At 72.3% G+C, this 101408-nt stretch carries 86 protein-coding genes; 46 read left to right on the top strand and 40 right to left on the bottom strand.

The annotated features are described in order from the left end of the window. The coding region (locus ABFX54_RS21815) for a hypothetical protein (protein ID WP_346107470.1) at positions 1–499 on the top strand (499 nt) is incomplete at its 5' end. Positions 500–785: 286 nt separating this feature from the next. Here ABFX54_RS21815 and ABFX54_RS21810 read toward each other — a convergent pair. After that, positions 786–1889 carry a phosphoglycerate dehydrogenase gene (locus tag ABFX54_RS21810; RefSeq protein ID WP_346107468.1) on the bottom strand — a complete coding sequence of 368 codons (1104 nt, stop codon included), beginning with the start codon at positions 1887–1889 and terminating at the stop codon, positions 786–788. Between the two features lie 37 nt (positions 1890–1926). Then, positions 1927–2832, bottom strand: coding sequence for a LysR family transcriptional regulator (locus tag ABFX54_RS21805; RefSeq protein ID WP_346107467.1), 906 nt, complete (start codon positions 2830–2832; stop codon positions 1927–1929). A gap of 226 nt (positions 2833–3058) precedes the next feature. On the opposite strand from ABFX54_RS21805, the gene ABFX54_RS21800 reads away from it, so the two are divergent. Both ABFX54_RS21800 and ABFX54_RS21795 read left to right on the top strand, forming a co-directional pair. Further along, positions 3059–3379 carry a hypothetical protein gene (locus tag ABFX54_RS21800; protein ID WP_346107465.1) on the top strand — a complete coding sequence of 107 codons (321 nt, stop codon included), beginning with the start codon at positions 3059–3061 and terminating at the stop codon, positions 3377–3379. A 13-nt stretch (positions 3380–3392) separates the two neighbouring features. Continuing rightward, entirely contained in the window at positions 3393–4058 is a 666-nt protein-coding gene (locus ABFX54_RS21795; RefSeq protein ID WP_346107482.1) for a fumarylacetoacetate hydrolase family protein, read from the top strand. A 95-nt stretch (positions 4059–4153) separates the two neighbouring features. On the opposite strand, the gene ABFX54_RS21790 is transcribed toward ABFX54_RS21795, so the two are convergent. Further along, positions 4154–6037 (bottom strand): S8 family serine peptidase, encoded by a 1884-nt coding sequence (locus tag ABFX54_RS21790; protein ID WP_346107464.1) that lies wholly within the window; start codon positions 6035–6037, stop codon positions 4154–4156. A gap of 1 nt (position 6038) precedes the next feature. On the opposite strand from ABFX54_RS21790, the gene ABFX54_RS21785 reads away from it, so the two are divergent. Then, positions 6039–6215 (top strand): hypothetical protein, encoded by a 177-nt coding sequence (locus tag ABFX54_RS21785; RefSeq protein WP_346107462.1) that lies wholly within the window; start codon positions 6039–6041, stop codon positions 6213–6215. Positions 6216–6449: 234 nt separating this feature from the next. Here the strand turns inward: ABFX54_RS21785 and ABFX54_RS21780 are convergent, their stop codons facing one another. Beyond that, positions 6450–8060 (bottom strand): phospholipase A2, encoded by a 1611-nt coding sequence (locus tag ABFX54_RS21780; protein WP_346107460.1) that lies wholly within the window; start codon positions 8058–8060, stop codon positions 6450–6452. A 378-nt stretch (positions 8061–8438) separates the two neighbouring features. Here ABFX54_RS21780 and ABFX54_RS21775 point away from each other — a divergent pair, with 378 nt between their 5' ends. Beyond that, positions 8439–11537: an AfsR/SARP family transcriptional regulator gene (locus ABFX54_RS21775; protein WP_346107458.1), complete on the top strand. Its 3099-nt coding sequence runs from the start codon at positions 8439–8441 to the stop codon at positions 11535–11537. Here the strand turns inward: ABFX54_RS21775 and ABFX54_RS21770 are convergent. The 4 genes from ABFX54_RS21770 to ABFX54_RS21755 all read right to left on the bottom strand — a co-directional run bounded on the left by ABFX54_RS21770 (position 11497) and on the right by ABFX54_RS21755 (position 17916). Continuing rightward, positions 11497–15273, bottom strand: a complete 3777-nt coding sequence (locus ABFX54_RS21770; protein ID WP_346107456.1) for an nSTAND1 domain-containing NTPase — start codon at positions 15271–15273, stop codon at positions 11497–11499. The genes ABFX54_RS21775 and ABFX54_RS21770 overlap by 41 nt on opposite strands. 43 nt (positions 15274–15316) lie before the next feature. After that, positions 15317–16564 (bottom strand): PqqD family protein, encoded by a 1248-nt coding sequence (locus tag ABFX54_RS21765; RefSeq protein ID WP_346107454.1) that lies wholly within the window; start codon positions 16562–16564, stop codon positions 15317–15319. Then, positions 16561–17655, bottom strand: a complete 1095-nt coding sequence (locus ABFX54_RS21760) for a TOMM precursor leader peptide-binding protein (RefSeq protein ID WP_346107452.1) — start codon at positions 17653–17655, stop codon at positions 16561–16563. The genes ABFX54_RS21765 and ABFX54_RS21760 overlap by 4 nt, the downstream gene beginning before the upstream one ends. Before the next feature lie 72 nt (positions 17656–17727). Further along, positions 17728–17916 carry a hypothetical protein gene (locus ABFX54_RS21755; protein ID WP_346107450.1) on the bottom strand — a complete coding sequence of 63 codons (189 nt, stop codon included), beginning with the start codon at positions 17914–17916 and terminating at the stop codon, positions 17728–17730. Between the two features lie 101 nt (positions 17917–18017). Here ABFX54_RS21755 and ABFX54_RS21750 point away from each other — a divergent pair, with 101 nt between their 5' ends. After that, complete coding sequence (locus ABFX54_RS21750; protein ID WP_346107448.1) at positions 18018–18449, top strand: HIT family protein; 432 nt, start codon at positions 18018–18020, stop codon at positions 18447–18449. A gap of 181 nt (positions 18450–18630) precedes the next feature. Here the strand turns inward: ABFX54_RS21750 and ABFX54_RS21745 are convergent, their stop codons facing one another. Both ABFX54_RS21745 and ABFX54_RS21740 read right to left on the bottom strand, forming a co-directional pair. Then, positions 18631–19095, bottom strand: a complete 465-nt coding sequence (locus ABFX54_RS21745; RefSeq protein WP_346107446.1) for a hypothetical protein — start codon at positions 19093–19095, stop codon at positions 18631–18633. Between the two features lie 247 nt (positions 19096–19342). Continuing rightward, positions 19343–20359 carry an alcohol dehydrogenase gene (locus ABFX54_RS21740; protein ID WP_346107444.1) on the bottom strand — a complete coding sequence of 339 codons (1017 nt, stop codon included), beginning with the start codon at positions 20357–20359 and terminating at the stop codon, positions 19343–19345. Between the two features lie 140 nt (positions 20360–20499). On the opposite strand from ABFX54_RS21740, the gene ABFX54_RS21735 reads away from it, so the two are divergent. Then, positions 20500–21384: a helix-turn-helix domain-containing protein gene (locus tag ABFX54_RS21735; RefSeq protein WP_346107443.1), complete on the top strand. Its 885-nt coding sequence runs from the start codon at positions 20500–20502 to the stop codon at positions 21382–21384. Between the two features lie 164 nt (positions 21385–21548). Here the strand turns inward: ABFX54_RS21735 and ABFX54_RS21730 are convergent, their stop codons facing one another. Together ABFX54_RS21730 and ABFX54_RS21725 are read right to left on the bottom strand one after the other, a co-directional pair. Further along, positions 21549–23135, bottom strand: a complete 1587-nt coding sequence (locus ABFX54_RS21730) for a DUF7824 domain-containing protein (RefSeq protein WP_346107441.1) — start codon at positions 23133–23135, stop codon at positions 21549–21551. A 430-nt stretch (positions 23136–23565) separates the two neighbouring features. After that, positions 23566–24894 carry an SWIM zinc finger family protein gene (locus tag ABFX54_RS21725; protein ID WP_346107439.1) on the bottom strand — a complete coding sequence of 443 codons (1329 nt, stop codon included), beginning with the start codon at positions 24892–24894 and terminating at the stop codon, positions 23566–23568. Between the two features lie 197 nt (positions 24895–25091). Here ABFX54_RS21725 and ABFX54_RS21720 point away from each other — a divergent pair, with 197 nt between their 5' ends. From ABFX54_RS21720 to ABFX54_RS56975, 3 genes are all read left to right on the top strand, one after another. Next, positions 25092–28115 carry an AfsR/SARP family transcriptional regulator gene (locus ABFX54_RS21720; protein ID WP_346107437.1) on the top strand — a complete coding sequence of 1008 codons (3024 nt, stop codon included), beginning with the start codon at positions 25092–25094 and terminating at the stop codon, positions 28113–28115. A 146-nt stretch (positions 28116–28261) separates the two neighbouring features. After that, the gene (locus tag ABFX54_RS56980; RefSeq protein WP_428834547.1) at positions 28262–28693 is read left to right on the top strand and encodes an FAD-dependent oxidoreductase; all 432 of its coding nucleotides are present in this window, start codon (positions 28262–28264) and stop codon (positions 28691–28693) included. After that, the gene (locus tag ABFX54_RS56975; RefSeq protein ID WP_428834546.1) at positions 28666–29070 is read left to right on the top strand and encodes a Rossmann-fold NAD(P)-binding domain-containing protein; all 405 of its coding nucleotides are present in this window, start codon (positions 28666–28668) and stop codon (positions 29068–29070) included. The genes ABFX54_RS56980 and ABFX54_RS56975 overlap by 28 nt, the downstream gene beginning before the upstream one ends. A 16-nt stretch (positions 29071–29086) precedes the next feature. Here the strand turns inward: ABFX54_RS56975 and ABFX54_RS21705 are convergent, their stop codons facing one another. After that, positions 29087–30097, bottom strand: coding sequence for a LacI family DNA-binding transcriptional regulator (locus tag ABFX54_RS21705; protein WP_346107435.1), 1011 nt, complete (start codon positions 30095–30097; stop codon positions 29087–29089). A gap of 268 nt (positions 30098–30365) precedes the next feature. Between ABFX54_RS21705 and ABFX54_RS21700 the strand changes: the two genes are divergently transcribed. The 4 genes from ABFX54_RS21700 to ABFX54_RS21685 all read left to right on the top strand — a co-directional run bounded on the left by ABFX54_RS21700 (position 30366) and on the right by ABFX54_RS21685 (position 35153). Next, positions 30366–31850, top strand: a complete 1485-nt coding sequence (locus tag ABFX54_RS21700; RefSeq protein WP_346107433.1) for an ABC transporter substrate-binding protein — start codon at positions 30366–30368, stop codon at positions 31848–31850. 20 nt (positions 31851–31870) lie between these two features. Then, positions 31871–32806 (top strand): carbohydrate ABC transporter permease, encoded by a 936-nt coding sequence (locus tag ABFX54_RS21695; RefSeq protein WP_346107431.1) that lies wholly within the window; start codon positions 31871–31873, stop codon positions 32804–32806. Next, entirely contained in the window at positions 32803–33645 is an 843-nt protein-coding gene (locus ABFX54_RS21690; RefSeq protein WP_346107430.1) for a carbohydrate ABC transporter permease, read from the top strand. Before ABFX54_RS21695 ends, ABFX54_RS21690 begins: the two co-directional genes overlap by 4 nt. 65 nt (positions 33646–33710) lie before the next feature. Then, entirely contained in the window at positions 33711–35153 is a 1443-nt protein-coding gene (locus tag ABFX54_RS21685; RefSeq protein ID WP_346107428.1) for a sulfatase family protein, read from the top strand. Between the two features lie 22 nt (positions 35154–35175). Here ABFX54_RS21685 and ABFX54_RS21680 read toward each other — a convergent pair whose 3' ends face one another. The 3 genes from ABFX54_RS21680 to ABFX54_RS21670 form a co-directional block, all read right to left on the bottom strand. After that, positions 35176–37374: a glycosyl hydrolase family 28-related protein gene (locus ABFX54_RS21680; protein ID WP_346107427.1), complete on the bottom strand. Its 2199-nt coding sequence runs from the start codon at positions 37372–37374 to the stop codon at positions 35176–35178. 67 nt (positions 37375–37441) lie between these two features. After that, on the bottom strand, positions 37442–38542 hold the full coding sequence (locus ABFX54_RS21675; RefSeq protein WP_346107425.1) for a LacI family DNA-binding transcriptional regulator: 1101 nt from the start codon (positions 38540–38542) through the stop codon (positions 37442–37444). Between the two features lie 119 nt (positions 38543–38661). After that, a complete protein-coding gene (locus ABFX54_RS21670) occupies positions 38662–39555 on the bottom strand; it encodes an AraC family transcriptional regulator (protein ID WP_346107423.1) in 894 nt (297 codons plus the stop codon). Positions 39556–39715: 160 nt separating this feature from the next. On the opposite strand from ABFX54_RS21670, the gene ABFX54_RS21665 reads away from it, so the two are divergent. Both ABFX54_RS21665 and ABFX54_RS21660 read left to right on the top strand, forming a co-directional pair. Beyond that, entirely contained in the window at positions 39716–40033 is a 318-nt protein-coding gene (locus ABFX54_RS21665; protein WP_346107421.1) for a putative quinol monooxygenase, read from the top strand. An 87-nt stretch (positions 40034–40120) separates the two neighbouring features. Next, on the top strand, positions 40121–41119 hold the full coding sequence (locus tag ABFX54_RS21660) for an alpha/beta hydrolase (RefSeq protein ID WP_346107419.1): 999 nt from the start codon (positions 40121–40123) through the stop codon (positions 41117–41119). A gap of 66 nt (positions 41120–41185) precedes the next feature. Here ABFX54_RS21660 and ABFX54_RS21655 read toward each other — a convergent pair whose 3' ends face one another. Beyond that, positions 41186–41590 carry a substrate-binding domain-containing protein gene (locus ABFX54_RS21655; RefSeq protein ID WP_346107418.1) on the bottom strand — a complete coding sequence of 135 codons (405 nt, stop codon included), beginning with the start codon at positions 41588–41590 and terminating at the stop codon, positions 41186–41188. 182 nt (positions 41591–41772) lie between these two features. Here ABFX54_RS21655 and ABFX54_RS21650 point away from each other — a divergent pair, with 182 nt between their 5' ends. Further along, entirely contained in the window at positions 41773–42147 is a 375-nt protein-coding gene (locus tag ABFX54_RS21650) for a hypothetical protein (RefSeq protein ID WP_346107416.1), read from the top strand. Here the strand turns inward: ABFX54_RS21650 and ABFX54_RS21645 are convergent. After that, positions 42128–42997 carry a helix-turn-helix domain-containing protein gene (locus ABFX54_RS21645; RefSeq protein WP_346107414.1) on the bottom strand — a complete coding sequence of 290 codons (870 nt, stop codon included), beginning with the start codon at positions 42995–42997 and terminating at the stop codon, positions 42128–42130. The genes ABFX54_RS21650 and ABFX54_RS21645 overlap by 20 nt on opposite strands. Positions 42998–43132: 135 nt before the next feature. Here ABFX54_RS21645 and ABFX54_RS21640 point away from each other — a divergent pair, with 135 nt between their 5' ends. From ABFX54_RS21640 to ABFX54_RS21625, 4 genes are all read left to right on the top strand, one after another. Further along, a complete protein-coding gene (locus ABFX54_RS21640; protein ID WP_346107412.1) occupies positions 43133–43858 on the top strand; it encodes an alpha/beta hydrolase in 726 nt (241 codons plus the stop codon). A gap of 142 nt (positions 43859–44000) precedes the next feature. Beyond that, entirely contained in the window at positions 44001–45431 is a 1431-nt protein-coding gene (locus ABFX54_RS21635; protein ID WP_346107410.1) for an MFS transporter, read from the top strand. A 238-nt stretch (positions 45432–45669) separates the two neighbouring features. Further along, the gene (locus ABFX54_RS21630; RefSeq protein ID WP_346107479.1) at positions 45670–46824 is read left to right on the top strand and encodes an FxsB family cyclophane-forming radical SAM/SPASM peptide maturase; all 1155 of its coding nucleotides are present in this window, start codon (positions 45670–45672) and stop codon (positions 46822–46824) included. A gap of 10 nt (positions 46825–46834) precedes the next feature. Further along, positions 46835–48163: an HEXXH motif domain-containing protein gene (locus tag ABFX54_RS21625; RefSeq protein ID WP_346107409.1), complete on the top strand. Its 1329-nt coding sequence runs from the start codon at positions 46835–46837 to the stop codon at positions 48161–48163. On the opposite strand, the gene fxsT is transcribed toward ABFX54_RS21625, so the two are convergent. Further along, entirely contained in the window at positions 48151–50655 is a 2505-nt protein-coding gene (fxsT, locus tag ABFX54_RS21620) for an FxSxx-COOH system tetratricopeptide repeat protein (protein WP_346107477.1), read from the bottom strand. The genes ABFX54_RS21625 and fxsT overlap by 13 nt on opposite strands. Positions 50656–50841: 186 nt before the next feature. On the opposite strand from fxsT, the gene ABFX54_RS21615 reads away from it, so the two are divergent. From ABFX54_RS21615 to ABFX54_RS21600, 4 genes are all read left to right on the top strand, one after another. Further along, the gene (locus ABFX54_RS21615; protein WP_346107407.1) at positions 50842–50991 is read left to right on the top strand and encodes a hypothetical protein; all 150 of its coding nucleotides are present in this window, start codon (positions 50842–50844) and stop codon (positions 50989–50991) included. 192 nt (positions 50992–51183) lie between these two features. Beyond that, complete coding sequence (locus tag ABFX54_RS21610) at positions 51184–53085, top strand: nSTAND1 domain-containing NTPase (RefSeq protein WP_346107405.1); 1902 nt, start codon at positions 51184–51186, stop codon at positions 53083–53085. 66 nt (positions 53086–53151) lie between these two features. Next, a complete protein-coding gene (locus ABFX54_RS21605) occupies positions 53152–54816 on the top strand; it encodes an MFS transporter (protein ID WP_346107404.1) in 1665 nt (554 codons plus the stop codon). A gap of 52 nt (positions 54817–54868) precedes the next feature. Further along, the gene (locus tag ABFX54_RS21600) at positions 54869–57865 is read left to right on the top strand and encodes a P-loop NTPase fold protein (protein WP_346107402.1); all 2997 of its coding nucleotides are present in this window, start codon (positions 54869–54871) and stop codon (positions 57863–57865) included. Between the two features lie 75 nt (positions 57866–57940). On the opposite strand, the gene gdhA is transcribed toward ABFX54_RS21600, so the two are convergent. Then, positions 57941–59299, bottom strand: coding sequence for an NADP-specific glutamate dehydrogenase (gene gdhA, locus ABFX54_RS21595; protein ID WP_346107400.1), 1359 nt, complete (start codon positions 59297–59299; stop codon positions 57941–57943). Between the two features lie 251 nt (positions 59300–59550). Between gdhA and ABFX54_RS21590 the strand changes: the two genes are divergently transcribed. Then, positions 59551–59838, top strand: coding sequence for a DUF3040 domain-containing protein (locus ABFX54_RS21590; RefSeq protein WP_346107399.1), 288 nt, complete (start codon positions 59551–59553; stop codon positions 59836–59838). Between the two features lie 15 nt (positions 59839–59853). On the opposite strand, the gene ABFX54_RS21585 is transcribed toward ABFX54_RS21590, so the two are convergent. Next, the gene (locus ABFX54_RS21585) at positions 59854–60285 is read right to left on the bottom strand and encodes a hemerythrin domain-containing protein (protein ID WP_346107397.1); all 432 of its coding nucleotides are present in this window, start codon (positions 60283–60285) and stop codon (positions 59854–59856) included. A gap of 192 nt (positions 60286–60477) precedes the next feature. Here ABFX54_RS21585 and ABFX54_RS21580 point away from each other — a divergent pair, with 192 nt between their 5' ends. Further along, positions 60478–60891: an STAS domain-containing protein gene (locus tag ABFX54_RS21580; protein ID WP_346107395.1), complete on the top strand. Its 414-nt coding sequence runs from the start codon at positions 60478–60480 to the stop codon at positions 60889–60891. Positions 60892–60959: 68 nt separating this feature from the next. Further along, positions 60960–61760: a hypothetical protein gene (locus ABFX54_RS21575; RefSeq protein WP_346107393.1), complete on the top strand. Its 801-nt coding sequence runs from the start codon at positions 60960–60962 to the stop codon at positions 61758–61760. Between the two features lie 46 nt (positions 61761–61806). On the opposite strand, the gene ABFX54_RS21570 is transcribed toward ABFX54_RS21575, so the two are convergent. Next, entirely contained in the window at positions 61807–62466 is a 660-nt protein-coding gene (locus ABFX54_RS21570; RefSeq protein ID WP_346107391.1) for a response regulator, read from the bottom strand. Then, positions 62463–63620 (bottom strand): sensor histidine kinase, encoded by a 1158-nt coding sequence (locus ABFX54_RS21565; protein WP_346107475.1) that lies wholly within the window; start codon positions 63618–63620, stop codon positions 62463–62465. The genes ABFX54_RS21570 and ABFX54_RS21565 overlap by 4 nt, the downstream gene beginning before the upstream one ends. 368 nt (positions 63621–63988) lie before the next feature. On the opposite strand from ABFX54_RS21565, the gene ABFX54_RS21560 reads away from it, so the two are divergent. Beyond that, complete coding sequence (locus ABFX54_RS21560) at positions 63989–64828, top strand: alpha/beta hydrolase (protein WP_346107389.1); 840 nt, start codon at positions 63989–63991, stop codon at positions 64826–64828. A 112-nt stretch (positions 64829–64940) separates the two neighbouring features. Here ABFX54_RS21560 and ABFX54_RS21555 read toward each other — a convergent pair whose 3' ends face one another. Continuing rightward, the gene (locus ABFX54_RS21555; RefSeq protein WP_346107387.1) at positions 64941–65681 is read right to left on the bottom strand and encodes a TetR/AcrR family transcriptional regulator; all 741 of its coding nucleotides are present in this window, start codon (positions 65679–65681) and stop codon (positions 64941–64943) included. Between the two features lie 64 nt (positions 65682–65745). On the opposite strand from ABFX54_RS21555, the gene ABFX54_RS21550 reads away from it, so the two are divergent. Continuing rightward, entirely contained in the window at positions 65746–66588 is an 843-nt protein-coding gene (locus ABFX54_RS21550) for an SDR family NAD(P)-dependent oxidoreductase (RefSeq protein WP_346107385.1), read from the top strand. A gap of 79 nt (positions 66589–66667) precedes the next feature. Here ABFX54_RS21550 and ABFX54_RS21545 read toward each other — a convergent pair whose 3' ends face one another. The 3 genes from ABFX54_RS21545 to ABFX54_RS21535 all read right to left on the bottom strand — a co-directional run bounded on the left by ABFX54_RS21545 (position 66668) and on the right by ABFX54_RS21535 (position 68145). Next, positions 66668–67495 carry a maleylpyruvate isomerase family mycothiol-dependent enzyme gene (locus ABFX54_RS21545; protein WP_346107384.1) on the bottom strand — a complete coding sequence of 276 codons (828 nt, stop codon included), beginning with the start codon at positions 67493–67495 and terminating at the stop codon, positions 66668–66670. Positions 67496–67637: 142 nt separating this feature from the next. Further along, the gene (locus tag ABFX54_RS21540) at positions 67638–67856 is read right to left on the bottom strand and encodes a hypothetical protein (protein ID WP_346107382.1); all 219 of its coding nucleotides are present in this window, start codon (positions 67854–67856) and stop codon (positions 67638–67640) included. Between the two features lie 70 nt (positions 67857–67926). Next, a complete protein-coding gene (locus tag ABFX54_RS21535) occupies positions 67927–68145 on the bottom strand; it encodes a hypothetical protein (RefSeq protein WP_346107380.1) in 219 nt (72 codons plus the stop codon). Between the two features lie 412 nt (positions 68146–68557). Between ABFX54_RS21535 and ABFX54_RS21530 the strand changes: the two genes are divergently transcribed. Further along, on the top strand, positions 68558–68938 hold the full coding sequence (locus ABFX54_RS21530) for a protein kinase domain-containing protein (protein ID WP_346107378.1): 381 nt from the start codon (positions 68558–68560) through the stop codon (positions 68936–68938). Here the strand turns inward: ABFX54_RS21530 and ABFX54_RS21525 are convergent. Then, positions 68910–69323: a hypothetical protein gene (locus tag ABFX54_RS21525; protein WP_346107473.1), complete on the bottom strand. Its 414-nt coding sequence runs from the start codon at positions 69321–69323 to the stop codon at positions 68910–68912. The two genes, ABFX54_RS21530 and ABFX54_RS21525, sit on opposite strands and share 29 nt — an antisense overlap. 115 nt (positions 69324–69438) lie before the next feature. On the opposite strand from ABFX54_RS21525, the gene ABFX54_RS21520 reads away from it, so the two are divergent. After that, on the top strand, positions 69439–70074 hold the full coding sequence (locus tag ABFX54_RS21520) for an Lrp/AsnC family transcriptional regulator (RefSeq protein ID WP_346107376.1): 636 nt from the start codon (positions 69439–69441) through the stop codon (positions 70072–70074). On the opposite strand, the gene ABFX54_RS21515 is transcribed toward ABFX54_RS21520, so the two are convergent. After that, a complete protein-coding gene (locus ABFX54_RS21515) occupies positions 70069–70248 on the bottom strand; it encodes a TetR/AcrR family transcriptional regulator C-terminal domain-containing protein (protein WP_346107374.1) in 180 nt (59 codons plus the stop codon). The genes ABFX54_RS21520 and ABFX54_RS21515 overlap by 6 nt on opposite strands. Here ABFX54_RS21515 and ABFX54_RS21510 point away from each other — a divergent pair. From ABFX54_RS21510 to ABFX54_RS21500, 3 genes are all read left to right on the top strand, one after another. Next, positions 70247–70588: a hypothetical protein gene (locus ABFX54_RS21510; protein ID WP_346107373.1), complete on the top strand. Its 342-nt coding sequence runs from the start codon at positions 70247–70249 to the stop codon at positions 70586–70588. The two genes, ABFX54_RS21515 and ABFX54_RS21510, sit on opposite strands and share 2 nt — an antisense overlap. 208 nt (positions 70589–70796) lie before the next feature. Then, entirely contained in the window at positions 70797–71417 is a 621-nt protein-coding gene (locus tag ABFX54_RS21505) for a helix-turn-helix domain-containing protein (protein ID WP_346107372.1), read from the top strand. Positions 71418–71443: 26 nt separating this feature from the next. Further along, positions 71444–71959: a GNAT family N-acetyltransferase gene (locus tag ABFX54_RS21500; protein ID WP_346107371.1), complete on the top strand. Its 516-nt coding sequence runs from the start codon at positions 71444–71446 to the stop codon at positions 71957–71959. A 13-nt stretch (positions 71960–71972) separates the two neighbouring features. Here the strand turns inward: ABFX54_RS21500 and ABFX54_RS21495 are convergent, their stop codons facing one another. Beyond that, positions 71973–72440, bottom strand: coding sequence for a GNAT family N-acetyltransferase (locus ABFX54_RS21495; protein ID WP_346107369.1), 468 nt, complete (start codon positions 72438–72440; stop codon positions 71973–71975). A gap of 184 nt (positions 72441–72624) precedes the next feature. On the opposite strand from ABFX54_RS21495, the gene ABFX54_RS21490 reads away from it, so the two are divergent. Then, a complete protein-coding gene (locus ABFX54_RS21490; RefSeq protein WP_346107367.1) occupies positions 72625–73182 on the top strand; it encodes a hypothetical protein in 558 nt (185 codons plus the stop codon). A gap of 83 nt (positions 73183–73265) precedes the next feature. On the opposite strand, the gene ABFX54_RS21485 is transcribed toward ABFX54_RS21490, so the two are convergent. Further along, positions 73266–74492, bottom strand: a complete 1227-nt coding sequence (locus ABFX54_RS21485) for a hypothetical protein (protein ID WP_346107365.1) — start codon at positions 74490–74492, stop codon at positions 73266–73268. After that, on the bottom strand, positions 74489–75589 hold the full coding sequence (locus ABFX54_RS21480) for a HesA/MoeB/ThiF family protein (protein WP_346107363.1): 1101 nt from the start codon (positions 75587–75589) through the stop codon (positions 74489–74491). The genes ABFX54_RS21485 and ABFX54_RS21480 overlap by 4 nt, the downstream gene beginning before the upstream one ends. Positions 75590–75945: 356 nt before the next feature. Here ABFX54_RS21480 and ABFX54_RS21475 point away from each other — a divergent pair, with 356 nt between their 5' ends. The 8 genes from ABFX54_RS21475 (at position 75946) to ABFX54_RS21440 (ending at position 86545) form a co-directional block, all read left to right on the top strand. Beyond that, complete coding sequence (locus ABFX54_RS21475) at positions 75946–78801, top strand: AfsR/SARP family transcriptional regulator (RefSeq protein WP_346107362.1); 2856 nt, start codon at positions 75946–75948, stop codon at positions 78799–78801. 35 nt (positions 78802–78836) lie between these two features. Next, the gene (locus ABFX54_RS21470) at positions 78837–79601 is read left to right on the top strand and encodes a MerR family transcriptional regulator (RefSeq protein ID WP_346107360.1); all 765 of its coding nucleotides are present in this window, start codon (positions 78837–78839) and stop codon (positions 79599–79601) included. A 103-nt stretch (positions 79602–79704) separates the two neighbouring features. Next, the gene (locus ABFX54_RS21465) at positions 79705–82008 is read left to right on the top strand and encodes an ATP-binding cassette domain-containing protein (protein ID WP_346107358.1); all 2304 of its coding nucleotides are present in this window, start codon (positions 79705–79707) and stop codon (positions 82006–82008) included. Further along, on the top strand, positions 82005–82397 hold the full coding sequence (locus ABFX54_RS21460) for a hypothetical protein (RefSeq protein WP_346107356.1): 393 nt from the start codon (positions 82005–82007) through the stop codon (positions 82395–82397). The genes ABFX54_RS21465 and ABFX54_RS21460 overlap by 4 nt, the downstream gene beginning before the upstream one ends. Before the next feature lie 94 nt (positions 82398–82491). Further along, entirely contained in the window at positions 82492–83589 is a 1098-nt protein-coding gene (locus tag ABFX54_RS21455; protein WP_346107472.1) for a sensor histidine kinase, read from the top strand. Next, entirely contained in the window at positions 83586–84263 is a 678-nt protein-coding gene (locus ABFX54_RS21450; RefSeq protein WP_346107354.1) for a response regulator transcription factor, read from the top strand. The genes ABFX54_RS21455 and ABFX54_RS21450 overlap by 4 nt, the downstream gene beginning before the upstream one ends. Before the next feature lie 58 nt (positions 84264–84321). Beyond that, positions 84322–85800, top strand: a complete 1479-nt coding sequence (locus ABFX54_RS21445; protein WP_346107352.1) for an ArnT family glycosyltransferase — start codon at positions 84322–84324, stop codon at positions 85798–85800. A gap of 10 nt (positions 85801–85810) precedes the next feature. Further along, positions 85811–86545: a polyprenol monophosphomannose synthase gene (locus ABFX54_RS21440; protein WP_346107351.1), complete on the top strand. Its 735-nt coding sequence runs from the start codon at positions 85811–85813 to the stop codon at positions 86543–86545. A gap of 17 nt (positions 86546–86562) precedes the next feature. Here the strand turns inward: ABFX54_RS21440 and ABFX54_RS21435 are convergent, their stop codons facing one another. Then, complete coding sequence (locus tag ABFX54_RS21435) at positions 86563–87975, bottom strand: glycerophosphodiester phosphodiesterase family protein (protein WP_346107349.1); 1413 nt, start codon at positions 87973–87975, stop codon at positions 86563–86565. 95 nt (positions 87976–88070) lie between these two features. Beyond that, on the bottom strand, positions 88071–89015 hold the full coding sequence (locus ABFX54_RS21430; protein WP_346107347.1) for a helix-turn-helix domain-containing protein: 945 nt from the start codon (positions 89013–89015) through the stop codon (positions 88071–88073). Between the two features lie 98 nt (positions 89016–89113). Between ABFX54_RS21430 and ABFX54_RS21425 the strand changes: the two genes are divergently transcribed. Then, positions 89114–90232 (top strand): saccharopine dehydrogenase NADP-binding domain-containing protein, encoded by a 1119-nt coding sequence (locus ABFX54_RS21425; protein WP_346107345.1) that lies wholly within the window; start codon positions 89114–89116, stop codon positions 90230–90232. 211 nt (positions 90233–90443) lie between these two features. Here the strand turns inward: ABFX54_RS21425 and ABFX54_RS21420 are convergent, their stop codons facing one another. Then, positions 90444–94445 (bottom strand): S8 family serine peptidase, encoded by a 4002-nt coding sequence (locus ABFX54_RS21420; protein WP_346107343.1) that lies wholly within the window; start codon positions 94443–94445, stop codon positions 90444–90446. 205 nt (positions 94446–94650) lie between these two features. On the opposite strand from ABFX54_RS21420, the gene ABFX54_RS21415 reads away from it, so the two are divergent. Next, positions 94651–95985 (top strand): LLM class flavin-dependent oxidoreductase, encoded by a 1335-nt coding sequence (locus ABFX54_RS21415; RefSeq protein ID WP_346107341.1) that lies wholly within the window; start codon positions 94651–94653, stop codon positions 95983–95985. A gap of 328 nt (positions 95986–96313) precedes the next feature. On the opposite strand, the gene ABFX54_RS21410 is transcribed toward ABFX54_RS21415, so the two are convergent. The 5 genes from ABFX54_RS21410 to ABFX54_RS21390 all read right to left on the bottom strand — a co-directional run. After that, on the bottom strand, positions 96314–96559 hold the full coding sequence (locus tag ABFX54_RS21410) for a hypothetical protein (protein ID WP_346107339.1): 246 nt from the start codon (positions 96557–96559) through the stop codon (positions 96314–96316). A gap of 117 nt (positions 96560–96676) precedes the next feature. Next, complete coding sequence (locus ABFX54_RS21405; protein WP_346107338.1) at positions 96677–97423, bottom strand: hypothetical protein; 747 nt, start codon at positions 97421–97423, stop codon at positions 96677–96679. Between the two features lie 64 nt (positions 97424–97487). Next, a complete protein-coding gene (locus ABFX54_RS21400) occupies positions 97488–99161 on the bottom strand; it encodes a serine/threonine-protein kinase (protein ID WP_346107336.1) in 1674 nt (557 codons plus the stop codon). Between the two features lie 3 nt (positions 99162–99164). After that, complete coding sequence (locus tag ABFX54_RS21395; protein WP_346107335.1) at positions 99165–100754, bottom strand: serine/threonine-protein kinase; 1590 nt, start codon at positions 100752–100754, stop codon at positions 99165–99167. A gap of 4 nt (positions 100755–100758) precedes the next feature. Next, positions 100759–101408, bottom strand: a 650-nt coding sequence (locus ABFX54_RS21390) for a DUF3558 family protein (protein ID WP_346107333.1), incomplete at its 5' end; no start/stop codon positions are given.

The following is a 101408-nucleotide window of genomic DNA, read 5'->3' as shown; positions in this document are numbered from 1 at the left end:
CCCGGCCGGGGTGCGGGCGGGGCCGGCGGCCCTCGCCGCCGCGCCGCCGCCGGAGCCGGCCGCGGCACTCCCCTCGGAGGCTCTCGCCGAGCGGGCCACGGCGCGGCTGGCCGCCCACGAGGGGTGGCTGCTGGTCCTGGACAGCGTCACCCACCCCTCCGACGTGACGCCGCTGCCGGCCCGTACGCTGACCGGGCGGGTGCTGATCACCAGCCGGCTCGGCCAGGGCCGGCACCGGCTCGGCGCCTACCTGGACCTGCTCACCGCGTACCCGGCCGAGACGCTGGACCAGCCCGCCGAGAGCGGCGACGCCCGGCGCACCATCGCCCGCGTCTGGCACGTCACCTCGACCGGCTCGCCGGCGTGCCGCTCGCGGTGGACCTGCTGCGCGTCCTGGCCTGGTACGCGCCGGAGCGCATCCCCCGCACCGTGCTCGACGGCCTGGCCGAGCCGCCGCGGCTGCAGCGCGCGCTGGGCGCCCTGGCCGCGTACAACATGATCACCCTGGACGGGCCGGGCATCGTCGTGCACCGCCCGGTCCAGGCCATCGCCCGCACCCCCGGCCCGGCCGACCCGCACCGCCAGGCCGGCGACATCGAAACGGCCCGTGCGTACGCCGTCGCGCCGCTGGACCTGGCCCGCCCCGCCGAGCACGACGTACCCGCCGAGATTGCCCTGCCAGCTCATGGCACCGTTTCCCCGCGTTTGAATACCGGCATGCGGCCGGCCCGCCACCCGCAGTCGATTCCTTCCGTTTTTTGGCCGGGCGAGCGCGCGCGAGGACGTCAGTGCGTACGACCGGCGGAGCCGTCCAGCCGCACGCGGAACCGGTGCACCGAGGGGTCGTTGACGCGGTGCGCGGGCCGGCCGGCGAGGGCGTTGACGAGCTCGATCGCGCCCTCCCGCCCGGCGGCTTCGCGGGCCTCCACCGTCTGGCCGGCCATGTGCGAGTACACCGTGATGCCCTCGACGCCGCGCAGCACGCTGCCGGCCGGCAGCGGCTCGACCTCGCACACGTCGAGGGCGGCCCCGGCGATCACCCCGTCACGGACGGCCGCGGCCAGGGCGTTCTCGTCCACGATCGCGCCGCGCGCGGTGTTGACCAGCAGCGCGGTCGGCTTCATCAGGCTCAGCGCCCTGGCGTCGATCAGGTGGCGGGTGGCGGGGGTCAGGGCGGTGTGGACGGAGACGACGTCCGAGCGGGACAGCAGGGTGTCGAGGTCGACGAACTCCACGTCGGCGGCAGGCGAGCCGGGGCCGGACGCGACGGCGGGCGAGCCGGGGCCGGGCGGGATGGCGGCGGGCGCGATGGCGGTGCGGCAGAGCACGGTCATCCCGAACGCGCGGGCCAGCGGCACCACGGCGCGGGCCGCCGCGCCGAACCCGATCAGGCCGAGGGTCGAGCCCCGCAACTCGTGCCCGTCCGTACGGGGCCAGCCGCCCCCGGCGACACCCGCGGCCAGCTCGACCAGGCGCCGCGACGCCGCCAGGACCGCGCCCATGGTGAACTCGGCGACGGCGTTCGCGTTGATCCCCGGCAGGTTGCTGACCAGGATCCCCAGCTCGGAGGCGGCGGCGACGTCAACGGAGTCGTACCCCACACCTGACCGCACCACGGCCTTCAGGGCCGGCGCCGCGGCGAGGACGTCGGCCGTCATGGGCTCGTTGGCGATGAGCGCGCCCTCGACACCGTCGAGCAGCCGGACCAGCTCGTCGCGGTCGCGGCGCCCCCGCAGCGGCGCGTGCACCGTCTCGTGACCGTGCTCCTTCAGGTACACGTCGACCGGGTCGCCGGGCTGGAGGTAGTCGGTGGTGATGAGGATGAGGGACATCGGCCGAGCGCTCACTTCTCCGTCGGGTGGTACGCGCAGCACCGTAACGGCGCTCACCCCGGCGGGATAACCCCCGCCGGCGAAAGGTGACCTTTCACGCCGAGGCCAGCCGCTCGGGCAGCCGCTCGCCCAGGAAGTCCAGCACCGCCGTCACCCGGGCGGGGACATGGTCGGTGTGGGCGTGCAGCGCGTACACGTCGGCGGGCGGCGTGGGCACGTCCGCCAGCACCTGGACGAGCCGCCCGTCCTTCAGCAAGGGGGCCACCTGCCAGGTGGAACGCATGATGAGCCCGCGGCCCTCCAGCGCCCATCCGGTCACCACGTCGCCGTCGTCGCTGGACAGCGTGCCGGCGACCCGGACCCGGAACTCGTCCGCGCCCGCGCCGAAGCGCCACAGCGCGTAGTCGCCCTGGTTCTCGCGGAGCAGGATGCAGTTGTGGCCGGCCAGCTCGTGCGGCGTTCCCGGCTCGCCGTGCTCACGGACGTAGGCGGGTGACGCGCACACCACGCGCCGGTTCTCCGCGAGCCGCCGCATCCGCAGGGTCGAGTCGTGCAGCGGGCCCACGTGGATCGCCACGTCGAAGTCGCGCCGGTGCGGGCTGACCGGAAGGGGCGTCGTGGTGAGCTGGATGCCGAGCTGCGGATGCCGCGCGCCGAACTCACCGAGCAGCGGGCCGACGTGCGCCCGTCCGATGCCGAGCGACGACTCCACGACGAGCGTCCCGCGCAGGTCGCCCGAGCCGCCGGAGATCTCCTCCTCCAGCCGCTGCACGTCGGTGAGGATCGGGCCGATGCCCTTCGCGAGCGCGGCTCCCTCGGAGGTGAGCACCAGTCTGCGGGTGCCACGCCGGACGAGACGCACGCCGAGGCGCTGCTCCATCGCCGCGAGCCGCTTGCTCACCACGGGAAGGGAGCACCCCAGCCCGCGGGCGGCCGCCGTCAGCGTCTCGCTCGCGGCCACGACCGTGAAGAACCTCAGGTCGTCGACAGACTCCGGCACGGCCCCGACCTCCGCCACGCGTCTTTCCTGGCGCGAAAGCCTACCGTCCCCCTCGGCCCCCTTCGGCTGCCGAAAGGCCCACCTGGCATCGTCGCGTCCGCGCGTGAGTCCCCCGATCAGAGGACGAGGGTCCCCGGCTCGTGTGATGAGCCGCCCATTCGCCCCGACCTAGCCTGTGACCAGGGGAAAGGCCGACGGGGTCCGTCAAGGCTGGAAGGAAGCGGACATGCTGGCTGCGCTGGGCTTCGGGTCCATCTGCCTGTTCACGGTCTTAGTGATGACCAAGAGGATCTCGGCGGTCGCCGGTCTCGTCCTCATCCCCACGGTGTTCGGCCTGCCGGCCCTGGCCGTGATCGCGTTCTCGCTCGCCGTCACGATCAACTGGCCGAGCCTGCGCGTGCAGAACGAGAAGCTGAAGCCGCACGCCGGGACCGTCGTCATGGTGATCTCGCTCATCCTCGCGGCCGGCGCCTTCTCCGGCGTGCTCAACGAGAGCGGGATGGTCAAGGCGATGTCGGACGCCCTCGTCGCCCACCTGCCGCGCTGAGCCCGAGTTCGCGCTGACCGACGTCACCCTGCTGCCGCCGGTCACCCGGCCGGAGAAGATCCTCTGCGTCGGGCTGAACTACCGCTCGCACCCGCAGGAGAGCGGATTCGAGGTGCCGGACTATCCGGCGGTGTTCGCCAGGCTCGCCGACGGCCTCGTCGCGCACGGCGCCCCGCTGGTCCGGCCGAACGCGTCCGCGCTGCTCGACTACGAACGCGAGCTCGCCGTGGTGATCGGCAAGGGCGGCCGCCACATCGCCCGGCACGACGCGCTCGGCCACGTCGCCGGCTACTCCCTCTTCAACGACGGCTCGGTCCGGGATCTCCAGACGAAGTCGCGGCAGCGGACGATGGGCAAGGCGTTCGACGCCACCGGCGCGTTCGGGCCGGAGCTGGTGACGCCCGACGAGCTGCCCGACGGCTGCCGTGGCCTGCGCATCAGGACCATCCTGAACGGCGAGGTCATGCAGGACGCCGGCACCGAGGACATGATCTCCGGGGTGGCCGAGCTGATCGCCGTCCAGTCCGAGGCGATGACCCTGGCGCCGGGCGACGTCATCGTCACCGGCACCCCCGACGGCATCGACGCCTTCCGCGACCCCCAGGTCTGGCTGCGGTCGAAGGAGCGGATGGCCGCGTACAGGTACCCGCGCGTCTTCGAGATCGCCGACGCGCTGTAGCTGACGGCCACCGGCAAGATCCTCAAGCGCGAGCTGACGTAGGCCGGACGCCCCGGTCGCCGGGTCGGCGGCCGGGGCATCGGTGGGTTGGCGGGTCAGAACTTGAGCCACCAGCTCCTGAGGGTTCCGACGTCGCCGGCGGTGACGTCCTTGACGCGTAGCTTCCAGGTGCCGTTGGCCGGGAACTGTCTCGCGTCCACCCAGAAGGTCTTCGAGATCCCGTCCCCGTCGTCGGTGGGATCCGGCAGCAGCAGCTTGGAGACCGAGCCGTTCGGGGCGACCAGGTCGATCTGCAGGTCGCCGCACCAGGTGTGATCGATGTCCACGCCGATCGTCACGTCGTCGTAGGCGTTGCCGGGGAACCACCCGGTGACCGTGATGGGCGCCTCCACGACGCCGCTGTCGGGGATGGCGTACTCGTCGGTGTTCTCGTAGAAGGGGATGTCCATGGACCAGGAGCTGATGGTGCCGGTGTCGCCCTTGTAGGCGTCGGTGGCGCGCAGCTTCCACGTCCCGTTCACCGTCGTCAGCTTGCTGGCGTTCACCCGGTAGACCTCCGACAGCGACGTGGCGTCACTGGGGGAGGGGTTCTGCAGGTTGTAGATCGTGCCGTTCGGGGCGACCAGCTCGATCTTCAGGTCGCCGACCCAGGTGTGCACGACGTAGACCCAGATGTGCAGGTACACGGGTCCTGAGCCCTTGATGCCGGTCACCGGGAGCGGCGAGTCCACCTTGCCCGGATCCGGGATCTTGTACTTGTTGGAGTTGATGAAGAAGCGCGACCACTGGCCCTTGGGGTCCTCCGGGTCGGGCTCCTCCGGGGTGCTGCCGAGGGCGGCGGCGTCCAGTTGCAGCCGGGGGGTGACGGCGGAGCCGTTCGTGATGGGCCGGCCCGTGCTCTTCATCAGCGTGAGGAGCTCGTCGACGCTCTTGGCCGGAAACTTCTGGCGGAGTACGGCGAACGCCCCGGTGACGTGCGGGGCGGCCATCGAGGTGCCGTTCATGCTCGCCCACTTGGCGCCGGGCACTGAGGAGACGATCCCGGTGCCGGGGGCCATCAGGTCGAGCAGCGCGCCACGGTTGCTGAAGGTGGAGACGCCGTCCTCGTCGGTGGTGCTGCCCACGGTGATGGCGGAGGAGACGCAGGCGGGAGCGGCGACGGCGTCGTTGTAGCCGTCGTTCCCCGCGGCGATCACGGTGGCCACGCCCTCGGCCAGCAGGTCCTCGATGACAGGACCGCGCAGGTCGGTCTCCCCGCAGTCCGCGGTGTAGCGGCCGGAGCCGAGGCTCAGGTTGGCGGCCACGAGCGGGACGCCGGACTCCTTGAGCTCCAGGACCTTCTCCAGCCCCGAGAGCTGGGCGCTGGTGAAGCTGAGCACGCACGGAGAGGCGCCCGTGCCGCAGAACTCGTCGGTGCCGAACCTGCTGAACACCTGGATCGCGACCACGTTCGCGCCGGGGGCCACGCCGGCCGGCGGTGCTCCGCTGACGTTCGCGCCGTTCCCGGCGGCGATGCCCGCCACGTGCGTGCCGTGGGCGCAGTTGAGCGGGGCGACCGCGCAGGGGCCCTGGTCGGTGTCGGCCGCTCCGGTGCCCTCCTGCTCGTCCTCGCCGCTCGGGCACAGGCTGGAGGCGCCGTACTCGGCGTCGGACGGCGAGAAACAGGCCTCGGCCACGACCCGGCCGGTCAGGAACGGGTGGGTGCGGGCCACCCCGGTGTCCAGCACCGCGACCGCGGTGCCGGCGCCGGTCAGGCCCTCGGTCCTGGTCTTGTCACCGCCGATCAGGGGAACGCTCTGAGCGAGCACCGGGGGGACGGGGACGTCCTCGGTGACGCTCACCACGCCGGTCTGCAACTGCAGCCGGTTCAGGCCGGCCGCGTCCACCCGCAGGGTGACCACCGGATAGCGGGAGAACGTGCGCAGCGGCGTGCCGGCGGCGGTCGCGGCGGGAAGGTCGCTCCGGGACTTGGTGACCACGTTGACGCGGATCTTGCGGCCGTCGTCCGTCTTCGAGGGCAGGGCGGGATCGATGACCGGACGCTCCGCGTTCGAGGTGACAGTGCGGGCGGGTTTCGGCGGCAGGGTCGCCGGCGCCGGATTCGGGGCCGGGCTGACCGGCGCCGGGCTCGGCGCCGCGGTCGCCGGCGCCACCTGAGCGCCCAGGAGTGTCGTGACAGCTAACGCCAAAACGAGGGGCAGCGATCTTTTCATGGCAGGGAGTCGCCTCTTCCAGCGAGATCTGTGGCGCTGAGTGGTTCGTGGGTCGCGGGCCTGCGGTGGGGCCGCCGGTGCCCTGCTCGCGGTTCGTGGCGCGACCGGATGGCGGCCGATGCCGCCATCCGGTCGGAGGAGGGCCACCGAGCAGGTCAGGGGTGGCGGGTCAGCGGAGTCAGGGGTTGCCGAACTTCTTGACGGCCTTGTGGTAGACGACCGCCCATGCCCGGCAGTCGGGGCGTACCAGGATGAAGTAGCCGCCACACACCTTGTCGCGCAGGGTGATGTAGAAGCGGTTGTCCACGTCGAGCTTCTTCGAGCGCGTGTTGTCGAGGTAGTACTTGTACTTCTTCTTCTTGTTGGCCATCAGGCCGTAGCCGTAGTCGTGGGAGTCACAGGCCGGGCGGAAGTCGAAGTTGTGCGGCTTGTCGGGCGACTTCGTGCAGTGGTCGTAGGTGATGCCCCTGACCTTGAAGCCGTTGGCGGTGCGCTTCCAGGCCGGCTTGCGGAACTTGCCGCCGTGGAAGGCCCAGGCCGAGCAGCCCTTGGTCGTGTACCACATCCATTCCTTGGCCGTGTTGCACTTGCGCGGGTAGGACTGCGGCGGGTCCACGCCGTCCGGCAGGAAGTCGCTGGCCGGCGGCTCGGTCGCGTCGGGGTCGTCGAGCCCGGCCGCGCCCTCGGTCTCCCCGCCGTTCTCCGGCATGTCGGGGTCGGTGGCGGTCACCGCGGGAGCGGCGGCGCCGGCCGGGAAGGTGAGCTGCCAGCCGCCGTTGCTCGAGGACTGGATCGTCGACAGACGGCCCGTCGGGTCGTAGTCGTAGGTCGCCTGGACGGTGCCCTCGCTCGGGTCGGCCATACCGCGCAGCAGGCCGTTCGGGTCGTAGGCGTAGGTGGCCTCGGTCAGCGGCGCCTCGGTCCCGTACGCCACCGAGATCGACTTGAGCCGGCCGGCGAAGTCGCCGAAGGTGTCACCCGCCGCCGTGGTGGCCGCGGCGTAGGTGAACCTGGTGACGGTCTCCGGGGTGCCGGCGCCGGCCGGCTCCCCGACGGTGCTGACGCGGCCCTGGGCGTCGTACGTGATCGTGGACGAGCCGAAGGCGGCGGTGCCCACGCTGGTCACCCGCCAGGGGTCGGCGCTCGGCGCCCCGGCCGGCCGGGCCCAGGTGTACTTGAGCTGGAGAGCTCCCTGGCCGATGGGGGCGCCGTCGGCGTCGGCGAAGGCGTCGTCGTCCGCCTCGACGGGGCCGGGATCCGTCTTCAGCGTCTCGGTCGTCGTGGTGCGCATGACGCCGAGGTTCGCGTCCCACTTGGTGAGCTGCGTGATCGTGGATCCGTTGCCGGCCTCGTAGGTACGGATGCTGCCTCCGTCCGGGCTGGAGACGTCGCTGGCCAGCGGATACTGGGTCTGCGTCCCCTCCTCCAGATCGGTGACGACGATCAGGCCGTTCTGGACCTCCAGCTTGCGGTTGATCGCCCCACCGGCGAACTCGGCCTGCCAGCCCGGACCGAACACGCCCAGCTCGGGCCGGGTGGCCGGGGCCGACTGCGGCCGGGCCAGATCGCCGCCGGTCAGCGCCACGCCGTGCTTGCGGCTGACCGAGCCCGCCGAGACGTCCAGCTCGGTGAGCTTGAAGGTCTTCGTATCGGCGGAGTACAGGCCGGGACCGATCTCCTGGACGTCGGCCAGCGGCGGCTCGTCCAGCGCGGCGGCGGCGACGGACGGTGAGACGGAGAAGGGGACGAGCATCGCCGCGAGGGCGACGGGCAGTGCTAATCGGCGCACGTGGTTCCTCCTGTTTACGGAGAGTGGTTGTCGAACCCGGACCATCCGATTCGGAGGATGGGAGCCCGTCATGACGCCCGGCTGACGGCAGGCTGACGTTCCGGCGTGCCACCTCCAGGGCCGGCCGCCTCCCGCCGCCGTGCACCCGAGCGGGCCGGCCACAGGAAACACCTGGCCGGGGGCCTGATCCGGCCGGCTCGCCGGCGGCGGCCTGCGCCACATTCGCGCCACATCGCCCGGCCCGCGTCACCTCTCCGCCCGCGGGGCGGGACGGCGCGCGGCGAGGGTACGTCAGCGGAGTTCGATCCGCGTCTCTTCTCACGGATCTTGATCGAGCTGATAATGATCGCGACGATTCCCGTGCGAACGGAGAGTGTCGTGGAGTTTCGATTACTCGGCCCCCTCCAGGTCGCCGACGGTGACGGATGGGCCACGATCCGCGCACCTCAGCAGCGTGCCGTGCTGGCCGTGCTGCTGCTCGCGGGCGGCCGGATGGTCTCGATCGACCGGCTCATCGACGAGCTCTGGGGCGAACGCCCGCCCGCCTCCGCGCACAACACGATCCACGCGTACGTGATGCGCCTGCGGCGGGTCCTGGGCGACGGGCTCGGGCGCCGCCTGCTCACCCGGCCACCCGGATACCAGTTGCAGGCCGAGGCGCAGGCGCTGGACAGCGGCGTCTTCGACCGGCTGCTCATGGAAGGACAGCTTGAGGCGGCCGCCGGCCGGTGGCAGTCGGCCTCCGACCGGCTGTCGCAGGGCCTGGCCCTCTGGCACGGCTCGGGCGCGCTGGCCGACGTGGCCTCGACCTCTGTGGTCGAGATGGAGCGGGCCCGGCTGGAACGGGGCCGGCTCACCGCCCTGGAGCTCGGCATCGACGCCGACCTTGAGCTGGGCCGGCCCGCCGACGTGCTGCCGAGGCTGGAACGGCTCACCACCGAGCATCCGCTCAGGGAGAACCTGCGCCGTCAGCAGATGCTGGCGTTGTACCGGTGCGGGCGGCGTACCGAGGCCCTGGAGGTCTACCGCGAGACCCGCCGCCTGTTCGTGGACGAGCTGGGCATCGAGCCGGGGGCGGAGCTCAGGGACCTGGAGCGCGCCATCCTGCGGGACGAGCGGCCCGTGCGCGGCGCCGCTCCCGCCGGCCTGGTGCGCGGCGGAGGCTCAGCCGCTCCGGGCCAGGCCGCCCGCGCCCGCCCGGCCGGGACCAGGCCGCCGTGCATGCTGCCGCCCGACATCGCCGACTTCTCCGGCCGCGAGGAGCAGGTGCGCCTGCTCGTGAAGCAGCTCACCAGCGGCGACGGGGCGACCGCGCCCGCCGCGACGGCGCTGTGCGGCCACGGCGGCGTCGGCAAGACGACGCTCGCCGTGCACGTCGCCCACCAGCTCCGCACCCATTTCCCCGACGGTCAGCTCTACGTCGACCTGCACGGGGCCGAGCAGCATCCGGCCGACCCCGGCGAGGTGCTGGCCCGCTTCCTCACGGCGCTGGGTGACGACGGCAGGGCGCTCCCCACGAGCACGGAGGAGCGCGCGGAACGCTACCGCGGGTTCATGGCCCATTCCCGGCTGCTGGTCGTGCTGGACAACGCGGCGAGCGAACGGCAACTCCGTCCGCTGCTCCCCGGCGGCCCCGGCTGCGCCGTGATCGTCACCTCCAGGAGGCGGCTCGGCTGGCTCGGCACCCAGCCGCTGCACCTGGACGTCCTCGACCCGGAGGCGGCCCGGCACCTGCTGACCAGGATCGTCGGCGAGGAGCGCCCGGCCGGCGCCCCCGAGGTGGCCGAGACGATCGTGCGGCTGTGCGGCTACCTGCCGCTGGCCATCCGGGTGGCGGGCGGACGGCTGGCCGCCCGCCCGCACTGGCCGCTGGAGCGCATGGCCACCCGGCTGATGGACGAACGGCAGCGGCTGGACGAGCTCTCCGAGGGCGACCTGGCGGTCCGGGCCAGCCTGGAGCTCAGCTACGCCGGGCTGGAGCCGGGGAGCCGGCTCTTCTTCCGCTCGCTGGGCCTGCTCGACGTGCCCGACTTCGCCGCCTGGCTGCCCGCCGCGATGCTGGACGTCTCCGTCGAACAGGCGGAAAGCCACCTGGACTCCCTCCTCGACGCCCAGCTGCTCACCTGGTCCGGCACCGACGGGCTGGGCCAGAACCGCTACCGCCTGCACGACCTCGTCCGCCTGTACGCCCGCGAGCGCGCCGAGCACGAGGACCCGCCGGAGACGCACGCCCGGCTGCGCACCCGCGCGCTCGGCGCCTGGCTCTCCCTCGCGGAAAGCGCCGACCGGCTGCTCGCCGAACGCGTCGCCGCCGACATCCGCGGATCCGCCCCCCGGTGGCCGGCCGACCCGGCCATCGTCCGCGCCACCCAGGCGAACCCCACGGCGTGGTTCGACAGCGAGCGCGCCTGCCTGCCCGCGCTCATCGCCCAGGCGGGCGCGGCCGGGCTGGACGACGACACCGCGTGGGAGCTCGCCGCCACCGCGATCAACTACTTCGCCGTACGCGGCTTCTACCACGACTGGCTGCGCACCCACGAGCTGGCCCGCCAGGCGTGCGTGCGGGCGGGCAACCGGCGCGGCGAGGCCGTCATGCTGCGCAACCTGGGCTTCCTGCGGATGATCGGGTTCAGAGCCCCGTCGGGGGTCATCCTGGTCGGGGCGGAGTCCGCGCTGGAGACGTTCCGCCGGACCGGCGACCGGCACGCGAAGATCGACGCCCTGTTCCTGTGCGGGTTCGCGCTGCGCCACAAGGGCAACTTCGACCAGGCGCTCGAACTCGTCACCGAGACCATGATGGAGGCGAGGTCGGCCGGATACGCCCTGGGCCTCGGTCGCCTGTGGTACCTGCGGGCCATCATGGCGCGTGAGCAGGGACACGACGTCAACGCCGCCCGCTACGCCGAGCTCAGCTTCCAGCTCGCCGAGCGCAGCGGCGCCATCCACGACCGGGTGCTCGCCCTGTGGGAGCTGGCCGCCACGCCCGGCAGGGACGGCGCGGCGCGGCAGACGTGGGGCCGGCTCCAGGAGCACATCGATGTGTGCCGTGGCCGGGGTGAGCGGGTGCTGGAGGCGTACCTGCTGCTCGCCGCGGGCGATCTCGGCCGGGTGCTGCGGCAGCCGGACGCGCGCGACCTCGTCGAGCGCGCGCTGAAGGTCTTCGACGAGTACGTCGTCCCGCTCGGCCAGAGCGTCGGCCTGCGGCAGCGCGGCGAGCTCGACCACGCCGCGGGAGAGCACGAGGCCGCCTGCCGCCACCTGCTGGACGCGGTCGGGATCAGCCGCCAGACCGGCAACACGTACGAGCAGGCTCTCGCGCTCAAGGCCCTGGGCGCCGCGCGGCACGCCAAAGAGGACCACGACGCCGCCAGACGGGCCAGGCGGCAGGCGCTGGCGCTGTTCCGGCAGCTCAACAACCTGCGCGAGGCCGACGCGCTCACCGCCCTGGACGCGATGGCCCCCGTACGGAACGGATAGCTCCCGTGCCGCCGGTGTCTCGGCCGCAGGGCGGGGCGTACGGGAGGTCGGCTCCGACGTGCTCGCGCCAGTCCTGCGGGGTGAGCCGGGTGAGGGCGCAGACGCGGCGGGCGGCCCGCTCCTCGTCGAGGTGCCACAGCGACACCACGTAGTGGTTGCCACCACTGGCCAGCCTGGTGCCGTCGGGGCTGAACGCCACCGCCATGACATTGTCGGTGTGCGCAGTGAGCGGGCCGCCGCGCACGGCGGGACGCGCCGGATCGCGTACGTCGTACAGACGGAGCGAGCCGTCGGCGCCCGCGCTGGCCAATGTCCGGCCGTCGGGGCTGAAGGCCACTGAGAAGACCGCGCCGGTGTGCCCGGTGAGGCGGCGGCTCGCCGTGCGGCCGGTGAGGTCCCACAGCCGCACCTGGCGGTCCTCGCCCGCGCTGGCCAGGGTGCGGCCGTCAGGACTGAACGCCACCGCGCGGACGCTCCCGGTGTGGCCGGTCACCAGCCGGTCGCGTTCGGCGGGACGGCCGGGGTCGCGCACGTCCCAAAGCCGTACCGACTTGTCGCGGGTAGCGGCGGCCAGGGTCGTGCCGTCGGGGCTGAACGCCAGCCCGTGGACGAATCCGGAGTATCCCGGCAGCGGACGGCTGGGCAGTGGACGGCCGCGGAGCGTAGGACGGTCCGGATCGGTGACGTCCCACATTCTCACCACACCGGCCGCGTCTCCGCTCGCCAGAGTGCGGCCGTCGGGGCTGAAGGCCACCGCGCGCACGGCGCCGGCGTGGCCGCGCAGTGGCGGGCCGCGGGAGGAGGGGCGGCCGGTCACGTCCCACAGCCTTACGGTACGGTCGGCGCCGCCACTGGCCAGGGTGCGGCCGTCGGGGCTGAACGCGACCGCGTAGACGTAACCGGAGTGACCCGCGCTGCCGCGAGGGCGCGGCCGGTCGGTGACATCCCACAGTCTTACGGTGCGGTCGCCGCCGCCGCTGGCCAGGACGCGCCCGTCCGGGCTGAAGGCCGTCGTGGTGACGCCGCCCGCGTGCGCGGAGCGCTGGCCGGCCGGCAGGTGCCACAGGCGGATGACGTCATCGTCGCCGCCGCTGGCCAGGACGGCGCCGTCGGGGCTGAACGCCAGGCCCCAGACGTTGTCCCGGTGCCCGGTGAGCGGGCGCCCGCGCGGGACGGGCCAGAAGGGTGAGGTCAGGTCCCACATCCGGATCGTCTGGTCGTCGCCGCTGCTGGCGAGGGTGATGCCGTCGGGGCTGAAGGCCAGTGCGCGGACGGTGTTGGTGTGGCCCGGGACGGGGTTGGCGCGCGGTTCGATCCGGCCGGGCACGGTCACGTCCCACACCCTGATCGCACGGTCGGTGCCGCTGCTGACCAGGAGCTTCCCGTCCGGGCTGAACGCCAGTGCGTTGACCGGCACGCCGCCGGAGCCGATCCGCCGGTGGACGCGCGGGGCAGGCCCGCCCTTGGCGGATATGTCCCACAATCTCACCACACCGTCCGCGTCCGAGCTGGCCATGGTGTGACCGTCCGGGCTGAAGACGACCGCGTGGACGGCCGAGTCGTGGTGCTTGAGCCCGCGCCAGGGACGTTCGGGGTGGGTGGTGTCCCACAGCCACATCGTGCCCGCGTTCCCGGCCGCGGCCAGCGTCCTGCCGTCCGGGCTGAACGCCACGTGGTTGACGTCCTCGGCCGAGCCCGTCGCCAGGATGCCCTTCGGGCCCGGCCCGGCGGGGTCGGTCACGTCCCACAGCCGGACCTCGCCCGCGCTGCCCGCGCTCGCCACCGTCGTGCCCGCGCGGTCGATCGCCAGCGCGTAGACGGGCCCCGCGTGCCCGGTGAGGGTCCTGCCCTGGCGCCGGGTCACGTCCCACAGGCGTACCGTGCCGTCGCCGCCGGCGCTGACCAGGGTGCGGCCGTCCGGGGTGAACGCCACCTGGTTGACGTCGCCGCGGTGTCCCGTGAGCTGCGCGGGCAGCGGGACGTGCTGGGTGGTGAGCAGGCGCGTGGAGGTGTCGCCCGGCGGCTGACCGGGCGGGCGCCTGCGGTGGGCGAGCAGCGCCAGTTGCGCCGACAGCGCCACGTCGGTGCCGGCGGTCCGGTCGGACTCGGCCAGGATGCGGTGGTAGAGCGCGGTGTCGCGCTGGCGTACCGCCTCGCTCCGCTGCGCGGAGGCGAACACGGCGGCGGCGCCGGCCACCACGGTCAGCACGGTCAGCACCGCCGTGCCGCCGGTACGCAGCCGCCGCCCCCGCCGCCGCGCCCGCACCGACGCGGCCAGAAACTCCCGCCCGGCCGGACTCAGCCCACCGCCTTCCCGGGTACTCCGCTGGGCGGCTTCCAGGCGGCTGCCTCGGTACAGCAGTGCAGCGTCGTGGCGGGAGCGCGTCCAGGCAGCGGCCGTGTCCTCCAGGTTCTGGCGGAGCAGGCCGCCGGCGCGGTCGGCGTCGAGCCAGCCGCGCAGCCGCGGCCATTCGCGCAGCAGCGCCTCGTGCGTGATGTGGATCGTGCCCGCGTCCTGGGTGATCAGCCGGGCGTCGGTGAAGGCCGTCAGCGCGGCCACGGCCGCTTCGCCCACCACGTCGTGCCTGGACAGCGGGCGGCGGGTGTCCTCGCCGTGGTCGCCGAGCTTGACCAGGCGCAGGAACAGCGGCCGCACCGCCTGCCGGGCGCCGGGGGCCAGCGCCGTGTGCACGAGTTCGGCGGTCTTGGCGATGGCCCGGTGGATGGTGCCGGCGTCGCGGTAACCCTGGACGGTCAGGGACGAGCCGTGCCGCTGCTGCCAGGTGGCCCGCAGCGCGTGCGCGAGCAGCGGCAGCCGTCCGGCCTCGTAACCCTCGCCCGCGCCGCCGTCACGACCGCTGCCGTCACGGACGCCGAGGTCACGTACGCCGTCGTCGCGGACGCCGAGGTCGCGCAGCAGCAGCTCGGTCAGGCCCGGCTCGACCTCCAGCCCGGCATCCTGCGCCGGATAGAGGATCGCCTCGCGTACCTGCTCCAGGCTCATGGCCCCGACCAGGAGCTGCCGATCCTGCAACGCCCGCCGCAACGCCGCGTACCCGGCGCAGGCCGGATAGAAGTCGGCCCGCAGCCCCGCCACCACCAGCGCCTGCCCCGGCCCGGCCAGGCGGTCCAGCGCCTCGATGAAGGCCACCCGCCGCGACTGCGCGCCGCACAGTGTGAAGACCTCCTCGAACTGATCGACGATCAGCACCGTCCGCCCCGGCAGGCCGGCCGCGCGCAACAGGCGCGCGCCGCTGCCCGGATCGGCGGCCAGCGCCTCGGCCACCTCCTCGGCCTGCCCGCCGGTACGCGTGCTGATCGCCGCGGCCAGCGCCCGCAACGGATCGGCCCCTGGCGTCAGGGTCAGCACGGCCCACCCCGCCGACCCGGGCAGCGCCCCCGCGGCCAGCCGGGGCACCAGCCCGGCCCGCAACAACGACGACTTCCCCGCCCCGGACGGAGCCACCACGAGCTGCGGCCCGCCCCGCTCCAGCCGCCCGTCGAGCCGGTCGATCAGCTCCGCGACCACCTCGTCCCGCCCGAAGAACCACCGGGCCTGATCCCGCCCGAACGAAGCCAGCCCCGGGTACGGGCACTCGTCCCCGGTGGTCTCGCCCCGCCGCCGCCCGCGCACCCCGTCGCCGTAGTGAAAATGCTGGTCACGCGCCGCCTGGTGGACGACGGCCTCCCCAGAGGCATGCGCGACGAGATGAACGTCAGGCCCGTCCCGCTCCATGCGGTGACCATACGGCTACCGAAGGCGACCGGACAAGCCCCGGTCACGACCTCGACCGGCGGAGCCACGGGCGGCGCGTCCTGAAGAACGTCACCAGGAACATCACCTGGATGCCGCCCTCGACCAGGATGAGCAGCGCGGCGTCGACCGCGGCGACCACGGACCCGCCGCGCAGACCCTCCCGGACGGCGGCGAACGCGTGGGCCAGCCCGTTGACGATGATCGGGCCGCCGTAGAAGGCGAAGACCGTCAGCGTGACGGAACCGCCCAGGGCGAGAGCGACGGCGTAGATCCGCACGGCACGCCGCTCGTGCGGGGCCAGCTCGCCGGTGGGGTCGGTGGCGGGCGAGGCGGGCTTCTTGACCACGGCGAGCGCCTGGGCGAGCAAATACCGGACGTAACGGAGCCCGTCCCCGAAGAGGTCCTTGCACCGGAGCAGATCGCGCAGCACGAAGTAGAGGTCGGTCCGCATGTAGATCTGGGCCTGGAGGGGCAGGCACAGCAGCGTGGTCAGGATGAAGGCCCGCAGCAGCGCCTCGGCGAAGCCGGACAGCGGCAGGTACGCCACGGCCAGCAGCATCGTGGCGATGAGGAAGAGGTCGGAGGCCATCCCGGCCAGGTACACGCGGTAGCGGCGCCGGCGCGGAACTCCCCAGATGGCGGTGACGTCGGTCTGCACGACGAGGTAGTGCAGCCGGGTGCCGAACGCGATGCGTGCCGGGGCGCCGAGCGAACGCGCCGCCAGCAGGTGCATCATCTCGTGGACGCTCGCGACGACGGAGAAGAAGGCCGTGTTGACCAGCACGGAGAGCCCGGTGTACTCGCTCCAGAAGAAGTCACGGTGATGGGGGAACAGGCCCGGTCGCACGATGACGGTCAGCGCCGCGGCCGCGACGACGGCGAGCCAGACCAGCCTGACGGGCCGGGCGAAGAGCGGGCGTACGTGCCGCTCGGTGATGCCCGCGAAGTGGGCGGCCTTCGGCGCGGTCCCCGGCACCGGCCGCCCGTCGATCTCGGCCACGAACTCGAGGTCGGCGAGCGATTCCACGAAGTCGGCCACGTCCAGCTCGACGTCGTGCTCGTCGGCGACGGCGGCTTCGACGTCCGCGACCGGACGCCCCTCGCCGAGCAGCCGGATCACCTCTGCGCACACCGCGGGCAGCTCGACGAACTCGCCGAGGTCCGGGCGGCCGGCCACGATCGTCTCCGGGTCGTCGTCGCCGGGACGGACGACGAGCGGGTGCAGACGTACGACGCTGCCCGCGCCGACCTCGGCCGCCGGGACGCTCACCCGGCCCCCGGCCCGCACAGCGGGCAGTCGTCGTCACGCGGGACGTCGATGAAGTACTGGTGGTCCCAGACGGCCATGTTCCAGTGGAAGACCCTGCCGCGGGTCTGTGCCGGCAGGCCGCCGAGCTGATACAGCACCTCCAGCGCGCAGAGGTGGCCGCTGATGTTCGCGCTGGCCGCGACCACCGCGTTCGGCCGTGACTCGGGCAGCAGCCGCCCGAGCTCCTTCTCCTTGCGTGCCTCCTCCTGCCGGTCCAGGCAGGCCCAGCAGCCGGTCTCGCCGGGCACGAACGAGCCCACGACGACCATCGGCCCGGTGTAGAGGCTCATGAACCACGGGGTGCCGGTCCGCAGGGCGGCCTCGTTGGTCCACTGGACGATCTCGGGATGGGGCTCGTCGGCGCACAGGACGAACAGGTCGTAGCCGCTCATCAGCTCCACGACGTCGTCGGGGCCGGTCACCCTGGTGTCGCTGCCGGTCACCGCGACCGAGCCGTTCATCGCCCGCAGCCGGGCGACGGCCTGGTCGACCTTGGGCTCGCCCACGTCCGACTCGGCGTACAGGAGCTGGCGGGTCAGGTTCGACTCCTCGACGCGGTCGAAGTCGGCGATCCGCAGCGCTCCGATGCCGCTCGACACCAGCCCCGCCGCCACGGCCGATCCGGTGCCGCCCACGCCGAGCAGGCTCACCCGGGCCGCCTTGATCCTGGACTGGACCTCGTGCGGTGACCTGCGCGGCTCGGTGTCGATCCAGCTGAAGAAGTGGCGCGCCGACTCGTGCCGGGCGAGGTCGCGTTCGGTGAGGTTCGCCGGTACGGGCGCTCCGGCGTCCTCGATGAAGCCGCCCTCGATCAGGCCGGCGACGACGTCGCGCACGCTGTCGTCGTCCACGTCGGGACGGCTCGCGGTGAAGTCGGCGCAGATCTGGTCGACCGTCCTGGTGCCGTCCATGAGGGCCACGATCGCGGCGATGCTGCCCTCGTCGTCGTCGGCGATCTCGGAGGCCACCCCGAACTGGGACAGCCCGATGACGATGCGGTTGCCCGGCAGCAGGAACGGCTGGTGAACGCGTTTGACCCTGGGCAGGCGCACTCGTCACCTTCTCCTTCTCATGAAAAGCGGAACCGGCCGGATCTCCTCCGGCCGGTTCCGTGTGTCAGTAGATCAACCGCTCTGTCCGCCGCGGTTGATGGTGGTCTCGATCTTCTCGAGCTTCCTGATCTTGACTTCGAGCTTCTTCTTCTTCATCGACATCTCCTCGCTCTCGACCTCAAGCCGGGGAGACTCCCCGTACGACGACCGGCGAAGGACCCGAGAATCAACGTGAGTCCCGCTCGCCACTCTTGTGGGCAAGATCCTGACACCTGCGCGATATGGCCGTCAATGCCGTAATTTTTCGGACAACCGCAGCGGAAAGCGGCGGGCGGCGCGACCGAGTGAGAGGAAGGCCCGACATGGCCGGCACGTGTACGTTCTGCGGCATCATCGCCGGCGACATCCCCGCCGCGATCGTCCACTCCGACGAGCACGTGGTCGCCTTCCTCGACATCTCGCAGGCGACCCGCGGCCACACCCTGGTCGTCCCGCGCGAGCACTGCCGCGACCTGACCGACATCGGCCCGGACCGCGCGGGCCTGCTGATGCGCGGCGCCGTGCACACCGCCGACCTGCTGCGCCGCGCGCTGGAACCGGGCGGGATGAACATCTGGCACGCCACCGGCGCCACGGCCTGGCAGAGCGTGTTCCACTTCCACCTGCACCTGCTGCCCCGCTACGCCACCGACGACCTGCGGCAGGCGTGGACGCACCGGGAGCTGCCGCTGTCGTCGCTGACGCCCTTGGCCGCCCGGATCAGGACCGCGGTGGAACGGCCGACTCAGAGCTGAAACGGCGGCCCCCGTCCACGTCGAACGTGGCCCAGAAGCATCCGGACGATCGACGTACGGTTCGAGACGCTGACGCCGCTCCAGGATCCGGACCAGCTCCTGGTGATCTACCGCGCCGCGGACGAAGCAAGCCAGTCGGCCCTGGACCGGCTCCGCACCCTCTGACACCGGACCGTCGCGGTCAGACGGTCTCGTCCAGCCGGGCGGCCAGTTGCTCCAGGCCGCCCTTGATGAGCCGCCCGTAGTCGTCGTCGCCGAGCGCGCCGATCCCGTCCCGTGCCTGCTGGAGGTGCTCACGGGCGTGGTCGAGCTCGCCCAGCTTGCGGTAGCACTCGGTCAGGTTGAGGTGCAACGACGGATACAGGCCGGCCACCGACAGCGGCACCCCGGCCTCGGCCACCCGCTCGTCCGTGATGGCGCCGACGGCGGCGAGCGCCCGCAGATCCCACATCAGCTCCTCGCGCACGTCGTCCTGCACGTCGGCCATCGAGTGGGCGAGGACACAGACGTGCAGCGGATCGCCCTGCTCGCCGCCGATGTCGTCCCAGATGCGCGCGAACAGTTCGCGGGCGTCGTCACGCCGGCCCTGCTGGTGGTTCAGCTCCACACCCTGGGCGATCCGGGCCATCGTCGGGTCGGCGGTCATGCACGGCTCCTTCACGGTCGCGGACGATCGCGGCACAGCCTACTCGCGCCTCATCCGGCACGACGATCTTCCACCGACCGGCGACGGCCCCACCCGCCCGCCGTGCCGGCCCGGCGCCACCGGGCCGCCCGATCCGGTGCGTTCGGGCCGGTCCCCGGCGGTGAGCGCCGAGCGGCAACGGGCTCGGTCGGCTCGGGCCGGTTGCCCGTGGTGAGCACCAGGCGGTAACCGACCCGGTGCTCACGGGTCAGTTTCCCGTGGTGAGCACCACGCGGTAGCGGGCCTGGTTGTCCACGACGCGCTGGTACGCCTCGTTGATCTGCTCCAGCGGACGCTCCTCGGTGATGGGCCGCACGCCGGTCAGCGCGGCGAAGCGCAGGGTGTCCTCCACGTCCTTGGCGGTCCCCGACGGGTGGCCGTGCACCGACTTCGTGCTCGGCAGGATCTGGAACGGGCTGACCTCGATCGGCTCGGGCGTGGCGCCGACCACGAGCAGTTCGCCGTTGTACTTCAGCCCGTCGATCGCCCCGCTCATCGCGGCGGAGCTCATGGCCGTGGCGAGCACGACCTGCGCACCGCCGAGAGCCTGCAGCGCCTGGGCGGGATCGTTCGCCGTGGAGTCGATGTAGTGGTGCGCGCCGAGCCGCTTGGCCAGGTCGGCCTTCTCGGTGCCGCGCGAGATCGCCACCACCTCGAAGCCCATCTTCGCGGCGAACTGGATGCCCAGGTGGCCGAGCCCGCCGATGCCGAGCACCGCGACCAGGTCGCCGGGACGGGCGGAGCTGCGGCGCAGTGAGTTGAAGGTCGCGACGCCCGCGCAGCCCATGGGCGCGGCGTCGACCGCCGAGAACCCTTCGGGGATCCGGGCCAGCGCCGTGGCCGGGACGATGGTGGCGTCGGCGTATCCGCCGGCGTAGTGCCAGCCCGGCACCTTGACCTGGGCGCAGTGGATGAAGTCGCCCGCGCGGCAGGCGTCGCAGGACCCGCAGTTACCGCCGAACCAGCCGACCTCGACGCGGTCGCCGACCCTCCAGCCGGTCACGCCCGCACCGAGGGCGTCGATGCGGCCGGCGATCTCGTGGCCGAACACGGCCGGCCACTCCACGGGGTAGCCGCCGTTGACGAAGTAGTGGTCGGTGTGGCAGACGCCGACGGCTTCGACCTTGACGCGGACCTCGCCGCGCCCCGGCCCGGGCAGGTCCGCCTCGACGAAGGTGAAGCCGCCTCCGACCTCGGTCACCTGGGCGGAACGAATCTTGGTCATGATGTACCTCGCTGCTCTGTCGTGTTGACATTCATCAGTTTTCTCTCGTCAAAGGCCCTCATGAGGGTCACCATCGGCCCTGCGCGACCTAGGACTCCCAGACCCAGGCACGACGGCGGCCCGCTTGGCACCATGGAGGTATGAGCGTCAACCGTGAGCTGGCCGACTTCCTGCGTCGTGCCCGGAGCAAGGTGGATCCGGCGCGGGCCGGGCTGCCGCCCGACGACCGGATCCGGCGCGTCCCAGGACTGCGCCGCGAGGAGGTCGCGCTGCTGGCCGGCGTGTCCACCGACTACTACACGCGGCTGGAGCAGGGGCGCCGCATCACGCCGTCGGACCAGGTGCTCGACGCCGTCGCGAACGCGCTCGACCTCGACGACGCCGGCCGGACGTACCTGCGCGAGCTGGTCGGCGCGACGACGCGCACCACGCGCCGGCGCGCGCCGAGCGTCCAGCGGGTGCGGCCTGGGCTCTACCAGCTGCTCGACAGCCTCGACGGCAACCCGGTGCTCATCCTGGGCAGGCGGACGGACGTGCTCGCCGCCAACCGGCTGGCCCGGGCGCTGTTCACCGACTTCGACGCGATGCCGCCCAGGAAGCGGAACTACTCGCGCTGGATGTTCCTCGACCCGGCCGCGCGAGACCTGTTCGTCGACTGGGCGGAGCACGCCCGCACCTGCGTGGAGAGCCTCCGCCTCGACCTGGCCGCCAACCCCGACGACCCGCTCGCCCGCGACCTGCTGGCGACCCTGTCGGAGCACAGCGGGGAGTTCCGCGCCTGGTGGGACGCGCATGGTGTCTACCAGCGCACGTTCGGCAGCAAGACCCTGCGTCATCCCGTCGTCGGTGAGCTGACCGTGGAGTTCGAGACCTTCACCATGCCGGGCGACAACGACCAGACCATGTTCGTCTACACCACCGAGCCGGGGACGGCGTCCCGCGAGGCCCTCAACCTGCTGGCGAGCTGGACCCTGACCAGACCGGGCACGGACCAGGAAACCGCGACCCCGCCCCCAGGACGCTAGGGGGCGGCGACGGCGGCCCGCTCGGCGTCGGTGAGCCGGGTAATCGCCGGGCCAGCCCCTCGGCGTCGTGGCCGAACACGAGAGCCCTGATCTCTGTACGGATGGCGTCGACGGTCATGATGCGACCTCCGTGAGCCGGGCGTGCATACGAACGCCGTCAACGGTCATGACGCGGCCCCCGTGAGCTGGGCGTGCAGGCGGCGGCACTCGTGGGCGAAGCGGCTCGTGCGACGGCTTCCCGTGAACGCGGCCACGGCCGGGATCTCCCCGCGCGCGCCGGTCCAGCCGGCCACGTCGGCGGCGAAGGCGACGAGTTCGGTGAGGGTCACGCTGGCGCGCTGCTTCTCGCGCGGCAGCAGCTCGGGCAGCAGGACGCGCAGGATGCGCCAGACCTCATGGTGGCCGCCGGCGTCGGCCAGCTCGGTCAGGGCCGCGATGGCGGGACGGGGCTGCAGCCAGGTGCGGCGCAGCACCAGCGCGAGCTGGCGGCCCATCGCCTCGGCGGGCAGCTCGCCCTTGGCGGCCATGCGCAGGATCAGTGGGATCATGTCCGGCACACCGCCGACGAGGAGGAAGGCGAGGATCACCGCGGTGGCCTCGCCGAGCGGGCCCTGGGCGATCTCCAGGTCGGCGATCTCCGCCGGAGCCGCCCACGTGCCCCAGTGGCCGCGCAGCAGATAGGGCAGCAGGTTGACGGCCACGATCTCGCGATGCGAGGGCAGGATGGCGGGCCAGGCCCCGATCGTGCTGGCGCACTGGCCGAACATCCATTCGGACGGCTCGCGCAGCAGCACCTCGTCGATCAGCCGGTGGCCGGTCGGGGCCGTCACCCGCAGCACGGGCTGCAGCCTGACCTCGGTGAAGTGGTCCGGCTCCGCGTCGCCGAGCTCGACCATGGTCGCGCCGACCATGTGACGCCACACCAGGCCGCACTCGGGGTCGGCCAGGCCGTCACCGGCGAGCCAGCGGGCGGCCGAGCGCGCCGCCTCCGAGTCGACCTTGGCCGCCCGGTCGGCCGCGGCCTGGTGGCGGCCCCTGGGCAACCGCAGCAGCGCCTGCGCCAGGTCGGACGGGACCGGCTCGACACCGGCGGCGGCGCAGGTCTCCAGCCGGTCGACCAGCACGTCGGGGTCGATATGGCCGCTCATCCAGGTCGGCGTGGCCAGCAGCACCGGCGGCAGGGCACCGTCGTGGAGGGCCGCGAGGAGCTCGGCGTAGCAGTGGAGCAGGAAGTCGTGCGGCGGGGTGGCGCGGTTGGAAGGGGGCAGATGATGGCGCCGCCGCCACTCCTCGTGCTCTGGCAGCGGCTCGGGCATGAACGAACGCAGCCGGGGCGGGACGAAGACCACGGTCACCTGCACGAGCGGCTCGTCCGCGCCCGGCGGAGGCACCGGGTCGCCGGCCCGCATCGCCCCGATCCTGGCGGGGTCGACGCCGAGCTCGGCCATCCGCGTATAAGCGTTGTCCAGGACGCGGGACGGCATGGCCTTCGCGGAGCCGTCGTAAAGGGCGCGGGGCCCCGCCGGACGATCCGGACGCGGGCCGCCCTGGAGGTCATCGTCGTCCTCCGGCGGCTGCTCGGTGCCGGTGGAGTCGGTATCTCTGAAGTCGGTGTCGGTGTCGGTGTCGGTGTCGGTGTCGGTGTCGGTGTCGGTGTCACTGTCGATGGAGTCGGCGTCGCTGGGGAGGGCCCCAGGTGGATCCGGCCGCCGGAGAAGGGGACTGCCGCCCGCCCTCGCGGGCCACCGCATGACGTGGGCCGTCGTCGCTGGTCCAGGTGATGAAGAAGGCACGCAGTGGGGCGTCGTCGTCGAGGTAGCGGCCAGGCCGGTAGAAGCACCTGGGCGACGTCGATGGCGCCGCCCCAGCGGCGGTTGACGTCGCGGCTGGTCATCCAGGTCACCGCGGCGGCCGGGCCGCCGATGACACCGACACCGGTCAGCAGCAGCGCTTGGGCCGCCGTGTCGAGCGCGTCGCCGATCTCCCAGGAGGACGGCTCGTCGAAGTCGTCGGGGTATTCGGCGCGCAGCCGCTCGGTGTGGGCGCGGCGCAGCTCCTTGACCAGGCCGGGTAAGCGCCCGCCCAGCTCGGCGCGTTCGGCGTCGGTGAGCGTGACCAGCCGGTCGGTCAGGCGGATGACCTGGTTACCGGCGACCAGGTCGCGGATCTCCGTCCAGAGGGTCATCGGGAGACCTCCACGGCGGCGCGGGCGACGATCCGGGCGGCCAGCACGTGCTTGCACGGCCCGCGCGAGCCGCGATGGTCCCACCACCACTCGCAGGTGCAGGAGCCGTCGGCCAGGGAGACCTGGCGGGTGCCGCCCGAGGTCCGGACGGTGGCCGACTCGCCTCTGAGGTGCACCGCGCCCGCCTCGACGAGCTTGCGCGCCTTGGCCAGCCGCGGGTTGAACAGGCTCACATCGTCCTTGTCGTACGGCAGCTCGCGGTGGAAGTGGGCGGCCTCCGACAGGTCGTAGCCGACCCGGCCGGCCACGCCGAGCTGGGTCAGCGCCGCCCGCACCCGGTCGGCGGGCAGGCCAGCGCGGTCGGCCAGCAGCCCGATCTCGACCTCGGGCTCGAAGTTGAGCAGCATGCCCACCACGTCGGCGTCGTTTTCCGCCTCGTCGGTGGCCAGGTCGTCGAGCACCGCGCCCTCGCCGGAGAAGCCGCGCCAGCGCTCGGGCGAGAGGGCCAGCGTGTAACGCATGCCGGGCAGCTCCAGCTCCCAGGCGCTGGAAGCGGCGTCGGCGGGCCCGTACACCCGCAGGGACTTCGCGAAGCGCAACAGCGGCAGCAGCGTGGCCAGCCGGTTGGGACCGGCGAGCTGGACCGAGCCGGGGATCTGCCTGGGCGAGACCTTCAGCTCGCGCCCCGCCTGCGCCACCCACACCGTGCCCTTCCTGGGCAGCCCGCGCAGGAACCGCACCGCCGCCATGCCGGCCAGCTCGCCGCGCTGGTCCATGCCGGAGGCGATGACCTGCACCTCGGCGAAGCCGCGCAGCCAGCGCTCGGGCAGCGGCACCTTCTTCTCCACCACCGCGCCGTCCATCGTGGTCACGACCAGCTCGTCGAGGCCCACCCCCAGGTGCAGCGGGTCACGCGCGCCGATGCGGGCCAGCGCCTCGCGCAGCGGCGCGTTGACGTCGACGTTGGTGGTGCCCCGGTCGAACACCTCGCCGTCGAGCGCGCCGCTCAGCAGGTCGAGCCGGGCGTAGACGCCGCCGCAGGCCGAGAACGACTCGAACCGGAGCCGGTCGCCGTTGCACGTCACCACGGGGTCGCGCACCCAGCCGGGCCGCGACTGCGGCTGGTGGTAGCGCGCCAGCGCCACGTCGGCGACGCCGAGCAGGGCCGCCGCGGCGGGAGCGGCCTGGGTCACCACGCCGCTGAAGAACCGGGGCGCCACGGCAGGGCCGGACAGGGCCCGCCCGCCGGAGGTCGCCAGCCCGAGCCGGCCGTCGACGAGAGAGGAGGGCGCGGCGTACGTGTACGCCTGCGTCGATGAGGTCATGGCCGGGACGGTAGATCAACGCACCGACAAACCGGCTCGCCGCCGTTCAGAGGCACCTTCAGGGCCCTCGGGCAGGACGTTCACGGTGGTGTGCGACGGCACCTGACCCCGGGCCTTGACGGCCGCCATGACCGCGCGCTACTAGTGATCGAACTCTGTTGGGGGAGCCACACATCCACTCAGTGGAGGCACGGGCCATGGCTGGAGCGACGTTCGGCATTCTGGGCCCCGTCCAGGTGCGCGCGGCGGACGGGCGGGAGATCGCGCTCAAGGGCAAGGAGCACGCGCTCCTGACGATGCTTCTCCTCAACGTCAACGCGCCCGTCTCCAGGGACCGGCTGATCGCCGCGCTGTGGGAGACGGCTCCGCCCTCCGCCGTCTCCAACCTGCAGACCCACGTCGCCCGCATCAGGAAGGCGCTCGGGTCCGATGTCCGCCTGTTCACCAGGGGCTCCGGATATCTGCTTGAGGCGGACGAGAACGACGTCGACCTGCTGGTCTTCGACCGGGAGGTGCGCCGGGCGCGGGCCGACGCGCGGCGGGGCGACCTCGTCGCCGCGGCACGAGGGTTCCAGGGGGCGCTGGCGTTGTGGCGGGGGCGTCCGGCTGAGGGCGTCCAGGTGCACGACTGGATGCGCGAACGGGTGGCGGAGCTGGAGGAACGGCTGGCCGAGACGCGCCTGGACGCAGCGGAGGCCAGGCTGGGGGCCGGCTCGCCCGCGGAGGTGATCGGCGACCTGCGGTCGTTCGTCGCCGAGCAGCCCCTGCGCGAGCGGGCCTGGCACCTGCTCATGCTCGCGTACGTACGGGCCGGCCAGCGCCATCGCGCACTGGAGAGCTACGAGCGGGCACGCACGCACCTCGTCGCCGAGCGGGGCGCGGAACCCGGCCTCGACCTGAGGCGCCTGCACGCCGTCACCCTGGCCGACGAGCGGAGCGCGGCCGAGCCGGGACCGCGCACCACGGTCTGCCAGCTCCCGCCCGACCACGCCGACTTCGTGGGCCGGCGCGACGAGGTGGCCGCGGTCACGCGGAACCTGCTCTCGGCGCACGGCACGTCCGCCGGCACGGCCGTGCCCGTCAGCGCCATCTCCGGCCAGGGCGGCGTGGGCAAGACCACGCTGGCCGTGCGCGTCGCGCATCAGCTCAGGCACGAGTTCCCCGACGGCCAGCTCTACATCGACCTGCGCGGGTGCGAGCGGCATCCACTCGACGCGGCCGAGGCGCTGGGCCGGTTCCTGCGCGCCCTGGGCCTGGACAGCTCCCGGCTGCCGGCCGACCTCGACCAGCGCGTCGAGCTCTACCGCGAGAGCCTCGCCGACCGGCGCTACCTCATGGTGCTCGACAACGCGGCGGACGAGGCCCAGGTACGCCCGCTCATCCCGGGCACGCGCGGCTGCGCCGTACTGATCACCAGCAGGCAGCGGCTGGCCATGCTCCCCGCGACCCGGCGCATCGACCTGGACGTCATGCCCGTCGCGGACGCGGTCGAGCTGCTGGGGAACATCATCGGCGCCGAGAAGGTCGTCGACACGCCCTCCGAGGCCCGCACCCTGGTCCGGCTCTGCGGCGAGCTGCCGCTGGCCGTGCGCATCGCCGGCGCCAAGCTCGCCGCGCGCCCCCACTGGGACCTGGGCCACCTGATCACCCGCCTGAGCGACACGCGCGGCCGGCTCGGCCAGCTCTCCCACGGCTCGCGCGAGGTCCGGGCCAGCATCGCCATCGGCTACCAGAGCCTGCCGTCCCAGGCCCAGCGGATGTTCCGCCGGCTGGGCCTGCTGGAGGCGCCCGACTTCGCGATCTGGGCCGGCGCCGCGCTGCTCGACACGTCCGAGCCGGAGGCCGAGCAGCTGATGGAACAGCTCGCCGACGTCCGTCTTCTGGAGGTGGCGGGCCACGGGCCCGGCGGGCAGGTGCGGTTCCGGTTCCACGACCTGATCCGGGCGTACGCGCGGGAGCGGGCCGAGGCCGACGAGACGGACGGCGCACGTTCCGCCGCTCTCGAACGGGCCTTCAGCGGCTGGCTCGACCTGGCCAGGCGAGCACACCGGCGGCTGTGCGGCGGTGACTACCGGATCGTCCACGGCGACGGGATCGTCTGGCGGCTCGACGCGAAGGCCGCAGAGCGCGTGGTGGCCGACCCGCTGGCCTGGATCGAGGCCGAGGCCGCCGGCGTCGTGGAGAGCGTGCGCCAGTGCGCGGCGCTGGGGTTCGACGAGCTCTGCTGGGACCTGGCCACCAGCACGATGGACCTGTTCCAGACCAGAAGCTTCCACAACGAATGGCGCACCACGCATGAGACCGCGCTACGCAGAGCCCGCGTGTCGGGCGACCTGCGCGGGCAGGCGGCCATGCTGCACGGGCTCGCCCGGCTGTGTTTCGCCCTCGACGACCGGACCGGCTGCGGCCCGGCCCTTGAGGAGGCCCTGGAGCTGTTCGACAAGGCCGGCGACCGGCACGGCCACGCCCTGGCCCTGGTCAACCAGGCCGAGCTGCACCGGCTCCAAGGGCGCGACGCCGACGCGCTGGCCTGCTACGAACAGGCCGGCGAGGGCCTGGCGCGGGCCGGCGACCGGAGCATGGAGATCACCGTCATGCGGGGCATCGGCCGGATCCACTTCCGCATGGGCCGGCTGGAGCAGGCCGGCACGTTCGTCCGGCGGGCGGTGCGGATGGCGGACGAGGTCGGCGACGTGCGTTCGCGTGAGTTCACCAGGATCGTACTGGGGGAGATCGTGCTCGCCCAGGGCGACCCCGCCGCTGCGGAAGGCCACTTCAGCCAGGCGCTGGCCGTGCTCGGCGCGCTCGGTTTCCCGAGCGGCGTCGGCTACGCCGCCCTGGGCCTGGCCGAGGTGCGGCTCGCCCGGCAGGATGTCGCCGACGCCGAACGTCTTCTGGAACAGCCTCTGGCCATATATCGCGATATAGGCGACAAGGTGGGGCAGGCCCGCGTGCTGTTCACCCAGGCCGAAGTGTGGCGCCGGCAGCGGCGCCTGGAAGAGGCGGCCGAGCTGCTCGAGGAGGTCGTCGCGCTGTGCGCGGCAATCCAGGCCCCGAGCCGCCAGGGCCTGGCCCTGCGCCTGCTGGGCGACGTGCACCGCGACGCGGGTGACCTGCCCGCCGCCGTGGCCGCCTGGCGCCGCGCCCTGCCCTTCCTGGAGGCCACGTCCGCACCGGAGGCAGGCAAGGTCGCCGCGCTGATCGAGCAGCACACCGCCTGACCGTACGGCGCGCACAAGGCACCGTGACGAACGGGTCAGGGAACATCCGTTCAATCCACCGCCGCGCACCGGCGGCGACACTGGGGGCCACGACCGGCCACGACCGGCCACGCCGCCGGTGGAGCCACAGAGACGAGGGCAGGTTCATGCGGATTCTCATTTCCGGCGCCGGCATCGCCGGCCCCGTGCTGGCGTACTGGCTGACCAGGCACGGCTGCTCCGTCACCGTCGTCGAGCGGGCCCCGGCGCCACGCGCGACGACGTCGAGTACGTCTTCGGCGACTCGATCACCGCGATCTCGCCCGACGGCGAGGTGCGGTTCGAGCAGGCGCCGCCGCGCCGTTTCGACCTCGTCGTCGGCGCGGACGGGCTGCACTCCGACGTGCGCCGCCTCGTCTTCGGCGAGGAGTCCCGCTTCTCCGCCTTCATCGGGGCCTATCTCGGGGTGCTGCCCCTGCCGGAGGCCTTCGGCCGCGACGGCGAGATGCTCATGCACGTCGGCGTCGGCCGCACCCCGGCGTTCTACTTCGGCTCGATCAGCCGGCTCCGCATGGACACCTGGTCGCGGGGGAGGGTGACGCTCGTCGGCGACGCGGGCTACTGCCCAGGACCGGCCGTCGGAGGCAGCACCGGCCTGGCCGTCGTGGGCGCGTACGTGCTGGCGGGGGAGCTGGCGCGGGCGGGCGGCGATCACGAGCGCGCCTTCCCCGCCTACGAGCGCGCGATGGCCGGGCACGTGCGCGGCAGCCGTGCGGCGGCGCTCAGCGCGGCCAAGACCCTGGTCCCCACCTCCCGCCTCGGCGTCTCGGGGCTGGCCCAGGGCATCCGCCTCATCTCCGCCCTGCCCTCGGGCCCCAGGCGCGCCCTGCTCCGCCTCACCGCCAAGAGCGGGCGCGTGTACGAGTCCATGACCCTGGACGACTACCCGTCGTCACTCAAGGCGTCCGGATCCTGACCCCGCCGCGTGATCGTCAACCGGCCGGCGGCGCGGCGGTGGAGGCGCGGTAGACCATGGAGACGGGCAGGACCTCCTGCGCCGACGCGCTCCGCTCCGCGATGCGATCGAGGAGCAGGCGGACGGCGGCCGCCCCGGCCTCGCAGAACGGCATGCGCACGGTCGTCAGCGGCGGGATCGTACGGGCCGCGACCGGATGATCGTCACAACCGACCACCGAGCAGTCGTCAGGCACCCGCCGCCCCCGCTCGTGCAGGGCGTTGAGCACCCCGACCGCCATGAGGTCGTTCTGCACGTAGATCGCGGTGATGTCGGGCGCCCGGTCGAGCAGCCGGTGCGTGGCCGCGTAGCCGCCCTCGACCTCCCACGCGCCGTCCTCGACCAGGAGCGGATCGTGGGCCAGACCGTGTCCGGCCAGCACCTCCCGGTAGACGGCGGTGCGCTGCTGGGCGCTGTGCCGCCGCAGCAGGCCGGTCACCGTGGCGATCCGGCGGTGGCCGAGCGCGAGCAGGTGGCGGACCGGGAGCGCCGCGCTGTTCTCGGCCTCGATGGTGACGGACGGGACCCCGCCGCCGGCGATGTCGTGCAGGCTGACGCAGGGCGGCCCGCCGCGCAGCAGCCGCCCGACCTCCTCGTCCTCCTCGGTCGCGGGGGCGTTCATGATGATGCCGTCGACCCGGCGTTCCATCAGCACGCGCAGGTAACGCACGCAGTCGGAGCCGTCGGGATCCAGGCTGCTGAGGATCACGCTGAGACCGTGCTGCCGTGCCTCGCGCTCGATCCCGACGAGGGACAGCGCCGGCGTCGAGTTGCTGAAGTCGACGGTGATCACCCCGAGCGTCAGCGAGCTGCGTGACTGCAGGCTGCGGGCCAGCGCGTTGGGGATGTAGCCGATCTCCTCGGCCGCCTCGATGATGCGCCGCCGGGTGGCCGGGGTGACGGCGCCCTTGCCGTTGAGCACCTTGCTCACCGTCTGGAAGCTCACGTTGGCGCGCGCGGCGACGTCCCTGAGCGAGACACTGGCCACGGTGTTTACCTCCGAGGGGCGAACGTTCGCATCACCGGCGCGGCACCACTGCCGCGCGGCCATGCTCCCACATCCTGGCTGGGACGAACCGAGGAACACCATAACGCGGAAGGGTTGACGCGGTCACCTGGGCTGGCACACCATAGGCGAACGTTCGCCTTCGGATCTGCCCTGGTCCGGAGCATCCGGCCATGCCCCCATCCCCCTCATCCCGCCCCCTCGTCTCAGTTCCCGCGCCTCGATCCCGGCGGGAAGGAGAGGACCCACCATGACCGATCTCGGCCGCCGGCGATTCCTCGGACTGTCCGGCGCCGCCCTGGCGGGCGTCCTCGGCGTCTCCGGATGCAGCCGCAGCTCGCAGCAGGAGGCCGCCACCACGGCCGGCGCCGACGTGATCCGCTGGTGGGATCACTTCCAGCCGCTCAAGCCGCTGTACGAGCGCATGTTCGCCGAGTACGGCAAGGCTCACCCCGGCACTCGGGTGGAGCACGTGGTCTACAACCCCAGCGAGATGGGCCAGGCGCTGCAACTGGCGTTCAAGAGCAACCAGATCGCCGACGTGCACACGGTCGCGGGCCTCGGATCGTCGGAGGCGGCCCTGGTCGCCGGCGGCTGGTTCTCCCCCCTCGCGAACCCCGACGCGATCCGGGCGAAACTCCCCGCCGACAGCCTGCTCGAAGGATTGCACGTCTTCGACGGCAAGCTCTACACCTTTCCCGTCTTCACCCCCCGCCAGTACGCCACGCTCACCTGGTTCAACCGCGAGCTGGTCGAGAAGGCGGGCGGCGATCCGGACGCGGGCCCGGCGACGTGGGACGAGTTCCGCGCCCTCGCCGCCCGGATCACCAAGGACGGCGGCGGCCGGGCGTACGGCTGGATCCAGGGGCTGCAGTTCCAGGAGCGGATGCAGACCCACGTCACCGAGCTGGCCATGTCGGCCGGAGCCGCGCTCGCCGTGATCCCGGGCGCCGGCGAGATGGGCCTGGTGGACCCGCGCACCGGCGACTACGCCTACGCCAGTGAGCCGTTCGTCCAGGCGCTGGAGTTCCTGCTGTCCCTGGTCCGCGACAAGGTCGTGTTCCCCGCGTCCACGTCGCTGGACGCCAGGACCGCCCGCGCCAGGTGGGCGACCGGGGTGGCGGGCATGTTCTTCGACGGGTCATGGAACATCGGCGTGGTCAACGGGCAGTTCAAGCAGTTCGCCGGGAAGGTCGGGGTCGGTCCCGTGCCCTCGCCCGACGGCAAGCCGGTCCTCTACGGAGCTCCCGCGCAGGGCCAGCTCTTCGTGTCCAGCAAGTCCAGGCACGTCGAAGCGGCCTCCGAGCTGCTGGCCCAGTGCACGGGGCCCGAGTTCAGCCGGGCGCTGGCGAGCTACATGGACCAGGTGCCCCTCGACCTGGAGGCCGTGGCCACGGCGGACGTGCACCCGACGTACAAGCGGGCGGTCGAGCTGTTCGGCCGGAACGTCCGGCTCGCGCCCAGTCCCGTCTCCCGCAACCCCGCCGTCACCCAGGTGATCAGCGAGATGAAGGAGCAGAGACCCACCCTCGGCGAGATCACCCAGGGCATCCTCAGCGGCGAGATCACCGACATCGGCAAGACGCTGCGCGAGCACGACGGCAAGCTCGCCGCCGAGCGGGAGCGCGCCACGCGGGTCGTGTCGGGCAAGGGGGTGCGGGTGAGCCTCGACGACTGGGCGTTCCCGAACTGGAAGCGCGGCGAGGACTACACGGCGGAGATGTACCGGCAGTGACGAGCGCCATGACACGAACCGTGACACGAAAGGCGACGGCCCGCCGCCGGGGGCTCGCCGCCAGACTCTGGTCGGAACGCTGGTCGTACGTCTTCCTGCTGCCCACCGTCGTGCTGTTCGGCATGTACACGGTCTGGCCGATCCTCTCCGGCCTGTACTACTCCCTGCTCGACTGGAACGGGCTCGGCGCCGAGCGGCCCTTCATCGGCCTGGCCAACTACCGTGAGGCGTTCGGCGACCCGCTGTTCTGGAAGTCGCTCGGGGTCACCCTGCTGATCATCGCGGTGACCGTGCCGCTGCGGGTCGGGCTGAGCCTGCTGGTCGCGCTCGTCCTGAACAACCCGCGGCTGCCCCTGGCCAAGCTGTTCAGGACCGCTTTGTTCGTGCCCGTGGTGACGACGACGGCGATCATCGGCGTGGTCATGGGGTTCATCTTCGACCCCGCCGGCGGCCCGGTGAACCAGGTGCTGCTCGACCTCGGGATCGTCGGCCAGCCCGTCGACTTCCTGGGAGACCCCGCCACCTCCCTGTGGACGGTGATGGGCGTGCACATGTGGAAGTGGTTCGGGATCACCCTCGTCTACTGGCTGGCCGCGCTCCAGACCATCCCCGTCACGGTCTACGAGGCCGCGCGGACGGACGGCGCGGGCGGCTGGGCGGCCCTGCGCCATGTGACGCTGCCGCTGCTCAAGCCGTTCCTGATCATCATCGCCCTGCTCACGGCCATCGAGACCATGCAGATCTTCGACCTGGTCCTGACCATGACGAACGGCGGGCCGTTCTTCTCCACCCTGACCACCGAGGTCTACATCTACCAGCAGGCCTTCGCCGGCACCACGCCCAGGCTCGGTTACGGCGCGGCGCTCGGCGTGCTGTTCGGGGTCTTCACGCTCGTCTTCGCCGCGATCCAGGCCGCCGGCCTCCGCTACGCGAACCGCGTCAGGAGCAGCTCATGAACGTCTCCGCCCTCCGCCGCCGGCTGGGGATCTGGGCCCAGGTGGCCGTGCTCGCCGTCGTCTGCGTGGTGTGGATCTATCCGCTGCTCTGGATCGTCTCCGCCTCGCTGAAGGACTCGCTGGGGGTCTTCTCCGGCGGGCTCGGCCTGATCCCCGGCTCGCCGCACTTCGAGAACTACGCGCGGGCCTGGCGGGACGCCGACTTCGGGCTCTACACGGTGAACAGCGTGCTCGTCACCCTGAGCACGGTGGTGCTGGTCGTCCTGCGCTGCGCCCTGGCCGGCTACGTCATCGCCCGCCGCGACTTCATCGGCAGGCGCGTGGTCGTCGGCGTGCTGGTGGCGACGTTGTTCGCGCCAGGGGGTCTCACCATCATCCCGGTGGTGGAGCTCAGCGACCTCCTCGGACTGCTGAACTCGCGTACGGGCATCGTCCTCGCCCTCGCGGGCGGCGGCCACGTCGCCGCCGTCCTGCTCTACGCCGGCTACTTCACCCGCATCCCGCGCGAGCTCGAAGAGGCGGCGATCATGGACGGCGCGGGCTTCCTGCGCACGTTCTTCCGCGTCGTGCTGCCCCTGGCCGGCCCGGTCACCGCGACCGTGAGCGTGATGACCTTCCTGGCGGCCTGGAACAACTTCCTGCTGCCGCTGGTGTTCACCTTCAGCCGCCCGGACCTGCGCACGCTCTCGGTGGGCATGCTCGCCTTCCGCGGCACCAACTCCACCGACTGGTCCGGCCTGGCCGCCGCGGGCACCATCTCGCTGATCCCGCTGCTCCTCGTCTTCCTCGCCCTCCAGCGCTACTTCGTCGAGGGCGTCGCCGGAGCCGTGAAGTCCTGAAGTCCTGACGCGCCGACCCCGCCGGAGCCGTGCGGCCCCGGCGCGCTTCACCCGGATTGAGAGTCATGAACGCACCGAACATCCTGCTCATCTGCACCGACCAGCAGCGCTTCGACGCGCTGGGCGCGTACGGCAACGACGAGATCCACACGCCCCACCTCGACCGGCTGGCGGAGCAGGGCGTGCTGTTCGAGAACTGCTACGTCAACAGCCCCGTCTGCGGCCCCTCCCGCGCCAGCCTCATGACCGGCCGCTACGTGCACGCGCACGGCGCCTGGGCGAACGGCGTCGGCCTGCCCGCGCACGAGCGGCTGTTCTCGCGCACCCTGGCCGACCACGGCTACGACTGTGGCCTGGTCGGGAAGTTCCACGTCGGCGGGGCCTGCTCGGACGGCCGGCTCGAACCGCGGCTCGACGACGGCTTCCGGGTGTTCCGCTGGGCCCACGACCCCTACCCCGGGTCGTCCGAGAACGCCTACCACCGGTGGCTGCGCGCCGTCCGGCCGGATCTGTACGACTCCGCCGCCCGGGCCGGCTCGGGCACCGGCTTCGACGCCCTGCCCACCGAGTTCCACTACAGCCGGTGGATCGGCGACGAGACCATCGACTACCTGCGGCGCTCACGCGACACGAGCAAACCCTTCTTCTTCGTGGCCAACTTCTTCGACCCGCACCACGGATTCGGCGCGCCGAAGGAGTACGCCGACGCCTACCGGGGCAGGTCTCTGCGGCGTCCGGTCACCCGCGACCAGGAGCTGGCCGGCAAGCCTCCCGTGCTCACCGAGGCGTCCCACCGCTCCTACGCCGGCCACGCCCGCGGCTACGTCGAGTACACCGAGTCCGAGCTGCACGACGTCAAGGTCAACTACTACGCGATGGTGAGCCTCGTGGACGACGAGGTGGGCCGGATCCTCGCCGCCCTCGACGAGACGGGCCTGGCCGAGAACACGCTGGTCGTCTTCACCAGCGACCACGGCGAGATGCTCGGCGACCACCAGCTCATGCTGAAGGGCCCGATGATGTACGAGTGCGCCGTCCGGGTCCCGCTCATCATGCGCTGGCCGGCCGGGCTGCCCGCCGGTGAGCGACGGACGGAGCTGGTCCAGTGGATCGACCTGGCGCCCACGTTCCTCGCGGCGGCCGGCGCGCCGCCCCTGCCGCGCGGGCAGGGGCTGGACCTGCTGCCGCCGGCCCGCGGTGAACGGGACGCGCCGGTCAGGGGCTGGGCCCTGTGCGAATACCGCAACAGCGGCCATCCGTACGCGGAGCCCGTGCACACCACGATGCTCAGGCGGGACCAGTGGAAGATCGTCGTCTACCACGGCGCGCCGTCCACGACCCGGGCGCGCACCGGCGAGCTGTACGACCTGGAGCGCGACCCGGCGGAGCTGGACAACCTGTGGGACGACCCGGCGCACGCGGCCGTCCGGGCCGGGCTGCAGGAGTCGCTGCTCGACGTCCTGGTCGCCACCGAGGACCGCAGCCAGCCACGGCTCGGGGACTGGTGAGGACGCGTCCTGGGGGTGCGGGTCACCCGATCTCGATCAGGGTGAACTCGATCTCGGGGACGCTTCGCCCGCTGCGGTGGTCGAACACGGCCGCGCCCCACTGGGTGAACTCGGGCGTCTTGTCGCGGTAGCCGCGGTTGCCGCGCAGCGTCACCCGCCGGCTGTCGCGCACGCTCACCCCGTACGGGTGCGGGCCGAGCACGGTGGCCACCCGGAAGAGCACGGAGTTGGCCAGCAGGATGTCCCGGCAGCGCTCGATCTCGACCGCCTGCGAGCGCCAGCCGTAGATGTGGTCCTCGGTCTGCAGGCCGAGGAAACGCCACCCCGACACCCCGCGCAGCACCACCTCGCGGGTCTCGTGGTGCTCGATGGAGAGCTCGTACAGCCGGGCGGGCACGTCGGTGTCCTCGACGAGCAGGCCGTTCTCGGCCCAGCCGTTGATGCTCCACACGTTGACGAACGTGCCGCCACCGCCGCGCACCCAGATGCCGTACTTGTGCGCGCCCCGGTAGGTGTAGCCGGGGTCGCCCGAGGGGGCGTCCGCCGGATGCCACTTGACGAACTGGGTGGTGATGTCCGCCAGGTAGGAGTCCGCGCCTGAGCGCCAGAGGAGGTTGACCGCGCCCGGGGTCTGCCGGGCGGTGTCCAGGCCGAGGCCCGTGACGGTGTTCCGGCCGCCGAGGGGGGTCGACACCAGCGCCCGTGGCGCGCCGGGGTCGGTGAAGTGCGGGTGGCCGTCGGTGGCGAGCAGCCAGGTCTGCCGGGGGTGCAGGCCGATCAGGCTGGACGTGCGCCGCAGCTTGAGCGTGTCGGACAGGACGTACCTGCCGATCGGGACGAACACCGTGTCGTGCCGGTCCACGGCCGCCTGGAAGACGGCCAGGTCGTCCTCGCCCTTGCCGATGGGGCGGCCCATCTCGGCCGCGACGTCGGCGACGCTCACCCACGTCCTGACCGGTGGCGGCGGCGGGGCGTCGGCGCGCAGGTTCGCCCGGACCCGGGCCACCGGGGCGCCCGCCGTGAGATCGGCGTGCACGCCCTCGCGCCTGGTCTCCTTGCCGGTCAGCGCGCGTTCGACGCGCAGGCCGTACGTCAGCTCGCGGACCAGCGCCGACGGCCTCCCGACGGCGGTGCGGGCGCCGCTGCCGGCCAGCAGGAGCAGGTCCCGGGTGGCCGAGGTGGTGCAGTTGAGCAGGGTGAGCTGGTTGCTGCGGCGGATCCGGTCGTCGTCCGCGCCGGGGATCGACTCGCTGTCGTTGAGCACCACGGCGACGTCGCCGACGTCCTGGAAGTGGGAGTCCTGGACGTAGAGGTGCTGCCATTGGCCGGGCACCGACTCGAACGCCCGTGGCGTGCGCGCGACGATCGCCCTGACGACGACGAGCTTGGCGTCGTTGTTCATCACCACGGCGGCCCGGCGCTGGCCCTCGAACCGGCAGTCGAGCAGCGTCGTCTGCCAGCCGGCCGAGGCGGCGAAGGCGTTGAGGCCGACCTCGCCGCCGCGCACCCGTACCCGGTGGATCAGGTTGGCGTTGTGGTCGATGCCCGCGCGGCCCTCGCCGGCGTCGATGTCGAGGTCCTGCAGCAGGCAGAGCTGCGCGCCGCCGAACCGCACGGCGATGGCGTCCGGGTTGCCCGGTTCGATGGTGATGTCCAGGTTCACCAGCGCGGTGCCGAACGTGTCGTTGTTCGCGTACGTGACGGGGCCGCCGACCGGGCGCCGGCGGAAGGCGAACACGTCGCGCGCCGTGCCCGAGGCGTAGCCGGGGGAGTTGGCCCCCAGCACGAAGCGGGGCCGGCGCCGGCCGTAGCCGATCACGCGTACGGAGTCGTGCACGTTCACGGGGGCCGACAGCCGGTACGTGCCCTCGGGGACGAGCACCACGCCGCCGCCGTCGCCGGGCGGGAAGTCGCGGGCGCCGCCGAGTATGTCGCCGAGCCCGTTCGCGATCCCGCGCCGCGACGCCTCGTCCACGGCCGCCTGCAGCGCCGCCGTGGCGTCCCCCGTGCCGTCGGCCGGGGCCTCGAAGCCCGGCCCGCCGACCACCACGGCGTACGGGTCGGGCGGGAGTGCGGTGAAGACCGAGGTGAACGCCGTCGGGTCCAAGTGGTTGGCTGGTGCGGTCTGGTCCAGCCCGCCGGCCGATGCGGCGGTCGCCGGGAGCAGCGGTAATGCGGCTGTGCTCGCGGCCAGCGTGACGAAAGCGCGACGAGAGTACATGGCTGGTTCACCCCTTGAGCCCGGCCCGTTCCTTGGTGTACTGCGGCCGGGTGAGAACGCAAGACGATCAGGACGCGGGAGGCCGAGGCCTGGCACCGGGCCTGGTGGCGGCGAGGGTGGAGCCCTCGATGAGTTCGCACGGCAGCAACTCCTGGGGGGTGCCGCCGCTCTCGATCACCCCGGTCAGCAGCTCGACGGACCTGCGGCCCATCTCGCGCCGGGGGATGAGGAATCCGGTGAAGTCGATGTCGGAGCGGACCGGCCGGGTGGCCGAGCCGAGCGTGACCACGGACAGGTCGGCGGGGACGGAGACCCGGTGCCGGGCCGCCGCCATGAAGGTGACGGCGTCGGCCTGTTCCTCGAAGAACGCGACCGTGGCGCCGGTCGCGAGCACCGCGTCCACGTCCGGCGCGCCGCGCTGGAGGCCGGCTGCCGTGCTGATCCTGACGCCCTGGCCGCCGGGCGGCGGGTCCGCGTCGGCTGAGTCGTTCACCCTGACGCCCTCGACGCCGAGCTCCGTCACCGCGTCCAGGAAGCCGCGGTGGCGGTCGGCCCAGGACTCCGCGCCCGACCCGGCCCCGACGTAGACGAGCGTGCGGTGCCCGAGCGCCACCGCCCGCCGCACCAGGGCCCCGGCGGCGGAGGCGTAGTCGGCGCCCACGTACGGCACCGGCCCGCCCGCGTCGTCGCGGCGGCCGACCGACACGAACGGGATCTGGTCGGTGATGAGCCGCGCCAGATCGTCACGGTCGACCGTGTGGCCGAGCAGCACGCACCCGTCGGCCAGGCGCACCCGGCTGTCCTGGTCGAAGATCCGCCGCCGGCCGCCCGAGGCCCGCGCGCTGGTGAACAGCAGCAGGTCGCAGCCGGCCTCCTCGGTGCACTCCTCGATGCCGACCAGGAACGGATGGTAGAAATCGGCACTGGTGGCCGGGAAGACCGCCTCGTAGGTGAAGACGCCGAGGATGCGGTTGCGGCCCTCGGCCAGCCGGCGGGCGGCCGGGTCGGCGATGTAGCCGGTCTCCTTGATCACCCGGATCACGCGCTCCCTGGTCTCGGGAGAGATGCGCACAGCGCCCTCCGCGCGGTTGTTGAGCACCAGCGACACGGTGGTCTGGCTCACTCCCGCCATGCGGGCGATGTCCTGCTGCGTGAGACGTCTCGCCACGGCTCCCTCTCCTCGCTCAAGGGCGTCAGCTGGGAGTCTGCGACCTCACCGAGCCCGGCGTCAAGAGTGAAAGCCCAGTAATAATTCGCATTACCATGATCACGACCAGGGTGACGGGGTCACCGCGCGGGGGCGGCGGCGTCGTGCAGCCGGGCGGCGTCGTGGCTGGGCGGGACGCCGTACTGGCGCCGGTATTCGCGGCTGAACTGGGACGGGCTGTCGTAGCCGACGCGGTGCGCGACGGCGGTGACGTCGTGGGCGCGGGTGGCGAGCAGGAGCCGGGCCCGCTGGAGCCGGATCTGCTTCTGGAACTGGATCGGGCTGAGCGCGGTGACGGTCTGGAAGTGGCGGTAGAACGCAGAAGGGCTCATGCCGGTCAGCCGGGCCAGCTCCTCGACGCGGAAGGGCTCGGCGTAGTGGTCCTGGATCCACCGCACGGCCCTGGAGACGTGGCTGAGGCTGCTGTCGGCCAGGCCGAGCTGGCGTACGGCGTCGCCCTGCTCCCCGGTGAGCAGCCGCCAGAAGATCTCGCGCTTGACCAGCGGCGCCAGCACCGCCCGGTCGCCTGGGTCGTCCAGCAGGTTGACCAGGCGGATCAGCGCGTCGAGCAGGCCGTCCGTCATGCCGGCCACGGCGATGCCCGGCAGCGCCCCCGCCCGGGGGCGGGGCAGGCCGCGCGAGCCCGCCTGCAGCAGCAGGTCGGCGATGACCGGCGGCTCCAGGACGAGCGCCAGCCCCAGCGCCGGGCACTCCGGGCTCACGTCCACGAAGGAGCCGCTGACGGGCAGGTCCACGGAGGCCACCAGGTAGCTGCCCGGGCGGTATTCGAGGACCCGGTCGCCCACCGTGAGCTGTTTGGCGCCCTGGGCGAGGACCGCCAGCACCGTGCCGGACATCGAGGGCGACGGCGGGCCGTCACGCTCGATCCGCGCGATGTACAGACCGTCGATGGCGGTGGCCTCGTCGGGCCGGACGTGCCGGGCCAGCGCCGCGCGGAGCTCGTCGAATCCCATGCTCTGGATTTCAACACACCTTTCAGGTGGAGGATCAGGCAAGAAGCGAAGAGGTTCATTCTACCGTCTTCCCAGCTGAAGCGGTGAAATTGAATCAGCAAGTCAGGCGGCCGAGAATCGCCCGACTGGAGGAACGTACATCCTGAGAAGGAGCACCGTCATGAAGGTCGGATACGGGTTCAACGCCGCCATGACCGCCAAGCCCGGTATGGGGGAGCGGCTGGTCGAGCTGCTGCTGACCGGTCTGAACGAGGGCAACCCGGCCGCGAGTGAGCACTGCGTGGTCTACCTCGTCAGCCGGTCGGCCTCCGACCCCGACGTCGTCCACGTCACCGAGGGCTGGACCAGCGAGGAGGAGCACCACCGGCTCTTCGCCGGCCGGGCCGCCCAGGATCTCGTCGCCCAGGTCCAGGAGCTGGTCGCCGCGGAGCAGCCGTACACGGACTACGTCCCGGTCGGCGGCAAGGCCAGCTTCTGACGCCCGGCTTCGAGATCACCTTGTGGCCCCCACGCACGACCTGAGTGCCACCCGAACCCCCGCAGCACCCCGCAGAAAGGAACCCCCATGTCCCGCCCCGCTCTCGACTCTGAGCTGAACACCCTGCTCGCCGGCATACCCCTCGTCCAGGAGATCACCCCGGAGCTCCTCACCGACCTGCGCCGCATGACCGCGGTCCCGGTCGAGCCGCTGCTGGCCGGCCGGGCCCTGAACCGGCGCGAGATCACCGTTCCAGTCTCTGTCCCGGTGCCCGGCCAGGACGGCGCGCGGATCCCGATGACGATCCTGACCCCCACAAATGCCGGCGCCGAGCCCGGCGACCCCGCCGGGGCGCCGTGCGTCTACTGGATCCACGGCGGCGGCATGATCATGGGCGACCGGTTCTCGCAGCTCGACATCCCGCTCGAATGGCTCGACCGGCTCGGCGCCGTCGTGGTCACCGCCGACTACCGGCTCGCCCCCGAGGCCGGCGGCACCACCCCCGTCGAGGACTGCTATCAGGGCCTGCTGTGGCTGGCCGAGCACGCCGCCGAGCTCGGCATCGACCCGGACCGGATCGTCGTCGCGGGCGCCAGCGCCGGCGGCGGGCTCGCGGCGGGCGTCACGCTCATGGCCCGCGACCGCGGCACGCCGGCGCTCGCGGCCCAGGTCCTGATCTGCCCCATGCTCGACCACCGCAACGCCACCGCCTCCAGCCGCCAGTACGCAGGCGAGCCCGGCGTCTGGACCCGCGAGACCAACGTGTTCGCCTGGAAGGCCCTGCTCGGCGACCTCCCCGACGACCAGGTGCCCGCCTACGCCTCACCCGCCAGGGCGGACGACCTGTCCGGCCTGCCCACCACGTACGTCGACGCCGGTTCGGCCGAGGTCTTCCGCGACGAGGACGTGGAGTACGCCACCCGCATGTGGGCCGCGGGCGGTCAGGCCGAGCTGCACGTCTGGGCCGGCGGATTCCACGGCTTCGACGCCCTCTTCCCCGAGGCCGCTCTGTCCGCCACCGCCCGCCGCACCCGTACCGACTGGCTCACCCGCACGCTCACCCGTCCCGAGCCCGCCCGCGACTGACGACCGCCTGCCGAGGGCCGTTGGGCGAGGGGCGCCGGTGGGGACCACGTCCGGCCCGAAGCGCCCTCAAACGGGCAGCGGCCGGCGCACGCCCTCGGTCGACTCCCGCGCGACCAGTCGGTACGGCGCCGGCCGCACCTCGAACGGCAGCGGCTCCGCCGCCCCGATGCGATCGGGCAGGCACCCGACGGCCAGCGCGGCGATGGCGGCCTTGTCGGGGATCACCGTGGTGAGGGACGGCGTGCTGCAAAGAGCCTCCTGAGACCCGTCGATGCCCGCCACGGCCACCTCCCCAGGACAGTCCACGCCCGCTTCGTACAGGGCCCGCTGCGCCCCGATCGCCAGCAGGTCGCTGAAGCAGAGGACCGCGTCGGGCCGGACGCCGGCCGGCAGGGCGAGCAGGGCGCGCAGGGCGAGCAGGCCGTCGGGGCGGTCGAACCGCCCAACCGCCGCCGCTACGGCATCGTCCAACCGGAGATCGCCCGTCTGTACGGCTACCACGTCGCCCCCGAGCGCCCCTCCGTGGCCCGGCGGAGCGCGGCGAGCGAGAGCCGTACCGCGAGCCTGTCGGCGCAGGAGCGGCGGGCCGCGTACGACGAGAGCGGCGGCTGCCTGCGGCAGGCGCGGGCGCGCATCGAGCGGGGGCGCCAGAAGTGGACTCCGCGCTGTTCAACCAACACATCACGCGGACGTTCGAGCAGTCGCGGCGGGAGGCTGCGGTCGTCCAGGTCTTCCGGGCGTGGAGCGCGTGCATGCGGGCCGGCGGGTGGCGCTACGACGACCCGCTGGCCGCCATCACCGGCCAGCGGTGGCTGGGCGGGGGCCCGGCCACGGACGAGGAGATCCGCGCGGCGCGGGCGGACGAGCGGTGCAAGGCGAGCACGGGTCTCGTCGCGGTCTGGGCACCGGCCGACAAACGCCTCCAGGAGGATGCCGTCCGCGCCCATCCGGAGACGTTCGGGGCACTGAAGACGGCCGGGGACCGGCAGCTGGAGACCGCCCGCACGATCATCGCCGAGGCCCGGTGACCTCCGGCGACGGACGGCTCGGTTCGCGCTCTTGCGGGGGCTGGGTGGCGGCGGCGAGGAGGGTCAGCTTCTCGGCGGCGTCGCTGCCGGGGTCCGGGTGGTAGACGACGAGCGTCCGGCCGCCGCCGACGCCCAGCCGCTCCCGGTTCAGCCGGAGCACGCCGAGCTGGGGATGGTCGATCTCCTTGGCCGCGCCTTCGCACGCGTTCACGTCGTGGCGGGCCCAGAGCCGGCTGAACCGAGGGCTGGCCAGCGAGAGCTCGCCGACCAGCTCGATGAAGCGGGGATCGTCCGTGTCGGTGCCGACGGACGCCCGGAACCCGGCGACCATGCCCGCGCCGGCGCTCTCCCAGTCGGGGTAGAGGGCCCGCTCGGCCGGATCGAGGAACGTGTCGCGCAGCCGGTTCGCCCCCGGCACGAGGCGCGGTGACAGAGCGGTCGCCAGCGCGTTGACGGCCAGGACGTCGAGGTAGCGGCCCTCGACGTACGCGGGCAGCGCGAGCGTGGCGACGAGCTTGGCGACGCCGGGAGGAACGCTTTCCTTGCGCGGCCGGCGCCGCCGCCGGCGGGGCTCGGCGGCGGCGAGACTCAGCAGGTACGCCGTCGCGGCCTCGTCGAGCCGCAGCACGCGGGCGAGCGATTCGAGCACCTGTACGGACGGGTTGCGGTCGCGGCCCTGCTCCAGGCGCAGGTAGTAGTCGGCGCTGATGCCCGCCAGCATCGCCACCTCCTCCCTGCGCAGGCCCGGCACCCGGCGCACGCCGTGGACGGGGATCCCGGCCTGCTCGGGGGTGACGAGCTCGCGCCGGGCCCGTACGTAGTCGCCCAGCGGGTTCGCTCGCTCGCTCATCCCTCCACGGTATGTGCCGGGACCGCGTACGTGCCTGGTCCTGTCACCCCCAGGATCGCGGCGGCCCTGGCTGTGCGCGGAGCCGGCGGGCAGCGTGGCCGGCGAAGGACATACGAAATGAGGAGAGAGGAAACTATGTCGACATATCTGCTGGTACACGGCGCCTGGCACAGCGGGGAGTGCTGGAAGAGGGTGGTCCCGCTGCTGGAGGCGGCCGGGCACCGGGTGTTCGCACCGTCGCTGACCGGCTACGGCGACAAGGCGCATCTGCTCGGCCCCGAGGTGGGGCTCGACACGCACGTCGCCGACGTCGTCCGGCTGATCACCGACGAGGACCTCACCGAGGTGGTGCTGGTGGGGCACAGCTACGCCGGGCTGGTGATCTCGTCCGTGGCCGGGCAGGTCCCCGGCCGGATCGCGGAGCTGGTCTACCTCGACGCGATGGTCCCCGAGGACGGGGAGAGCGCGGCCGACGTCATGCCCGTGACACGGCAGCTGATCGAGCTCGCCGCGAGGTCCGGGGACGGCTGGCGGGTGCCGCCGATGCCCGAGCTGCCGCCGCCCGCGGGCCTGTTCGGGGTCACGGATCCGGAGGACGTCGCCTGGCTGCGGTCGATGCTGTCGGACCAGCCGGTGCGCTGCCTCACCGAGCCGGTCCGGCTGGGCGGGCCGGCCGCGCGGGCGGTCCCCCGTACGCACATCCACTGCACCGTCGGCAAGCCGGAGGGGGTCGTCCGCCGTCCCGTTCCCGAGGTGCAGCCGAACGGCCGCCCCGCCCAGGTGTGGGAGCTGCCGACCGGCCACGACTGCATGATCACCATGCCGGTGGAGCTCACCGACCTCCTGCTCAAGCTCGCCTGAGCACGGGCGCGCGGCGGCGGCCGGCTCCACGGCGCACCCCCACTCGGACACCCGCCGCAAAGCGGCCGAGCGCCCATGTGTGACCATGGTCGCCGAAACCCCTGGAGAGAACGATGACGCACGCCCCCCGCCTTCAGCTCGCATGACGGCCGCCACCGAAGGATCCGCACCCCGGCGGGTGGCGCTGATCGTGGCCGTCGCCTTCTTCATGCAGAACCTCGACATCACGATCATCAACACCTCGCTCCCGCAGCTGGCGCGGACCTTCGGCGTGGACGTCGTCAGCGTGAACGTCGGCATCACGGCGTACGTCGTCGCCGGCGCGGCCTTCATCCCGCTCGGCGGCTGGCTGTCGGACCGGTACGGCGCCAGGCGGGTGTTCGCCGTCGCGATCGTGATCTTCGGCCTGGCCTCGATCGGCTGCGCGGCCTGTACGGAGTTGTGGCAGTTCGTCCTTGCCCGCGTCATCCAGGGCATCGGCGGCGCGTTGATGATGCCGGTCGGCCGCATCATCGTGCTCAAGAACGCCGGCAAGGCCGACCTGCTCCGCGTGACGGCGCTGATCACCTGGCCGGCCCTGATCGCTCCGGTCATCGCCCCGGTCGTCGGCGGCGCGCTGACCACCTGGTACGGCTGGCAGTGGATCTTCCTGCTCAACGTGCCGCTCGCCCTGGCCGGCACCGCGCTGGTGCTGGCGTACGTCCCGGGCGTGCGCGAGCCGGACCCCAAGCCGCTGGACCGCGTGGGCACGGTCCTGATCGTCACGGCGCTCAGCCTGACGATCTACGGCCTGTCCGAGCTGGCGCAGCCGTCGGCGCTCGGCCTCGACCTCGCCCTGCTCGCCGTCGGCTGCCTGGTGGGCGCGGTGGCCGTGTGGTGGTTCCGCCGGGCCGCCCACCCGCTGATCGTGCTGGGGCCGCTGCGGGTGCCGACGTTCGCCGCCACGACCCTGCACGCGGGCAACCTCATCCGGCTGGCGATCAGCGCGACCCCGTTCCTGCTCCCGCTCATGCTGCAGGAGGCGTGGCGGCTGACGCCGCTGGAGGCGGGACAGGTCGTGCTGGTGTACTTCCTCGGCAACCTGGTCGTGAAGACGGTGACCACACCGCTGATGCGGCGGCTCGGGTTCCGTACGGTGCTGGCCGGCAACGGCGTGGCGGTGGCCCTGTCGATCGGGGCGCTCGGGCTGGTGGACGCCGGCACCGGGTTCGCCGTGGTCGCCCTTGTGGCGTTCGCCGCCGGGGTCACCCGGTCGATCGAGTTCACCGGGATCAACACGCTGTCGTTCGCCGACATCGGCCCCACCGACCGGGCGGCGGCCTCGACGTTCTTCAGCATGACGCAGCAGATCTCGGTGGCGCTGGGCGTGGCCGCCGCCGCGATCGTCCTCCAGGTGTCGCACGGCTCGGCGGCCACCCCGCTCACGCAGGAGGACTTCTCCCTCGCGTTCGTGCTGACCGGCGCGGTCGCGCTGGCCGGCGCCCTGATGATGCTGCGGCTCCGCCCCGACGCCGGCCACGAGGTCACCGGCCACCGGCCCCGGGCCAAGGGCAAGGTGGCCGTCGGCGGGTGAGCCGGTGGGTAGTGACTCTCCGGTGCCGACCGAAAACGGTAAATAAATGCCGCGCAAACCGGTCGCGGAATATGCGGGAATTTGCCAGGGGTAGCAAACTAGTGCTCCCCATCGCATGGCGTCTCGGATAGCATCGTCATTCACTCGGATATTTCCGGCGGTGCGGGGTGTAACAGGATTGACGTACCAGGGGGAGGATCCAGCGGGAGAGTGGCCCGACACTCTCGACGTGGCCCGAATGCTGAAGGACGGCTGGCGTCCCCGCCCCTTCCGGCAGTTCCTGCTCAAGGTGCACAGCCGCTGCAACCTCGCCTGCGACTACTGCTACGTCTACACGCTCGCCGACCAGAGCTGGCGCTCCAAACCCATGGTCATGGCCCCCGACCTGGTCACGGCCGTCGCCGGCCGCATCGCCGAGCACGCCACCACGCACAACCTGCGCTCGGTCCGGCTGATCCTGCACGGCGGCGAACCGCTCCTGGCCGGCCACGCCTACCTGCGCAAGGTCGTGGAGACGCTACGCGCGGCGGCTCCGGGCGGCCTGCACGTCGATGCCGTCGTACAGACCAACGGAGTGCTCCTCGACGAGGCCGCCCTGCGCACGTTCGGCGAGCTCGACGTGCGGGTGGGCATCAGCCTCGACGGCGGCAGAACGGCCAACGACCGCAACCGCCGCTACGCCGACGGCCGCAGCAGTTACGACGCCGTCGCCGACGCGCTGACATTGCTGCGCGGCCCGGAGTTCCGTCCGCTCTACACCGGCCTGTTGTGCACGGTGGACCTGGCGAACGACCCCGTCGAAACATATGAGTCACTGGTGCAATTCGAGCCGCCGATGGTGGATTTCCTGCTGCCGCACGGCACCTGGGAATCGCCGCCGCCGTATCGATCATCCGACCCGTCGAATACGCCCTATGGCGACTGGCTGATCGCCGTTTTCGACCACTGGTACGGACGCAGCGGCGAAACGGTCGTCCGCCTCTTTCAGGAGATCGTCACCCTGATGCTCGGCGGCGCGTCGGCCAGCGAGGCGGTCGGGCTGACGCCGTCCACACTGGTCGTCATCGAGACCGACGGCACGATCGAGCAGACCGACTCGCTCAAGGTCGTACGGCACGGCGCCCCCGTCACCGGCCTGAACGTGGTCGACCACCCCTTCGACCTGGCCCTCACCCACCCTGGGATGGTGGCCAGGCAAATGGGCGCCGACGCGCTGAGCGACACCTGCCGCGACTGCCGGTTCGGCCGGGTGTGCGGGGCGGGCCTCTACCCCCACCGCTACCGTCCCGGCACGGGCTTCCTCAACCCGTCCGTGTACTGCCCGGACCTCTACCGGCTGATCGAGCACATCCACAACCGTCTCGTCGGCGACCTCCGCCGCGCCTCGCGCTGAAAGGACCCGCATGCCCCCCAGCGATCACCGGCTGCCCGGCCATGCCCTGTCCCGGCTGGCCTCGGGAGGCGGCGGCGCGGACGCCGTACGCCACCTGGCCGCCCCTCAGCGCAGCAAGCGCCTGCTGAACGTGGTGGGCACGATGCGGCTGGCCGTGGAGGCCGGCCATCCGCACGCACGGGTCGCCGAACACGCCTACGACGTGCTCGCCCAGATCGAGAAGAAGAGCCCGGCGGCGGTACGCGGCACGCTGGCGCATCCGGCGGTGGGCGCCTGGGCCGTCCGCGCCGTCCGTTCGCTGGAAGAGGACGGCACTTCGCCGGACGGACCCGGCGATCCAGCCCGGCTCGGCGCGGTGGCCGCCGCCGCCGCGCTCAAGTCGGGCATGCCGTGCGAGGTCCAGGTGCCCGTCTCCGGCGGCACGATCATGCTGCCGTCCCTCGGCCGGCTCGAACTGGGCGACGCCCAGGACGACGTGCTCGCGGACCTCGTCGTACGCGCCGACGGCCGGGTGGAGGCCGGGGAGCTCTGCCTGCGTCCCGGAGCCGGCGAACAGCGCGGCTGGCGTCCGCTCCGCCGGCTGGAGACCGCCGACGCCGGGCTGCGCGTGCTGGTGGACGACCTCGACGTCTTCCGCTGGAGCGACACCGCCGAGGTCGGCGGACGCCTGCGCGAGCCGGAGCTCCAGACGTGGCGGGCGAGCCTGGACGCGGCCTGGACGATGCTGCGCGCCCACCACTGGACGATCGCCGAGGAGACCCAGGCCCTCGTCACCGTGCTCACCCCGATCAAGGGGCCGGCCCAGGGCATGAACAGCGCCTCCTCGGGCGACCTGTTCGGGACGATCGGCATGTCCACGCCGCCCGACGGCCGCTGGCTGGCCTCGACGTTCGCGCACGAGGTCCAGCACGGCAAGCTCAACGCGATCCAGGACGTCGTGCGGCTGCTGGAGCCCGACGAGAGCGACGAGCCGAACCGCTTCTACGCGCCCTGGCGCCCCGACCCGCGCCCCCTGTCAGGGCTGCTCCAGGGCGCCTACGCCTACCTGGGCGTGTCCGGGTTCTGGCGGCGGCAGCGGGCGCACGAGAGCGACCTGCGGCCGCACATCGAGTTCGCCCACTGGCGGGAGGCCGCGCACCTGGTGACCGGCACCCTGCTGGACAGCGGCCTGCTCACCACGGAGGGCGAACGCTTCGTCGGGGCGATGCGGCGCACCCTGACCCCGTGGCTGTCGGAGCCGGTGCCTCCCGCCGCGCTGGAGATCGCGCGGCAGGAGGCCGAGGCCCACCTGAGCACCTGGCAGGCCGCGAACGGGAGCGCTCCCGTTCACAGGCTGTAGGAGTCGAAGTCCCAGTTGAAGCGCTTGCCGTCGGCGGCGTGCAGCCGCTCGGGGTGGGTGGGTGACAGGGTGGTCTCGTACGCCGCCATCGCCTGGTCGTACAGCTCCGTGGCCTCGTCGATCCGCCCGATGGCGCGCAGGTCGATGGAGAGGTTGACGGCGGCCGAGAGCGACAGGCCGTTCCTGGGCCCGACGAAGTCGCGCACGCCGGTCAGGGTCGCCCGGCCCAGCTCGGCCGCCCGCTCCGGCTCCCCGAGCTCCGCCAGGTCACCGGCCAGGTTGATGGTGCTGCTGAAGGTGTAGACGTGCGCCGCGCCGAGCCGGTCGAGCAGGCCCTCATAGGTCTTCTCGTCCAGCTCCATCGCCTTCTTCGCGTCGCCGCGCAGCCGGTAGAGCAGGCCGAGGTTGAGCTGACAGCCGTAGGTGAACGGATGGTTCGCGCCGTAGGTCTGCAGGTGGCGCTGGTGCGCGTCCTTGGCCAGCGCCATGGACTCCTCCAGGCGGCCCAGCTGGCGCAGGGTGTTGCTCAGCGCGACCGTGGCGGCCATGGTCTCGGGGGAGTCGGGGCCGTAGAGCTTGTTCAGCCTGGTGTGGACGTCCTGGATGAGCTCATAGGCATCGTCGAGGTGTCCCATCCGCCGCTTGGCGATCGACAGGTCGCGGGCGGTGGCCAGCGTGAGCGGATGCTCGATCTTGAGCTCTCTGACGCCGTAGGCGTACGCCTCCTCGCCCACGTCGCACGCCTGCTCGTGATGGCCGGACAGGCGCACCACCCGGGCCAGGTTGTTCCAGAACAGCTGCACCTCCCATTTGTTGACCTTCCGCCGCACGCTGCTCTGCTCGATGTAGGCCAGCTTCTGCAACTCCAGGGCGGTGTCGTAGCGGCTGAGCAGGGCGTGGTCGAGCGCCAGGTTGTTCATGGCGCTCAGGGTCGTCGGATCGCTGACGCCGTACCTGGTCTCCAGCGCGGCCAGCGACGCCGCGTCCTGTTCCTTGGCGTCCTCGAAGCGGCCCTGGGCGCGCAGGTTGGCGGCGTAGGTGAGGGCCATGCGCAGGGTCTCCTCGTGATCGGCCCCGAACACCTCCCGCATCAGGTCGAACGTCGCGTCGTTGAGCTCAAGAGACTCCTTGTTCGCGCTCAGCTGCCACAACACGTTGCCCAGGTGCCGGCGTAGCCGCAGCACGAAGGGGTCGTGCTCGCCCGAGGTCGCGACCCAGCTCTGGCGGAACTCCTCCGCCAGCGAGCGCGCGGAGCGCCAGTTGGCCACGCGGTAGAGGTGGCGCACGATGTTCAGGGCGGACTCCCGAACGCGCTCGTCATCGGATCGGGCAAGACCGGACGGGCGCACGTGCGGCAGCAGGAAGGTGTACTCCTCCTGGGTGGAGATGTCCTCAGGGTCAGGGGGAGCGCCGGCGGCCAGCAGCAGGTGCACCTCGTGCCGGAACTCCTCCTGCTCCTCAAGCGTGAGCGAGTCGCGCAGCAACGCCTGCACCAGCCGGTGCACCTGCACCGTGCCGGTGTCGGGCTCGATCCGCAGCAGCGAGAAGCGGGCCAGCTCGGCGAACGCCTGGCTGCGGGTGAGCGGGTTGGACAGCACCGTCCCCATGCGCTCGGCGCCGCTGTCTCTGCTGCGCTGGAAGACGAAGCGCGGGATCGGGTCGGGGCCGAAGAAGGCCAGGCAGCGCAGCACCTCGGCCGCCTCGGGCATCCGGCTCTCGACCTGGTGCACCGAGAGCTGCCAGGCGGCGGTCATCGTGTGCGGGTATTCGGTGGACTTGCCGAGCTGGAGCAGATCTCCGGTCTGCTCGGCGAGCAGCCGCACGTATTCGTCGGTGGACATGCCGGTCGTGTCCTGGACGGCGGCGGCCTGCTCCAGCGCCAGCGGCAGGTTGCCGAGCTCGTGCGCCAGATGCACGGCCTCGCTCTCGGGCACCTCGCGGCGCAGGCGCTTGCGCAGGAAGGCGACGCTCTCGGCGGTGGAGAAGACGTCCACGGAAACGGTCTCGGCGACGCCGCTCCACCTGCTGTTCCTCGAGGTGATGAGCACATGGCCGTCCTGGCTGCCGTGCGGGATGAAGGGCCGGATCTCCTCAGGATCATCAGCGTTGTCGAAGATCAGCAACCACCGGTCCACCGGGTCGCCGCGCTGCAACGCATCGCGTACCGAGTCGGCCGCCTCCTCGATGCCCATGGTGCCCGCGGACGGCAGCTTCAGGTCCTCCGTCAGCCCGGCGAGCGCGCTCGGAATCAGCAGCGGCTGGTCGGCCGCGATCCACCAGACCAGGTCGTAGTAGCCGCGGTAGGCCCAGGCGTATTCGATGGCGAGCTGCGTCTTGCCGACGCCGCCCAGACCCTGCAGGGCCTGGGGCAGAGGCACGACGGCGGCCGTGTTGGTCTCCGTCAAGCTCTTCCGTAACCCGTTGAGCAGGGTTTCGCGCCCGGTGAAATGTCTATTGCGACCAGGGATTTTCCGGCCCCAGATGGGCGGCATCCGGGGCACCGTCTGAGGAGCGGCCTGCTCGTTCACGTCGCCTCGCCTTCTCTGTCCCACTGAATTTCGATCCTACGATTGATTCTGGCGAAGGGTAGCCACAGAATCACTATTGAGGCGTTATCCGACGCGTCTTGGATTCAATCCCGCTTTACGGGCGGCCGTAAAGCGGCGACGGGAGGCTGTATGGGCGGCAAACACGCGACCGGCGTCATCGATGTGGACGAGGCGACCTTGGAGGATCTCAAGGACCTCGATCTACCTGTGCTTGCGCGAGCACTGCAGCGAATCTCGGGCCAGAGCGCGCCGGTCGCGGGTTTCTCGTCGGCGATCTGATCTGACGTTCGGAAATAGTGCCGGCTCGGCTCGCTCAACATAACAATGTCCATGGACACGAGCGGCTCCGGTGGATGCGCGGTACGGTGAGGTCAGGTTTATCTGTCCGCAACCAGACATCGTGCCCTGCTAATCCGGTGATGCGAGGGTGAACGAATTGTTCGGTCCCGACACTAGGCGGCGGAGCGTGGCATGACTTCCACCGGCAAGGGCTTGGCCCCGTTCGTCGGTCTGCAACCATTCCGCCGTGAGGACGTCGCCAGATTTCATGGGCGGGATGACGAGATCCGCGAACTCACCGAACGCTGGCAGGACAATCGCCTCACCGTCCTGCACGGCCCTCCGGGAGTCGGGAAGACGTCGCTGGTCGCGGCCGGGGTGCTGCCCAGGCTCGACCTGTCGCGGTTCGACGTGCTGCCCGTGGGCGGGGTGAAGCCGCCGCCCTTCGTGCCGTCGGCCGTCATCCCCGAGGGCGGCGACCCGCACGTCTTCGGTTTGCTGGCCTCCTGGTCGCCGTACGAGAACCCGATCCGGTTCGCCGGCCTGACCATCTCCTCCTACCTGCGCTGGCACCACTGGAGCCCGGACCACCGTCCGATCATGGCCGTGCTCGACCAGGCCGACGAGGTCTTCACCGCTTTCCGCCGGCCGTCGCGCGGCCATGCCCAGCTGCTCGACCAGCTCAGCGACGCGCTCGCCGCCACCGAGGAGGACCTGCCGCTCCGGCTGCTCGTCGTGGTCGGCGACGAGCAGCTCGAATCGCTGCGCCGGCACGACGGCCTGCGGGCACACATGGCCAGGGGCGCCTCCTTCCGGCTCGGCCCGCTGAGCAGGAGGGCCGCGCTGGAAGCGTGCCGCCGTCCGCTCGAAGCGGCGGGCCACGTGTTCGAGCCGGGCGCGGACGAGACGTTCGCCGACCGGCTGCGGGGCGAACGGGCGGCGCCGGCGGCCACCGTCGAGCCGCTGCACCTGCAACTGGCGTGCACCGCGCTGTGGGACTCCGTCCGCGACCGCTCCGCGCCCGTCGGCGCCGGCGACCTGGTGGACGTCGATGACGTGCTGGGCTCGTTCACCCATCGGATGGTCCACGAGGTGGCCCGCGACCACTTCCGCGGCGACACCGACAAACTGCTCGCGTTGCTACGGCCGATCGCCCGTCAGGACGACACCTGCGAGGAGCTGCCGCAGCCGGTGGCGCAGGCCCTGACCGAACGCCATGTGCTGCGCGCCAGCGAGAAGTGCCGCTACGAGATGCCCAAACGGCTGGTGGAGCCCTTTCTGCGGCGCGCCGCCGGTGTTCCCGCCCCGATGGTGGCCGACCGGCTGGCCGTGGCCGCCGCCGCGCTGCACAAGGGCTGGTTCGACGTCGCCGAGCGGTACGCCCGCGACGAGATCGGCCAGAGGCCGGACAACAGGGCGCGGGCCCGGGCCGAGTCACTGCTGGGGGACCTGGCGTACCTGCGCGACGACGTCGACTCCGCGCTTGAGCACTATCGGACGGCGGCCCGCCACTACGACGCGACGCCGGGGTCCGAGCAGATCGTCGCCACCCACCTGACCGCCATCGGCACGATCCTGCTCGATCGCGGCGCCTACCAGGACGCCGTCACCCAGTTGGAGTCGGCGGCCAGGCGCAGCAGGGAGCCCGCCATCAGGACCGAGCTGGCCTGGGCGCTGTGGTACGTCGGCAGGGAGAGCGGGGCGGTGGACGTCCTCGACAGCGCCATGCGGCAGAGCGGTGAGCGGCCCGAGATCCTGCGGGCCAGGGGTGAGATCCTGTCCGACCTGGCCAGGCCCGAGCGCGCCCTGAGCGACCTGCGCAAGGTCGAGCCGCACGAGCAGCCCTCCACGCAGGCCGCCTACGCGCTGGCGCTGGCGCTGAGCGGCGACGTGCGCAAGGCGGTCGAGGCGGTGCCCCGGCTCGACGTGGACAGCGACGCGGCGACCCTGTTGCGGGCGGCGCGGGTGATGAAGGAGGCCGGGCGGGACTCGGAGGCGTCGCGGCTGGCCTGCCGGGCGCGGGACAGCAGGGGCAGGCGGCCGCTCCCGCCGCAGTTGACCGCGGCGGCCGACCGGCTGATCGGCACGGCCTGATCGGTACGGCTTGCGCGGGCTGATCGGCATGGCCTGACCGGCTCATTGGCACGGTCTGACAGAAAAATGGCCGATGTTTGTGACAGGTGTGACTCCTGTTGCTCTATTATCATAACGAGCCTCGGCTCTCAACCATGTGCCATTTTGGGAATCAGAGGCCGCCAACGTCCGTTTTCGCGATTAAGCGGTCGCGGGCGTGGAGCGAACTTCGTGGGTGCTTTTAGGGATAATTCGCCCTTTCTGTGGTCCTGGGCGGGATCGACCCTTTCGATGCTGGGCAGCCGCACCATCGGCGTGACCTATCCCTTGCTGGCATTCGGTCTCGCGCAGTCACCGACCTCGATCGCCTGGGTCATGTTCGCGTCGACCGTGCCCGGTTTGCTGTGGTACATCCCCGCCGGGGTGTGGATCGACAGGATCGGGCCGCGCCGGGTCATGGTATGGAGCGAGTTCCTGCGTGGCGCGCTCGTCATGGGCATCGTCGTGGCGCAGATCGCCGGGGTTCTGGAGCTGAGATGGCTGCTGATCGTCGCTCTGCTTGAGGGAACGCTCTCCGTGCACTCGTCGGTCGCGGAGACGGTGCTGATCCCGTCCACGGTCAAGCCGGACAAGGTGGAGAACGCCTTGGCGCTGCACGAGGCGTCCGTGCACGGCATGGTTCTGGCGGGGCGTCCCTTGGGGGGCCTGCTTTACGGAGTGAACCCGATTGTCTCTTTTATCACGAATGCGGCGATGCTTTTCGGCGCCGCCGCGAGCCTGAGCCGGGTGCCTCGCGATATCACCGGGAGAGGAAAGCCGCTCGGTGAGATATTTGGGGAGATGCGTGGCGGTCTGACCGAATTGCAGAGGAATCGATTCCTCCTCTCTGCCACGCTCATTACCGCGTACATCAACTTCATGGTCCAGGGCATGATCGTGGTATTCCTGTCGGAGGCCACGGACGACAACCTGCCCTCCGCCCTCGCCGGCACCATCCTGGCCGCGTCCGGCGTCGGCGGCGTCATCGGGGCGATCACGTCGCTCCGCCGCGGCCGGACCGATCGGCGGTTCCGGCACCGCCCCGTGATGCTGGTGCACCTGTGGGCCTGCACGATCGCGCTGGCGATCCCGCTCCTCTTCCTCCAGGCGTCGTGGTCGTTCGCGGTCGCGTTGCTCATCATCGGGCTGGCCGGCGGGCTGAGCAACGTCACCATGCGCACCGTGCTCAGCCAGGCCCCGCTCGACCGGGTCGCGCGCGTGGCCGCGGTGTCCCGCCTGGGCAGCTACAGCGCCGTCGCGCTCGGGCCGCTGCTGGCGGGCCTGCTGGTCGGGCGGGTCGAGTCCTGGGTCGCGCTGGTCATCCTCTGCGTCCCCATGGGCGGGCTGGCCCTGGCGATGACCGCGGTGCCGGGGCTCAGGAGCGCCCTGGTGTCCGTGCCGAGACTGGAGGCCACGATGCGGGAGACGGAGACCGCCCTCCGCCACGCGGAGGCCGCCGTACGCACGGCGGAGGTCGCGCTGGGCAGGGCCGAGGTGGTCGTGCGGTGGATGGACGACTCCCCGTACGGTGCCGAGGGCGCCGAGTCGCACGTCACCGACCCGCACGTCACCGACCCGCACGCCGCCGGGCCGAACGGCGCCGGGCCGAACGGCGCCTCGTCATTCGTTGCCGCGTCGCACGTCGGTGGGCACGTTGCCGGACCGCATGTCGGTGGGTCGCAGATCTCTGCCTCGCAAGCTGTCGCCACATAACTGATCGGTGACGAATGGTGCGGCAAGTGCCACTTTGGGTTGCAATCGGAGCATGGCGAGGAGACTTGGTCCACTGCTGCGCTCATGCGCCAGGGTCGGCCTCACCGCGATGATCGCCGCTGGGCTCATCGCGGCCGGGTTCCCGGCGCAGGCCGCGCCGCCGCGGGCCGCCTCTGGCATGGAGTCCGTGGCAGCGCCGGAGTTCCTGGACGAGGACCAGCTCGCCATCCCCCTGGAGCGGCTGCCCACCGGCACGTGGCCGGTCGTCGTGGTCAATCCGGGGCCGGCCGTCGATGTCGAGGTGCGTGTCGCGGGGCGGATCGCCGACGCCATCGCGGTCAAGGGCGCCACCAGGGCTCGCGTTCCGGCCGGGGGCGCGGCGACGTTCACCGTGGTACGCGGCACGCGCCCGCACGCCGGCACCGGTCAGCTGGTTCTCATCTCGGCGGACGGCGTGGACCGGTTACGGGTGGTCGTCACGGCGCAGCCGTCCCTCCTGGAGCGTTACCCGTTCCTGCCGTACATCGGCGGCTTCCTGCTGCTCGTGGCCTTCGTGGCGGCCCCGCTCACGTGGCGGCGTCACCGGCGCGCCCAGCCCCAGTCCCAGGAGCAGGAGCAGCCCCATGAGCAGGAGACAGAGGTGCCGGCGGGGGAGGAGGTCGCGGGCGAGGAAGTGGCGCCGTCGCCGGTCGCCCGCGTGCCCGCCGCCTCGGAAGGCTTCACGCACAGCGACGAGCCCGTACGGGACGACGAGCTCAACCGCGCGGCCTACGTCCGTCAGCTCGCCAGGCTGGCCCGTGAGGCGACACCGCCCATGGTGATCGGCGTGTTCGGCGAATGGGGCACCGGCAAGACCTCGATGTTGCTGCAACTGCGCGAACAACTCGAACAGCTCGACAAGCAGGCGGAGGAGCTTGGTGCGGACGCCAAATGCGCCTTCGTCTGGTTCGACCCCTGGCGGCACCAGCACGAGGACAACCCGGTGCTGCCGCTGCTGCACGCCATCGTCAACGACCTCGGCCTGCGGAACAGGGAGAACGTACGCCAGACACTGCGGACGATCTCCGACGTGCTCGGCTCGCTCGTGCTGTCGGCCACGCTCAGGGTCAGCCTGCCCGACGTGCGCCAGTCGATCGAGGACTATGACGGCCAGCACTTCCGCATCCGTTCCGAGCGCACGCGGCTGGACGAGTACCTCGGCTCCCTCATCGACGCCGCGCTGGCCGCGAAGGGCAGGGAGCGCCTGGTCGTGTTCGTCGACGATCTGGACCGTTGCGACGCCGACCGGATCACCGGCCTGCTGGAGTCGCTGAAGCTGCACTTCAACCGGCGTAACTGCGTGTTCGTGCTGGGTGTGGCCAAGGGCCCGCTGATCGCGGCCGTACGGGACAAGTACGGGGACGAGCCGGTCGGCGACTATCTGGACAAGATCATCCAGTTTCCCTTTGAGATGCCGCGGATGTCCGAGGCGGACTTCGAGCGCTACCTGGACCGCCTGCTCGCGGGCAAGGAGATCGAGCCGGCGAGCGGGATGCTGAAGAGCGCGCTGCCGCGCAACCCGCGTTCGATCAAGCGCTTCGTCAACGTGCTCATCCTCCAGGACCGCGTCGCCAGGGAGGCGCGGGACCGCGCCGGGGACGACGGGCAGGAGCGGCACGGCCGCGTCACCACGGGGACGTCCCACGGCCGCTACGACGTCTCGATCCTGGCGGCGGTGCTGCTGCTGCGGGACCGGGCGCCGGAGACGTACGCGCGGCTCACCGAGGAACCGGCGCTGCTGCGCCGGCTGGCCGAGGCGGCGGAGCAGCCGGAGCTGGCGACGGTCGCCGGCATCGCGGGCGAGCTGCGCCGCCTCGGGGAACGGGTGCCGCACGACGCGGGCTCCTACATCGACCTGGTACGCGACTCCCCGCAGCCGAGCGACGTGATGGCCGCGGAGTCGCAGGACGACGGGCGGTCATCGGTCGCGCCCTGGATCAGCAGGCAGGAGGAGCTGCCGCTGCGCGGCCCGCTGGACGACCTGGCCGGGCTCGTGCGCGAGCGACTGGACCGCAGGGTCGGCGACGACGGCGTGCTGATCGACCCGGTGGTGCGTTTCGGCGGCGAGGCCGAGCCGCGCGCCCGGGGGCTGGACGAGATCCTCGGCTCGCGGACCGGCAAACTGCTGCTGACCGGCCCGGCGGGGACGGGCAAGAGCGTCCTGGCGGCCAGGCTGGCGCGCCGCCTGTCGGAGCGGCGGAACGGTCGCGTGCCGGTGTTCCTGCCCTTCGCGGCGCTGAAGCCCGAGCACACCGCCCACGTGCCGCCGCCACGAGCCGGGCGGCCCACGGCGGCCGGGCACTCCACCTACGAACGGGCGCTCACACACGCGCTGGCGGGCGAATACGGGCTGTCGCTCGCGGACGCCAACGCCATGCTGGTACGGCGGCGGCTCATCCTGGTGCTCGACGGGCTGGAGGCGCTGGACCTCAGCACCCGCGCGGACTTCCTGGCGTGGGCGGAGCACACCGAGCACGACGTGATCATGACCGGCAGGGTCGGTTCGGCGCCGGGGTTCGAGGCGGTGGAGGTGGTCGGAGTGGTCGCGGCCGAGGCGATCGCGCGGCTGGAGACGCTGCTCGCCACCCGTCAGGTCGATCCAGGCCGCCTGCTCGGGCTGACCCCCGAGCTGCTGGGCTCGCCCGTGTTGCTGGCGGTGCTCACCGGGACGCCGGAGTGGATCGACGAGCTGCCGCCGGAGCCGGTCCGGTTCGTGCCCTGGTACGGCGAGCGGGCGCTGGCGGCGACGGCGGTGCCGGGGGTCGAGGCCGGGATGGTCGCCGAGGGGTTGTGTGAGATCGCCGCCGAGATGACCAGGCGGCGGACGGAGACGTTCCTGGGCGACGACCCGGACGTCAGGGCGACGCTGCGGCGGGCGGGTGTCCGGCCGATGGACGTGTCGCCGCTGCTCAAGGCCGCGGCCGGGGCGGGGTTGCTGCGGCAGTGCGAGCCGCACGTCTTCCACTTCGTGCACCGGCAGGTACGCGAGCACCTGGCGGGACGGTGCTGAGGTACGTAGCGGGCGGCCGGAGCGGGGCGACGTTGACCCGGTCCGGTGCCGTTCAGCGGGACGGGAGATGCCCGCTCAGACCAGGCCCAGCGCCAGCATGGCGTCCGCCACCCGGCGGAAGCCGTCGATGTTGGCGCCGGCCACGTAGTTGCCGGGCATGCCGTACTCGTCGGCCGTCTGCAGGCAACGCCCGTGGATGTCGCGCATGATCTCCTGGAGGCGGTGCTCGGAGAACTCGAACGTCCACGAGTCGCGGCTGGCGTTCTGCTGCATCTCCAGCGCGCTGGTCGCGACCCCGCCCGCGTTGGCCGCCTTGCCCGGCCCGAACGCGACGCCCGCCTCCAGGAACACCTTGATGCCCTCCGGCGTGGTCGGCATGTTGGCGCCCTCGCCGACCGCGACGCAGCCGTTGTCCACCATGAACGCGGCGTCGCGGCCGGTGATCTCGTTCTGCGTGGCGGACGGCATCGCCACCTCGCAGGGCACCTCCCACACGCTGCGATCCGGGACGAAGGTGACGTGCTCGCCCCGGCGGGCGGCGTAGGTGTCCAGGCGGCCGCGTTCGTGCTGCTTGATCTGCTTGAGCAGGTCCAGGTCGATGCCCTTCTCGTCGAGCACGTAGCCGGAGGAGTCGGAGCAGGCCACCACGACGCCGCCGAGCTGCTCGATCTTCTCGATCGTGTAGATCGCCACGTTGCCGGAGCCGGACACCACGGTCCGCCGGCCGTCGAACGACGTGCCACGCGCCTTGAGCATCTCCTCCACGAAGAAGGCGCAGCCGTAGCCGGTGGCCTCGGTCCGCACCTGCGCGCCGCCGTACGCGAGCCCCTTGCCGGTGATCACCCCGGACTCGTAGCGGTTCGTGATGCGCTTGTACTGGCCGAACAGGTAGCCGATCTCCCGCCCGCCGACGCCGACGTCACCCGCGGGCACGTCGGTGTACTCGCCGATGTGCCGGTAGAGCTCCGTCATGAAGCTCTGGCAGAAGGCCATCACCTCGCGGTCGGAACGGCCCTTGGGATCGAAGTCCGAGCCGCCCTTGCCGCCGCCGATGGGCAGGCCCGTCAGGCCGTTCTTGAAGATCTGCTCGAAGCCGAGGAACTTGACGATACCCAGGTAGACCGACGGGTGGAAGCGCAGCCCGCCCTTGTAAGGGCCGAGCGCGCTGTTGAACTCGACCCGGAAGCCCCGGTTGATCTGCACCTCGCCGCGGTCGTCCATCCAGGGCACCCGGAAGATGATCTGCCGTTCCGGCTCGCAGATGCGCTCGATGATCTTCGATTCGGCGTACTCGGGGTGCTTGCCGAGAGCCGGGCCGACGCTTTCGAGCACCTCGCGGACCGCCTGGTGGAACTCGGCCTCTCCAGGGTTGCGGCGCAGGACGTTGTCGTAGATCGACGACAGCTTTTCGTGCAAGGTGCTCTCTCCCCACATGCTTGGCGTAATGGCCCTCACTTTACGGTTTGGTGTGTTGTGAGAAGTACGCGCCCCGGTCTGGCCGATCAGTCGGCCGTCCCCGCCGGCGCCGGGGTTCGGCGGTCACCCGCGTACGGGACGCGTTTCCGGCCGGATCTGCAGGGCAACCACCTCGCATAGGGCGCGATCTGCTGAAGGGAGCGGCGAGCGGCCTCGCCGATCCCGCCGCCGAGCCGGTCGGACGCCCGTGACGGCGATGGAGCTGGACGATGGAGCTGTCGGACTGGGAACGTCGCGTTCTGGGCGAGATCGAACAGGATCTCCGCCGTGAGGACCGTGCGTTCGTCCACCGGGTCGAGTCGTTCGCCGCCGCCTGCCGCAGGAAGGAGAGGCGGCGCTCCGGCCGGGGTGAGGTGTGGTGCGTCCTGCTGGTGGTCATCGTGCTGGCCACGCTGCCGATCCTGCTGGTCCTGCTGGCCGGCCACGCCGGCGCCCCCGCGGTGCCTCCCGTGCCCGCGCCCGGCCTCACCTGGGGAATCGTCAGCCCGCCGATGTGACGTCCTGCGCGGCGGTCAGGGACGGGCCTTCGCCAGGGCGCGCAGCTCATGCTGCCGGCGTTGCCGGAACTGCTTGCCCAGGTCGCGCAGCCGCCGTTCGTCCGTCGTGCGGGCCAGCAGCGGCAGCAGCGTGCTCTCCTCCTCCTGCACGTGACGACCGACCGTGAGCGCCAGGAGAGCGTGGACGCCGGCGAACTCCGCGCTGCCGGGCTCGGCCCGCCGCAGCGCGTCCAGCAGCACCTCCGCCTCCTTGTGCTGCTCCAGGCCGTGATGGGCGTCGAGCAGGGGATAGACCACGTCTTCCTCGGCGCGAGCATGGGCGGTGATCAGGGCGTGCAGCGCGCCCACGATGGCCCGCCGGTCGCCCTTGCCGGTGTTCAGCCTGGCGAACAGCTCCTCCACCTTGCGGTGGTCGGCCAGGATGAACGTGATGACGTCGTCAGCCATGGCCGCCCGCTACCCCGTTCACCCAGGGGCAAGCGCGGCCCTCATGACGCCGGCGGACGACGGCGCGCGGCGGCGGCAGGGCCTCACATCCGCCGTCAGGGAAAAGTGAGCGGGCGATTGAGACGATCGGCTGGGGGTACGTGAGGGGACTCAGCGCACCGAGCGGTGCGCGTGCACCAGCGAGGAACCCTCATGAGACTGGATCTCAGCGTCAGCATGTCCGCCGGCGCTCCCGTCGTCTCCATCGGTGGAGAGGTCGATCTGCTCGTCTCCGACGATCTGTACGAATTTCTCGCCACGGTGATCAGCCAGCGCGGCCCCCGGCTGAGCGTGGACCTGCGGCGGGTGACCTTCATGGACTCCAGCGGCGCCTCCGCCCTCCTGTCCGCCCGCAGGCTGGCCCGCGCGCTCGGCGGGAACCTCACCCTGATCGGCCCCAGCGCTCCTGCGGCACTGGTGCTGCGGACCGTCCTCCCCGACCAGCCCCTTGGATCGGCCGACCAGGATCTCAGACTGGCCGGCCAGGATCTCGGACCGTCCCAGGATCTCGGACCGTCCGATCAGGCTCTCGGAGCGGAGCCTTCCGGTGCGACCGGCCCGGGGTGATTCCGGGCGCCGTCGCTGGGTAGCACCAGGGGCCCGCACGCAGGTTACCGACGGTGAGGAGCGGGCCGATGAGGCAGCCGGGCACATCCCTTGCGAGGTCGGCGCTGGCCGCCACCTTCGGCACGGCGGCGCGCCTGCGGCACGGACGGCCGTTGCACCCGGTCGGGCTGGTGCTGGACGCACATATGCGACTGCACGGCGCCCCGCGCCCGTGGGGGACTCCGTTCCTCGACCAGGTGATGGAGCTGCGTGGGGTCGCCCGCCTGTCCCGCTCCGTCGGGGTGCCCCCGCCGCTGCCCGACGTCCTCGGCATCGCGCTCCGCTGGGAGCAGCAGGACGGCACCGTCGCCGACCTGCTGCTGGCCGGCACCGGCCGCAACCGGATCGGCCGGCGGGTGCTCCGCCCCGCGGGCCGGTGGACGGGGATGTACTCCAGCCTGTTCCCCTACCAGGTGGGGGAGCGGCGGCTGCTGCTGGGCGCGTTGCTGCACACGCCCGTGTCGCTGCCCGCCACGTTCGACGCGCTGGCGCTGGCCGCCGAGTTCGGTCCGGTCGTGCTCGAACTGCTGGTCGCCGCGCCCACGGGGCCGTGGCGGCTGTTCGGCCAGGTGCAGCTTTCCGCTCCGGCGCGGCCCGACGCGGAGCGCCCGATGCGGTTCGACCCGATCAGGCATCCCATCCAGGGGCTGCGGCCGGCGGGCCGGCTGAACGCGATCCGCGGCGCCGCCTACACGGCCGCTCAGCGCGTGCCCGATGTGCCGGCGAAGACCGTGCTCCACGCGGGCGCGGCGCGCCACGACCGCGTCGCGGCCACCGGCTCAGCGCGCCGGGCCGAGCCGGTGGCCGCGTCGAGCCGGCGGCCCAGGTGATCGTGCGGGGCCGGAGGGTTCAGGTGGTCGCTCGGAGCCAGGCGGTTCAGGTGACCAGGCCGTTGCGGTAGGCGTACACCACCGCCTGTACGCGGTCGCGCAGGTCGAGCTTGGTCAGGATGCGCGACACGTACGTCTTGACCGTCTCCTGGCTGATCACCAGCGTCGCGGCGATCTCGCTGTTGGACTGGCCGTCGGCGATGAGCCGGAGCACCTCCAGCTCGCGCGGTGTGAGCGCGACGTTGTCCGGTGTGTCCTCCGTGGGACGGATCCGCGAGGCGTACCTGCCGACGAGTTTCCTGGTCACCTCGGGTGCCAGCAACGCGGCGCCCGTCGCGACGGTGCGGATGCCGTGCAGCAACTGCGCCGGAGGGGCGTCCTTGAGCAGGAAGCCGCTGGCGCCCGCGCGCAGTGCCTCGTAGACGTACTCGTCCAGGTTGAACGTCGTCACCACGAGCACCTTGATGGGGTCGGTGACCCCGGCGCCGGCCAGCAGGCGGGTCGCCTCGATGCCGTCGAGCACCGGCATGCGCACGTCCATGACCACCATGTCGGGCTTGAGGCGCCGGGCGAGCTCGACCGCGGCGCGCCCGTCGCCGCACTCGCCGACCACCTCAAGGTCGGGCTGCGCGTCGATGATCGTCGCCAGCCCGGTGCGGATCAGTGTCTGGTCGTCGCAGATCAGGACCCTGATGGGCGCGGTCACGACAGGCTCCCCGCCGGGACGTGGGCCCGTACCACGAAGCCGCCGCCCGCCTGCTCGTTCGCGCTGAACTCGCCGCCCAGGGCGTCGACCCGGTCGCGCAGCCCGGCCAGGCCGCGACCGCTCCCGCCGGGCGAGCCGGCTCGCGAGCCGGAACCCTCGGTGCTGACCTCCACGCTGATCTCCTTCTCGCCGTAGCGCACGCGGACCACAGTAGGGGCGCCATGGGCATATTTGAGGGCATTCGTCAGAGACTCCTGGACGACCCGGTAGGTGACGAACTCCGCGCTGCCGGCCGGATCGGCGGCCTCGCCCTCCTCGGTGAACTCGACCGGCTGCCCGGCCTGGCGGGTCTGCTCCACGAGGGCGTGCAGGTCGCCGGCCGTCGAGGACTCCCTGGGCTCGGTGTGGTGGCCGGGGTCGAGCAGGTCGAGCATGTGGCGCAGGTCGGTGATGGCCCGCCGGCCGGTGTCGGTGACGGCGCTGAGGGTCGCGTCGAGGCGGTCGGGCGCGGCGGTCAGGTAGCGGGCGGCCTCGGTCTGCACGACCATCGCGGTCACGTGGTGGGTCACCACGTCGTGCAGCTCGCGGGCGATGCGGGTGCGTTCGGCGGTACGGGTGGCCTCGGCGACGTGGCGGCGGCGTTCGGCCTCTGCCGCCCTGGTGCTGCGCAGCCAGGAGCCGATGCCCCACGCGAGCACCAGCAGGAGGTAGAAGACCACGTACCCTTCCAGCCGCTCCGTCGAGCCGAGCTGGTTGAGCGCGATCGCCAGCGGCACGTACGCCACCGAGAGCAGGACGGCGGCTACGCGCCGGCCACGTTCGAGATGGGCGCCGGCGCTGATGAGCGCGATCGGCAGCGCGATGCCGGTGAAGGTGTGGTACGCGAGGATCTCGTCGATGGCGAAGCCGAGTGTCACCAGGACGAGGCACACGGCCGGCCACCGCCGCCGCACGGCGAGCGGGAGGCACTGCAGGGCGATCACCATGTACGCCAGCGCGTCGAACGGACGGGTCGGCAGGTCACCGACCTGCGTCCCCTTGCCGTGCAGCACGGGAACGAGCGCGGCGGCGCCGAGCAGCAGCGCGAAGGCAAGGTCGCGGAGCACGACGTCACACCGCTGCCACAGGTCGGCGAGCCGCCGGAATGCGATCACCGCACGAGCGTAGCGGCCGGGCAGGACCCGCGACCACCGCGGAGAGGGACCGCGCTCACGGCCCTGCCACCGGTGCGGGGTGGCCGCCGCGGCGGCCACGAGTTGCTGCAACAGCCGCATGACGACTCCCTTGTGCTGGTCCCTCGCTCCGGCCGCGGCGGGAGCGCCGCGGTCTCGTCGAGAACGGTAGGAAATCGCCGCTCGCGAATCGTCACCGCGCGGTGGACATTCCGCGGTAGCTCGCACGGGGGACGCCTGCGCCGACTCAGGGGCCGGCTTTGGGGCCGAGTTAGGGGCGCGGCTTCCTGGAAAGGAGAAGTCCCTGGTCAGCGCGCGACGGGGGGACGAGCGCCGATGGGGGAGACGAGATGAGCCGTACAACTGCAGGGAAGACGGTGGCGATCATGGCCACGCTGACCGTGGCGGTCGCGACACATCCGGCCGCGGCGCACGCGCGCAGCCCGCTGCCCTGTCCGCCGGGCTCCGCCAAGCCGACGGTCGTCCTGGTGCACGGCGCGTGGGCGGACACGTCGAGCTGGAGCGGAGAGGTGGACGCCCTGCGCAAGGCCGGCTACACCGCGCGCGCCATCGGGAACCCGCTGCGCAACCTCGACGACGACGCCGCCACCGTCGCGGCCTTCCTGAAGACCGTCTCAGGGCCGGTCGTCCTCGTGGGGCACTCCTACGGCGGCTCCGTCATCACGAACGCCGCCGCGAACGCCGCCAACGTCAAGGCCCTGGTGTACGTGGACGCGGCCGTACCGGACAAGGGCGAGACCACCGCGCAGCTCAGCGGGGCGGGCTCCGCGCTCGACGCCGCCCCCGACACCCTGTACGACAAGGTGTCCTACGCGAACGCGCCCGTAGGCGCCAGGGACCTGTACCTCAAGCGGGAGCCCTTCCTCCGCTCGTTCGCCTCGGACCTGCCCGGGGACACCGCCGCGCGCCTGTGGGCCACGCAGCGGGCCGCCTCGACGAACGCGTTCCATACGCCGTCACGGGCCGCGGCGTGGAAGAAGATCCCGTCCTGGTACTTCGCCAGCACCGGCGACAGGATCATCACGATCGAGTCGCAGCTGTCGATGGCGAAGCGGGCCGGCTCGAAGGTGACCAAGTTCGCCGGGGGGTCACATCTGACGCTGGTCTCGCATCCGGAGGCGGTGGCGTCCGTGATCGGCTCGGCGGTCTGCTCGGTGAAAGGGGAGTAGCCGGTGAAGGGGGCGTAGCCGCGAGCCGGCCGCCGTGCGCTTGTCGCCGTCAGTGCCCGTTGTTGCGCGTCGGCCGCCGTCAGGGCCGGCCGCCGTCACGGTCGGGTGCCCGTCAGCGCCGGCCGGCCGTCGGCGTCGGGCCGCCTCCGGCCAGCCGGTCCAGCAACTCGCGCAGCAGGGCGTGCTCGCCGGCGGACAGCCCGGACGGGTCCTCGTCCACGAGGGCGAGCAGGGTCAGCGCCGCGCCGGCCCGCGTCGCGGGGACCGCCGCCCCGCCATGGGCGGGCCGTCCGGCGGCGGGCTGGAGTACGGCGGCCAGCGCCGCCTCGCGGACGCGGCCGGACAGCCCCATGTCGCGCTCGCCCACGGGCTGGGTGATCAGGCTCAGGGTGACGCCCACGTTCGCGGCCAGGATCTGCTCGGCCGCGTCGCCGACGGGGACCGTGAGCAGCCCTCGGCGGGCGGCCACGGTCAGCAGGTCGCGCAGCATGGCGTGCGCGGGCGCGGTGACCGCGCAGGGCTTGCCGGGCTCGGCGCGCCCGTAGAGCAGCGCGTAGAACGCGGGGTGTTCCAGGCCGAACGCGACATGCCGGTCCCAGCCGTGACGGAGGTCGTCCAGCGGGTCGCCCGTGGGGTCGGCCGGCTGGACGTACTGGGTGAAACCGTGGTTGATCACCGCGTCGATCAGGCCCTGCTTGCTGCCGAAGTGGTGGTACAGCGTGGGCGCCTGAACGCCGGCGCGCTCGCACACGGCGCGCGTCGACAGCGTGCCGTCGCCGGAGCCTTCGAGCAGTTCGGCGGCGGCGAGCAGCAGCCGGTCGCGGGCCTCGCCGCTCTGACCTCGGGTTCTCATGTCGCTATAGTATCTCGTATATAGCTACATTAATTTGTGTAGCGAATGTAGCAAGGGGGGACTCATGCAGACCTGGTTCATCACCGGTGGCACGCCCGGCGGTTTCGGCATGGCCTACGCCGACGCGGCGCTGGAGGGCGGGGATCGCGTCGTGCTGACCACGCGCCGCCCGGAGGAACTGCGCGGGTGGGCGGCTCCGTACGGCGACAGGGTGTTCGTCCTGCCGCTCGACGTCACCGACACCAAGCAGGTCGAGGCCGCCGTGGCCGAGGCCGAGAGCCGGTACGGAGCCATCGACGTGCTGGTCAACAACGCCGGCCGCGGCTGGTTCGGCTCCGTCGAGGGCATGGACGAAACCGCGCTGCGTGACGAGATCGAGCTGAACTTCTTCTCCGTGCTCGCCGTGACCAGGGCTGTGCTGCCCGGCATGCGCAGGCGGGGGAGCGGCTGGATCGTCAACATGTCCTCGGTCGCCGGCCTGGTCGGGATCAAGGGCTTCGGCTTCTACAGCGCGGCCAAGTTCGCCCTCGAAGGGATGACCGAAGTGCTGCGCCAGGAGGTGGCGCCGTTCGGGATCAAGGTGCTCGCCGTGGAGCCGGCGGCCTTCCGCACCCGGGCGTACGCCGGCTTCGCCGCCGAGTCGGTCGACGACGACCTGCCGGCGTACCGGCCGATGCTGACCGAGGTGCGGGCCGCCATGGTCGCGCAGGACGGGCGGCAGCCCGGCGATCCCGTGCGTGGCGTCCGGGCGGTGCTGGCCGCGATGAGCCAGGACGACCCGCCGCGGCGGCTCGTGCTCGGGAGCGAGGGGTACGACGCGGTGGCCGGGCAACTGGAGGCGATGCTCAGCGAGCTGCGCGGGCAGGAGGCGGTCGCGCGGGGCGCGGACTTCCCGCCCGGTCGGTGAAGGGGATCGCCTGGTGAGGGAAGCCCCTGAAAGGGGGCCGTCCTGTCAGGACCTCATCCCCCTTCCGGCCTGCGCCGCCTCAGAGCCACCCAGGGAGCTGGGGCGCCGGCCCGCCGTCCGGACCGGTGACACCGCGCGCCGGGCGACCGGAGAGGTAGGCGGCCAGGCCGGCGAGGGTGCCGGTGACCTCGATGCGGGCACCTGAGTCCGCGACGTCGGGAGTGCCCGTGCCCGCGATAGTGGGGCCAGCGGCGTCCGGGTCCGTGACGGTGGGAGCGTCCGAGCCCGCGACGGTGGGGGCGACGCCTGAGCCGGCGATCGTCCACGTTCCGTCGTGATCGGTGGCCGTGAGGGTCAGTGCCGGGCCGCCGGCGCCGGAGCGGCCGGCGGAGATGTCGTCGATCAGCGCGACGAGGAACCCGGCCGGGAGGTCGTCGAACGTCACCCCGGCGTCGAGGTCCACGGCGTGCACCATGAACTCGCGTGCGCGCATCCAGGGGACCTCGCTTGCCGGGATGGCCTGGCCCCGGGAGGTGCGGACCTCACGGCTCCACTGCCGCTCGTCCAGCTCGGCCAGCCGCGCGTCAAGGGCGCCGGACGCCCGGACGGCCCAGGCCCGCAGCTCGGCCGCCGGCAACTTCGCGCCCGCCTCGATGTCGGCGTCGCGCTGCTCACGGGAGGCGTACATCGGCCGCTCCTCGCCCGTACGCGCCCAGTACGCCAGGTTGGTCAGCGCGTCGGCGTTGGCGGCCACGTGGGCCAGCAGGTGCTTGCCGCTCCATTCGTCCAGCGCCGACGGCCCGTCCAGCCGCTCGTCCGGCATCGCGGCCAGGGCGTCGAAGAAGATCCTTGTGCCCTCGGCCAGCCAGCGCATGCTGTCGGCGAGGGTGCGCTTCGTACCCGTCACAGGATCACTCCCGAACGGCCGGTCTCGGCGTGGATGGACACATCGCCTCCAGTGGTGGGATCGACGCATCGTATCGCCGCGTGATCAGGCTCCCGCGCGGCGGCCTGGCCGTTCGTGCTGCCCGGTGACGTACGGGGACTCCTTACTGCCGCTCCATGACGATGACGGGAGCCAGCAGGCAGCGTGCGCCGGTCCACAGGTCGTGGGCTGCGGTGACGTCGGCGCAGAGGTTGGCGTGTGAACGCGCGGCTGCGGTGGCCTTGCCGGATGCGACGGTGATGGCCAGGAGTAGGGCTGCGGCGAGGAGCAGGCCCGCCACCAGCGCGGTGGTGCGGATGAGGCCATGGGCGAGCGGTGGCATTGGTACTCCTTCTCGTCGGGCGGTCGTTTTCTGTGGGGCGATCGGGGGAGCAGCACGACCTTGGCCGCACCTACTCGCGATCCACGATGATCACCGGAGCCAGTAGGCACCGGGTGCCGGTCCACAGGTCGTGGGTCGCGGCGACGTCGGCGCAGACGGTGGCGTGGGAGCGCGCAGCCGCGGTGGCCTTGCCGGACGCGACGGTGATGGCCAGAAATAGCGCTGCGGCGAGGAGTAGGCCTGAGGCCAGTGCGGTGGCGCGGATGAGGCTGTGGTTGGACAGCGGCATGAGCGCTCCTTCGGCGTGAGCGATCGTTCTCCGTGGGCGATCGTTTTCCATGGGGTGTGCGGTGGGCGGCACCACGACTGTCGGTGAGGTGTGGGGGTGCGTCAAGGGAGGGTGGCTCAGGTTTGTCACTTGTGACAAAGCGTTGGTGGTAGCGGGTGCTGCGCCGTTCGTGTGTGCGGTCTGTACGGGTGCCGAGGCCGTGGTGGGACGTGCCCCCTGTATGCCGGTATTCCGGCTAGGGTGCTGAAGATCCATCATTGTCGTCATCGGAGTGTCATGCCGCAGGCCGAACCCCTCCGGGAGGGGGATCCCCTGCTGTTGGGCCCTACCGGGTGCTAGCCCGCCTTGGCGCGGGTGGTCAGGGTGTCGTCTACCTGGGACAGCGGCCCGACTCGGCACTCGTGGCCATCAGGTGTTCCGTGATGGGCGGGCCGATGACCGGTTCGCCAAGGAGATCGAGGCGGCGCGGCGGGTGGAGCCGTTCTGCATCGCGCAGGTGCTGGACGCCTCGGTGAGCGGGCGGCCGTACATCGTGACCGAGTACGTCGAAGGCCCGCCGCTCAGTGAGGCGGGCCGGCACACTGGAGCGGACCTGCAGCGGCTGGCGGTCGCGACGGCGACGGCGCTGGCCGCGATCCACCGGGCCGGGGTGGTGCACCGCGACTTCAAGCCGGCCAACGTGCTGCTCGCCGGTGAGCTCGCTCGGGCTGACGGGGGGTACTCTCACGGGGCACTCCTGTGTCGTGCTGGAAGAAGCTGGCGTGTCAGAAGAAGCCGAGGCGCGGGGCCGTGACGTCGATGGTGTCCTTGACCAGCGCCAGCGCCGCCCCCAGCGGACTCGACCGCCCCCCGCTCACGACCACGTCCCCGGCCTCCTGACAGCCGAACACGACCGCCTTCTCCGGCCCGGAGAGCGCATACAAGGGGTCACCCGGCTCCGTCTCCTCCAGCCGTACCTCGACGAGAAGCGGCTGGTCGGCGCGGGCACTCGCCACGGCGCGCAACCGGCGCCCTCTGGAGAGCGCGTCCAGCGCGGCGGCGGCGCAGGACTGGTCCACCGGTTGCGCCTCCACCCGCACCGACGCCGCGTCCCAGCCCCAGGCCAGCGCCGCCAGCAGCCGTACCTTCGTGGCGGAGTCGGCGCCGGACAGGTCGGCGGTGGGGTCCGCCTCCGCGATGCCGCGACGCGCTCCTCCGGGCGCGACCGCGCCCAGGGCGAGCGCGCGGCGGCGTCGAGCACCCGGTCCACGCCCTCAGGGTCTGGACGAACTGTCCGGCTACCTCCTCGATCTCGTGGCGCGGATCCCGGGCATCTCCAAGATCCGCAGCCACGTGGTCACCCGGTCAACCCTGGAGGCCAGCCGCTGGCGGGAGGGCGCGCTCAACCTCGAGCAGCGGCGCCGCCTCGGCTCCGACGCGGGGCGCGGCTCAGGCGGCGCGGGCCTGCTCGACGACGTCGATCTGCGCATCCTGCGCGCGCTGCACACCGACGGGCGGATGTCGTTCGAACGGCTGGCCGAGTACGCGGGCATCGGCCCGGTGCCGGTGCGGCGGCGGCTGACGCGCATGCAGCAGGCGGGGCTCGTCACCTTCCGCTGCGACATCTCCCGCCATCTGTCCGGCCGGTCGGTCTCCGCGGTCTACTTCGGCTCGCTGGACGTCCAGGACCTGAGCGCCGCCGAAGAACGCATCCGTGCGCTGCCGGGGGTGCGTGCCTCCACGTTCGTCGCCGGGCCGTTCAACGTGATCGTGGACGCGTCGCTGCGATCGACGGCCGAGGTGCCCGATCTGGAGTGGCTGATGAGCCAGGAGGTGCCGGCGCTGCGCACCCAGGACCGGTCACTGGTGCTGAGCATGACCAAGCTGCTGGGCTGCATTCTGGACGCCGAGGGACGATCCGTGCGCGCGGTGCCGCTCATCCCCTCATGAGAGGCCGGGCCGGCGGTAGGCGCGCAGGAACGCGTCCACCCCGTCGGCGATCACCGTCACGATCTCCGCTTCGTCCGCCCCACCCCTTGCCTCCTGGGTGTCCAGCGTGTCCAGCACCAGGCCGATCGTCAGGGCGGTGAAGTGGCGCGCCGCGAGGCGGGGGTCGGCGGCCATGAGCTCGCCGCCGGCCGATCAGGACAGGGCCGTCTTCACACCGCCCGGCCGGCCCGCCGGCACGTACTACCGCGAGCTGCACGCGGACGGCTCCGCGCTCGGCGCGCTCCAGGTGGGAACGCTCAGGGAGAGCCCTTCCGACGGCGGGGAGGTGTGGGCGATCGGCGAGGGGGCACTGGCGTGGATCACGATCGCGCTGCTCCGCCTCCTGGCGTCCTATGCCACCCGCGCTGACGAGACCGGCTCGGGGGAGGGTGCCGTCGAGGCCGTGGTCATCCCCGCCACCGGCGACCCGCCCGCCACACCGTCGTCCTGGCGGCGTGCTCGTCTCCCGCCCTGACGGCGACGGCGCGACCGCTCGTCCTCGACCTGCTGCGCCGGTTCGGGCTGTCGGAGTCACGCCACATCGACCCGGCCGGCGTCCTGCGGCGCAGGCACTTCACCGGTCACGACGAGCTGATCCACACCTGGGCCGACGCGATCGGAGTCGCGTCGGAGCCCTGATCACGCCCGGCCGTCCGTCCCTGATCAGGGATAGGATCCCATATATGAGAAGCCTCCAGCGGCAGGCGCCCGGCAGCAGTGGCCCCGACCGTCCAAGCGATCCATCTCTCGGCGATGTCGATGCTCGCCTGGCCGGTCGGCTCGCCGAGTTGCGGATCGACCGCGGCTGGTCGCTCGACGATCTCGCCGGCCGGACGGGCGTGAGTCGTTCCACCCTGTCCCGGCTGGAGCGGGCGGAGATCAGCCCGACGGCGGCGCTGCTGGGCAAGCTGTGCGCGGCCTACGGCCGGACGATGTCGCACCTCCTGGCCGAGGTGGAGGCGGAGCCGCCGCAACTGGTGCGTTCCGCCCGGCAACTGGTGTGGCGGGACGAGGAGTCGGGCTTCACCCGCCGCTCGGTGTCCCCGCCGCACCCCGGGCTCAAGGGCGAGCTCCTCGAAGGCCACCTCCTGCCGGGCGCGGACATCCCCTACGACCGGCCACCCGTCCCCGGCCAGGAGGAGCACATCTGGATTTTGGAGGGCACGCTCGAACTCACCGTGAACGGCGTCGTGCACGAGCTCCAGACGGGTGACTGCCTGCGCTTCCGGCTGTGGGGGCCGTCTCACTTTCACAATCCGGGCCCCGGCCCGGTCCGCTATGCCGTGATGATCGTTCTGCCGTGACCGGACAGCCGAGAGACGAGGACGTCATGACAGAGCCCGAGACGATCATCCGCCCCGCGACCGCGGAAGACCTCAAGGACGTGGCGGAGATCTACGCCCACTACGTCACCCACACCGTGATCACCTTCGACCAGACCCCGCCGCGCCTCGCCGACTGGCAGCAGCGCCTTGCCGACCTCGCCGCCCGCGGGCTGCCGTTCCTGGTCGCCGAGCACTCGGGCGACGTGGCCGGCTACGCCTACGCCGGTCAGTGGCGCCCCAAGCCGGCCTACCGCTACACGGTGGAGAACTCGATCTACCTGGTTCCCGGCCTGACCGGCAGAGGACTGGGCGGCGCCCTGCTCGGCCCCCTGATCGACCGGTGCGCGACGGCGGGCTTCCGCCGCATGATCGCCGTCATCGCCGACATCGGAAACCCCGCCTCGGTCACCCTGCACGAACGATTCGGCTTCACCCACGCGGGCCGGCTGATCGGCGTCGGTCACAAGCACGGCCGCTCGATCGACACGATCCTCATGCAACGAGCCCTCACCGCCGGCTGAGCCGCGTGCGGGGTTAGAGCCGCCTCGTCATGAAAACGCTGTGCGCATCAGGCCGATAGTCCGCGAAGGGCTCGCAGTACGCGAAGCCGAACCTCTCGTACAAGCTCCTCGCGGGCAGGAAGAACGCGGTCGAGCCGGTCTCCAGACTCAACCGGGTGAACCCCATGGCCTTGGCCTCGGCCAGGATGTGCTCCATGAGCAGGGACGCGATCCCCGTACGTTTGCGGTCGGCGGCGGTGCGCATCGACTTCAACTCGGCGTGCGCCGCGTCCAGCCTCTTGACCGCCCCGCACCCGACCACCGTCTCGCCGTCCAGTGCCGACCAGAACGTGATCTCGGGCCTGCGCAACGCGTCGAGATCGAGCGCGTGCACGCTCTCCTCGGGCGTGGTGGCCCGCATCTCCCGCATGTGCTCAAGGAGAAACGCGGCGATCTCCGCCCCGGACAGATCGTCGACGACGATCCTCACCTGATTTCCCACATTTGAGACTCTATCCCATATCAGGGATATCGACTGTGGCGCCGGTGCGTAGTCGTCGATCTATGCCTTTCCCATCCTTGGACCATCGATGAACCAGCCCGGCGGGTGTCATCTCCATGAACGCCGACGGCAACAGCTACCTTTCCACGCAGATCAGAGGTCCGCCGAAAGCCCGGAGCAGCACATGAACAAGATCGGGAAATTCGCCGCAGTTCTCGCCATCACCGTGAGCGGCGCCCTCGTGGCCGGCGGCGGATCGCCGGCCCTGGCAGACCCCCACCCCGTCTTCGATGCCATCGACGACATCGTGCCGGACGCGGGTTTCCTGCCGAATCTGAGCAAGGCGGCTTCGATGCTGTGCACTCCCGGGGCGCGGAACTTCGACGTCAAGAGCGACGGAGACCGGATACCCATCCGCCGCATCGACAACTGCGCACTGAGCCGGCAGCAGAATTCGGCGCCCCCGCCGGACGGCGGCCCCCGCTCCGAGACGGTGGTGGAGATGCAAGATTGCGCGGCCGGTGACCGGATGTGCGCAGCCACGGCGAGGTGTCCAGGGGGGAGGAGCGCGACCGACGGCGGTTTCCGCCTCATTCCCGGCGGATCCGGAGGGTGGACCGCTACGGAGAACCACGCCGTCAACGACGACGCCGGATCCGGATGGTTCGTCGAAGTCGCTGATGTCCCGGACGACCTGGTATTCCTTCAGGTGTACGCCGTCTGCACCTACGCGACCCCATAACCACATCCCTCAGGGGTGGGAGGAACGGGCGAACTCGGCGGGAGTCTGGCCGTACCGGCTCTTGAAGGCATCGAGCTGTGATGTCAGGAGCGGCGGGTGGCCAGGCGGCCCACGTGTTCCTTGACGGCCAGGATCAGGGCCAGCGTCTCGGGGCCGAGCAGCAGTCCGGCGCAGAGCAGCCGGTACCAGAAGCCCACCGTCAACGGCCCCTCGGCCAGCCCTTCCGCGGCCCAGCGCAGGACCTCGGCGAAGACCGGCAGCAGCAGGAGACAGAACCAGGCGGCCCCGCCGGCCCCGCCGGCCAGCCACACCCAGCGGAACCAGCGCCCGGTACGCAGGTCGGCCTCGCTCGCGTCCGCCAGCTCCGCGGCCTCCTCCGCGCTCAGCCGGCCGAACGCCCGCTTCAGCATCAGCGACTTCACCCGCCACAGGTTGCGGCAACCGAGCGCGTTGACCAGCACCGCGTACAGGTCGGTGCGCAGGAAGACGAGGCACTGCCAGAGCATCTGCATGACCTTGATGAACACCCAGGCGGCCAGCAGCGACCCCACCGGCTCAGGGGCCCGCCAGAGGCCGAGATCGATCAGCAGCCGACCGGTGAGCAGGGCGGCGAGCAGCACGGAGTCCACGGCCAGGCCGGCCAGCAGCGGGCCGTAGCGGACCCGGCGCGGCAGCGTCCACAGCTGGGTGAGGTCCGTCTCGAAGACCAGCATGATCATGCGGCGGTCGACGCCGAAGCGGGTCTGGATGCCGAGCGCCCGCGCGCCGAGCCAGTGGCCCACCTCGTGGCTGGCCGCCGCGAACCAGACGAACGGCAGCCAGGCCAGCGCGCTCAGCCCGATGTCGGCGAAGGGGAACGCGTCGGTGGCGGGCACGGGGATCAGATTCGGCCGGACGGCGAAGACGCCCAGCGAGAACAGCAGGCAGGCGGCGTAACAGGTCCAGGCCACCCGGCCGAAGAAGGGGCGGACGATCTCGGGGCGGACGCTGGTCATCCAGCGGCGGGCCTGGATCGGCGCGGTGCGTACGGGATCGGGCGCGGCGGCCTCGTCCGAGGGGTCGGCCAGGAAGCCGAGTTCCCCGAGCGTCTCCACGAACGACGGCACGTTCACCGGCTCGCCGGCGAACTCCTCCGCCTCGGCAGCCGCCTCCTCGACGCTCGCTCCCCGCTGGAGCGCGGCGATCACCACCCCGCCGACCGCCGGAATCGTCACGAACGTGCCGGTGGCGGGGTCGCCGACCAGCACCTCGTCCTCACCCTCCGGTACGACGCTGAGCGCCTTGAGCGCGACGGTCCCCGTGGCCGTCATGGACGCTCACCCGCGCGCGGCGGCGCCAGCCGGCAGACCCGGCAGTCGGGATTCCTGGGCAGGGCCTGCCACGAGGGCGTCAGCCCTTCGCGCAGATCGAGGGTCACCCGGAAGCCGGCCGCGCGCGGCGGCTCGTAGCCGGTCAGGTAGCGCTGCGCCTCGAACGCGAGCAGCGAGCCGACCTGCATCGCCATCGGCCCCGTGAGCGGGTTGCTCAGCTTCATGTTCTCCACGATCCGGTACGCGATCCCCTCCGAGGTGTCCTCGGCGGGCCGGTCCGCGTAGTCGCAGGCCAGGCAGGCCGTGCGGCCCGGATCCACGGAGAGGTACATCAGCTGCGTCCGGTTCGCGCCACCCAGCACGTACGGGACCCCGGCCCGGACGGCGGCCTCGTTGGCCCAGAGGTTGGCGTGCGGATGCCCGTCGAGCCCGCCCGCGATCAGGTCGATGCCCTCGACCAGGTCCGCGAGGTCCTCGGGGCAGGAGACCCAGCGATCGACGGCGTTCACCTTGATGCCCGGGTCGTAGTCGCGCACCCACGCGGCCGCGCGCTCGGCCTTGGACAGGCCGATGTCGGCGTGCCGGTAGAGGAACTGCCGGGCGAAGTTACGGGGTTCGACGCGGTCCTGATCGACCAGCGTCAGCTCGCCGACACCGAGGCCGGCCAGGCACTGCACGAGGGAGGAGCCGCCGCCGCCGACGCCGAGCACCAGGACGTGCGCGTCGCGCATCGGGCGCTGGAAACCGGCGCGATGGCGGTCCAGGGCGGCGTAGGTGCCGTAGAAGCAGAGGTTGGAGAAGTGGCGTTCGTCCTCGTCCGGGTCGCCGAGGCTCCTGCCGTCGGCGTCCTCGACCAGGCCCAGGGAGTCGAGCCCGCGCAGACCCTGGCCGACGTCCTGCGCCGAGACGTCGAACCCGCGCGCGCCGAGGGCTTCGCTCAGCTCGGCCGCCGTCCGCGGGGCCCGGCGCAGCTCGCTCAGGAGCGCGGCGACCTGCCCGTCGGGATCGCTCAGGGTGATCGCCTCGCGGGCGTCGAAGACCACGAGCAGATCCTCGCCGTCCGCCTCCCAGTCACATTCCTTCAACGCCACACGCATTCGTGCCTCCAGCGCCAGTACGCAAAATGGGGCCCCGCGGGGAGGGCGACGGCGCTGCGCGACGTGAGTGTCGTCGTCTCGTCCTCCTCCCCGCGGAGAAATCGCCAGGCGGTGTCAGCGCCTCACGTGGCGGGGTTCTGGGTGGCCTTGACGGACTCGACCTTCTTGACCTTGATCTCCATGACATTCCTCCTCGTGAGGTTCCGCGGCCGTGAGTGCCGCTTGAGGAAAGAGTGGTCTTAGGTGCTGAAATAGCGCTGAATTTCCGCTGAGCCGGCGGTTAGGCTGCCATGAGATGATCACCGCCGGGCACTCGCGGAGGCATGGGGGTGGCTGGAAGACGTGGGTGGTTGACCGTGGACGGCCTTGAGTTCCGCCTGCTGGGGCCGGTGGGGGTGTGGGACGCCGGGCGACGGCTCGGCCCCGCCACCGCCCAGCAGCGGACCGTGCTGGCGATACTGCTGCTCGAAGCGGGGCGTCCCGTGCCGGTGACGCGGCTGGTGAGCGCGTTGTGGGGGGCCGAGTCGCCCGAGTCCGCGCGTAACGCCGTGCAGGGGCACATCTCCCGGCTGCGGCGGTTGCTGGCGCCGTACGAGGAGGCCGAGCTGGTGACCACGGCGCACGGCTACTGCCTCACGGTGGCCCGCGACCGCATCGACCTGTTCCGCTTCCGCGAGCTGGTCCGCGCGGCCGGAAGCGCCGGCGGCGAGAGCGGGGCGGGCTTTGACGGCGGCGCTGAGCGCGCCGCCGGGCTGCTGCGCGCCGCGCTGGCGCTGTGGCAGGGAACGGCGCCGCTGGCCGACGTGGCCGGCAGGTGGCTGCCCGACGTCGTCGTTCCCGGCATCGAGGAGGAACGGCTGACGGCGCTGGAACGGCGGCTCGCGCTCGACCTGCGGCACGGGCGGCACCAGGAGGCGGCGGCGGAGCTGACGGCCCTGGTCGGGGAGCATCCGCTGCGGGAACGCCTGGTGTCCCTGCTCATGACGGCGCTGCTGCGCTGCGACCGCAGGACCGAGGCCCTGGCCGTCTTCCGCCGCGTCAGACGCGGCTTCGCCGAGGAGCTCGGCATCGAGCCCGGCGAGGAGCTGCAACGCCTCCACCAGGCGATCCTGGCCGGCCGCGACACCACGACGGCACCCGCCGGGGTCGTCGCCGTGCCGCGTCATCTGCCCCCTGACACCGAGCTGTTCACCGCCAGGGAGGAGGAGCTGGCCGCCCTGGACCGGCTGACGCTCCCGGCCCCTGACTCCGCCGCCACGCACGCCATGGCCTCGTGCGTGATCACCGGTACCGGAGGTGTCGGCAAGACCACCCTGGCCGTGCACTGGGCGCACCGGGTGAGCGACCGTTTCCCCGACGGTCAGCTCTACGTCAACCTCCAGGGGTACGGCCCCACCCACATCGCCCGGCCGCCCGGTGAGGCGGTGCGGCTGTTCCTGGACGCGCTGGGGGTGCCGTCCGAGCTGGTGGGGGCCACGCTGGAGGCGCAGGTCGGGCTCTACCGCAGCCTGCTGGCGGAGCGGCGCATGCTGATCCTGCTCGACAACGCCCTCGACTCCGACCAGGTACGGCCGCTGCTGCCGAACGCGCCCGGCTGCCTGGCCCTGATCACCAGCAGGGCCGAGCTGACCGGCCTGGTCGCGGCGGAGGGCGCCCGCACGCTGTCGCTGGGGCTGTTCTCGCCCGAGCAGTCCCGCCTGCTGCTGACCCGCCGGCTCGGCGTGGACAAGGTGGACGCCGAGCCCCGGGCGGTGGACGACATCGTCTCCCGCTGCGCCGGGCTGCCGCTGGCCCTGGCGATCGTGGCCGCCCGCGCCCAGACGCGCTCGTCGTTCCCCCTCAAAGCCCTGATCTCGGGCCTGGACCATGCGGAGGGGGAGGGGAACGCGGGCCCGCGCGGTGACGGCGGGCTGGACGTCTTCGACGGCGGCGACGCCTCGACGAACATGCGTACCGTCCTGTCCTGGTCCTACCGCGCGCTCACCCCCGACGCCGCCCGCCTGTTCCGCCTGCGCGGCCTCCTGCCCGCGCCCGAGATCTCCACCGCCGCGGCCGCCAGCCTGGCCCAGATCCCGGTACCCCAGGCGCATCGCCTGCTGACCGAGCTGACCAGGGCGAGCCTGGCCGTGGAGCGCACCCCAGGACGTTACGGCCAGCACGACCTGCTGCGCGCGTACGCCGAAGAGCTGACCCGCCTGCACGACTCCGGCGCCGAGCGCCACGAGGCGCTGCACCGGCTGCTCGACCACTACCTGCACAGTGCCTGCCTGGGCGACCGCCTCCTCGACCTCTACCACCGCGTCCCCTTGACCCCGACGCCGCCCCGGCCCGGCGTGGTCGTCTCCCGCATCACCGACCGCGCGCAGAGCGAGGCCTGGTTCGGCCGCGAGCACCGGACGCTGCTGGCCGCGATCAGGCACGCCGCGCGCCTCGGGTTCGACCGGCACGCCTGGCAGCTGGCCGGCGCCTGCTGGGGCTTCCTGTCGCAGGAGGGACGCTCGGACGACCAGGCGGCCGTGCACCACATCGCGCTGGAGGCGGCGACCCGGCTGGACGACCCCGCCGCGCAGGCCCACGCCCACGTGGGCCTGGCCCAGGCCCTCATCCGGCTCGGCCAGGACGCCACCAGCGAGGCCCACCTGCGCGCGGCGCTCGACCTGTTCGGCGGGCAGAACGACGCGGTCGGGCAGGCGATCTGCCTCATCTACCGCAGCGTGATCGAGGACCGCCGCGGCCGGTACGACGAGGGCCTGCGCCTGAGCGACCAGGCACTCCGCCTCTGCCGGGCGGCCGGCGACCGGGCGGGCGAGGGCCGGGTGCTGAACAACATCGGCTGGTTCCACGCCCAGCTCGGCGCGTACGGGGAGGCGCTGAGCCGCTGCCAGGAGGCCCTGGCCATCCACCGCGAGATAGACGACCTGCCCGGCGAGTCCGCCACCCTCGACAGCCTGGGCCACATCCACCACCTGCTCGGCCAGTACGAGCAGGCGATCACCTATTACCGCAGGTCCCTGGCCTGGCGGCGGGGCGGCAAGCGCGCGCTCGGCGCCAGGACGCTGCGCCGGCTCGGCGAGGCGCAACTGGCGGCGGGCCGGCCGCGCGAGGGCCGCTCGACCCTCCAGCGCGCCCTCGCCCTCACCGCCGAACTCGCCCCCGGCGACGCCGACGCCCTCCGCGCCCGCCTCGCCGACCTGGACGAACCCACCGACTGACCTGCTCTGCGGACACCGCGGAGGAGAATCGGCTCGTGGCAGCAGAACCCTCGACTCATCCCGGCGCCGGGCGGACGGCGTTGCGGCCGGTGGACCTGGCGCGCGAGGTGGGCGTCTCCACCCAGCAGATCCGCAACTACGCCGACGCCGGCATCCTGCCGCCGGCCGAGCGCACGCCCTCCGGCTACCGCAGGTTCGACACCCGGCACCGTGCCGCCCTGCTCGCGTACCGGAGGCTGGCCAGGGGCTTCGGCTGGGACACCGCCCGCGCGGTCATGCAGGCCATCCACGAAGGGGACGTACCACGAGGACTCGCCCTCATCGACGCGAGCCATGCGGCCCTGCACGGCCGGCGCCAGGAGCTCCAGGCGACGAGCGAGGCCCTGCACGCCGTGGCGAGCGCCGCCCAGGCCCCGGACGCGCCCGCGCGTGTGATGCGGATCGGGGACGCCGCCAGGCACCTCGGGCTGCGTGCCTCGGCGCTGCGGTTGTGGGAGTCGGCCGGACTGCTCAGGCCGCCGCGCGAGCCAGGCACCGGCTACCGGCGCTACGGCCCCGACGACGTCCGCGACGCCCGGATGATCAACATCCTGCGCCAGGGCCGCCACCCCCTGCCGCAGATCAGGGCCCTGCTCGACGAGCTGCGCAGGACGGGGAGCACGCGGGCGCTGCGGAGCGCGATCGAGGAGCGGCGGGCGGAGCTCACCCGTACGGCGGCGGCCATGCTGACGGGCTCCGCCGCCCTGCACCACTACCTGAGCACGGACGCGCCGGAAGGCGGTCTCTTCCCGGGCGCGTGAGCTGCGATCGTCGAGTTGAGACTTTCCGGCCACGACTTCGTGTATTTCCAGCGGTGGCGGCAGCCAACTCTCAACTTGGAGCTTCAACGATACGCTTGAAGTCGTGAAAGTCCACCCACGCGAGGACATCGCGTCGGCCCCGGAGTGGATCCGGGTGGCCGGTGCCAGAGAGCACAACCTGACCTCCATCGACGTGGAGATCCCGAAACGTACGCTGACGGTCGTCACCGGCCTGTCGGGGTCGGGCAAGTCGTCCCTGGTGTTCGACTCGATCGCGGTCGAGGCGCAACGGCAGTGGAACGAGACGCTGCCGGCGTTCGTCCGTACGTTCCTGCCGAGCTCGGCCCGGCCGGACTTCGACCTGATCGAGCACCTGCCCGCGACGATCGCGGTGGACCAGCGCCCGCTGTCGGGCGGCCCGCGCTCCACGGTCGGCACCATCACCGACATCGCGCCGCTGATGCGGCTGCTGTTCTCGCGCGCGGGTGAGCCGTTCGTCGGTTACGCCGACGCGTTCTCCTTCAACATGCCGGCCGGCATGTGCCCGGAGTGCGAGGGGCTGGGCGAGGTCGTCGGCGTCGACCTGGACGCCTTCCTCGACCCGGCCAGATCGCTGAACGACGGCGCGCTGCTGGCGCCGCTCTTCGCGGTCGGGTCGCGCGACTGGTACCTGCTGGCCGCCTCCGGCCGGTTCGACCCGGCCGAGCCGGTGGCGGACTTCACGCCGGAGGAGCGGGAAGAGCTGCTCCACGGTACGGGCGGCACGGTCCCCGTGGACGTGGGCGGCCAGCGGGTGAACATGACCTACGAGGGCGCGGTGGTGAAGTTCCGCCGCCGTTACCTTGAGCCCGACCGCGAGCCGGGCACGCGGACCAAGCAGTTGATCGCCCGATTCACCACCTCGGTGCCCTGCCCCGCCTGCGGCGGCACGCGCCTGTCCGCGCTCGCCCTGGACAGCAGGATCGCCGGCCACTCGATCGCCGACCTCACCGCGATGGAGGCCGACGACCTGCTCGGCGTGCTGCGCTCGCTGGACGTCCCGAAGGCGAAGCCGGTGATCGAGGCGTTGATCTCGCGCGTGGGCCACCTGGCCACGATCGGCCTGGGCTACCTGAGCCTGGACCGCCGCACGGGCACCCTGTCCGGTGGCGAGTCGCAGCGGGTGAAGATCGTCCGCCACCTCTCCAGCAGCCTCAACGACCTGCTCTACGTCTTCGACGAGCCGAGCATGGGCCTGCACCCGCGCGACGTTCACCGGCTCACGGACCTGCTGCACGCGCTGCGCGACAAGGGCAACACGGTGCTCGTGGTCGAGCACGACCGCGACGTGATAGCCGCCGCGGACCACGTCATCGACATGGGCCCGGGGGCGGGCGCGGCGGGCGGCCGGGTGGTGTTCGCGGGCCCGCCGGGCGAACTGGCCGCCTCCGGCACGCTGACCGGCGACTTCATGAACGCCCCGACCCGGCTGAAGGAACGGGTGCGCGCTCCGTCCCGGATGATGCCGGTCGTCAACGCCCGCACCCACAACCTGCGCGACCTTGACGTGGACGTCCCCGCCGGGGTGCTCACGGTGGTCTGCGGGGTGGCGGGCGCGGGCAAGTCGAGCCTGATCAACGGGGCCTTCCGTACGCAGTACCCAGACGCGGTGATCGTCGACCAGTCGATGCCGCACACGAACCGGCGCTCCACCGTCGCCACCTACACCGGCGTGGCCGATCCGATCCGGGCCGAGTTCGCCCGGGCGCACAAGGTGAGCCCGTCTTTGTTCAGCGCGAACTCCTCGGGCGCCTGCCCGGCGTGTGCCGGTCTGGGAGTGATCTTCACGGATCTGGCCTCCCTGGAGGGGGTGAGCCTGACCTGTCAGACCTGCGACGGCAGGCGGTTCACCGACGAGGTGCTCGGCTACCGCGTGCGCGGCCTGACGATCGGCGACGTGCTGGAGCTGACGGCCGGGGAGGGGCGGGAGCACTTCGCGGGCAACGCCAGGATCGTCCCGGTGCTGACGGCGGTCGGGGACGTCGGGCTCGACTATCTGCGGCTGGGGCAGCCGTTGACGAGCCTGTCCGGGGGCGAGTGCCAGCGCGTCAAGCTGGCCGTCCATCTGAGCGGCAGGGGCGACACGTACGTGCTCGACGAGCCGACGAGCGGCCTGCACCTGGCCGACGTGCGGCGGCTGCTGACCACCCTCGACCGGCTGGTGGACGAGTACGCGGCCACGGTGGTGGTGATCGAGCACAACCTCGACGTGATCGCGCACGCCGACTGGCTGATCGAGCTCGGCCCCGAGGGCGGGAGCCGCGGCGGCCGGCTGCTCTACCAGGGGCCGCCCGCCGGGCTGCTCGCCGTCCCCGCCTCCCCGACCGCGACCTACCTGCGCCGGGCACTGGAAGGGAGTGCGTCATGAGCGGTGGGGATCGGCGGCGGCTGGCGGCGACGGTGGCGGGGGCGGCCGACGCGGTGGTGCGCGTGCTGGCCGCGCATCCGATGCGCGGATCCGGCCCCTATCCGGCCGGCGACGTGCTCGCCGTCCTGCTCGGCCAGCAGCGGATCCTGCTGGAGGCGGTGGATGAGTGGGAGGGGCCGCTGGCGGTGACCGCCGACGGCCGGCCGGAGCCGTTGGCGGGCGAACTGGCGCTGTTCATGAGCTACCTGCAGCTTTCGTGCGTGCTGTATCGGGGGCTGTCCGACATCCCCGCCCCCATGCGAGCCGAGGCGGCCCGGCACCTGTCGACCGTCCACCTGGCCGCCCGCCGCCTGCGCGACCGCGCCCGCCGCGCCGCCCGCACGGGATGACCGGAGGCGCGGCAGGTCAGACCGTGGGCAGATGACGGAGTATGACTCGGGGTGGATGCGCGGAGGAGCGCCCGGTTCCTACGATGAGCGGGTGATGCGGACTCCCCGCTGGCTGGTGCCGGTCGGTCTCGGGCTGCTGGTGCTGCTGGTCGGGCTGTCATGGGCGCAGACGATCGCGGCCGGCTGCGGCTGCGTCCCGCCGTTCGCCGGCGGCGCCGCCTTCCTCGTCCTCTGCCTCGTCATGGTGCGCACGGCGCCGGGCCGCCCGGCCGAGGTGTCCGGGCTCCTGGCGCCCGCCGCCATCGGAGCCCTCACCGGGCTAGCGGTCAACAGCGTCGGCTGGTTCATCCTGGTGCTCTACATCGCGTTCGTCGCGCTCACCCTGCGGCTCTGGCCGGGGATCGTCATGTGGCTCGCCTCGCTGGCCGTGGTGCTGGTGGCGGCGTTCACCACCCCCGACCCCGGCTGGCCCAACTGGCTGGGCGCCGTGACGCTCGTCTTCTGGAGCGCCTGGGCCGCGCGCTACCGCATCGACGTGGGCGAGCGGCTGCACCGCGCCGAGCGCGCCGCCAGCGCCGCCGCCACCCTGGCCGAGCGGCAGCGGCTGGCCGCCGACCTGCACGACATCGTCGCCCACACGCTCGCCGTGACGGTGCTGCACCTGGGCGGCGCGCGGCTGGCGATCGAGCACGAGCCGGAGCGGGCGGCGGCGGGGCTCGCCGAGGCCGAGCGGCTGGCCCGGCAGAGCATGGCGGAGCTGCGCAAAGTGGTCAGGGTCCTGGCCGAGGAAGGCGCCGATCCCGCCGTGGTCGCGCCGCAGCCCACCGCGCCCCGGCTGCCCGAGCTCTTCGACGAATACCGTACGGCGGGCCTCGATCTGGAGTCGAGCGTCGAGGGCGAGCTGTCGGTGGTGAGCCCGATGACCGGGATGGTGCTCTACCGGCTCATGCAGGAGGCGCTGGCCAACGCGAGCCGGCACGCGCCGCGCCGTTCCGTCGAGGTAAGGCTGCGCGTGTCGGACGAAGGCGGCGTCGAGGCCACGGTGGCCAACCTGCTGCCCGACCGCCCGCCCCGGCAGAATGGCGGCATGGGACTGCGGACGATGGCGGATCGGGTGCGCATGGCCGGCGGCCGGGTCACCGCCGGCCCCGAGGACGATCGGTGGGTCGTGCGGACGGAGTTACCGGCATGATCTCGGTGGTGCTCGTCGACGACCAGGAGCTGGCCAGGGCGGGCCTGCGGACGATCCTGCGCGAGCCGTACGGGTTCGACGTCGTGGGCGAGGCGTCCGACGGCCGGGCCGCGCCGGCGGAGGTCGCGCGCGCCCGGCCCGACGTCGTCGTCATGGACATCCGCATGCCGCACATGGACGGTGTCGAGGCCACCCGCGCGCTGCTGGCCGCCGATCCGGCCTGCCGGGTCCTGGTGCTGACCACGTTCGGCGAGGACGGCGTGCTGGCGGCGTCGCTGCGGGCAGGCGCCTCGGGGTTCTGCCTCAAGGACGCCCCGGCCGAGGACATCCAGCGCGCGGTCCGCGCGGTGGCGTCGGGTGACGGCTGGCTCGATCCGGCCGTCTGCGGGCGGGTGCTGCGGCGCTACCGCACCGATCCAGTGACCGACCCCGACGCGGTGCGGCGGCTCGGTGATCTCACCGCCCGCGAGCTCGACGTGCTCAAGCTCATCGGCCGGGGGCTCACGAACGCCGAGATCGCCCGCCACCTCGTGGTCGGTGAGGGCACGATCAAGACCCACGTCGGCCGCATCTTCACCAAGCTGGCGGTACGCGACCGCGCCGCGGCGGTCGTCTTCGCCTTCGACCACGGCGTCGTCCGCCCCGGCGAGCCGCCGGGTATGACTGGGGGCTGACTTCAGGTTCTGCTTGGGGCCAGACGACAGGTGGGGCGGCATCGAAGACCGTGAAGGCATGCTAGTCAAAGCCCCCAGCCCACAGACCACCGCCTACGCGCTCCCCGCCATCGCCTGGCGGATCACCGGCCCCATCGCCGCCGCCGTCGTGGTCACCCTGCTGATCCTCAGCCCGTTCTACGGCTACCACCGCGACGAGCTCTACTTCCGCCTTCTCGGCCAGACCCCCGCCTGGGGCTACTTCGACCAGCCCCCGCTGACCCCGCTGCTGGCCCGGCTGTCCACGGAGCTGCTCGGCGACACCATCGTCGGTCTGCGGGTCGTCCCCGCCCTGTGCGCGGGGCTGCTGATCCTGGTCGGCACCGCGATCACCCGCGAGCTCGGCGGCCGGGCGGGAGCCCAGACGCTCGCCGCCGCCGGTCTCGGCACCGGCATGTTCCCCCTGGTCGTCGGGCACACCCTGCTCACCCAGTCGGCCGACTTCGTGTTCTGGACGACGTGCATCCTGTTCGTGCTGCGCGCCCTGCTGCGTGGCGACGGACGGTGGTGGCTGGCGGCCGGCGCCGTGGCCGGGGCGGCGACGTACAACAAGCATCTGATCGTGCTGCTGATCACCGGGCTGGCCACCGGCCTGCTCATCGGTGCCGGGCTGGCCGTGCGCGGCCCGCGCGCCGTCTTCGCCGAGCGATGGTTCTGGTCGGGGGCGGTCCTGGCCGCCGTGCTCGCCTCCCCGAACCTGGTCTACCAGGCCGTCAACGGCTGGCCCCAGCTCACCATGGCCGCCACGCTCAGCGAGCCGATCAACCGGATCATGTTCGTGCCGATGATGGTGGCGCTGCTCAGCATGGGAGCGTTCGTGATCGCCGTCGTCGGATGGCGCTGGCTGCGCGGGCGGCGCGAGACCCGGCCGCTGGCCATCGCGACCCTGGTGACGATCCTGCTCGGCTGGGCGTCCGGCGGGCGGGCCGACTACGTCGCGGGCAGCCTGATCTTCGCCTTCGTGGCCGGCTGCGTACCCGTCGCCGCGTGGATGGAGCGCACGGCCGCCCGGCGCCGAACGGTGTGGTGCGGGCTGCTCGGCACCTCGCTCATCGGGATCGCCGTGGCGCTGCCGCTGCTCCCGCTGGCGGCGCTGGGCTACTCGCCGAACGAGGTGTCCAGGGAGTCGGTGGGCTGGCCGCGCTTCGCCGCCCAGATCGCCGGGGTGCAGCGGTCGCTGCCGCAGGGGACGGTCGTGCTCACCGCGAACTACGGCGAGGCCGGCGCGCTCAACCGATTCGCCCCGGACGTTCCCGTCCACAGCGGGCACAACGAGCTCTGGTACCAGGGCCCGCCGCCCGAGACCGCACGCACGGTGGTCGCCGTGGGGCTGCCGCCCGAGGAGCTGCGGACCCGCTTCGCGCACTGCGCGTCCGCCGGAACCGTGGACCACGGCACCGGGGTCCCGAACGAGGAGCTGGGCCTGCCCATCACGATCTGCTCGGGACCGCACACCCCGTGGACCACCGGCTGGACCGACTACAGGCACGCGAGCTGAGGGAGTCATCATGAGCGACGTCCTGATCGTCATCCCGACCTACAACGAACGAGACAACCTGCCCCGCATCGTCGCCAGGATCCGCGCCGCCGTGCCCGCCGCCCACCTGCTCGTCGTGGACGACGACAGCCCGGACGGAACCGGCCGGATCGCGGACCGGCTCGCCGCCGAGCTGCCCGGCGTGCACGTCCTGCACCGTGAGGAGAAGCAAGGGCTGGGCGCCGCGTACACGGCGGGTTTCCGCTGGGGACTCGCCCGCGGGTACGACCTGCTGGTGGAGATCGACGCCGACGGCTCACACCCGCCCGAGCGGCTGCCCGCGCTGCTGAGCGCCGCAGAGCGGGCCGACCTCGTCATCGGCTCACGCTGGACGCCCGGCGGCCGGGTGGCGAACTGGCCGCGCCACCGGGAGCTGCTCTCACGCCTGGCCAACCGTTACGCCCGGCTGGTGCTCCGGCTGCCCGTCGCCGACGTCACCGGCGGGTTCCGCGTGTATCGGGCCGCCGCGCTGGCCCGGATCCTGCGCGGCGGCGTCGAGTCGCGCGGCTACTGCTTCCAGGTGGACCTCACCCTGCGGGCCGTACGCCAGGGCTGCACGGTGGCGGAGGTGCCGATCACCTTCGTCGACCGTACGGCGGGGACGAGCAAGATGGACGCGGGTGTCCTGTTCGAGGCGCTCTGGCGGATCACCGCCTGGGCCTTCCACGCCCTCTCCGGGCCCGCGCCCACCGGCTCGCGATCATGAAAGGGCGGGCTCTGCCGTCAGCGGCCGGTCAGGTCGAGCTGCAGGTAGTCGAGGTTGAAGTTCTGGTACGCGCTCTCCGGCATGCGCAGGACCAGCTCGTGCGTGCCCTTGGTGAGCCGGCGGCGCTCCAGCGGCTGGAGCGTGAACGCGTCGTGGCTGGTGGTGTTCGCGATCGGAGCCGTCGTACTGGTTCCCGTGCCCCAGTCGAGCACGACGGTGCCAGCGGGGGAGTAGGGCGAGGAGACGCGGGCCGAGACCTGGTAGAGACCGGCCTTCCTGACCTCGAAGCGGTACTTGAGCCACTCGCCGCCGCGGATCCAGTTCACCGCGATGGCGCCTTCGAGGTCGCAGATGTCCACGCCCTCGTCGGGGCGGGACACGGTGCAGCGGTTGGGGTCGAGGTCGTGGTAGCCGACGCCCTCGCCGCCCGGAGCGAAGTCCTCGCCCTCGACGCGGATCGTCCGGTCGCCGTGCTGCCGCCCGTAGCGGGACAGGTCGCCGCCGTCGCGCCAGTAGCCGAGCGCTTCGACGTTGTCGGTCTGGATCATGTTCGCGCCGTAGGTCCTGACCAGGGTGCGCCAGCCGAGGTTCTCGTCGCGCAGGGACGCTTCGTCGGTGTACTGGGCGGCCAGGCCGTACCACATGCTGTTGATCCAGACGCGGCTGTGCCGCGCGATCTCGGCCAGCGTCTCCCGCGTGACCTGCGGGTCGTCGGTGCTGTCGAAGACCACCTCGTACGCGACCGGCTGGCGGCCGGGGAAGGTGCCGGCGACGCCGGCGGTGGCGTCGTCGATGATGTGCATGTAGAGGACCTCGGGGTCCTGGGCCATGAAGGCGGCGGCCTCCTCGACCGTGGGAGCGCCCTTGAACAGGCCGTGGTCCACGGTGCCTGTGCGCTTCAGCACCTCGTACATCTGCTGCCTGACCGGCCAGCCCTTGTCCAGGTTGACCAGCGCCCTTCCCTTGGCGGTCCGCATCGCCTCCTCGAAGGTCGGCACGGTGTGCTCGGTGACCGCGGCCTGGCCGCCGCCCAGGCCCTGCTTGAGGTGGAGCGCCTTGATCTGGTCGAGGGTCAGGTCGGCGACCCGGCCGGTGCCGTTGGTGGTGCGGTCGACGCTCTCGTCGTGCATGAGCACGAGGTGGCCGTCCTTGGTGGGCCGTACGTCGATCTCGACGACCTCGGCGCCGTCCCTGATGGCGGCGTCGACGGCGGCCAGGGAGTTCTCGGGGGCCGCGCGCCACTGGCCGCGGTGGGAGGCGATCATGAGCGGGGCGCCGCGGCCGTGCTTGAGCAGGCGCTGGTGAACGCGGTCGATCCCGCCGGGCGCGGTCGCCGCCGCGGGGGCCGGGGGGAGCGTGGTCAGGGCGGTGGCGCCGGCCAGAGCGATCAGGCCGGTGGCTGCCAGGCCACGACGAAACTTCCGAATCATGGACATAGACCCTGTAATGACGACATGTCGCTCATATGAACAGACGGCGGACGCCCCCGCAAGCCGAGATGATCTCGCGGCGGCCCTTGTGCGGGTCAGCGGGAGGAGGCGCGGAAGGAGCGGCGGTAGTTGTCGGGTGGGACGCCGACGATCCGTTTGAACTGGCGCCGCAGCGTCGTGGCGGTGCCCATGCCGGTGGCGGCGGCGACCGCCTCCACGCTCTCGTCGGTGGTCTCCAACAGCTCCTGGGCGCGGCGTACCCGCTGGGTCAGCAGCCACTGCAGTGGCGTCCGCCCGGTCACCGCGCGGAACTGGCGGGCGAGGTTGCGCGGGCTCGTGTTCGCCTGCCGCGCCAGCTGCGTCACCGTGAGCGGCTGGTCCAGCCGTTCACTGGCCCAGGCGAGCACGGAGGCGAGCGCGTGATCGCCGGCGACCCGCACCGGCGTGGCCACGAACTGGGCCTGCCCGCCCGGACGGTGCGGCGGCATGACCAGGCGGCGGGCCACCGAGTTGGCGATGGCCGCGCCGTGGTCGAGGTGGACCAGGTGGAGGCAGAGGTCGACGGCGGCGGCCTTGCCGGCGGCGGTCAGCACGCTGCCGTTGTCCGTGTAGAGCACGTCCGGGTCCACGACGGCCTGAGGATGGCGGGCGCTGAGCTCGGCGGTGTGCGCCCAGTGGGTGGTGGCGCGGCGGCCGTCCAGCAGGCCCGCCGCTCCGAGGATGAACGCACCCGTGCAGAGAGAGGCGATCCTGGCCCCCGCCTCGTGCGCCGCGCGTACCGCCTCGACCAGCTCAGGGGGCGGCGGCTCGTCGATGTCCGCGCACGCGGGCAGGATCACGGTGCCGGCCTCGGCGAGCCGGTCCAGCCCGTGATCCGGCTCGACCGCGAACGGGCCGACCCGCACCGGACCGGGCCCGCAGAGCCGGACGTCGTACCAGCCGTCCACGGCTTCCTGCGGCGGGTTGCCGAAGATCTCGTAGGCCACGCCCAGCTCGAAGTGCAGCAGGTGCCCGGCGGTCGCCAGCGCGACGGTGTGCATGTCGGAAAGTGTACGCATGCTGTCGTTCCGGACTCTCACGCTCGGGGTCCGCGTCCGTGGAGAGTGGACTCCTCAGCACAACGGAGATCGGGGAAGTCATGAGTACGTCGGACGCGGTGGTGGTCTACGGGGCGACGGGGCACACGGGACGGTTCGTCGTGACCGAACTGCTCCGGCGCGGTTTCACCCCCATCCTCTCGGGCCGCGACGCGAGCCGCCTGACGGCACTGGCCAAGGAGCTCGGGGAAGGGCTCGCGCCGGGCGCACCGGCCCTGGACGCGGAGGCGCCGGGCGGCGCGGTGGCGGGCGGGGTGGAGGTGCGGGCGGCCTCGGTGGACGATCCGGGGGCGCTGGACCGGGCGCTCGCCGGCGCGGGCGCCGTCGTCAACTGCGCGGGGCCGTTCGCGGTGACGGGAGGCCCCGTGGTCGAGGCGGCCCTGCGAGCCGGCATCCCGTACGTGGACGTGGCGGCCGAGATCGAGGCGAACGCGTCGATGTTCGCCACCTACGCCGAGCAGGCCGCTCAGTCCGGGACGCCGGTGGTGCCCGCGATGGCCTTCTACGGCGGGCTCGGCGACCTGCTCGCCACCGCAGCCCTGGGGGCCCTGGGCGGCTCGACGGCCGCCGACGAGGTGCGCGTCGCGTACGGGCTGAGCAGCTGGCATCCCACGGAGGGCACCAGGGCGGCGGGCCGGGTGTCCCACGAGCGCCGCGCGGGCCGCCGGGTCCGGTTCAGGAACGGCGCGCTGGAGTACCACGACGACGGGCTGACGGAGCAGGACTGGGCCTTTCCCGAGCCGCTGGGCCGTCGGGCGGTGCTCGCGGAGTTCACCATGGCGGACGTCGTGACCGTGCCGAGCCACCTGGACGTGCCCGAGGTGCGCGGTTACATGACGGTCGTGGCCGCGCGGGACCTGTCGGGCGCCGACACCCCGGCGCCCGAGGCGGCCGACGAGTCGGGCCGCTCCGACCAGACCTTCGTCGTGGACGTCGTGGTGCGCGTGGACGGCGTCGAGCATCGCGCCACGGCCGCCGGCCGGGACATCTACGCGATCACCGCGCCGCTGGCGGTGGAGGCCGTGGCGCGCATCCTGGCGGGGGACTTCCGGGTGAAGGGGCTGGCCTCGGCCGGCGCGATGTTCGACGCGGTCGGCTTCCTGCGTTCCCTGGAGCCGCACCTGACGGTCGAACTCCCCGAACCGGCCAAGGCGTCCTGACCGGCTGGTTGCTTGAGCCGGCCGATGTGTCGTCGACGGGGCAGGTGCTGTGACTGGCCGGAGTGCTCGGGCCGACCGGAGTGTTCTGACGATTGGCGTGGCCCGACCGGGCGCGGCTGATCCGGGCGGGGCGCGTGAATCGGTCGGGCGCTGGGAAGGCCCCGTTTTCCGGGGCCTTCCCAGCATCGTGTTCTCGTTCGTAACGGTCCGGTCAGCAGCCCGTGCGGGGGAGTGTGGCGTCGCGGCGGACCTGCGTGTGCGGCAGCAGGCGTACGTCGAACGAGGCCGTCCCGTGGCCGTCGGCGCTCACCTGGATCTCCTGCTTCAGTAGGCCGCCCGGCAGCCACAGGCGGTAACGGCCCTGCGCGTCGGTGGTCGCCGTCCACGAGTCGCGGCCCCGTCGCAGCGTCACCGTCGCACCCGGCAGCGGGCTCACCTTGCCGTCGCACGCCTTCGAGCTCACCTCGCCGGACAGCCGAGCCCAGTGCCAGGGCGCCTCCGCCTTGAGGGTCACGCCGATGGCCGGCGCGGGATACGGGGTGTCCTCGTTGACCGTAAGCCGCGCCTCGTACGTTCCCGGCTCGGCGAGTTCGCGGGCGTCGAGCGTGAGGGTGACGCGGACGCTGCGGCCCGGCGCGAGGGTGCCGTGCGTGGGGTCCGCGCTCAGCCAGGACGCGGCCGTGCCCGCCGGGTCGCAGTCGTCCAGGGTGGGCAGGACCTCGCCGAACGGGGTCACGCGCGGGCCGTTCGCGCCGCCGATCTTGTACAGGCCGCAGGCGGCGGCACCGCGGTAGAGGGCGTTGCGGGAGTTCGGCAGCCTGGTCCAGGCGTCGGCGTCCGGATCGTACGCGAACGCCTCGTTGGTCAGCATGCTGCCGCCGTTCGTCACGCCGCCCGCGACCACGAGCCGGCCACCTGCCACCGCGTAGCCGCCGGCCCACAGGTCGATCGGCAGGTCGGCGGCCTTGGACCAGGTGTCGCGCGCCGGGTCGTACACGTAGGCGTGCGTCGTGCCGTGCGGGCCCGCGGCCAGGCCGCCCGCGCAGTGGACCTTGCCGTCGATGCCGCCGCAGGCCGCCCACGAGATCGGTTCGGGGTAGGGGGCCGCCTCGGTGAAGGTGTCGCTGGCGACGTCGTACACGGTGACCTGGTCCGTCGCGCTCTGGCACTCGCCGGCGCACCCGCCGACCGCGTAGATCCTGCCGTTGAGCACGGCTGATCCGACCGCGCCCCACGGGTGCGGGTTGTCCGCGCCGGTGCTCCAGGTGTCGGTCGCCGGGTCGTAGACGAGGGTACGGGCGGCGGGCGTGCCGTCCTGGCCCCAGCCGGTGACCACGTAGAACTTGCCGTCCACGAACGCCGAGGCGGGCTTCTGCCTGGCGTCCGGCATGTCGGCCAGCCTGGTCCAGGTCTTGGCGGCCGGGTCGTAGGCGTAGGAGGCGGGGGTGCCGCCCTCGCCGCGCGGGGAGCCGCCGAAGGAGTAGACGCGGCCGTCGTGGTACCCGACGGCGTTGTCCCTGATCGTGGTCGGATAATCCGATATATCCACCCAAGGCGCCGCCGCAGGCACCCCACCTTCGGGTGCCTGCGTCCCACCGTCCGGCGCGGATGTGGTGTCGTCCGCAGTGGTGGCGGGCTCGGACCTCGTGCCGGCCGTCGCGGCGGTGGCCGGTGCGGGTGTCGCGCCGTTCTCAGCGCCGTTCTCAGCGCCGTTCTCAGCGCTGTTCTCAGGGCCGTTCTCAGGGGCGGTGGCGGGGGTGCGGGCGGCCGGGGTGAGGCCGGGGGTCGCGATGCGGGTCACCGGGGCGCCCTGCGCCTGTGACCGGGCCGAGCCCTCACTCCGCGACCCGGCGAGGTCGTACGTCAACGGCGCCGTCCCCCGGTTGGTCAGGGTCACCCGGGCCTTCGCCCGCCCCCCGAGCGGCGCCCGTTCCGACACCTCGTCCACGCTCACCGACAGCCGCCCGGCCTTGAGCGCGAAGTCGGCCCGAGACACCTCATCGGTCCCGGACTCCAGCGGGACGGTGGCGCTCTGGTAGCCGCGCTGGACGGCGGTGAGTACCCGCTTGCCCGCCGCCGGCAGCGGCGCGAACGCCCAGTAGAAGCCGTCGGCCAGCGCCGGGTCGTCGGGCGTGGCCGCGGTGTCGCGGCCGGTTCCGCCGTCGGGCGTGACGGTCGCGCCGTCGATCGGCTCGCGGGTGTTCGCGTCGGTCACGTTCCCGTACGCGAGCCCACCGGCCACCGGCGCGCACGTGCCACCGCCGGCGGCGTATCCGGGTGCCGAGCAGACCGCGGGGTCGATCTCCGCCTTGAGTTCGAGCGTGGCGCCGGAGACCTGCGCCGTGACCGGCCGGTAACCGGGGTAACGCGGGGTCGCGGTGACCTCGTACGTGCCGCCCACGGGCAGGGTCAGGCTCGCCCGCCCGTCCCCAGGAGCCGTGAACCAGGTGGCCGGCGCGCCCTCGACCGAGAGCGAGGCGTAGAGCGGCCAGCCGTGACCCGAGCCGTCCGCGACCCGCACACTCACCTTCTTCGTCGGCGTCGGGGACAGGGCCACGTCCTTGGTCGTGCTCTCGTCACCGGTCACCCGCACACCGTCGAGCTTCGCGGCGTCGTAGCCGAAGACCGACAGGGTGACGTCGTAGTCGCCCTCGTCCAGGTGGAGCAGGTAGGAGCCGTCCGCGCCGGTCGTGGTGTCCAGCACGCGCGGGCCCGTGGCGGTGACGCGGGCTCCGGCGACCGGCTTGCCGGTGCTCCTGTCGGTGACCTCGCCGGTCAGCACGCCCGTGCCGGTGCGCGGCGCGGCGCCGACGGCGCGGTGCACGTCCAGCAGGCCCTCGCCGTAGACGTTGCCGTCCCCGGCCGTGCCGCCGCAGGTGGTGTCGGCGTGGTCGCGGGCGGTGGCGCCGAGGATCTCCCGGGTGGCGGCGACGTCCCCGATCAGGGCGGGCGCGGCCGACCAGAGGAGCGCGACGGCACCGCTGACGTGCGGCGCGGCCATGGACGTGCCCTGCTGCACCTGGTAGCCGCCGCCGGGCACGCTCGACCGCACGTTCTGGCCGGGCGCCGTGATGTCGGGCTTGCTGTCGGGCATGCCCGCCTCGCCGCGCGAGGAGAAGCGGGCCACGTTCCCGTTCTGGTCGACGGCCCCGACGGCGTACGACTCCGGGTACTCGCCCGGCGAGTGCTGCGTCCCGCACGCGGGCCCGTCGTTGCCGGCCGCGAAGACGGGGAAGATGCCCGCCGCCACCCACTGGCGCACGTAGTCCTGGTACCACGGGTCCCCGGGCGCCGAGGACCAGGAGTTGTTGAGGATGTTGGGGCGCAGGGCCGGGTCCGGGTCGGAGCCGTCGGCCTTGGCAGGCGCGAGCATCCACTGCGCCGACAGCGCCAGCGTCAGCTCGCCGCACTGGTAGTCGCGGCAGCCCTTGGCCGCGATCCAGCGGGCGCCGGGCGCGACGCCGATGCCCTCGCCGCCGGTCATCGTACCCATGGTGTGGGTGCCGTGGCCGAAGTTGTCGCACGGCGCGGGCTGGGCGCAGAGCGCGGTGGGGTCGTACCAGTTGTGGTCGTGGGTGAAGGTGCCGTCGCCGTTCGCGCCCCGGTACGAGCCGGCCAGCGCGGGATGGGTGTGATCCACTCCCGAGTCGATGTTGCCGACCACGATGCCCTGGCCGGTGCTCTTGTAGTCGCTCCACACCTGGTCGGCGTGGATGGCGCTGACCCCCCACTCCACCGGGCCGCTCGCGGCGACCCGCTCACCCGGCGTCGGCCGGGGCAGCGTGTACGCGCGCGGGACCCGGACCCGCTCGACCGCGGGATCGCCGGCCAGCTTCGTGGCCAGGTCGGCGGAGCCGCCGCGTACGTACAGGGAGTTGTCGATGTAGAGGGACGTGGCCTCGGCGCCCGCCTCGCGCACCAGACCGAGGGCGCGGGCCTGGCTGGACTCGGCGGTCGAGCGCAGTTCCCGCACCACCGCCGCGCCGCGCTCCGACCAGTCCTTGATCGCCGCCGCCCGCTTCAGCGTGGCCTGTTCCTTGAACTCCACCCAGAAGTCGGCGGCGCCGCCGGCCAGCCGCGCGGACAGCTCGGGCGGCAGCGGCCCGGGGGGTTCCGCGTGCGCGGGAACGACCGCTCCTGTCAGCGCCAGCAGCACGCCGAGCAGGACGAACGCGCCACGGCGCCGCCGGGGGGAAGGGGGATTGCGCCGCAACCGGGGCCTCCAAGCACACAGGCGCCCGGCCATCGCTTTCGACGGCGCCGTGAACGCCGTTGAGCAGCCTGACCCAGCGGACATGCCCGATTCAAGGTTTTCGGTACGGCGAAATCCTGCCATGTCGTGAACACGACACACCGAAAGGCATATTCATGTAAAACTAGTAGGTAATACATGACCACCTGTCCCCTGGAGGACCGACATGAGCAGAACCCTGCACCTCAACGCCTTCCTCATGGGCGTCGGCCATCACGAGGCGGCCTGGCGCCACCCCGGGACCGAGCCCGTCCGGCTCACCGACGTCCGCCACTACCAGGAGCTGGCCAGGATCGCCGAACGCGGCGGGCTCGACTCGGTCTTCCTGGCCGACGGCGTGGCGCTCTCGGGCGACGTGCGGCACAACGCGCTCGGCGGGCTCGAACCGCTCACCCTGCTGGCGGCCCTGGCCGCCGTCACCGACCACATCGGGCTCATCGCCACGGTGTCGACCACGTACCACGAGCCCTTCCACGTGGCGCGCAAGTTCGCCTCGCTCGACCACATCAGCGGCGGCCGGGCCGGCTGGAACATCGTCACCTCCGCCGGCGAGGCGGAGGCGCGCAACTTCGGCGTCGAACGTCCCGCGCACGCCACCCGCTACGCCAGGGCCGCCGAGTTCCTGGAGGTGGTCACCAAGCTCTGGGACAGCTGGGAGGACGGCGCCGTCCTGGCCGACCGCGCCGCCGGCCGGTACGCCGACGCGGGCCGGATCCATCCGATCGACCACGCCGGCGACCACTTCTCCGTCGCCGGGCCGCTGAACACCTCGCGCTCGCCACAGGGGCATCCGCTGCTGGTCCAGGCCGGGTCGTCGGAGGACGGCAAGGAGTTCGCCGCCCGCCACGCCGAGGCCGTCTTCACCGCCCAGCAGACCCTGCGCGAGGGGCAGGAGTTCTACGCCGACCTCAAACGGCGCCTGCCCGCCCATGGCCGGCGTCCCGAGGATCTGCTCGTGCTGCCCGGCATCTCGCCGATCATCGGCTCGACCGAGCGGGAGGCGCACGCCCTGGAGAAGGAGCTCGAGGAGCTGCTCATCCCCGCGTACGGGCTGGCCCAGCTGTCCCGCATGACCGGCCTGGAACTGACCGAGGAGCACCTGGACGGGCCGCTGCCCGACGTGCCGGCCGAGAACGAGGGGGCGCAGAGCCGCCGCCGGCTGGTCGTCGACCTCGCCCGGCGCGAGCGGCTCACGGTCAGGGAGCTGATCGCGCGGTTGGCCGGCGGGCGCGGGCACCGGGTCTTCGCGGGGACGCCCGAGCAGATCGCCGACCAGCTTCAGGAGTGGTTCCTGTGCGGGGCGGCCGACGGCTTCAACATCATGCCGCCGCTGCTGCCGGGCGGGCTGGCCGACTTCGTCGACCACGTGGTGCCGGAGCTGCGGGTCAGGGGGTTGTTCCGGCACGAGTACGAGGGCCGTACGCTGCGCGAGCACTACGGCCTGCCGCGCCCGCCCTCCCGTTACGCCACCACCCGCCCCGAGCCCGTCGCGGTCTCTTGACCCGCCCGCGAGCGTCCGCCCGGGTCCCGTGGTCCGAGCCCGTCCCGGCCCCGTGGCCCGGTCTCGGCAGGCACGCCTTCCCGTGCCGTATATTTCCTACATTATCTGTAGGGTTGGACCGCCGCGTGCGGCGGTGGTGGGTCCGGTGGCTCCGGTGGCGAGATCAACATCTCCCAGGGGCCGGGCATCAGCTACGCCGCTCTCATCATCATCCAGGCCAAGGGCCGGCTGGAGCAGGATCTGCCCGGCCGTACGATCAACTGGAAGGCCGTCAGCGGCGGTGCCGCGACCAGGGACGGGATCGTCTCGGGCAGCCTCCGGCTCGGGGTCAGCGGCTACGGCCCCTCCTCATCGGCTGGGACGCCGGCGTCTCCTGGAAGATCGTCTGCTCGCTCAACGACATGCCGCTGTGGCTGGTGGCCAAGGACCCGAAGTTCCGCAGCCTCAAGGACTTCGGCCCGGCCGGCCGGATCGCCGCCGTCTCGCCCGGCTCGATCCAGTCGGTGATGTCGCAGCGAGCGGCCCAGCAGCGGCTCGGCGACGCGCACGCGCTCGACAGGAACATCGTCGCCATGGCCCACCCCGAGGCGCTGCAGGCCCTGGTCGCCGGGCAGCTCGCGGGCGCCCGGCTCGTAGGCCCGCACGCCGGCGGAGGGCAGGCCGGCGCGACCGGGGTTGTCGGTGGCGTCGTTCACCCCGCGCCGGAGTTGAGCTTGTCGGCGACGGCCTTGGCCACCTCCAGCGCGCCCCGGGTCAGCCTGCCCTCCGGGTCCTCGGTGACGCGGCGGTCGTACGTCACCTCGATCACCGCGTTGCTCACGCGGACCCCCACGACCGCCGTCGTCGGCCCCTTGCCGGTGTCTCCCGGCAGGGTCCAGCCGGTGACGAAGGAGTCGTCCCCGATGACCGGGTCGGGCTTGGTGTAGCCCTTGGGGATCAGCGCGGACTCGGCCCTGCGGGCGACGAACTGCTCATGCGCCTCGGCCACGCCGCCGGTGAACACCTTCGTGTAGACCTTGAGCCTGTGGTACATGTTGTCGGGAATCCCGGCGCCGAACCTGGGCAGGGTTCCCCACTCGCACTCCTCCTTGTAGATCTTCGTCTCCTTGGGGAAGAGCGTGAGCTTGACCCGCAGGTCCTCACCGACGAGCTTGCACGGATCGACCTCCTTGGTGAACTTCGCCTCCCCCGTCGGCACCGGCTCGCTGGTCGAGGGCTGCGCGCTGGGCCCACTGGTGGGTTCGGCCGGGGGCTCCGTGCTCTCGGACGTCCGCGCGGCGACGGGCTTGGTGACGGGGGCGGGCGGCGGCTGCCTCGTGGCCAGGAAGACGATGGTGAAGACCATCAGCACGAGCACCGCCATCGCCCCGCTGAGCAGGCCTGGCGTCATCCGGAGACCGGGTCGCTTGACGGGGGCCGTGTTCGGGTAGTCGTTCATCTCGTTCGTGGCGGGGCGGCCGCCACGTCTCCTCTCCGCGAGTCTGGGGGAACTGCTGCCCGCATCAGCCGGTGTCCTGGGGCGAGGTGTTCCTGAGGGTGTCCGCCGCCGCGCCGGCGAGCTTGCGCGCCCAGTTCTGGTGCTTGGCCTGGGGCTTGGCCTCGTCGAACGTGGCCGCGTCGATCTGGACGACGACGTTGCTGACCCGCAGCCACACGATGCTGTGGGTCTGGGTGAACGTCGTCGCCCACCAGTTCTGGCCGAACGCGCCGTCCCCGACGCCGGGGAGATCGCGTACGGCCTCGTACGTCGAACCGCCGCTGCTGCCCGCCTTGGAGGCCTGGGCGTCCTTCCTGCCGTCGAAGACCTTGCGGGCCGCGGCGACCGTGGCCGAGTGGGTGACCTTGAGAGTGATCGTGTCCTCGCCGCCGGTCCAGCCGCATTCGGCGGGGTTCATCCCGGTCTGGCGTTGGCGTAGCCCTGGAATGATCTTCGCGGCCTGGTCCTCGGTCACCAGGCCGCAGGCGGCGGGCGCGGTGGCGAACTTGCCGGCGCCCGGTGGACGGGGGGACCCGGTCGTGCCGGCCGTCGGACTCGCCGTCGTTGTCGATCTGGCGGACGGCTCACCCGACGGCTCACCCGACGGCCCGTTCGACGGCTGGGCGATCGTGCGGGTGTCCGGGGGCGGTGTCGTCCCGGTGGAGGCGTTGACCAGGAGCACCGCGCTGACCGTGAGGGCGGTCGCGGCCGTCAGGCCGGCCAGTACGAGGGGCAGTCTGCTCTTGCCCTGGGGCATCGGCATAGTGGCGATACCGCTGGACGGGCCGGTGGAGGAGCCGGTGGGGGAGCCGGTGGAGGGATCAGCGGGGTGGCGCGCGGGGGTGGCGGGACCCGTGACCGGGCGGCGGGCAGGCAGGGGGGCCGCGATCGGGCCGAGCACGTCCCTGATCACGGAGAGCGGCGGGCGCGCGGCCGGGTTCTTGTCCAGCAGCGCCATGAGCAGGCCGCCGATCGGCCCCGCGTGGACGGCGGGCAGCGGAGGCTGGGTGAGCACCGCCGCCACCATCGCCATGGGTGTGTCGCGCCGGAACGGGCTCTGCCCCTCCACCGCCGTGTAGAGGGTGGCGGCCAGCGACCAGTGGTCGGAGGCCGGGCCCGTGGGCTCGCCGCGCAGCCGCTCCGGCGCGACGTAGCCGGGCGTGCCCGACTGCTCGGCCGCCGCGAGCGCCGAGGCGGCGCCGGGGCCACCGCCGTTCCGCGGGTCGATCTGGGCGGCGATGCCGAAGTCGGTGAGGATCGCCTCGCCCGCGTCCGTGATGATCACGTTGCCCGGCTTCACGTCACGGTGCAAGATCCCGCGCCGGTGCGCCGCGTCGAGTGCGTCGAGCACCCGCAGCCCGATGGTGGCCACCTGACCTGATGGGAGCCGTCCTGATTCCTTGATCAGGTCGGCCAGCGACCGCCCCGCGAGCAGGTCCATGACGATCCACGGCTGGCCCTGCTCGGCGATGACGTCGTGCACGGTGATGATCGCGGGATGGTTCAGCGCGGCGGCGGCGCGGGCCTCGCGCAGGGTGTCCTCCAGTGCCTTGTCCCTGCGGGCCGGGTCCGACGGCAGGCGTACCTGCTTGACCGCGACCTCGCGGCGCAGCACCGCGTCCTGCGCCCGCCAGACCGTGCCGGCGCCGCCCGCCCCGAGCGGTGCGACCAGGTGATATCGCCCGGCGACTACGTGCATGCGTCAGCCCTTGGCGTCGAGGTTCTCGGCGAGGTACTTGATCGCCTTCGGGATCTTCTGCCGCAGCGTGGGGTCCTCCTTGACGTCACGGGTGTAGCGGACCTCGCCCACGATGTTGCCGGTCTTGAACACCGAGTAGACCGTGACCCTCTTGGTGCTGAACGTCGTCTCCTTCACCTCCCAGGCGACCGCCTGGTCACCCGCGTCGGGGATCTCGAAGACCTCGCCGTGCTCGCCGCCGCTGCCGCCCCTGCCGGCCTCCGACTCGGCCTTCGCCTTGGCGCCCTGCACGTGCTCCTCGGCGAGCTTGGTCTCGTAACCGTCGCCCTGCTGGGTGTAGAGGTAGAACGTGGCGTAGATGGCGAGGTCCGCGCTGTCGGCCAGCGAGCCCCAGCCGCACCTGACGGAGGGCTCGGTGCTGGAGGTCAGGTATCGGCCCACCAGCTCGGTGGCCTGCTGCCGGGTGAGCAGCTGGCACGGCCTGGGGACCGCGGTGAACTTGCCGGGGGTGCGCGCGACCGGCGAGCCGGTGGGCGCCGCGGTGGCGGAGGGCTCGGGCGTGGCGGCCGGCGTGGTCGTGCCGGGGGTCGGAGCGGGCCGGTCGGTGCTCGACGTGGTCTTCGGGGCGGCGACCGGGGTGGCGGGCGCGGACGAGGTGGCCAGGATGAGCACGACCGCGGCGACGAAGGCGACGGCCACGGCCGCCGCGGAGCCGTACACGGGGATCCGGGGGAGCGTCCAGGAGGCCGGTTGCGCCGACGCGACGGTCGCGGCGGTGTGGCCGGTGAGGTGCTGCAGCGACTCCCTGAGCGCCACCGTGTCGGGGCGCTGCGCCGGATTCTTCTCCAGCAGCCGCATGAGCACGGGCGTGAGGGCGCCGGCCCGCTGCGGCGGCCTGGGCGGCTCGGTCATCACCGCGCCGTGCGTGGCCATGGCGGTCGGACGCGAGAACGGCGGCACGCCCTCGACGGCCGTGTAGAGCGTCGCCCCCAGCGACCACAGGTCGGAGGCGGGCCCGGCGGCCCGGCCCGGCTCCTCGGTGAGCGTCTCGGGGGCGGTGAACCCGGGCGTGCCCATGGGCGCCCCGCCCGGTTGCCCGCCGCCGGTCCGGGTGGCGATGCCGAAGTCCGACAGCAGGATGCGGCCGTCGTCGGCCAGCAGCACGTTGCCCGGCTTGACGTCACGGTGCAGCAGGCCGCGCGCGTGCGCGGCGGCCAGCGCCGACAGCACGAACAGGCCGATCGAGGCGGCCCACTCCGGCGACATCGGCCCGCCCGACTTCACGACCTGGTCGAGGGAGCGCCCGTTGACCAGCTCCATGACGATCCACGGCTCACCCCCGTCCTCGACCACGTCGTGGATCGCGACCACGGCGGGGTGCCTGACCTCGGCGGCGGTCCGCGCCTCGTGCAGGGTCCGCATGCGCAGCCGCGCCTGGTCGTCCGGCGACAGGTTGGGCGGCAGGTGCACCTGCTTGATCGCCACCTCGCGCCCGATCCCGGTGTCGAGGGCCCGCCACACGACACCCATACCGCCGCGGCCGATGGGCGCGAGCAACTGGTAACGCCCGCCCACGAGTCGTGGCTGGTTCATTGCATCACTCCTGGCGTCCTAGCGCCGCCGCGATCCATCGGGCGGCGTCACGCGCGCCTTTGCGCATGGCCTCATCGTCGCCGATCTTCCCGACGTCGATGTACTTGATCTCCATCACGACATTGCTCACCCTGAAGACGACGTCGTGCCGCTCCACCTGGCCCTTCGGGTTGACCAGCTCGTAGCTGAACGCCTCGTCCCCGATCCCGTTGACCTCCTCGTACGACCTGCGCTTCTGGGTGATCAGCTTGTCCAGGCCGATGCCCGGCCAGTTCCAGGAGAGCTCGGCCCCCGACTCGGCGGCGTTGAGCGTGTTGACGAACTTCTCCGACGCCTCGTCCACGCTGCGGCCCCAGGCGCTCTCCAGCTGTACAGGCCGCAGCGGGACCACCGCGACGCCCTTGCCGCGGGTCACCCACTCGCAGCCCTCGTCCTGCTGCTTGCCCTTGGCGGGTGCCGCCGGGACCAGCCGCCGCACCTGGGCCGGAGTCAGGAGCGTACACGGGCTCACCGGGACGTCGAACTTCGCCTCCGCCACGGTGGGCTTCGCGGTGGCCGGCTCGGACGGCGCGGGGGTGGACGGCCCGGGGGTGGCGGGCGGGGCGGCGGTGCTCGGGGTGGACGGGCGGGGGGTCGGCTCCGGCTTGAGCAGCG

Origin of the sequence: Nonomuraea maheshkhaliensis, assembly GCF_039529435.1 — a bacterium.
In the GTDB taxonomy this organism is placed as follows: Bacteria; Actinomycetota; Actinomycetes; order Streptosporangiales; family Streptosporangiaceae; genus Nonomuraea; species Nonomuraea maheshkhaliensis.
This window is presented reverse-complemented; position numbering and strand designations above follow the sequence as displayed.

What these genes read in the sequence shown, in the direction of transcription:
- ABFX54_RS21800 (WP_346107465.1), top strand. Translation starts at nt 3,059, where the DNA reads ATGCTGGCTGCGCTGGGCTTCGGGTCCATCTGCCTGTTCACGGTCTTA.
- ABFX54_RS21770 (WP_346107456.1), bottom strand. Translation starts at nt 15,273, where the DNA reads ATGGAGCGGGACGGGCCTGACGTTCATCTCGTCGCGCATGCCTCTGGG.
- ABFX54_RS21750 (WP_346107448.1), top strand. Translation starts at nt 18,018, where the DNA reads ATGGCCGGCACGTGTACGTTCTGCGGCATCATCGCCGGCGACATCCCC.
- ABFX54_RS21745 (WP_346107446.1), bottom strand. Translation starts at nt 19,095, where the DNA reads ATGACCGCCGACCCGACGATGGCCCGGATCGCCCAGGGTGTGGAGCTG.
- ABFX54_RS21740 (WP_346107444.1), bottom strand. Translation starts at nt 20,359, where the DNA reads ATGACCAAGATTCGTTCCGCCCAGGTGACCGAGGTCGGAGGCGGCTTC.
- ABFX54_RS21735 (WP_346107443.1), top strand. Translation starts at nt 20,500, where the DNA reads ATGAGCGTCAACCGTGAGCTGGCCGACTTCCTGCGTCGTGCCCGGAGC.
- ABFX54_RS21730 (WP_346107441.1), bottom strand. Translation starts at nt 23,135, where the DNA reads ATGCGGTGGCCCGCGAGGGCGGGCGGCAGTCCCCTTCTCCGGCGGCCG.
- ABFX54_RS21725 (WP_346107439.1), bottom strand. Translation starts at nt 24,894, where the DNA reads ATGACCTCATCGACGCAGGCGTACACGTACGCCGCGCCCTCCTCTCTC.
- ABFX54_RS21720 (WP_346107437.1), top strand. Translation starts at nt 25,092, where the DNA reads ATGGCTGGAGCGACGTTCGGCATTCTGGGCCCCGTCCAGGTGCGCGCG.
- ABFX54_RS56980 (WP_428834547.1), top strand. Translation starts at nt 28,262, where the DNA reads ATGCGGATTCTCATTTCCGGCGCCGGCATCGCCGGCCCCGTGCTGGCG.
- ABFX54_RS56975 (WP_428834546.1), top strand. Translation starts at nt 28,666, where the DNA reads ATGGACACCTGGTCGCGGGGGAGGGTGACGCTCGTCGGCGACGCGGGC.
- ABFX54_RS21700 (WP_346107433.1), top strand. Translation starts at nt 30,366, where the DNA reads ATGACCGATCTCGGCCGCCGGCGATTCCTCGGACTGTCCGGCGCCGCC.
- ABFX54_RS21690 (WP_346107430.1), top strand. Translation starts at nt 32,803, where the DNA reads ATGAACGTCTCCGCCCTCCGCCGCCGGCTGGGGATCTGGGCCCAGGTG.
- ABFX54_RS21685 (WP_346107428.1), top strand. Translation starts at nt 33,711, where the DNA reads ATGAACGCACCGAACATCCTGCTCATCTGCACCGACCAGCAGCGCTTC.
- ABFX54_RS21680 (WP_346107427.1), bottom strand. Translation starts at nt 37,374, where the DNA reads ATGTACTCTCGTCGCGCTTTCGTCACGCTGGCCGCGAGCACAGCCGCA.
- ABFX54_RS21670 (WP_346107423.1), bottom strand. Translation starts at nt 39,555, where the DNA reads ATGGGATTCGACGAGCTCCGCGCGGCGCTGGCCCGGCACGTCCGGCCC.
- ABFX54_RS21665 (WP_346107421.1), top strand. Translation starts at nt 39,716, where the DNA reads ATGAAGGTCGGATACGGGTTCAACGCCGCCATGACCGCCAAGCCCGGT.
- ABFX54_RS21660 (WP_346107419.1), top strand. Translation starts at nt 40,121, where the DNA reads ATGTCCCGCCCCGCTCTCGACTCTGAGCTGAACACCCTGCTCGCCGGC.
- ABFX54_RS21645 (WP_346107414.1), bottom strand. Translation starts at nt 42,997, where the DNA reads ATGAGCGAGCGAGCGAACCCGCTGGGCGACTACGTACGGGCCCGGCGC.
- ABFX54_RS21640 (WP_346107412.1), top strand. Translation starts at nt 43,133, where the DNA reads ATGTCGACATATCTGCTGGTACACGGCGCCTGGCACAGCGGGGAGTGC.
- ABFX54_RS21635 (WP_346107410.1), top strand. Translation starts at nt 44,001, where the DNA reads ATGACGGCCGCCACCGAAGGATCCGCACCCCGGCGGGTGGCGCTGATC.
- ABFX54_RS21630 (WP_346107479.1), top strand. Translation starts at nt 45,670, where the DNA reads ATGCTGAAGGACGGCTGGCGTCCCCGCCCCTTCCGGCAGTTCCTGCTC.
- ABFX54_RS21625 (WP_346107409.1), top strand. Translation starts at nt 46,835, where the DNA reads ATGCCCCCCAGCGATCACCGGCTGCCCGGCCATGCCCTGTCCCGGCTG.
- fxsT (WP_346107477.1), bottom strand. Translation starts at nt 50,655, where the DNA reads ATGCCGCCCATCTGGGGCCGGAAAATCCCTGGTCGCAATAGACATTTC.
- ABFX54_RS21615 (WP_346107407.1), top strand. Translation starts at nt 50,842, where the DNA reads ATGGGCGGCAAACACGCGACCGGCGTCATCGATGTGGACGAGGCGACC.
- ABFX54_RS21610 (WP_346107405.1), top strand. Translation starts at nt 51,184, where the DNA reads ATGACTTCCACCGGCAAGGGCTTGGCCCCGTTCGTCGGTCTGCAACCA.
- ABFX54_RS21605 (WP_346107404.1), top strand. Translation starts at nt 53,152, where the DNA reads ATGGCCGATGTTTGTGACAGGTGTGACTCCTGTTGCTCTATTATCATA.
- ABFX54_RS21600 (WP_346107402.1), top strand. Translation starts at nt 54,869, where the DNA reads ATGGCGAGGAGACTTGGTCCACTGCTGCGCTCATGCGCCAGGGTCGGC.
- gdhA (WP_346107400.1), bottom strand. Translation starts at nt 59,299, where the DNA reads ATGTGGGGAGAGAGCACCTTGCACGAAAAGCTGTCGTCGATCTACGAC.
- ABFX54_RS21590 (WP_346107399.1), top strand. Translation starts at nt 59,551, where the DNA reads ATGGAGCTGTCGGACTGGGAACGTCGCGTTCTGGGCGAGATCGAACAG.
- ABFX54_RS21585 (WP_346107397.1), bottom strand. Translation starts at nt 60,285, where the DNA reads ATGGCTGACGACGTCATCACGTTCATCCTGGCCGACCACCGCAAGGTG.
- ABFX54_RS21580 (WP_346107395.1), top strand. Translation starts at nt 60,478, where the DNA reads ATGAGACTGGATCTCAGCGTCAGCATGTCCGCCGGCGCTCCCGTCGTC.
- ABFX54_RS21575 (WP_346107393.1), top strand. Translation starts at nt 60,960, where the DNA reads ATGAGGCAGCCGGGCACATCCCTTGCGAGGTCGGCGCTGGCCGCCACC.
- ABFX54_RS21560 (WP_346107389.1), top strand. Translation starts at nt 63,989, where the DNA reads ATGAGCCGTACAACTGCAGGGAAGACGGTGGCGATCATGGCCACGCTG.
- ABFX54_RS21555 (WP_346107387.1), bottom strand. Translation starts at nt 65,681, where the DNA reads ATGAGAACCCGAGGTCAGAGCGGCGAGGCCCGCGACCGGCTGCTGCTC.
- ABFX54_RS21550 (WP_346107385.1), top strand. Translation starts at nt 65,746, where the DNA reads ATGCAGACCTGGTTCATCACCGGTGGCACGCCCGGCGGTTTCGGCATG.
- ABFX54_RS21540 (WP_346107382.1), bottom strand. Translation starts at nt 67,856, where the DNA reads ATGCCACCGCTCGCCCATGGCCTCATCCGCACCACCGCGCTGGTGGCG.
- ABFX54_RS21535 (WP_346107380.1), bottom strand. Translation starts at nt 68,145, where the DNA reads ATGCCGCTGTCCAACCACAGCCTCATCCGCGCCACCGCACTGGCCTCA.
- ABFX54_RS21510 (WP_346107373.1), top strand. Translation starts at nt 70,247, where the DNA reads ATGAGCTCGCCGCCGGCCGATCAGGACAGGGCCGTCTTCACACCGCCC.
- ABFX54_RS21515 (WP_346107374.1), bottom strand. Translation starts at nt 70,248, where the DNA reads ATGGCCGCCGACCCCCGCCTCGCGGCGCGCCACTTCACCGCCCTGACG.
- ABFX54_RS21505 (WP_346107372.1), top strand. Translation starts at nt 70,797, where the DNA reads ATGAGAAGCCTCCAGCGGCAGGCGCCCGGCAGCAGTGGCCCCGACCGT.
- ABFX54_RS21500 (WP_346107371.1), top strand. Translation starts at nt 71,444, where the DNA reads ATGACAGAGCCCGAGACGATCATCCGCCCCGCGACCGCGGAAGACCTC.
- ABFX54_RS21490 (WP_346107367.1), top strand. Translation starts at nt 72,625, where the DNA reads ATGAACAAGATCGGGAAATTCGCCGCAGTTCTCGCCATCACCGTGAGC.
- ABFX54_RS21485 (WP_346107365.1), bottom strand. Translation starts at nt 74,492, where the DNA reads ATGACGGCCACGGGGACCGTCGCGCTCAAGGCGCTCAGCGTCGTACCG.
- ABFX54_RS21480 (WP_346107363.1), bottom strand. Translation starts at nt 75,589, where the DNA reads ATGCGTGTGGCGTTGAAGGAATGTGACTGGGAGGCGGACGGCGAGGAT.
- ABFX54_RS21460 (WP_346107356.1), top strand. Translation starts at nt 82,005, where the DNA reads ATGAGCGGTGGGGATCGGCGGCGGCTGGCGGCGACGGTGGCGGGGGCG.
- ABFX54_RS21455 (WP_346107472.1), top strand. Translation starts at nt 82,492, where the DNA reads ATGCGGACTCCCCGCTGGCTGGTGCCGGTCGGTCTCGGGCTGCTGGTG.
- ABFX54_RS21450 (WP_346107354.1), top strand. Translation starts at nt 83,586, where the DNA reads ATGATCTCGGTGGTGCTCGTCGACGACCAGGAGCTGGCCAGGGCGGGC.
- ABFX54_RS21445 (WP_346107352.1), top strand. Translation starts at nt 84,322, where the DNA reads ATGCTAGTCAAAGCCCCCAGCCCACAGACCACCGCCTACGCGCTCCCC.
- ABFX54_RS21440 (WP_346107351.1), top strand. Translation starts at nt 85,811, where the DNA reads ATGAGCGACGTCCTGATCGTCATCCCGACCTACAACGAACGAGACAAC.
- ABFX54_RS21435 (WP_346107349.1), bottom strand. Translation starts at nt 87,975, where the DNA reads ATGATTCGGAAGTTTCGTCGTGGCCTGGCAGCCACCGGCCTGATCGCT.
- ABFX54_RS21430 (WP_346107347.1), bottom strand. Translation starts at nt 89,015, where the DNA reads ATGCACACCGTCGCGCTGGCGACCGCCGGGCACCTGCTGCACTTCGAG.
- ABFX54_RS21425 (WP_346107345.1), top strand. Translation starts at nt 89,114, where the DNA reads ATGAGTACGTCGGACGCGGTGGTGGTCTACGGGGCGACGGGGCACACG.
- ABFX54_RS21415 (WP_346107341.1), top strand. Translation starts at nt 94,651, where the DNA reads ATGAGCAGAACCCTGCACCTCAACGCCTTCCTCATGGGCGTCGGCCAT.
- ABFX54_RS21410 (WP_346107339.1), bottom strand. Translation starts at nt 96,559, where the DNA reads ATGGCGACGATGTTCCTGTCGAGCGCGTGCGCGTCGCCGAGCCGCTGC.
- ABFX54_RS21405 (WP_346107338.1), bottom strand. Translation starts at nt 97,423, where the DNA reads ATGAACGACTACCCGAACACGGCCCCCGTCAAGCGACCCGGTCTCCGG.
- ABFX54_RS21400 (WP_346107336.1), bottom strand. Translation starts at nt 99,161, where the DNA reads ATGCACGTAGTCGCCGGGCGATATCACCTGGTCGCACCGCTCGGGGCG.
- ABFX54_RS21395 (WP_346107335.1), bottom strand. Translation starts at nt 100,754, where the DNA reads ATGAACCAGCCACGACTCGTGGGCGGGCGTTACCAGTTGCTCGCGCCC.